The organism is Streptomyces sp. NPDC086549, from assembly GCF_044746205.1.
Taxonomy (GTDB): domain Bacteria; phylum Actinomycetota; class Actinomycetes; order Streptomycetales; family Streptomycetaceae; genus Streptomyces.
The window spans coordinates 338,676-451,280 of record NZ_JBIVBS010000006.1; the positions used below are offsets into that span (position 1 = coordinate 338,676).

Annotated in this window: 100 protein-coding genes and 1 tRNA gene (2 of these 101 running past the window's edge); 57 read left to right on the plus strand and 44 right to left on the minus strand. The window is 71.1% G+C overall.

Going from position 1 to position 112,605, the window contains the following annotated elements; genetic code table 11:
* The 4 genes from ACIPSA_RS21815 to metH all read right to left on the minus strand — a co-directional run.
* Window positions 1-1,356, minus strand: the 5' portion of a protein-coding gene (locus ACIPSA_RS21815) for an ABC transporter substrate-binding protein (RefSeq protein WP_402637442.1). 225 nt of this gene lie to the left of the window's left edge; the window shows 1,356 of its 1,581 coding nt (coding positions 1-1,356); it begins with the start codon at window positions 1,354-1,356; its stop codon lies beyond the left edge, outside the window.
* 132 nt (window positions 1,357-1,488) lie between these two features.
* Window positions 1,489-3,093, minus strand: coding sequence for an ABC transporter substrate-binding protein (locus tag ACIPSA_RS21820; protein WP_402637444.1), 1,605 nt, complete (start codon window positions 3,091-3,093; stop codon window positions 1,489-1,491).
* A gap of 422 nt (window positions 3,094-3,515) precedes the next feature.
* A complete protein-coding gene (locus ACIPSA_RS21825; protein WP_402637446.1) occupies window positions 3,516-4,217 on the minus strand; it encodes an HAD family hydrolase in 702 nt (233 codons plus the stop codon).
* A gap of 936 nt (window positions 4,218-5,153) precedes the next feature.
* On the minus strand, window positions 5,154-8,669 hold the full coding sequence (gene metH / locus ACIPSA_RS21830) for a methionine synthase (protein WP_402637448.1): 3,516 nt from the start codon (window positions 8,667-8,669) through the stop codon (window positions 5,154-5,156).
* Window positions 8,670-8,954: 285 nt separating this feature from the next.
* On the opposite strand from metH, the gene ACIPSA_RS21835 reads away from it, so the two are divergent.
* The 8 genes from ACIPSA_RS21835 (at window position 8,955) to ACIPSA_RS21870 (ending at window position 18,711) form a co-directional block, all read left to right on the plus strand.
* On the plus strand, window positions 8,955-9,719 hold the full coding sequence (locus ACIPSA_RS21835; RefSeq protein WP_402637450.1) for an IclR family transcriptional regulator: 765 nt from the start codon (window positions 8,955-8,957) through the stop codon (window positions 9,717-9,719).
* Between the two features lie 365 nt (window positions 9,720-10,084).
* Window positions 10,085-10,879, plus strand: coding sequence for an MIP/aquaporin family protein (locus ACIPSA_RS21840; RefSeq protein ID WP_402637452.1), 795 nt, complete (start codon window positions 10,085-10,087; stop codon window positions 10,877-10,879).
* A 91-nt stretch (window positions 10,880-10,970) separates the two neighbouring features.
* A complete protein-coding gene (glpK, locus tag ACIPSA_RS21845) occupies window positions 10,971-12,509 on the plus strand; it encodes a glycerol kinase GlpK (RefSeq protein ID WP_402637454.1) in 1,539 nt (512 codons plus the stop codon).
* 47 nt (window positions 12,510-12,556) lie between these two features.
* Window positions 12,557-14,173: an FAD-dependent oxidoreductase gene (locus ACIPSA_RS21850; RefSeq protein WP_402637456.1), complete on the plus strand. Its 1,617-nt coding sequence runs from the start codon at window positions 12,557-12,559 to the stop codon at window positions 14,171-14,173.
* 179 nt (window positions 14,174-14,352) lie between these two features.
* On the plus strand, window positions 14,353-15,024 hold the full coding sequence (locus tag ACIPSA_RS21855) for a FadR/GntR family transcriptional regulator (RefSeq protein WP_402637458.1): 672 nt from the start codon (window positions 14,353-14,355) through the stop codon (window positions 15,022-15,024).
* A gap of 165 nt (window positions 15,025-15,189) precedes the next feature.
* The gene (locus tag ACIPSA_RS21860) at window positions 15,190-16,191 is read left to right on the plus strand and encodes a PAC2 family protein (protein WP_402637460.1); all 1,002 of its coding nucleotides are present in this window, start codon (window positions 15,190-15,192) and stop codon (window positions 16,189-16,191) included.
* 267 nt (window positions 16,192-16,458) lie between these two features.
* A complete protein-coding gene (locus ACIPSA_RS21865) occupies window positions 16,459-18,171 on the plus strand; it encodes a S8 family peptidase (RefSeq protein ID WP_402637462.1) in 1,713 nt (570 codons plus the stop codon).
* Between the two features lie 45 nt (window positions 18,172-18,216).
* Window positions 18,217-18,711 (plus strand): hypothetical protein, encoded by a 495-nt coding sequence (locus ACIPSA_RS21870; protein ID WP_402637464.1) that lies wholly within the window; start codon window positions 18,217-18,219, stop codon window positions 18,709-18,711.
* An 85-nt stretch (window positions 18,712-18,796) separates the two neighbouring features.
* Here the strand turns inward: ACIPSA_RS21870 and mshC are convergent, their stop codons facing one another.
* The 4 genes from mshC to ACIPSA_RS21890 all read right to left on the minus strand — a co-directional run bounded on the left by mshC (window position 18,797) and on the right by ACIPSA_RS21890 (window position 22,276).
* The gene (mshC, locus tag ACIPSA_RS21875) at window positions 18,797-20,026 is read right to left on the minus strand and encodes a cysteine--1-D-myo-inosityl 2-amino-2-deoxy-alpha-D-glucopyranoside ligase (protein WP_402637466.1); all 1,230 of its coding nucleotides are present in this window, start codon (window positions 20,024-20,026) and stop codon (window positions 18,797-18,799) included.
* A 103-nt stretch (window positions 20,027-20,129) separates the two neighbouring features.
* Entirely contained in the window at window positions 20,130-20,948 is an 819-nt protein-coding gene (locus tag ACIPSA_RS21880; RefSeq protein WP_402637468.1) for an SCO1664 family protein, read from the minus strand.
* A complete protein-coding gene (locus ACIPSA_RS21885) occupies window positions 20,912-21,502 on the minus strand; it encodes a DUF3090 domain-containing protein (protein ID WP_402637469.1) in 591 nt (196 codons plus the stop codon). Before ACIPSA_RS21885 ends, ACIPSA_RS21880 begins: the two co-directional genes overlap by 37 nt.
* An 87-nt stretch (window positions 21,503-21,589) precedes the next feature.
* Window positions 21,590-22,276: a histidine phosphatase family protein gene (locus tag ACIPSA_RS21890; RefSeq protein ID WP_402637471.1), complete on the minus strand. Its 687-nt coding sequence runs from the start codon at window positions 22,274-22,276 to the stop codon at window positions 21,590-21,592.
* 62 nt (window positions 22,277-22,338) lie between these two features.
* Between ACIPSA_RS21890 and corA the strand changes: the two genes are divergently transcribed.
* Window positions 22,339-23,337 (plus strand): magnesium/cobalt transporter CorA, encoded by a 999-nt coding sequence (corA, locus tag ACIPSA_RS21895; RefSeq protein ID WP_402637473.1) that lies wholly within the window; start codon window positions 22,339-22,341, stop codon window positions 23,335-23,337.
* 7 nt (window positions 23,338-23,344) lie between these two features.
* On the opposite strand, the gene ACIPSA_RS21900 is transcribed toward corA, so the two are convergent.
* Both ACIPSA_RS21900 and ACIPSA_RS21905 read right to left on the minus strand, forming a co-directional pair.
* Complete coding sequence (locus ACIPSA_RS21900; RefSeq protein ID WP_402637475.1) at window positions 23,345-24,133, minus strand: ferritin-like domain-containing protein; 789 nt, start codon at window positions 24,131-24,133, stop codon at window positions 23,345-23,347.
* Between the two features lie 261 nt (window positions 24,134-24,394).
* Entirely contained in the window at window positions 24,395-25,450 is a 1,056-nt protein-coding gene (locus tag ACIPSA_RS21905; RefSeq protein WP_402637477.1) for an LLM class F420-dependent oxidoreductase, read from the minus strand.
* 163 nt (window positions 25,451-25,613) lie between these two features.
* Here ACIPSA_RS21905 and ACIPSA_RS21910 point away from each other — a divergent pair, with 163 nt between their 5' ends.
* Together ACIPSA_RS21910 and ACIPSA_RS21915 are read left to right on the plus strand one after the other, a co-directional pair.
* Window positions 25,614-26,597 (plus strand): aldo/keto reductase, encoded by a 984-nt coding sequence (locus tag ACIPSA_RS21910; RefSeq protein WP_402637479.1) that lies wholly within the window; start codon window positions 25,614-25,616, stop codon window positions 26,595-26,597.
* The gene (locus ACIPSA_RS21915; protein ID WP_402637481.1) at window positions 26,594-28,762 is read left to right on the plus strand and encodes a helix-hairpin-helix domain-containing protein; all 2,169 of its coding nucleotides are present in this window, start codon (window positions 26,594-26,596) and stop codon (window positions 28,760-28,762) included. The genes ACIPSA_RS21910 and ACIPSA_RS21915 overlap by 4 nt, the downstream gene beginning before the upstream one ends.
* Before the next feature lie 115 nt (window positions 28,763-28,877).
* On the opposite strand, the gene ACIPSA_RS21920 is transcribed toward ACIPSA_RS21915, so the two are convergent.
* Window positions 28,878-29,591 (minus strand): hypothetical protein, encoded by a 714-nt coding sequence (locus ACIPSA_RS21920; RefSeq protein WP_402637483.1) that lies wholly within the window; start codon window positions 29,589-29,591, stop codon window positions 28,878-28,880.
* Between the two features lie 47 nt (window positions 29,592-29,638).
* Here ACIPSA_RS21920 and ACIPSA_RS21925 point away from each other — a divergent pair, with 47 nt between their 5' ends.
* Entirely contained in the window at window positions 29,639-29,827 is a 189-nt protein-coding gene (locus tag ACIPSA_RS21925; protein WP_053654750.1) for a DUF5703 family protein, read from the plus strand.
* Between the two features lie 78 nt (window positions 29,828-29,905).
* On the opposite strand, the gene ACIPSA_RS21930 is transcribed toward ACIPSA_RS21925, so the two are convergent.
* The 3 genes from ACIPSA_RS21930 to ACIPSA_RS21940 form a co-directional block, all read right to left on the minus strand.
* Entirely contained in the window at window positions 29,906-30,850 is a 945-nt protein-coding gene (locus tag ACIPSA_RS21930; protein WP_402637486.1) for a chaplin, read from the minus strand.
* 211 nt (window positions 30,851-31,061) lie between these two features.
* A complete protein-coding gene (gene chpH, locus ACIPSA_RS21935; RefSeq protein WP_402637488.1) occupies window positions 31,062-31,295 on the minus strand; it encodes a chaplin ChpH in 234 nt (77 codons plus the stop codon).
* A 158-nt stretch (window positions 31,296-31,453) separates the two neighbouring features.
* Window positions 31,454-32,779, minus strand: a complete 1,326-nt coding sequence (locus ACIPSA_RS21940) for a M20/M25/M40 family metallo-hydrolase (RefSeq protein ID WP_402637490.1) — start codon at window positions 32,777-32,779, stop codon at window positions 31,454-31,456.
* A gap of 198 nt (window positions 32,780-32,977) precedes the next feature.
* Between ACIPSA_RS21940 and ACIPSA_RS21945 the strand changes: the two genes are divergently transcribed.
* The 5 genes from ACIPSA_RS21945 (at window position 32,978) to ACIPSA_RS21965 (ending at window position 39,890) form a co-directional block, all read left to right on the plus strand.
* Window positions 32,978-33,065: transfer RNA gene (locus tag ACIPSA_RS21945), tRNA-Leu, on the plus strand.
* A 364-nt stretch (window positions 33,066-33,429) separates the two neighbouring features.
* On the plus strand, window positions 33,430-37,296 hold the full coding sequence (locus ACIPSA_RS21950) for a Pls/PosA family non-ribosomal peptide synthetase (protein ID WP_402637492.1): 3,867 nt from the start codon (window positions 33,430-33,432) through the stop codon (window positions 37,294-37,296).
* A gap of 78 nt (window positions 37,297-37,374) precedes the next feature.
* Window positions 37,375-38,730, plus strand: a complete 1,356-nt coding sequence (locus tag ACIPSA_RS21955) for a M1 family metallopeptidase (RefSeq protein WP_402637494.1) — start codon at window positions 37,375-37,377, stop codon at window positions 38,728-38,730.
* Between the two features lie 48 nt (window positions 38,731-38,778).
* Window positions 38,779-39,480 carry a hypothetical protein gene (locus ACIPSA_RS21960; protein ID WP_402637496.1) on the plus strand — a complete coding sequence of 234 codons (702 nt, stop codon included), beginning with the start codon at window positions 38,779-38,781 and terminating at the stop codon, window positions 39,478-39,480.
* A 5-nt stretch (window positions 39,481-39,485) separates the two neighbouring features.
* Window positions 39,486-39,890 (plus strand): YchJ family protein, encoded by a 405-nt coding sequence (locus ACIPSA_RS21965; RefSeq protein WP_402637498.1) that lies wholly within the window; start codon window positions 39,486-39,488, stop codon window positions 39,888-39,890.
* A gap of 2 nt (window positions 39,891-39,892) precedes the next feature.
* Here ACIPSA_RS21965 and ACIPSA_RS21970 read toward each other — a convergent pair whose 3' ends face one another.
* Window positions 39,893-40,594 carry a FadR/GntR family transcriptional regulator gene (locus tag ACIPSA_RS21970; protein WP_402637500.1) on the minus strand — a complete coding sequence of 234 codons (702 nt, stop codon included), beginning with the start codon at window positions 40,592-40,594 and terminating at the stop codon, window positions 39,893-39,895.
* A 143-nt stretch (window positions 40,595-40,737) separates the two neighbouring features.
* Between ACIPSA_RS21970 and ACIPSA_RS21975 the strand changes: the two genes are divergently transcribed.
* Both ACIPSA_RS21975 and ACIPSA_RS21980 read left to right on the plus strand, forming a co-directional pair.
* Window positions 40,738-41,256, plus strand: a complete 519-nt coding sequence (locus ACIPSA_RS21975; RefSeq protein ID WP_402637502.1) for a gluconokinase — start codon at window positions 40,738-40,740, stop codon at window positions 41,254-41,256.
* Between the two features lie 75 nt (window positions 41,257-41,331).
* Complete coding sequence (locus ACIPSA_RS21980; RefSeq protein ID WP_402637504.1) at window positions 41,332-42,729, plus strand: GntP family permease; 1,398 nt, start codon at window positions 41,332-41,334, stop codon at window positions 42,727-42,729.
* Window positions 42,730-42,814: 85 nt separating this feature from the next.
* Here the strand turns inward: ACIPSA_RS21980 and ACIPSA_RS21985 are convergent, their stop codons facing one another.
* From ACIPSA_RS21985 to ACIPSA_RS21995, 3 genes are all read right to left on the minus strand, one after another.
* Window positions 42,815-43,441, minus strand: a complete 627-nt coding sequence (locus ACIPSA_RS21985; RefSeq protein WP_402637506.1) for a cytochrome b/b6 domain-containing protein — start codon at window positions 43,439-43,441, stop codon at window positions 42,815-42,817.
* A complete protein-coding gene (locus ACIPSA_RS21990; RefSeq protein ID WP_402637507.1) occupies window positions 43,425-44,174 on the minus strand; it encodes a molybdopterin-dependent oxidoreductase in 750 nt (249 codons plus the stop codon). Before ACIPSA_RS21990 ends, ACIPSA_RS21985 begins: the two co-directional genes overlap by 17 nt.
* Window positions 44,175-44,297: 123 nt before the next feature.
* Window positions 44,298-45,269, minus strand: a complete 972-nt coding sequence (locus ACIPSA_RS21995; RefSeq protein WP_402637509.1) for a hypothetical protein — start codon at window positions 45,267-45,269, stop codon at window positions 44,298-44,300.
* Between the two features lie 389 nt (window positions 45,270-45,658).
* Here ACIPSA_RS21995 and ACIPSA_RS22000 point away from each other — a divergent pair, with 389 nt between their 5' ends.
* From ACIPSA_RS22000 to ACIPSA_RS22015, 4 genes are all read left to right on the plus strand, one after another.
* Entirely contained in the window at window positions 45,659-46,552 is an 894-nt protein-coding gene (locus ACIPSA_RS22000; RefSeq protein ID WP_402637511.1) for a DMT family transporter, read from the plus strand.
* Window positions 46,553-46,627: 75 nt separating this feature from the next.
* On the plus strand, window positions 46,628-47,155 hold the full coding sequence (locus tag ACIPSA_RS22005) for an NUDIX hydrolase (protein ID WP_402637513.1): 528 nt from the start codon (window positions 46,628-46,630) through the stop codon (window positions 47,153-47,155).
* Between the two features lie 10 nt (window positions 47,156-47,165).
* Window positions 47,166-47,558: a YidH family protein gene (locus ACIPSA_RS22010; protein ID WP_402637515.1), complete on the plus strand. Its 393-nt coding sequence runs from the start codon at window positions 47,166-47,168 to the stop codon at window positions 47,556-47,558.
* The gene (locus tag ACIPSA_RS22015; RefSeq protein ID WP_402637517.1) at window positions 47,546-47,866 is read left to right on the plus strand and encodes a DUF202 domain-containing protein; all 321 of its coding nucleotides are present in this window, start codon (window positions 47,546-47,548) and stop codon (window positions 47,864-47,866) included. Before ACIPSA_RS22010 ends, ACIPSA_RS22015 begins: the two co-directional genes overlap by 13 nt.
* Before the next feature lie 18 nt (window positions 47,867-47,884).
* Here the strand turns inward: ACIPSA_RS22015 and ACIPSA_RS22020 are convergent, their stop codons facing one another.
* Complete coding sequence (locus ACIPSA_RS22020) at window positions 47,885-48,844, minus strand: NADP-dependent oxidoreductase (protein ID WP_402637519.1); 960 nt, start codon at window positions 48,842-48,844, stop codon at window positions 47,885-47,887.
* Between the two features lie 113 nt (window positions 48,845-48,957).
* Between ACIPSA_RS22020 and ACIPSA_RS22025 the strand changes: the two genes are divergently transcribed.
* The 3 genes from ACIPSA_RS22025 to ACIPSA_RS22035 all read left to right on the plus strand — a co-directional run bounded on the left by ACIPSA_RS22025 (window position 48,958) and on the right by ACIPSA_RS22035 (window position 51,670).
* Window positions 48,958-49,260, plus strand: coding sequence for a hypothetical protein (locus ACIPSA_RS22025; protein ID WP_402637521.1), 303 nt, complete (start codon window positions 48,958-48,960; stop codon window positions 49,258-49,260).
* A 158-nt stretch (window positions 49,261-49,418) separates the two neighbouring features.
* Complete coding sequence (locus ACIPSA_RS22030) at window positions 49,419-50,441, plus strand: phosphotransferase family protein (RefSeq protein WP_402637522.1); 1,023 nt, start codon at window positions 49,419-49,421, stop codon at window positions 50,439-50,441.
* A gap of 5 nt (window positions 50,442-50,446) precedes the next feature.
* Window positions 50,447-51,670: an acyl-CoA dehydrogenase family protein gene (locus tag ACIPSA_RS22035; RefSeq protein WP_402637524.1), complete on the plus strand. Its 1,224-nt coding sequence runs from the start codon at window positions 50,447-50,449 to the stop codon at window positions 51,668-51,670.
* Window positions 51,671-51,723: 53 nt separating this feature from the next.
* On the opposite strand, the gene ACIPSA_RS22040 is transcribed toward ACIPSA_RS22035, so the two are convergent.
* Genes ACIPSA_RS22040 through ACIPSA_RS22050 form a run of 3 tightly spaced genes read right to left on the minus strand, consistent with a single transcriptional unit; the run spans window position 51,724 to window position 54,772 of the window.
* A complete protein-coding gene (locus ACIPSA_RS22040) occupies window positions 51,724-52,317 on the minus strand; it encodes a TetR/AcrR family transcriptional regulator (RefSeq protein WP_402637526.1) in 594 nt (197 codons plus the stop codon).
* A gap of 26 nt (window positions 52,318-52,343) precedes the next feature.
* Complete coding sequence (locus ACIPSA_RS22045) at window positions 52,344-54,011, minus strand: class I adenylate-forming enzyme family protein (protein WP_402637528.1); 1,668 nt, start codon at window positions 54,009-54,011, stop codon at window positions 52,344-52,346.
* A complete protein-coding gene (locus ACIPSA_RS22050) occupies window positions 54,008-54,772 on the minus strand; it encodes an SDR family oxidoreductase (protein ID WP_402637530.1) in 765 nt (254 codons plus the stop codon). The genes ACIPSA_RS22045 and ACIPSA_RS22050 overlap by 4 nt, the downstream gene beginning before the upstream one ends.
* 135 nt (window positions 54,773-54,907) lie before the next feature.
* On the opposite strand from ACIPSA_RS22050, the gene ACIPSA_RS22055 reads away from it, so the two are divergent.
* Together ACIPSA_RS22055 and ACIPSA_RS22060 are read left to right on the plus strand one after the other, a co-directional pair.
* On the plus strand, window positions 54,908-56,143 hold the full coding sequence (locus tag ACIPSA_RS22055; protein WP_402637532.1) for an exo-beta-N-acetylmuramidase NamZ domain-containing protein: 1,236 nt from the start codon (window positions 54,908-54,910) through the stop codon (window positions 56,141-56,143).
* Window positions 56,144-56,224: 81 nt separating this feature from the next.
* Complete coding sequence (locus ACIPSA_RS22060; protein ID WP_402637534.1) at window positions 56,225-57,550, plus strand: serine-threonine protein kinase; 1,326 nt, start codon at window positions 56,225-56,227, stop codon at window positions 57,548-57,550.
* 18 nt (window positions 57,551-57,568) lie between these two features.
* Here the strand turns inward: ACIPSA_RS22060 and ACIPSA_RS22065 are convergent, their stop codons facing one another.
* Complete coding sequence (locus tag ACIPSA_RS22065; protein ID WP_402637536.1) at window positions 57,569-60,352, minus strand: penicillin acylase family protein; 2,784 nt, start codon at window positions 60,350-60,352, stop codon at window positions 57,569-57,571.
* Between the two features lie 300 nt (window positions 60,353-60,652).
* Between ACIPSA_RS22065 and ACIPSA_RS22070 the strand changes: the two genes are divergently transcribed.
* The 3 genes from ACIPSA_RS22070 to ACIPSA_RS22080 all read left to right on the plus strand — a co-directional run bounded on the left by ACIPSA_RS22070 (window position 60,653) and on the right by ACIPSA_RS22080 (window position 63,204).
* Window positions 60,653-61,255, plus strand: a complete 603-nt coding sequence (locus tag ACIPSA_RS22070; protein ID WP_402637538.1) for a hypothetical protein — start codon at window positions 60,653-60,655, stop codon at window positions 61,253-61,255.
* Window positions 61,256-61,311: 56 nt separating this feature from the next.
* A complete protein-coding gene (locus tag ACIPSA_RS22075; RefSeq protein ID WP_402637732.1) occupies window positions 61,312-62,055 on the plus strand; it encodes a 3-keto-5-aminohexanoate cleavage protein in 744 nt (247 codons plus the stop codon).
* Between the two features lie 81 nt (window positions 62,056-62,136).
* The gene (locus ACIPSA_RS22080; protein ID WP_402637540.1) at window positions 62,137-63,204 is read left to right on the plus strand and encodes an RNA ligase (ATP); all 1,068 of its coding nucleotides are present in this window, start codon (window positions 62,137-62,139) and stop codon (window positions 63,202-63,204) included.
* Between the two features lie 121 nt (window positions 63,205-63,325).
* Here ACIPSA_RS22080 and soxR read toward each other — a convergent pair whose 3' ends face one another.
* Window positions 63,326-63,784, minus strand: a complete 459-nt coding sequence (gene soxR, locus ACIPSA_RS22085; protein ID WP_402637542.1) for a redox-sensitive transcriptional activator SoxR — start codon at window positions 63,782-63,784, stop codon at window positions 63,326-63,328.
* Between the two features lie 115 nt (window positions 63,785-63,899).
* Here soxR and ACIPSA_RS22090 point away from each other — a divergent pair, with 115 nt between their 5' ends.
* Complete coding sequence (locus tag ACIPSA_RS22090) at window positions 63,900-64,361, plus strand: MaoC family dehydratase (protein WP_402637733.1); 462 nt, start codon at window positions 63,900-63,902, stop codon at window positions 64,359-64,361.
* 33 nt (window positions 64,362-64,394) lie between these two features.
* Here the strand turns inward: ACIPSA_RS22090 and ACIPSA_RS22095 are convergent, their stop codons facing one another.
* The 3 genes from ACIPSA_RS22095 to ACIPSA_RS22105 all read right to left on the minus strand — a co-directional run bounded on the left by ACIPSA_RS22095 (window position 64,395) and on the right by ACIPSA_RS22105 (window position 66,601).
* Window positions 64,395-65,018 carry a TetR/AcrR family transcriptional regulator gene (locus ACIPSA_RS22095; RefSeq protein ID WP_402637544.1) on the minus strand — a complete coding sequence of 208 codons (624 nt, stop codon included), beginning with the start codon at window positions 65,016-65,018 and terminating at the stop codon, window positions 64,395-64,397.
* An 83-nt stretch (window positions 65,019-65,101) separates the two neighbouring features.
* Window positions 65,102-65,389, minus strand: coding sequence for a YiaA/YiaB family inner membrane protein (locus tag ACIPSA_RS22100; protein WP_363296629.1), 288 nt, complete (start codon window positions 65,387-65,389; stop codon window positions 65,102-65,104).
* A gap of 60 nt (window positions 65,390-65,449) precedes the next feature.
* Window positions 65,450-66,601 (minus strand): acyl-CoA dehydrogenase family protein, encoded by a 1,152-nt coding sequence (locus ACIPSA_RS22105; RefSeq protein WP_402637546.1) that lies wholly within the window; start codon window positions 66,599-66,601, stop codon window positions 65,450-65,452.
* Between the two features lie 113 nt (window positions 66,602-66,714).
* On the opposite strand from ACIPSA_RS22105, the gene ACIPSA_RS22110 reads away from it, so the two are divergent.
* The 3 genes from ACIPSA_RS22110 to ACIPSA_RS22120 all read left to right on the plus strand — a co-directional run bounded on the left by ACIPSA_RS22110 (window position 66,715) and on the right by ACIPSA_RS22120 (window position 69,127).
* On the plus strand, window positions 66,715-67,356 hold the full coding sequence (locus ACIPSA_RS22110) for a TetR/AcrR family transcriptional regulator (protein WP_402637548.1): 642 nt from the start codon (window positions 66,715-66,717) through the stop codon (window positions 67,354-67,356).
* A 47-nt stretch (window positions 67,357-67,403) separates the two neighbouring features.
* Window positions 67,404-68,111 (plus strand): ArsR/SmtB family transcription factor, encoded by a 708-nt coding sequence (locus ACIPSA_RS22115; protein WP_402637551.1) that lies wholly within the window; start codon window positions 67,404-67,406, stop codon window positions 68,109-68,111.
* Window positions 68,112-68,191: 80 nt separating this feature from the next.
* Window positions 68,192-69,127, plus strand: a complete 936-nt coding sequence (locus ACIPSA_RS22120; RefSeq protein WP_402637553.1) for a DMT family transporter — start codon at window positions 68,192-68,194, stop codon at window positions 69,125-69,127.
* A 29-nt stretch (window positions 69,128-69,156) separates the two neighbouring features.
* Here the strand turns inward: ACIPSA_RS22120 and ACIPSA_RS22125 are convergent, their stop codons facing one another.
* The 6 genes from ACIPSA_RS22125 to ACIPSA_RS22150 form a co-directional block, all read right to left on the minus strand.
* Window positions 69,157-70,239, minus strand: a complete 1,083-nt coding sequence (locus ACIPSA_RS22125; RefSeq protein WP_402637555.1) for a Zn-dependent alcohol dehydrogenase — start codon at window positions 70,237-70,239, stop codon at window positions 69,157-69,159.
* A gap of 14 nt (window positions 70,240-70,253) precedes the next feature.
* Window positions 70,254-71,642 carry an aldehyde dehydrogenase family protein gene (locus ACIPSA_RS22130; RefSeq protein ID WP_402637557.1) on the minus strand — a complete coding sequence of 463 codons (1,389 nt, stop codon included), beginning with the start codon at window positions 71,640-71,642 and terminating at the stop codon, window positions 70,254-70,256.
* A 133-nt stretch (window positions 71,643-71,775) separates the two neighbouring features.
* Window positions 71,776-73,119 (minus strand): ABC transporter ATP-binding protein, encoded by a 1,344-nt coding sequence (locus ACIPSA_RS22135; RefSeq protein ID WP_402637559.1) that lies wholly within the window; start codon window positions 73,117-73,119, stop codon window positions 71,776-71,778.
* Window positions 73,120-73,329: 210 nt separating this feature from the next.
* Complete coding sequence (locus ACIPSA_RS22140) at window positions 73,330-75,561, minus strand: molybdopterin oxidoreductase family protein (protein ID WP_402637561.1); 2,232 nt, start codon at window positions 75,559-75,561, stop codon at window positions 73,330-73,332.
* A 173-nt stretch (window positions 75,562-75,734) separates the two neighbouring features.
* On the minus strand, window positions 75,735-76,352 hold the full coding sequence (locus ACIPSA_RS22145) for a TetR family transcriptional regulator (RefSeq protein ID WP_402637563.1): 618 nt from the start codon (window positions 76,350-76,352) through the stop codon (window positions 75,735-75,737).
* A 64-nt stretch (window positions 76,353-76,416) separates the two neighbouring features.
* Entirely contained in the window at window positions 76,417-77,007 is a 591-nt protein-coding gene (locus ACIPSA_RS22150) for a hypothetical protein (RefSeq protein ID WP_402637565.1), read from the minus strand.
* A gap of 151 nt (window positions 77,008-77,158) precedes the next feature.
* Here ACIPSA_RS22150 and hmgA point away from each other — a divergent pair, with 151 nt between their 5' ends.
* From hmgA to ACIPSA_RS22165, 3 genes are read left to right on the plus strand one after another with little or no spacing between them, the layout of a single operon-like run.
* Entirely contained in the window at window positions 77,159-78,475 is a 1,317-nt protein-coding gene (hmgA, locus tag ACIPSA_RS22155; protein WP_402637567.1) for a homogentisate 1,2-dioxygenase, read from the plus strand.
* A 27-nt stretch (window positions 78,476-78,502) separates the two neighbouring features.
* Window positions 78,503-79,252, plus strand: a complete 750-nt coding sequence (locus tag ACIPSA_RS22160) for a GntR family transcriptional regulator (protein ID WP_402637569.1) — start codon at window positions 78,503-78,505, stop codon at window positions 79,250-79,252.
* 26 nt (window positions 79,253-79,278) lie between these two features.
* Complete coding sequence (locus tag ACIPSA_RS22165) at window positions 79,279-80,475, plus strand: type ISP restriction/modification enzyme (protein ID WP_402637571.1); 1,197 nt, start codon at window positions 79,279-79,281, stop codon at window positions 80,473-80,475.
* A 186-nt stretch (window positions 80,476-80,661) separates the two neighbouring features.
* Here ACIPSA_RS22165 and ACIPSA_RS22170 read toward each other — a convergent pair whose 3' ends face one another.
* Window positions 80,662-81,372 carry a TetR/AcrR family transcriptional regulator C-terminal domain-containing protein gene (locus ACIPSA_RS22170; RefSeq protein ID WP_402637573.1) on the minus strand — a complete coding sequence of 237 codons (711 nt, stop codon included), beginning with the start codon at window positions 81,370-81,372 and terminating at the stop codon, window positions 80,662-80,664.
* Between the two features lie 63 nt (window positions 81,373-81,435).
* Between ACIPSA_RS22170 and ACIPSA_RS22175 the strand changes: the two genes are divergently transcribed.
* The 3 genes from ACIPSA_RS22175 to ACIPSA_RS22185 are packed head-to-tail and all read left to right on the plus strand — an operon-like array spanning window position 81,436 to window position 84,396.
* Window positions 81,436-82,380: an ATP-binding cassette domain-containing protein gene (locus tag ACIPSA_RS22175; RefSeq protein ID WP_402637575.1), complete on the plus strand. Its 945-nt coding sequence runs from the start codon at window positions 81,436-81,438 to the stop codon at window positions 82,378-82,380.
* Window positions 82,377-83,156, plus strand: a complete 780-nt coding sequence (locus ACIPSA_RS22180) for an ABC transporter permease (protein ID WP_402637577.1) — start codon at window positions 82,377-82,379, stop codon at window positions 83,154-83,156. The genes ACIPSA_RS22175 and ACIPSA_RS22180 overlap by 4 nt, the downstream gene beginning before the upstream one ends.
* A 43-nt stretch (window positions 83,157-83,199) precedes the next feature.
* Window positions 83,200-84,396 carry a CaiB/BaiF CoA transferase family protein gene (locus ACIPSA_RS22185; protein WP_402637579.1) on the plus strand — a complete coding sequence of 399 codons (1,197 nt, stop codon included), beginning with the start codon at window positions 83,200-83,202 and terminating at the stop codon, window positions 84,394-84,396.
* Window positions 84,397-84,459: 63 nt separating this feature from the next.
* Here the strand turns inward: ACIPSA_RS22185 and ACIPSA_RS22190 are convergent, their stop codons facing one another.
* From ACIPSA_RS22190 to ACIPSA_RS22200, 3 genes are all read right to left on the minus strand, one after another.
* Window positions 84,460-84,735, minus strand: coding sequence for a hypothetical protein (locus ACIPSA_RS22190; protein ID WP_402637581.1), 276 nt, complete (start codon window positions 84,733-84,735; stop codon window positions 84,460-84,462).
* Window positions 84,736-84,850: 115 nt separating this feature from the next.
* Window positions 84,851-85,663, minus strand: a complete 813-nt coding sequence (locus ACIPSA_RS22195; RefSeq protein ID WP_402637583.1) for an anti-sigma factor domain-containing protein — start codon at window positions 85,661-85,663, stop codon at window positions 84,851-84,853.
* Complete coding sequence (locus ACIPSA_RS22200; RefSeq protein WP_402637585.1) at window positions 85,660-86,202, minus strand: sigma-70 family RNA polymerase sigma factor; 543 nt, start codon at window positions 86,200-86,202, stop codon at window positions 85,660-85,662. The genes ACIPSA_RS22195 and ACIPSA_RS22200 overlap by 4 nt, the downstream gene beginning before the upstream one ends.
* A gap of 205 nt (window positions 86,203-86,407) precedes the next feature.
* Here ACIPSA_RS22200 and ACIPSA_RS22205 point away from each other — a divergent pair, with 205 nt between their 5' ends.
* From ACIPSA_RS22205 to ACIPSA_RS22220, 4 genes are all read left to right on the plus strand, one after another.
* The gene (locus ACIPSA_RS22205; protein WP_402637587.1) at window positions 86,408-87,952 is read left to right on the plus strand and encodes a DUF4331 domain-containing protein; all 1,545 of its coding nucleotides are present in this window, start codon (window positions 86,408-86,410) and stop codon (window positions 87,950-87,952) included.
* Between the two features lie 143 nt (window positions 87,953-88,095).
* On the plus strand, window positions 88,096-89,667 hold the full coding sequence (locus ACIPSA_RS22210) for a tetratricopeptide repeat protein (RefSeq protein WP_402637589.1): 1,572 nt from the start codon (window positions 88,096-88,098) through the stop codon (window positions 89,665-89,667).
* The gene (locus tag ACIPSA_RS22215) at window positions 89,664-91,373 is read left to right on the plus strand and encodes a sulfite exporter TauE/SafE family protein (RefSeq protein ID WP_402637591.1); all 1,710 of its coding nucleotides are present in this window, start codon (window positions 89,664-89,666) and stop codon (window positions 91,371-91,373) included. The genes ACIPSA_RS22210 and ACIPSA_RS22215 overlap by 4 nt, the downstream gene beginning before the upstream one ends.
* A 15-nt stretch (window positions 91,374-91,388) precedes the next feature.
* Window positions 91,389-93,023 carry a protein kinase gene (locus tag ACIPSA_RS22220; protein WP_402637593.1) on the plus strand — a complete coding sequence of 545 codons (1,635 nt, stop codon included), beginning with the start codon at window positions 91,389-91,391 and terminating at the stop codon, window positions 93,021-93,023.
* A 4-nt stretch (window positions 93,024-93,027) separates the two neighbouring features.
* Here the strand turns inward: ACIPSA_RS22220 and ACIPSA_RS22225 are convergent, their stop codons facing one another.
* Window positions 93,028-93,837, minus strand: a complete 810-nt coding sequence (locus tag ACIPSA_RS22225) for an SGNH/GDSL hydrolase family protein (RefSeq protein WP_402637595.1) — start codon at window positions 93,835-93,837, stop codon at window positions 93,028-93,030.
* 171 nt (window positions 93,838-94,008) lie between these two features.
* Here ACIPSA_RS22225 and ACIPSA_RS22230 point away from each other — a divergent pair, with 171 nt between their 5' ends.
* The 5 genes from ACIPSA_RS22230 (at window position 94,009) to ACIPSA_RS22250 (ending at window position 101,393) form a co-directional block, all read left to right on the plus strand.
* Window positions 94,009-94,554, plus strand: coding sequence for a hypothetical protein (locus ACIPSA_RS22230; protein ID WP_402637597.1), 546 nt, complete (start codon window positions 94,009-94,011; stop codon window positions 94,552-94,554).
* A gap of 367 nt (window positions 94,555-94,921) precedes the next feature.
* Window positions 94,922-95,743 (plus strand): glycosyltransferase family 2 protein, encoded by an 822-nt coding sequence (locus tag ACIPSA_RS22235; RefSeq protein WP_402637599.1) that lies wholly within the window; start codon window positions 94,922-94,924, stop codon window positions 95,741-95,743.
* On the plus strand, window positions 95,740-96,786 hold the full coding sequence (locus ACIPSA_RS22240; RefSeq protein WP_402637601.1) for a glycosyltransferase: 1,047 nt from the start codon (window positions 95,740-95,742) through the stop codon (window positions 96,784-96,786). The genes ACIPSA_RS22235 and ACIPSA_RS22240 overlap by 4 nt, the downstream gene beginning before the upstream one ends.
* Complete coding sequence (locus ACIPSA_RS22245; RefSeq protein ID WP_402637603.1) at window positions 96,779-97,579, plus strand: polysaccharide deacetylase family protein; 801 nt, start codon at window positions 96,779-96,781, stop codon at window positions 97,577-97,579. The genes ACIPSA_RS22240 and ACIPSA_RS22245 overlap by 8 nt, the downstream gene beginning before the upstream one ends.
* Window positions 97,572-101,393, plus strand: coding sequence for a lipopolysaccharide biosynthesis protein (locus ACIPSA_RS22250; RefSeq protein ID WP_402637605.1), 3,822 nt, complete (start codon window positions 97,572-97,574; stop codon window positions 101,391-101,393). The genes ACIPSA_RS22245 and ACIPSA_RS22250 overlap by 8 nt, the downstream gene beginning before the upstream one ends.
* 21 nt (window positions 101,394-101,414) lie before the next feature.
* Here the strand turns inward: ACIPSA_RS22250 and ACIPSA_RS22255 are convergent, their stop codons facing one another.
* Entirely contained in the window at window positions 101,415-102,839 is a 1,425-nt protein-coding gene (locus ACIPSA_RS22255) for a xylan 1,4-beta-xylosidase (protein ID WP_402637607.1), read from the minus strand.
* A 110-nt stretch (window positions 102,840-102,949) separates the two neighbouring features.
* Here ACIPSA_RS22255 and ACIPSA_RS22260 point away from each other — a divergent pair, with 110 nt between their 5' ends.
* On the plus strand, window positions 102,950-104,044 hold the full coding sequence (locus tag ACIPSA_RS22260; protein ID WP_402637609.1) for a DUF5925 domain-containing protein: 1,095 nt from the start codon (window positions 102,950-102,952) through the stop codon (window positions 104,042-104,044).
* Window positions 104,045-104,104: 60 nt separating this feature from the next.
* Window positions 104,105-104,884, plus strand: a complete 780-nt coding sequence (locus tag ACIPSA_RS22265) for a DUF72 domain-containing protein (protein WP_402637611.1) — start codon at window positions 104,105-104,107, stop codon at window positions 104,882-104,884.
* Here the strand turns inward: ACIPSA_RS22265 and ACIPSA_RS22270 are convergent.
* Window positions 104,869-105,240: a GntR family transcriptional regulator gene (locus tag ACIPSA_RS22270; RefSeq protein ID WP_402637613.1), complete on the minus strand. Its 372-nt coding sequence runs from the start codon at window positions 105,238-105,240 to the stop codon at window positions 104,869-104,871. The genes ACIPSA_RS22265 and ACIPSA_RS22270 overlap by 16 nt on opposite strands.
* 72 nt (window positions 105,241-105,312) lie before the next feature.
* On the opposite strand from ACIPSA_RS22270, the gene ACIPSA_RS22275 reads away from it, so the two are divergent.
* Window positions 105,313-106,242 (plus strand): GNAT family N-acetyltransferase, encoded by a 930-nt coding sequence (locus ACIPSA_RS22275; RefSeq protein WP_402637615.1) that lies wholly within the window; start codon window positions 105,313-105,315, stop codon window positions 106,240-106,242.
* Entirely contained in the window at window positions 106,223-106,723 is a 501-nt protein-coding gene (locus tag ACIPSA_RS22280) for a DUF402 domain-containing protein (RefSeq protein ID WP_402637617.1), read from the plus strand. Before ACIPSA_RS22275 ends, ACIPSA_RS22280 begins: the two co-directional genes overlap by 20 nt.
* 13 nt (window positions 106,724-106,736) lie before the next feature.
* Here the strand turns inward: ACIPSA_RS22280 and ACIPSA_RS22285 are convergent, their stop codons facing one another.
* On the minus strand, window positions 106,737-107,351 hold the full coding sequence (locus ACIPSA_RS22285; protein ID WP_402637619.1) for a class I SAM-dependent methyltransferase: 615 nt from the start codon (window positions 107,349-107,351) through the stop codon (window positions 106,737-106,739).
* A 112-nt stretch (window positions 107,352-107,463) separates the two neighbouring features.
* Between ACIPSA_RS22285 and ACIPSA_RS22290 the strand changes: the two genes are divergently transcribed.
* The gene (locus ACIPSA_RS22290) at window positions 107,464-107,598 is read left to right on the plus strand and encodes a hypothetical protein (protein WP_402637621.1); all 135 of its coding nucleotides are present in this window, start codon (window positions 107,464-107,466) and stop codon (window positions 107,596-107,598) included.
* Between the two features lie 10 nt (window positions 107,599-107,608).
* Here the strand turns inward: ACIPSA_RS22290 and ACIPSA_RS22295 are convergent, their stop codons facing one another.
* Window positions 107,609-108,058, minus strand: a complete 450-nt coding sequence (locus ACIPSA_RS22295; protein ID WP_402637623.1) for a GNAT family N-acetyltransferase — start codon at window positions 108,056-108,058, stop codon at window positions 107,609-107,611.
* Window positions 108,059-108,226: 168 nt separating this feature from the next.
* Here ACIPSA_RS22295 and ACIPSA_RS22300 point away from each other — a divergent pair, with 168 nt between their 5' ends.
* Window positions 108,227-109,231, plus strand: coding sequence for a lytic polysaccharide monooxygenase (locus tag ACIPSA_RS22300; protein WP_402637625.1), 1,005 nt, complete (start codon window positions 108,227-108,229; stop codon window positions 109,229-109,231).
* A gap of 56 nt (window positions 109,232-109,287) precedes the next feature.
* Here the strand turns inward: ACIPSA_RS22300 and ACIPSA_RS22305 are convergent, their stop codons facing one another.
* The gene (locus tag ACIPSA_RS22305; RefSeq protein WP_402637627.1) at window positions 109,288-110,148 is read right to left on the minus strand and encodes an esterase/lipase family protein; all 861 of its coding nucleotides are present in this window, start codon (window positions 110,146-110,148) and stop codon (window positions 109,288-109,290) included.
* Between the two features lie 173 nt (window positions 110,149-110,321).
* A complete protein-coding gene (locus ACIPSA_RS22310; protein WP_402637629.1) occupies window positions 110,322-110,768 on the minus strand; it encodes a MarR family winged helix-turn-helix transcriptional regulator in 447 nt (148 codons plus the stop codon).
* Between the two features lie 177 nt (window positions 110,769-110,945).
* Between ACIPSA_RS22310 and ACIPSA_RS22315 the strand changes: the two genes are divergently transcribed.
* Window positions 110,946-112,605: the start of a WD40 repeat domain-containing serine/threonine protein kinase gene (locus tag ACIPSA_RS22315; protein ID WP_402637631.1), read on the plus strand. 1,982 nt of this gene lie beyond the right edge of the window; 1,660 of the gene's 3,642 nt are visible here — the first part of the coding sequence; the start codon lies at window positions 110,946-110,948; its stop codon lies beyond the right edge, outside the window.

A 112,605-nucleotide genomic window follows, 5' to 3' on the forward strand; every position in this document is an offset into this window, starting at 1 on the left:
GTTGCTGTAGTTGTTGTCCAGCACGTTGCCCTTGCCGAAGAAGGGGGCCGTGAAGTTGTCGGCGTCCGGGTAGTCGGGCACCCAGCCCTTCACGTACACGCCGTACTTGCCCTTGGCGATGTCCTTCTCGTACTGGCCGAAGGCGACGGACTCGACGTCCGCGGTGAACAGTCCGCTGGCGTTGAGCTGGGCGGCGATGGCCTTCAGCTCCTGGTCGGTCGCGGGGCCGTAGCGGGAGGGGGTGGACCAGAGGGTGAGCTTCACCTTGCCGGTGATCCCGTCGGCGCGGAGGGCGGCGGCGGCCTTGTCCTTGGAGGGGCGGGCGCCGTAGGTGTCGAAGAAGGCGGTGTTGTGGCCCGCGATGCCGGCCGGGATGATCGAGTACAGCGGGGTGGCGGTGTCCTGGTAGACGTTCTTGATCAGGGCGTCGCGATCGATCAGGTAGGCCATGGCCTTGCGGACGCCGAGCTTTCCGGCGACCGGGTCGTGCATGTTGAAGACCAGGTGCTGGACTTCGGCGCTGCTGCCTTCGATGACCTCGACGCCCTTGCTGTCGTCCTGCCGGTCGATGTCGGAGATGTCGCCTGCGGAGAGGCCTCGATAGGCGATGTCGATCTTGCCGTCGAGGAGGGCCTTCTTCAGGGCGGCCTGGTCGCCGTGGAAGAACTTGACGGTGACGCCGGAGTTCTTGACCTTGGCGGTGCCCTTGTAGTCGGGGTTCGGCGAGAAGACTGCCTCGTCGTCGCCGAAGGAGTCCAGTTTGTAGGGGCCGGAACCGACGGCCTTGTCGTCCTTGCGGAGGCTGCCCGCGTCGTACTGCCGGTGGTCGACGATGGAGCCCGCGCCGGAGGCGATCTTGCTGGGGAAGGTGGCGTCGGGGACCTTCAGCCGGAAGACGACGGTCTTCTCGTCCGGGGTCTCGACCCGATCGAGCATCGGGAACATGATCGCAGGTCCGGCCGCGTCGTTGATCTTCAGCGTGCGGTCGAAGGAGAACTTCACGTCCTGCGAGGTGAGCGGGTCACCGTTGCTGAACTTGACGCCGTCCTGGAGCGTGCACCGGTAGACCGTGGCGTGGGTGTCGGTGAAGGAGCACTGCTTCGCCACCTCCGGCTGGGGCTCGGTCCCTCCCTTGGGGAAGCTCAGCAGCGATTGGAAGACGTTGTTGAACAACAGCCAGGAGCCGGGGTCGTAACCGGAGGCGGGGTCCGTGGAGAGGACGTCGTCGGACATCCCCATCACCACGGAGGAGCCGGTACCCCCCGAGTCACCGGTCTCCGAGCCACAGCCGGTCAACAGACCGGAGGCCAGCCCCGCCACGATGGGCAGGACTGGCCACTGGTTGCGCTTGTTCACGTAGGTGTGCCTTGTCGTCGGTCTCGTCACCCCGGAGTCGCCGTTCCCGCGTTCCGAGGCACAAACCCGATTACCCTACCGCCCGTCCGTGAACGGAGCTTCGGCGACCGGCACCTGAGGGGCCGTCGGCCGTCAGCTTCCCGAGCCGCGGCTGAGCTCCCACAGCTGAAGCGTCGAGGAGGAGTTGATGGCGTAGGCGGCGCCCGTGATGTCGTCCCGTGCGGCGACGTACTGCTTGCCCTGCCACAGCGGCAGTACGGGAACGTCGTCGGCGACGTCGTCCTGGATGGTCGTGAGGCTCTTGGAGGCGCTCAGCCGGTCGGCCTCGCGGCGGGACTCCGGGATCAGGATGTTGCGGATCTTGGCGTTGACGTACGGCGAGCCGAGGAAGTTGTCCTTGTCGAGGAACGGCGCGATGTAGTTGTCGGCGTCCGGGAAGTCGGGGAACCAGCCCATGCCCCAGACGTCGTACGAGCCCTTCCGCGAGGCGGTCTGGTAGGTCGACCAGGGCGTGCCCTTGACGGTGACGTCGAACAGGCCGCTGTTGTTGAGCTGCTTCTGCAGGACCTCGAACTCCTGCTTGGTGGCCGGACCGTAGTGGTCGGTGGTGTAGTGCAGGGTCAGCTTCACCGGGGCGGTGATGCCGGCCTGCGCCAGCAGCGCCTTGGCCTTGACCGTGTTGGGGTCGCCGTACTTGTTGAAGAACGAGTTGGAGTGACCGGTGATGGTCGCCGGGACCAGCGAGTACAGCGGCTCGGCCTGGGAGCCGTACACCTTGGAGACCAGCTCGCCGCGGTTGATGACCTGGGCGATCGCCTGGCGGACGGCCTTGGTCTTCACCGTGGGCGCGTTGGTGTTGAAGGCGAGGTAGCGGATTTCCAGGCCCGCCATCTCGACGAGGTCGACGTTCTCGTCGGTGCCGGTGTCGAGCTTCTTGATCTGCGCCGGCGACATCGTGCGGGTCATCACATCGATGTCACCCTTGTCGATGGCGGCGCTCATGGCGTCCGCGTCGTCGAAGGAGCGCATCACGACCTTGTCGTTGCTCACCTGCAGGCTCCCCTTGTAGTTGGGGTTCTTGCTGAAGGTGGCGGTGACGATCGAGTCGTTCTTGACGTCGGTCTGGACGGTGTAGGGGCCGGAGCCGTCGACGTCGAAGCCGTCGCGCAGCTTGTCCTTCTCGTAGTCGTCGGGGTTGATGATGCCCGCGACCGGAGTGGACAGCTTGTACGGGAAGGTGGCGTCGGCGGACTTGAGGTGGAAGATCACCTCTCGGTCGCCCTGGGTCTCGATGGTGTCGATGTCGGACATCAGGGCGAACACCTGGCTGTCGGCCTTGATGCGCAGCGCCCGCTCGATGGAGTACTTCACGTCCTCGGCGGTGACGGCGTCGCCGTTGGCGAACTTCAGGCCGTCGCGGAGCTTGCAGGCGTAGCGTTCATTGCCGCTGTCGGTGAAGCCGCAGCTCTCGGCGGCCTCGGGCACCGGGTCGCCCTCGCCCTTGGGCTGGATCATCAGGGTCTGCACGGTCTGGCGCAGGATGTTCCAGCTGCCGACGTCATAGGCGTAGGCGGGGTCGAGCGGCGCCGGAGCGTCCTTGGTGGCGGTGAACCGGTCCGTGGTGCCGACGACGATCGCGTCGCCGCTCTTGCTCCCGCTGTCGGATCCGCCGCACGCGGCGAGAACCGGCGTGAGCAGGCCGGCCACGGCCGGCAGCACCAAATGCTTGCGGTTCATGCTCGAAGTTCTCCAGAGCTGTTCGGGTCCGTGTACCCGGCATGCAGGGGGTATCGCTGCGGATCACGGGGGTAACGGCGATGTTCTCGCGACGAGATTAGTCCGCACCAGCATGGGCGTTCACAACCCCCGGAGTTGAGTTCCCATCACAGAGTGAAACCGGGTGCGGACACACCGAAAACCCGACAGAGGCAGGATTAGTGCAGCGTTCCACCAATCGGGACACAAGGGCACGCGCTTTCCCCCCGATCAGGGGTGCCCGGCACACCTCGACATCGATGTCGAGCCCCCGGGGAGTGGCGAACGTCACACCATCAACTCGGTTGGGCGGTGCCTGAATTCGGGCGACCGACCCGCTTCGAATTCCCTCGGGTGATCAGCGGGAGATCTTCCCCAATGGATTTTGTACGCTGGGTGAACGGCTAGCGCATTTCCGTCATCAGACCGCGCAGAAATGCGAGGTCGACCTCTTCGAGAGAGGTCACGACGGTGCGCCGGACGGCCGGGGCGATGGGGGCCACGGACGGCACCGCGACCACCTGGCAGCCCGCGGCCTCGGCCGCCGCGACACCGGTCGCCGTGTCCTCCACGACCGCGCATCTGACCGGGTCGACGCCCAGTCCGGCGGCGGCGAGCAGATACGGGTCCGGGTACGGCTTGGTGCGGGACACCTCGTCGCCGGCGATGGACAGGGCGAAGTGCTGGGGGCCCAGGGAGGTCAGAACGCGGTCGATGATGCGCCGGTGCGAGGCGGAGACCAGGGCCGTGGGGATCTCGTGCTCATAGAGCTCGGCGAGCAGCCTGGCGGCGCCGGGCATCAGGGGCAGGGCGCGGCCGATGCGGTTCTCGAAACCGTCGTTGAGGAGCACGGTGAGCTCGGCGAGGGTGATGTCGGCGCCGGTGGCCTCGATGAGGAAGCCCGCGCTTCGGGTCATGGGGCCGCCGACCACGACGTGGCGCCAGGAGTCGTCGAGGGCGTGGCCGAGGCCCGCGAAGATCTCGACCTCGACGTCCCACCAGAAGCCCTCGGTGTCCACCAGGGTGCCGTCCATGTCGAGGAGCACGGCCTGCAGGGCTGAGCCTTCGGCCGTACGGGTTCCTGGCGCGGGGACCGTACTGGTCATCCGGGCGCACCTCCTTGAGGGACGATCAGGCCGGTTCCCAGCGGGGAACCGGCCTGCGGTGGATCGACCAGTGTACGACTCCCGCTGGTGAAACGCCTGGTTTTGCGCTGGGGCGCGAGGGAAACACGAGGAACACCCCCCGGTCGGACCGGGAGGCCTCGGGTGTGCCCGGGGACAGATGGCAGCGGGCTGACGGAGCGCTCACGCGGAGCCGAGGCCGTGGCGCCGCCGGGACGGGTTCGTCCGGCCACGGGACACCTCGGCGGGCGCACAACCCCCTCGGCGGGCCGCGAACCGCCCCGCGGGGGCGCACCGGCTCCCGGCCGAGTCACGTCGACCGGTCCCGACCGGTCCACCTTGCCGCGGCCGCACGAGGAGCCCCCGTGGACGAGCGGGCCCCCCACGGACGCCCAGGCCCGTCGTCCCAACCCCAACGGAGTGCACCGAACGCCGTGGCCAGGTGGCCGCCCGGCCGTGTTCAGGCGCCCGTCCAACGCTCAGGCCGACCCGCGGCCCATGCCGAAAGCCCCGCGCCGCGAGCGGCCCCCGTCGGACCCGGACCACAAGCAGCCCCCCGCCACAAGCAACCCCCGCCGGACCCGGACCACAAACAACCCCCGCCGGACCCGGACCGGGCCGAGCCGAGCCGGGCCGAGCCGGGCCGAGCCGGGCCGAGCCGGGCCGAGCCGGGCCGAGCCGGGCCGCAGCCCATACCGAAAGGCCCTCACCCCAAATCCCCGGTGCGCCCCGAGGCACCACCGGAGGAGGCCCCGGCCGAGGATCGCGCCCGGGCCGGGCCCTCACGCCCTCAGTCGGGCGGCAGTCCGAGGGCAGCCCCCGCCGGGGAACGGTCCCCCGTCGCGCGCCCCGGTCGGGTGGTCCTCCCGGGGGCGTGTCCCCGGCCGGGTCGAACCCCCTGGCGAACCCCCGGAGGGCTCAGCGGGCGTTGAAGTACTTCGCCTCCGGGTGGTGGATCACGATCGCGTCCGTGGACTGCTCGGGGTGCAGCTGGAACTCCTCGGACAGATGGACGCCGATGCGCTCCGGGCGGAGGAGTTCGGCGATCTTGGCGCGGTCCTCCAGGTCGGGGCAGGCACCGTAGCCGAGGGAGAAGCGGGCGCCCCGGTACCTGAGGGCGAACATGTCCTCGATCTCGCTCGGGTCCTCTCCGGCGAAGCCCAGTTCGGAGCGGACGCGGGCGTGCCAGTACTCGGCGAGCGCCTCGGCCAGCTGCACGGACAGGCCGTGCAGTTCGAGGTATTCGCGGTAGGAGTCCGACGCGAAGAGCTTGGCCGTCTCCTCGCCGATCCGGGAGCCGACGGTGACGACCTGCAGGCCGACGACGTCCGTCTCCCCCGACTCCTCCGGGCGGAAGAAGTCGGCCAGGCACAGGCGGCGGCCCCGGCGCTGGCGGGGGAAGGTGAAGCGGGTGCGTTCGTTGCCCCGCTCGTCGAGGATGATGAGGTCGTCGTCCTTGGAGACGCAGGGGAAGTAGCCGTAGACCACGGCCGCCTCCAGGAGGTTCTCGGTCTGGAGCCTGTCGAGCAGGCCGCGCAGCCGCGGGCGGCCCTCGGTCTCGACGAGGTCCTCGTACGTCGGTCCCTCTCCGGTGCGCGCCTGCTTCAGGCCCCACTGCCCCTTGAACAGCGCGCCCTCGTCCAGCCAGCTCGCGTACTCCTTGAGCGGGATGCCCTTGACGATCCGGGTGTCCCAGAAGGGCGGGGCCGGTACCGGGTTGTCGGTGGCCACGTCCGAGCGGACGTGGCCCTCCTCCGGGCGCTCCTCGATCTCGACCGCGGCCGCCGCACGGACCCGGCGCTGCTTGAGCTCGGGCAGCTTCGCCCCGGGCACACCGCGCTTGACGCCGATGAGGGCGTCCATGAGGCGCAGACCCTCGAACGCGTCGCGGGCATAGCGGACCTCGCCCTCGTAGAGCTCGTACAGGTCCTGCTCGACGTAGGCCCGGGTCAGGGCCGCTCCACCGAGGATCACGGGGTAGTCGGCGGCGAGGCCCCGCTGGTTGAGCTCCTCCAGGTTCTCCTTCATGATCACCGTGGACTTGACCAGGAGCCCGGACATGCCGATGACGTCGGCCCGGTGCTCCTCGGCGGCGTCCAGGATCGCGGAGACCGGCTGCTTGATGCCCAGGTTGACCACGTTGTAGCCATTGTTGGACAGGATGATGTCGACGAGGTTCTTGCCGATGTCGTGCACGTCGCCGCGCACGGTGGCGAGCACGATGGTGCCCTTACCCTCGGCGTCCGACTTCTCCATGTGCGGTTCGAGGTAGGCGACGGCGGCCTTCATGACCTCGGCGGACTGGAGCACGAACGGCAGCTGCATCTGGCCGGAGCCGAACAGCTCGCCGACGACCTTCATGCCGTCCAGGAGAGTGTCGTTGACGATGTCCAGGGCGGGGCGGTCGGCCAGGGCGAGGTCGAGGTCGGCCTCCAGGCCGTTGCGCTCGCCGTCGATGATGCGGCGCTTGAGGCGCTCCTCCAGCGGCAGGGCGGCCAGCTCCTCGGCCTTGCCCGCCTTCAGCGACTTCGCCGTGGCGCCCTCGAACAGGGCCATCAGCTTCTGGAGGGGGTCATAGCCCTCGGCGCGGCGGTCGTAGATCAGGTCGAGGGCCGTCCGCACCTCCTCCTCGGCGAAGCGGGCGATCGGCAGGATCTTCGAGGCGTGCACGATCGCCGAGTCGAGGCCCGCCTTCACGCACTCGTCGAGGAAGACGGAGTTGAGCAGGATGCGCGCGGCCGGATTGAGGCCGAAGGAGATGTTCGACAGGCCGAGGGTGGTCTGCACGTCCGGGTGGCGGCGCTTGAGCTCGCGGATCGCCTCGATGGTGGCGATGCCGTCCTTGCGGGACTCCTCCTGGCCGGTGCAGATGGTGAAGGTCAGGGTGTCGATGAGGATGTCCGGCTCGAGGATGCCCCAGTTCGTCGTCAGGTCCTCGATCAGCCGCTCGGCGATCTCGACCTTCTTCTCCGGGGTGCGGGCCTGGCCCTCCTCGTCGATGGTCAGCGCGATCAGGGCCGCGCCGTGCTCCTGGGCGAGGCGGGTGACCTTCGCGAAGCGGGACTCGGGGCCGTCGCCGTCCTCGTAGTTGACCGAGTTGATCACCGCGCGGCCGCCGAGCTTCTCCAGACCGGCCCGGATGACGTCGACCTCGGTGGAGTCGAGCACGATCGGCAGGGTGGAGGCGGTGGCGAAGCGTCCGGCCAGCTCCTCCATGTCGGCGACGCCGTCGCGGCCGACGTAGTCCACGCACAGGTCGAGCAGGTGCGCGCCCTCCCGGATCTGCTCGCGGGCCATCTCGACGCAGTCGTCCCAGCGGGCGTCCAGCATGGCCTCGCGGAACTTCTTGGAGCCGTTGGCGTTGGTGCGCTCGCCGATCGCGAGGTAGGAGGTGTCCTGGCGGAACGGGACCGTCTGGTAGAGGGAGGCGGCGCCGGGCTCGGGCCGGGGGTGGCGCTCGACGGGCGTGGCCCCCTGGATCCGCTCCACGAGCTGCCGCAGGTGCTCCGGCGTGGTGCCGCAGCAGCCGCCGATCAGGTTCAGGCCGTAGTCGCGTACGAAGGTGTCCTGCGCGTCGGCCAGGCCCTTCGGGTCGAGCGGGAAGTGGGCGCCGTCCTTGGTGAGGATCGGCAGGCCGGCGTTCGGCATGCACAACAGCGGGGTGCGGGAGTGACGGGCCAGATAGCGCAGGTGCTCGCTCATCTCGGCCGGGCCGGTCGAGCAGTTCAGGCCGATCATGTCGATGCCCAGCGGCTCCAGCGCGGTCAGTGCGGCGCCGATCTCCGAGCCGAGCAGCATGGTGCCGGTCGTCTCGAAGGCCATCGAGACCAGCAGCGGCACGTCGGTGCCGGTCGCCTCCATGGCGCGCCGGGCGCCCAGGATGGACGACTTCGTCTGGAGGAGGTCCTGCGTGGTCTCCACGATCAGGGCGTCCGCGCCGCCGGCGAGCAGGCCCTCGGCGTTGGCCTGGAAGCCGTCGCGCAGGGTGCCGTAGCCGATGTGGCCGAGGGTCGGCAGCTTCGTACCGGGTCCGATCGAGCCGAGCACCCAGCGCTGGCGGCCGTCGCGGGCGCCGAACTCGTCGGCCGTCTCGCGGGCGATCCGGGCGCCCGCCTCGGACAGCTCGTAGACGCGGTCGGCAATGTCGTACTCGGCCATGGCCGAGTGGTTGGCCCCGAACGTGTTGGTCTCGACGCAGTCGACGCCCACGGCGAAGTACGCCTCGTGGACGGAGCGGACGATGTCGGGGCGGGTGAGGTTGAGAATCTCGTTGCAGCCCTCGAGGTTCTCGAAGTCCTCGAGGGTCGGATCCTGCGCCTGGAGCATGGTGCCCATGGCTCCGTCGGCGACCACCACTCGGGTGGCGAGCGCCTCTCGGAGCGCGGACGCACGGGTCCGGCTGTCGGCGGAAGGGGACGGTGGCGACGAGGCCATGAAGGGCTCCCTGGAGTGCGACGGCTGTCGGCTATGCGGTTTCCCGGGCGGGCCCGGTGATGGCGCACGGCGTCAGAGTAACCGGGAGTGGGCTTGGATGGGCAGGGCGTCCACGAGGCGGACGATTGGTGGCGCTCCTGCCACGCGCAGGCCACCTGTGATGTAACAGGTGCCGACCGGCCATTGGCGGTTGGTCGACATGGACCGGTAGTGTTCGGCATTGCCGAACGATAGGTGAACCGACACCGCAGCGGCGGCAGTCGACGGGACGGAGGCAGTACGGCGATGGCACGGAACATCCAGTCGCTCGAACGGGCGGCCGCGATGCTGCGGCTGCTCGCGGGCGGCGAGCGGCGGCTCGGCCTGTCGGACATCGCCTCGTCGCTCGGCCTCGCCAAAGGCACCGCCCACGGCATACTGCGCACCCTCCAGCAAGAGGGCTTCGTCGAGCAGGACGACGCCTCCGGGCGCTATCAGCTGGGCGCCGAGCTGCTGCGCCTGGGCACGACCTATCTGGACGTGCACGAGCTACGGGCCCGCGCCCTGGTATGGACGGACGATCTGGCCCGCTCCAGCGGGGAGAGCGTCCATCTGGGGGTGGCGCACCAACAGGGCGTGCTGATCGTCCACCACGTCTTCCGGCCCGACGACAGCAGGCAGGTCCTGGAGATCGGGGCCATGCAGCCCCTGCACTCCACGGCCCTGGGCAAGGTGCTGTCGGCGTACGACCCGGTCGCGCACAGCGAGGCACTGGAGGCCGACCGCAAGGCCTTCACGGATCGCACGGTGTGCGATCCGGAGGGCTTCGAGCACCTCCTCGACCTCACGCGCGCGCGGGGATACGCGGCCGACGTGGAGGAGACCTGGGAGGGCGTGGCCTCCATCGCCGCACCCGTGCACGACCGCCGGCGCATGCCCGTGGGGGCAGTGGGTATCACCGGTGCCGTGGAGCGCCTGTGCCGGGACGGGGAGCTGCGCCCCGAGCTGATCGCGGCGGTACGGGACTGCGCCCGCGCGGTGTCGCGCGATCTGGGTGCCCTGCGGTTCTGAGCGCCGCACAACGACAGAGCTGACGACAGGAGACCGGAGCGCTGAGCGGCGTTCCGGCTCTAGCCATACCCTGAAATGGACATACAGGGTGAAAATGGTATGAAAATCCACACGTCTGGCGCTCGAAGATCGATAGCCCGCAGCGATCAATAACGATCAGGTTTTCGATAACAGAACTCTTGACGCACATGTAACGCCGGAGCAAGACTCCCGTCCATCGGTCGGCATTGTCGAACACCTACCGGCAATACGCGCTAGAGTGTGGCAACGCCAAGGGCCGACATCGCTCTCACCCCCTGAGGGCGCTGAACCCCCGGAGGGACCCGGGGTTCGGCTTCCCTGGACGAAGGACAAAGGAGTCGCGGGTGTCCAGCTCCGACATCTTCATCGGCGAGACCATCGGTACCGCCATACTCATCCTGCTCGGCGGTGGCGTCTGCGCCGCCGTGACGCTGAAGGCCTCCAAGGCCCGTAACGCCGGTTGGCTCGCCATCACCTTCGGGTGGGGTTTCGCCGTCCTGACGGCGGTCTACACCTCGGCACCGCTCTCCGGTGCCCACCTCAACCCGGCCGTGACCCTCGCACTCGCGATCAAGGACCACGACTACAGCAACCTCCCCGTCTACTGGGGCGGCCAGCTGCTCGGCGCCATGATCGGCGCGACGCTGGTCTGGGTCGCCTACTACGGCCAGTTCCACGCGCACCTCACCGACAAGGAGATCGTCGGCGGTCCGGGCGCGCAGGCCACGGTGGCCAAGACCGTCGAGGCCCAGGAAAAGGGCGCCGGCCCCGTCCTGGGCGTCTTCTCCACCGGTCCCGAGATCCGCAACGTGGTGCAGAACCTCGCCACGGAGATCATCGGAACGGTCGTCCTCGTCCTCGCCGTCCTCACCCAGGGTCTGAACGACAAGGGCAACGGCCTCGGCACCCTCGGCGCCCTGATCACCTCGCTGGTGGTCGTCGGTATCGGTCTGTCGCTCGGCGGCCCGACCGGCTACGCGATCAACCCGGCCCGTGACCTCGGTCCGCGCATCGTCCACGCCCTCCTGCCCCTGCCCAACAAGGGTGGCTCCGACTGGGGCTACGCCTGGATCCCCGTCGTCGGTCCCCTGATCGGCGCCGCGATCGCTGCAGGCATCTACAACGTCGCATTTGCTTAAAGAGCACCGAGCCTCGCCTTTCGAGCACCGAGCTTCACAGCACGCGCCGTACGTACAGCCCTCGTAACCACGGAACTCCCAGGAGCACACAGTGACCGACGCCCACACGGCCGGCCCCTTCATCGCGGCCATCGACCAGGGCACGACCTCCAGCCGCTGCATCGTCTTCGACCGCGACGGCCGTATCGTCTCCGTCGACCAGAAGGAGCACGAGCAGATCTTCCCGAAGCCGGGCTGGGTCGAGCACAACGCCAATGAGATCTGGACCAACGTCCAGGAAGTCGTCGCCGGAGCCATTCAGAAGGCCGGCATCACCCGTGACGACATCAAGGCCATCGGCATCACCAACCAGCGCGAGACCACCGTGCTGTGGGACAAGAACACCGGCGAGCCCGTCCACAACGCCCTCGTCTGGCAGGACACCCGCACCGACGCGCTCTGCCGGGAACTCGGCCGCAACGTCGGCCAGGACCGCTTCCGCCGCGAGACCGGCCTGCCGCTCGCGTCCTACTTCTCCGGCCCGAAGGCCCGCTGGCTGCTCGACAACGTCGAGGGCCTGCGGGAGCGCGCCGAGGCCGGCGACATCCTCTTCGGCACCATGGACACCTGGGTCATCTGGAACCTGACGGGCGGTGTCAACGGCGGCAAGCACGTCACCGACGTCACCAACGCCTCCCGCACCCTTCTCATGAACCTGCACACCATGCAGTGGGACGACAAGATCGCCGAGTCCATCGGCGTCCCGCTCCAGATCCTGCCCGAGATCCGCTCCTCCGCCGAGGTCTACGGCGAGGTCACCGGCGGCAAGCTCGGCGACCTGCTCGGCGGCATCCCGGTCGCCTCCGCGCTCGGCGACCAGCAGGCGGCCCTGTTCGGCCAGTGCTGCTTCTCCGAGGGCGAGGTCAAGTCCACCTACGGCACCGGCACCTTCATGGTGATGAACACCGGTGACAAGATCATCAACTCCTATGCGGGTCTGCTGACCACGGTCGGCTACAAGATCGGCGACCAGCCGACCGTGTTCGCGCTGGAGGGCTCGATCGCCGTCACCGGTTCGCTGGTGCAGTGGATGCGCGACCAGATGGGCCTGATCTCCACCGCGGCCGAGATCGAGACGCTCGCGCTCTCGGTCGAGGACAACGGCGGCGCCTACTTCGTGCCGGCCTTCTCCGGCCTGTTCGCCCCGCACTGGCGCTCCGACGCCCGCGGTGTGATCGCCGGCCTGACCCGGTACGTCACCAAGGCGCACCTCGCCCGTGCCGTCCTGGAGGCCACCGCCTGGCAGACCCGGGAGATCGCCGACGCCATGGTCAAGGACTCCGGTGACGAGCTGGTGGCCCTGAAGGTCGACGGCGGCATGACCTCCAACAACCTGCTGATGCAGACGCTCTCGGACGTCCTGGACGCACCGGTGGTGCGCCCGATGGTCGCCGAGACCACCTGCCTCGGCGCCGCCTACGCCGCCGGTCTCGCCGTCGGCTTCTGGTCCAGCACCGACGAACTGCGCGCCAACTGGCGCCGGGCCGCCGAATGGACCCCCCACATGGACGCGGAGACCCGCGACCGTGAGTACAAGAACTGGCTCAAGGCCGTCGACCGGACCATGGGCTGGATCGAGGACGAGGACTGAGCGGCTCGGACCGCCCAGCCAACTCTGACTAGGAGTAAGAACCCGACATGACCAGTCAGTCCACCCTGCAGTCCGTGCCTGCCCTGGGGACGCACCCGGCCTCCGGCTCCAACCCGAGCCGGGCCGAGACCAGGGAGCAGCTCTCCAAGGCGTCGTACGACCTCCTCGTGATCGGCGGCGGCATCCTGGGCATCTCCACCGCCTGGCACGCCGCGCAGTCCGGCCTCAGGGTGGCTCTGGTCGACGCCGGCGACTTCGCCGGCGCCACCTCCTCCGCCTCCTCCAAGCTCCTCCACGGCGGTCTGCGCTACCTGCAGACCGGCGCGGTGAAGCTGGTGGCGGAGAACCACTTCGAGCGCCGTGCGGTCTCCCGCCAGGTGGCCCCCCACCTGGCGAACCCGCTCACGTTCTACCTCCCCGTGTACAAGGGCGGGCCGCACGGCGCTGCGAAGCTCGGAGCGGGCGTCTTCGCCTACTCCGCGCTCTCCGCGTTCGGTGACGGAGTGGGTCACCTGCTCAGCCCGGCGAAGGCCGCACAGGACGTGCCGGAGCTGCGCACCGAGAACCTCAAGGCCGTGGCCGTGTACGGCGACGACCAGATGAACGACTCGCGCATGGCCCTGATGACGGTCCGCGCGGCGGTCGAGGCGGGCGCGGTCGTCCTCAACCACGCGGAGGTCACCGGCCTTCGCTTCACCAAGGGCCGGGTCACCGGCGTCGACCTCAGGGACCGGCTCACCGGTGAGGAGTTCGGCGCCAACGCCCGCCTGGTGCTGAACGCGACCGGCCCCTGGGTCGACACCCTCCGCAGGATGGAGGACCCGAATGCGGCACCGTCGATCCGTCTGTCGAAGGGCGCGCATCTGGTCCTGAAGCGGACGTCTCCGTGGAAGGCCGCGCTCGCGACCCCCATCGACAAGTACCGCATCACGTTCGCCCTCCCCTGGGAGGACATGCTCCTGCTCGGCACGACCGACGAGGAGTACGAGGGTGACCCGGCGGACGTCGCGGTCAACGAGAAGGACATATCCCAGATCCTCGACGAGGCCGCCTTCTCCGTCCGTGACCAGCAGCTCGGCCGTGACCTGATCACCTACGCCTTCGCGGGTCTGCGTGTGCTGCCGGGCGGCCCCGGCGACACCGCCAAGGCAAAGCGCGAGACCGTGGTGACCGAGGGCAAGGGCGGCATGCTCTCCGTCGCGGGCGGCAAGTGGACCACCTTCCGGCACATCGGCCGCACGGTGATGCAGAAGCTGGAAGCGCTGCCGGGCCACCCGCTCGGCGACGACTTCGAGCCGATCTCCTCGCTGCCGAAGAAGATGCCCCTGCCCGGTGTCGCCAACCCGCGCGCGGTCGCCCACCGCCTCCTGGTGGACCACCCGGCGCCAGGCCCGCGCATGGCCGCCGACACCGCGAAGCACCTGGCCACGCACTACGGTTCGCTGGCCTTCGACATCGCCCGCATCGCCAACGAGAACCCCGAGCTGGCGGAGCGCGTCCACCCCGACGCGCCCGAGATCTGGGCGCAGGTCGTCTGGGCCCGCGACCATGAGTGGGCCGAGACGCCGGACGACGTGCTGCGCCGCCGTACGACGCTGACGATCCGCGGCGTGGCCACGGACGAGGTCCGCGCCAAGGTCCAGGACATGCTCGACAAGAAGTAGGCGCTCGGTGCCGGCCGCACTCCCCTGACCGGGCCGGCACCGTCGGACCGGCCCCCTCCGCACCGGGGCCGGACACACGGGAGGGGCGGCTCCACGCCGATGGAGCCGCCCCTCCCTTTTCGCGTGTGCCCCCCATAATGTGCTGAGACATCGGATGTCTGGGCGACAGGAGGCATGCCATGGCAGTCACCGACGAGGCGATCGAGAAGATCAAGGACATGATCGTCTCCGGTGCGCTGCGGCCCGGTGACCGGCTGCCCAAGGAGAGTGAACTCGCCGCCGAGCTCGGACTGTCCCGCAACTCCCTGCGCGAGGCCGTGCGCGCCCTGTCGCTGATCCGGATCCTGGACGTGCGGCAGGGCGACGGCACGTACGTCACCAGCCTGGACCCGCAGTTGCTCCTGGAGGCCCTGAGCTTCGTCGTCGACTTCCACCGCGACGACACGGTGCTGGAGTTCCTGGCGGTGCGCCGCATCCTGGAGCCGGCCGCCACGGCGATGGCGGCCACCCGGATCAGCGAGCAGCAACTGGACGTGCTCTCCGCTCAGTTGGACGCGCTGGGCGCGGCGCCCTCGGTGGAGGAGCTGGTCGCCTGCGACCTGGAGTTCCACCGGGGGATCGTGCAGAGCTCCGGCAACTCGGTCCTGTGCTCCCTGCTCGACGGTCTGTCCGGGCCGACCACGCGGGCGCGGATCTGGCGTGGGCTGACGCAGGAGGACGCGGTCGGGCGCACGCTGCGCGAGCACGGGGCGATCCTGGCCGCGCTGCGGGACCGGGACGCGGAGGCGGCGCGCTCGTGGGCGACCGTGCACATCGCGAGCGTGGAGCAGTGGCTGCGCAGCTCTCTGTGAAGTCCCTGTGGCGAAGCGGTGGGGCCGGCTTTCACCGAGGGGTGTTCGAGGGTGGCGAACGGGGCAGTGATCCGTTCACTCCCCCGTGCAAGGGGGCTGCGGCCGTCCCCGCCGGACGCCGTAAGGTTGGGACGTACGCGAGGGCACGTCGGAAGGAGGCGCTGGGTGATCGAGCTGGAGGGAGTTCCCGAGCTGATCGACCCAGTCATGGTGGCCGCGTTCGAGGGCTGGAACGATGCCGGCGACGCCGCCTCCACCGCGGTCGCACACCTGGAGCGGGAGTGGAAGGGCGAGGTGTTCGCGGCCCTTGACGCCGAGGACTACTACGACTTCCAGGTGAACCGCCCCACGGTGTGGATGGACGCCGGTGTCCGCAAGATCACCTGGCCGACGACAAGGCTGTCGGTGGTCCGGGTCGGCGGCGAGAAGCCGCGCGACCTGGTGCTGGTCCGGGGCATCGAACCGTCCATGCGCTGGCGCTCGTTCTGCAACGAGCTCCTCGGCTTCGCACACGAGCTGGGCGTCGAGTTGGTCGTCGTGCTGGGCGCCCTGCTCGGTGACACCCCGCACACCCGTCCGGTGCCGGTCAGCGGTGTCACCTCCGACCCGGACCTGGCCCAGCGGATGGACCTGGAGGAGACCAAGTACGAGGGCCCGACGGGCATCGTGGGCGTCCTCCAGGAGGCGTGCACGCACGCGGGTGTCCCGGCGGTGTCGCTGTGGGCCGCTGTACCGCACTATGTGTCGCAGCCGCCGAACCCGAAGGCGACGCTGGCGCTGCTCAACCGGCTGGAGGACCTGCTCGACCTGCGCATTCCGCTGGGCGAGCTGCCCGAGGACGCGCGGGCCTGGCAGGTGGGCGTGGACCAGCTGGCCGCCGAGGACAGCGAGGTCGCCGAGTACGTGCAGACGCTGGAGGAGGCCCGGGACACCGCCGAGCTGCCGGAGGCGTCGGGCGAGGCGATCGCCCGCGAGTTCGAACGCTACCTGCGGCGCAGGGACGTCAGCCCGCCCGGCGGGCACGCGACGGCGGACGGCGGGGACGGGACGTCGTATCTGCGGGACAACCCGAGCGGCCGGACCCGGCCCCCGAAGCCGCCGAAGCCTGGCAGCACGGGGAACCCCGGAGCCACCGAGAACGACGACGAGGACACCTCGGAGGACTGAGCGGGGGCGGTACGCGAGCGGCGTACCGCCCCTTCGTCATGTCCCGACGGCGGTCATGGAGTACGTCGGCCCGCGATGCCCGACGGCGGTCTCGACGGGAAGCGGCCGGATGACGGCGTGACATCTGTTTCAGGACGGATTGCACACGTTACCCAATTCAACTTATTACCAAACCGAGTTGCCGAAACCGGTCTGTACGGCTCGCTCCAGGAGTGGTTGGTTGTGCTGCGTGGCGGCCGCCCGCACCGACCGAAGGGAGCGGTACCGATGACCGACCAGACAGTGCCGGCACAGGGCCCGGGGACTTCCGGGCCGGGGCCCGACGGAGCGGGGTTCACTTATCGCGGAGCCGAACAGGAACTGATCGTCGTCGCGCGTCCCGAGGCCCGGCTGCGTGCGCGGGCCGACGGGGTCCGCTCGGCTGCGGGCGCCGATCTGTCGGCCCTCGCGATGTTCCTCGGCGACGAACAGCTCGCCCTGGAGCCGCTGTTCGGCAGCGAGGAGCGGGTGCGGCAGTCCGGCGCCGAGGGCATACCCGACCTCACGCTGTTCTACCGGGTGCGCGGCGGGGAGAGCCGGGCGCAGGAGCTGCGCGCGCGGATGGCCGCGCTGCCGGGGATCGACACGGCGTACGTCAAGCCGGGCGCGGTGCCGGCCACGGTCGCGGACGACGAGCGGCGGCGGAAGGAGGGCGCCCCGGTCACTCCGGACTTCAGCGGCCGTCAGGGGTATCTGCGCCCGGCGCCGGAGGGGGTCGACGCCCACTGGGCCTGGCAGCGGCCCGGAGGGTCCGGGCAGGGTGTGACGGTGGTCGACGTCGAGGGGGCGTGGCAGCTCGGTCACGAGGACCTGGCCGCGAAGCTGGCGGGGGTTGTCGTCGGGACACCCCTTTCCGACCTCGCCTGGCGCAACCACGGCACCGCCGTGATCGGGGTGCTCGGCGGCGACCGCACCGAGTACGGCATCACCGGGATCGTGCCAGACGCGGTGACCGCGGCCGCGTCCTTGCAGGGAGCCGGCACCGCGGGGGCGATCCACGCGGCGGCCGACCGGCTCGGCCCCGGTGACCTCGTGCTGGTCGAACTCCAGCGCCCGGGGCCGCGGTTCGAGTACGCGGACCGCGACGACCAGCGCGGTTACATCCCCCTCGAATGGTGGCCGGACGACTACGCGGCCGTACGGTACGCCGCTTCCCGGGGCGTCCTCGTCGTGGCGGCCGCCGGGAACGGGGGCGAGTCCCTGGACGACGCGGTGTACGAGCGCCGCCCCGACGGTTTCCCGTCCTGGTGGCGCAACCCCTTCGACCCGGGCAACCCGTCCTCCGGCGCGGTCCTGGTCGGCGCGGGCGCCCCGCCGCCCGGCACGCACGGCCGTGACCACGGCCCGGACCGGTCGCGGCTGGCGTTCTCGAACTACGGCGCCCGTGTGGACGCCCAGGGCTGGGGACGCGAGGTCACCACCACCGGCGGTTTCTGGGACCGGCCCGGCGACCTCCAGGGCGGGCCGGAGGAGATCGCCTGGTACACGGACACGTTCTCCGGGACGTCCTCCGCCGCTCCGGTGGTGGCGGGCGCGCTGGCCGCGCTGCAGGGCATGCTCAAGGCAGCCGCCCAGCCCCCGATGTCCCCGGAGCGCGCCCGTGAGGTGCTGCGGGCCACGGGCTCCCCGCAGCAGGACGCACCGGGCCGGCCCGCCTCCCAGCGGATCGGCAGCCGGCCCGACGTCAAGGCGGCGGTCACCCATCTGCTGCCGCAGGCGGTCGGCTCGGGCCGCGCGGAGCGGTACTGGGACGAGCTGCTGCCGTACCCCCGTGAACTCCCGCCCAGGCTACGGCTGTTCGTGGCCGGCTCCTGGCGGAACCTGAATCGTCCGTCCCCCGAGATCCGCCAGGCGGTGCATACCGCCTTCGCGGGGGGACGGCCCGACGTCCGCGTGTGGTTCGCGGACGACGAGATCGTCGGCCTGGTCGTCACGGGCTGACGGGACATCACCGAACAAGTCTCCATCAAGGGAAGGTGACACCTCATGAGCACCACCCCGCAGATGAGCCACCTGGGACAGCAGTTCCCGACCACCTCGCCCCAACAGCAGCCGTACCCCATGGGCACGTACGGCATGGGCACGTACGGCATGGGCGGCTCGCTGGAGCAGCTCCAGCAGCTCGGGCAGCAGCAGCCGTACCAGCAGCTGGCGCAGCAGCTCGGACAGCAGCAGGGTCAGGGCGAGCAGCTGGTGCAGCAGCAGCTCCAGCAGGTCACGCAGGCCGCGATCCAGCAGGTCTCGGCACAGGTACTGCAGGCCGGCGTCGCCAACGGCTTCATCGACATCGTGCAGCCGCTGCCCGGTCAGCCGCAGCAGATCTTCCTGCGCTTCCCGGACGGCTTCCGGGTCCTCAACAACCCGACCCAGCAGGCCCACGACGAGATCCAGGAGGCGTTCGCCTTCGGCCACCAGGTGATCGGCGTCTGGGACAGCGCGTCACCGGCGATCCTGCGCAGTGTGCGGGTGCAGAAGCTCTGACCGGTGAGCGGCTGACCTGCGAGTAGACGAAGGGGCGCTTCCTCCGCGGAGGAAGCGCCCCTTCCGGCTGTTCAGAGAGGGCCGCTCAGAGAGCAACGCCCAGCAGGGCGTCCACGGCGCGCGACACGACGCCGGGAGCGCCGGTGTCGGTGCCGCCCCGCTCGTCCTGGAGCGCCACCCACCGGTCCACGGCGGCCAGCGCGGCCGGGGCGTCCAGGTCGTCGGCGAGGGCCTCGCGGATCTCCTCGACGAGGGCGTCGGCGGGCGGGCCGTCGGGCCGGGAGACGGCGGCCCGCCAGCGGCCGAGCCGGGCCACCGCGTCCGCCAGCACCTGGTCGGTCCACTCCCAGTCGGCGCGGTAGTGGTGGGCGAGGAGGGCGAGCCGGATGGCGGCGGGGTCGACGCCGTCGCGGCGCAGCTGGGAGACGAAGACGAGGTTGCCCTTGGACTTGGACATCTTCTCGCCGTGCAGGGCGACCATGCCGGCGTGGACGTACGCCTTGGCCATGGGGAACTCGCCGGTCAGCACCTGGGCGTGCGAGGCGCCCATCTCGTGGTGCGGGAAGGCCAGGTCGGAGCCGCCGCCCTGGACGTCGAAGCCCATGCCGAGGTGGTCCAGGGCGATGGCGACGCACTCGATGTGCCAGCCGGGGCGGCCCCGGCCGAGCGAACCGCCGTCCCAGCTGGGCTCGCCCTCGCGGGCGGCCATCCACAGCATCGGGTCGAGCGGGTTCTTCTTGCCCGGACGGTCCGGGTCACCGCCGCGTTCGGCGGACAGCAGTCGCATGGCCGCGGCGTCGAGGTTCGAGACCTTGCCGAAGTCCGGGTCGGACTCGACGGAGAAGTAGATGTCGCCTTCGAGTTCGTAGGCGGCGCCCGCGTCGCGCAGTCGCTCCACGAGCGGAACGATGCCGGGTATCGCCTCGACGGCCCCTATGTAGTGCTTCGGCGGGAGCATCCGCAGGGCGGTCATGTCCTCGCGGAAGAGCACCGTCTCCTTCTCGGCCAGGGCGACCCAGTCGACGCCGTCGCGTTCCGCGCGCTCGAGCAGCGGATCGTCGATGTCGGTGACGTTCTGGACGTAGTGGACCTGCCGCTTGGTGTCGAGCCACACGCGCTGAACCAGGTCGAACGCGTTGTAGGTCGCCGCATGACCCATGTGGGTCGCGTCGTACGGGGTGATGCCGCAGACGTAGATACGGGCGACGGGACCGGGGTCAAGGGTGACCGGACCACCGGTCGCGGTGTCGTGGATCCTCAGGTCGCGGCCCTGACCAGGCAGGGCGGGGACCTCGGAAGCGGGCCAGGCATGCATGTACATGAGCCTAACCGGCCAGAAGTTCGGTATACGAACCGGACCAGGCCGGATGACCGGAAAGGCGATCTTGCGGTTTGGCTACCGGTGTGCTTTTCCGCGGCTACACGGGGGGCCAGGGGATCGCCGGCCAGTCCCCGCTCGGCTCGGGGTGCTTCCCGGACGTGAGCAACGCCTCGACACGCGCGCGCGTGGCGTCCAGCTCCGAGCCGGTGATCAGCCCGGCCAGGCGCACGCCGAGCGCGCCGCCGTCGCCCAGGGCGTCGTTGAGTCCCTTGAGGACGTCGACCGCCTCCGGGGTGAGCGGCTCCCCCGCCCAGCCCCACAGCAGGGTGCGCAGCTTGTTCTCGGCGTTGAAGGTGACGCCGTGGTCGATGCCGTAGAGCTGCCCGTCGGTGGTGGGCAGCAGGTGGCCGCCCTTGCGGTCGGCGTTGTTGATCACCGCGTCGAGGACGGCGAGCCGCCGCAGCCGCTCGTCGTCGGTGTGCACCAGCAGCGCGGTCCTGCCTTCACCGACCTCGGCGAAGCCGATCGCCTTCCAGCCCGGCCCCGGCTCCTCGTCGTCGACGAGGGCGAGGAGCTCGGTCTCGGGTGCCACGTCGATCCACAGCTGGCACATCCCCTCGCCGTACGGCCCGTCGCGCAGCACGGTGGGCGGCACGAGCCCCCAGCCGGTGGCCTCGGAGACCTCGTAGGCGGCCACCTCGCGCTCGGCCAGGGTGCCGTCGGGGAAGTCCCACAGCGGACGCTCCCCGGCGACGGGCTTGTACACGCAGGACGCCTCCTGCCCGTCGTACACGACCGTGCAGAACAGCGCCGCGTTGGACGCCTCGCGGATGCGGCCGCGCACCTTCAGCTCGCCTTGGGCGAGCAGTTCGGCGGCGGTCAGGCTCCGCGGCGGTATCCGTTCTGACGCGGGCATACGTGTCCTTCCGGATCGAGTGGGAGGCTGCACAGCGGGCACGGCGGCCGTCCGGCGTTGACGACGTCGAGGGCGCGCTTGGCGAAGGCCCTGGCCTGCGTGCCGGTGAGCCGGACCCGCAGCATCGGGGGTCCGTTCTCCTCGTCCTGGAGCAGCCGCTCCTCGGCCTCCGCGAGGTCTTCGTCGGTGTCGGCGTCCAGCTCGACGAGCGCCTGGGCCTCGACGATCATGCGCTGTTCCTCGCCGTCCCAGGCGAGGGCCATGGTGCCGACGCGGAACTCCTCCTCGATGGGGGTGTCCAGCGGAGCCGTGTCGGCGATCTCCGTGGGAGCCATGGCGGGAACGGCGGCGTTGCCGCCACTACGGCGTACGACCTCGTCGAGCAGCTCGTCCATGCGCTCGGCGAGTGCGGCGACCTGGGTCTTCTCCAGGGCCACGCTGGTCACCCGGGAGCCGGCGGTGGCCTGGAGGAAGAACGTACGGCGCCCGGGCAGTCCGACCGTGCCGGCCACGAAGCGGTCCGGCGGATCGTAGAGGAACACCTGACGGGACACGTCCTGTCTCCATTGGAATCGAGAGTGCGTGAAGGTCCATGTGGGAACGCGAATGAGTGGACCGCTTCACCCTACTGCGGCCGACGATCACGGTGCGCCCGCACCACCCCCGACCGGTGCGTCTTCTCCCGGGGGTTCCTCGCGCGGGGCAAGCGAGGCGAAATCCCCGGTGTCGCCGAGACGAACGAGAAAAGGCCTCAGCCGGGTGTAGCGGATCGCGGTGACGGAACACGGTTCGACGGAGATCCGCTGGAAGAGGTCGAGATGGAGGCCGAGCGCGTCCGCGACGAGGGACTTGATGATGTCGCCGTGCGAGCACATGAGGTACACGGCGTCGGCACCGTGATCGCGCTCCACGCGCGCGTTCCACTCGCGTACCGCCTCGGCGGCGCGGGTCTGCATCGCCCGCATGGACTCCCCGCCGGGGAACGCGGCCGCGGACGGGTGTGCCTGCACCACCTCCATCAGCGGCTCGTCCTTGAGCTCGGCGAGCTTGCGGCCGGACCAGTCGCCGTAGTGGCACTCCCCGATCCGCTCGTCGGTGTGCGCGCGCAGTCCGGGCCTGGCGTCGAGAAGGGGCCGGATCGTCTCCTGGCAGCGCTGCAGCGGGCTGGTGACGACTTCCGAGATCGGCAGGGCGTCGAGCCGTGCGGGCAGCGCGGCGGCCTGTGCGGCGCCGCGCTCGTCGAGGGCGACTCCCGGCGTCCAGCCGGCGAGCACTCCCGCGGTGTTGGCGGTGGAACGTCCGTGCCTTACGAGGATCAGCGTGGGCATGCGGCCCAGGGTAGGCGCAGACCGGAATGCGCAGGCCTGGGGGCGAGGGGAGAATACGCTGCGTGATCGTCGACTGTGCCATCTACCGCGACGGGCACCGCACGGAGGGTCCCGAGGACTTCTCCGATGCCCTGGCTCAGGCACGTGCGCGGGGTGACAGCTTCCTCTGGATCGGCCTGTACGAGCCGACGGAGAAGGAGTTCGACCTGGTCACCGAGGAGTTCGGGCTGCACCCGCTGGCCGTGGAGGACGCCCTGAAGGCACACCAGCGGCCCAAGCTGGAGGTGTACGACGACTCGATGTTCGTGGTGCTGAAGCCGGTGACGTACGAGCCGAGGAGCGACCGGGTGACCTCCGGCGAGGTCATGCTCTTCATCGGCGACTCCTTCGTGGTGACCGTGCGCCACGGCGAGTGCTCACCGCTCGGCGGCATCCGGCGTGATCTGGAGCAGCAGCCGGAGATGCTGCGGCACGGTCCGACCGGGGTGCTGTACTCGATCACCGACGCGGTGGTCGACCACTACCTGGAGGTGGCCACGGAACTGGGCACCGACCTGGAGGAGCTGGAGGCCGAGGTGTTCTCGCCGTCCTTCGGCGGCACACGGCACACGGCGTCGCGGATCTACACCTTCAAGCGGCAGGTCCTGGAGTTCCGCCGGGCGACGGTGCCGCTGGCGGCGCCCCTGAGCAGGCTCGCGGGCCTGGGAGCCGCCGGCGGGGCCGTGCCGTTCGTGCACGAGAAGTCGCGCCCGTTCTTCCGGGACGCAAACGACCACCTCACGCGCGTGAACGAGTCCGTGGAGGGCCTGGACCGGTTGGTGTCGGACATTCTGTCGGCGCATCTGGCACAGATGAGCGTCCGGCAGAACGACGACATGCGGAAGATCTCGGCGTGGGCGGCGATGGCCGCGATCCCCACGATGATCGCGGGGATCTACGGGATGAACTTCGACCACATGCCGGAGCTGCACTGGCTGTGGTCGTATCCGGCGGTGATCGTGGCGGTGGTCGTACTGGAGGTGGGGCTGTACCGCCTGTTCAAGCGGCGCGGCTGGCTGTGAGAGGGCTTCAGACGAACCCGGGGGCGGTGGTCGCGGGCCCGCCGAGCGCATTGCGCTGCTCGGGCATCCTCAGGGACACCATCCGCCGCCAGCCGGCGAGCCGCTCCCACGCGTACACGGCGTGGATGCCGGCGGCCAGCACCGTGGACCTGGGCTTCGACCAGCCGAGGATGCGCCCCATGTGGACCATGACGGCGAGGCTGACGTCCCGGTAGATCCGGATCTCGGCGAGCGCGCACTCGCGCAGGGTCCGCTGGATGGCGCGGCCGTGGCCGGCGTGGGCGAGGCGGAGCAGTTCCTCGTGGCAGTAGGCGAGGTGGTTGTCCTCGTCCTGGGAGATCATCCGTACGGCGCGGCCGATGTCGGGGTGGTCGCCGAAGTACCTGCCCAGCAGTTCCATCTGCTCGGAGGCCCGCTGCTCGGTGACCCTGCTGTGGGCGAGGTAGGTGACGATGTCCTGCACGGTCAGCGGCCTGTCGGCCTTGAGCTTGTCGTGGGCGAGGCCGATGCCGTGTCGTTCGAGGAGCACGGTGTAGTCGGTGTCGGGCGGGACGGGGACGGGCCGCAGTCCGCGCTTCTTCATGAGGGAGTCGAAGATCCGGCCGTGCTTGTCCTCGTCGGCGCCGTGGCGGGTGATCTTGGGGGCGAGGTCGTGTTCGCTCTCCGGCACGAGCGCTGCGATACGCGCGTTCTCCCAGCCGCCCTGGGACTCCCCGCTGGCCGCGATGGAACAGAAGAGCCGGAAGGACTCGTCGTTGTCGAGGATCTCCTGGAACAGACTCTTGGCCGAAAGCATCGTGGGCACCTCTCTGCAGGACGCGAAGATTCCCCAGGATTCCTCAGGATTCCGCAGGTTTCCGCAGAGACCGAGTCAAATGCGGCGCCGCGGGCGCTGCAACAGGTACGTCGGAGAAGTGCGCCGAACGAAGGAGTGCCGGGGTCGTGCCGGCGGCGTAACCGCGCGGGCGCGGGCGCGTTGTTCCCCGTGACGGCCGTGGCGGGGAAGACCCCCGAGCCCCCACCACGGCCGCTGAAGAACCCTCGCCGAGTGTCCGTGTTACGCCAGTCCGGCCCGCTCCAGGGCCTCGCTGCCGGCGCGCAGGGAGGCGAGCCGCTCGTCGAGCGTGAAGCCCGCGGGAGCGAGGCTCAGGGTGGTGACCCCGGCTGCGGCGTAGGCCTTCATCCGGTCGGCGATGCGGTCCACGGAGCCGAGGAGCGTGGTGCGGTCGATGAGGTCCTGCGGAATCGCGGCCGCGGCGCCCTGCTTGTCGCCGGAGAGGTACTTCTCCTGGATCTCGGCGGCCTCCCGCTCGTACCCCATGCGCTGGGCGAGCTGGTTGTAGAAGTTCTGCTTGCTGCTGCCCATGCCGCCGACGTACAGGGCGGTGTAGGGCCGGAAGGTGTCGGCGAGCCGGGCCACGTCCTTGTCGTCGCCGACGGCGAGCGGCACGGTCGGGCAGATGTCGAACCCGTCGAGCGTCTTGCCGGCCTTCTCCCGTCCGGCCCTCAGGTACTTGACCGTGGTGTCCTCGAGGTGGTCGGCCGAGGGGAAGATGAGCAGGGCGCCGTCGGCGATCTCACCGGTCTGCTCGAGGTTCTTCGGCCCGATGGCGGCGATGTAGAGCGGGATGTGCTCACGCTGCGGGTGGACGGTCAGCTTGATCGCCTTGCCCGGCCCGCCAGGCAGCGGCAGCGTCCAGTGCTCGCCCTCGTACGACAGCCGCTCGCGCGTCATGGCCTTCCGCACGATCTCGACGTACTCGCGCGTGCGTGCCAGCGGCTTGTCGAACTTGACGCCGTACCAGCCCTCGGACACCTGCGGTCCGGACACGCCGAGCCCGAGCCGGAAACGGCCACCGGAGAGCGAGTCGAGGGTCGCGGCGGTCATCGCGGTCATCGCGGGCTGGCGGGCCGGGATCTGGAAGATCGCCGAGCCGACGTCGATGCGCTCGGTCTGCGCGGCGACCCAGCTGAGCACAGTGGCCGCGTCGGAGCCGTACGCCTCGGCGGCCCAGCAGACGGCGTAGCCGAGCCGGTCGGCCTCCTGCGCGACGGCCAGATTGTCCGCGTCCATCCCGGCGCCCCAATAGCCGAGGTTGATCCCGAGCTGCATGACCGAATCCCCTTACCCGTGAGTAACGTCCCTGTGGGGGCGACCCTAGCGCGAGAGGCCGGACCATGGGGCTGACCGGCGCGCCCGCACTGGAACCACGAGCGGGAAATCGGTTATCCACAGGCAACCCACGGCAGTGTTCTGGCCAGTAATCTCGGCGGACATGGAGCAGAGGCATCTCGGCCGTACCGGCCTGCGCGTGTCCCGCATCGGACTCGGCACCCTCACCTGGGGCCGGGACACCGAGGAGCACGACGCCGCGGACATGCTGAAGGCGTTCTGGGCGGCGGGCGGGACCCTCGTCGACACCGCGGACGTGTACGGCGACGGCGAGGCCGAGTACCTGCTCGGGCGGCTCATGGAAAGGCTCGTGCCACGCCGTGATCTGATCATCTCGACGAAGGCGGGGAGCGTACCGGACCCGGACCGCCGCTTCGACGGCTCGCGCGGTCATCTGCTCGCCGCGCTGGACGCCTCGCTCGCCCGCCTCGGCACGGACCACGTCGACCTCTGGCATGTGCACGCCTTCGACCCGGACACCCCGCTGGAGGAGACCCTCCAGGCCCTCGACCTCGCGGTGAGCAGCGGCCGCGCCCGCTATGCCGGTGTCTCCAACTTCTGCGGCTGGCAGCTCGCCAAGGCGGCGACCTGGCAGCTCGCGGCCCCGGGCACGCGCACCCGGCTGGCGAGCACGCAGTTGGAGTACTCCCTGCTCCAGCGCGGAGTGGAACGCGAGGTGCTGCCCGCCGCGCTCGACCTGGGCGTCGGCCTGCTGCCGTCCTCCCCGCTCGGCCGCGGCGTCCTGACCGGCAAGTACCGCCGTGCCACTCCCCCGGACTCACGCGGGGCCTCGGAGCATCTGGCGCCGTTCGTGGCGCCGTATCTCGACGACACGGCGACCCGCATCGTGGACGCGGTGACGACGGCGGCCGACGGACTGGCGGTGACGCCGCTCCAGGTGGCCCTCGCCTGGGTCCGCGACCGGCCCGGTGTAGCCGCCCCGATCGTCGGCGCACGCAACGCACAGCAGCTCACGGCGGCATTGTCAGTGGAGGCCCTTAGTCTTCCTGACGAGATCTGCCGGGCGCTCGACGACGTGTCGGCGCCCCTGCACCGCTATCCCGATCACGACTGGAGCACGCTGTGAGCACGGAGCCGGAGACCACGGAGGAAGCCGAGCCGGGGCCCCCGGACGTCACGGACGCCGCGGAGACCACGGACTCCGGCACCGAGGGCGCGAAAGCCGCACCCGAAGTGTCCGAGGCAAAGGCCGAACTGGCGGCCCAGAAGGTCGAACGGGAGCGGATCGAGCGGCGCAAGGCCGAGAAGCAGGGGCCGATCGAGAGCGGCACCAAGCTCAGCGGCCAGGCTGCCGACCTGCTCGCGGCCGTACGGGCGGTGGAGAGCGGCGAGAAGCCCGCGGCCACGGTCTTCGGCGAACCGGCCCCCGCCCCGCGCAGACCGGCGCCGGAACCCGTGCACCGGCCGCAGCCCACCGCACCGGCCGCCGACCGGGCCGCCGCGCCCGCCGCCCCCGCCCCGGAAGCCGTCGACGCCGTACGCCGTGTGCTGACCGCGGCCGGTGCGCCCGAGACCCTCGCGCCCCAGATCGCGGCGGCTCTCGGCGAGGCCGCGGACGCCCGACTGCGGGAGGACCCCTGGCAGCTGCTGCGGGTCGCCGGTGTACGGCCGGACCAGGCCGACGGGTTCGCGCGGGCGCTGCTCGGCGCGGAGTGCGGCCCCGACGACGAGCGGCGCGGCCGGGCGGTGACCGGCTGGCTGCTGGAACAGGCGGCCCTGGCCGGGCACACCGCCCTGGAGCTGCCCGCGCTCACCGCCGCGCTGGCCCGGCAGAGCGTGCCTGATCCCGGCGAGGCCGTACAGAGCAGCGTCGCGGAGGGCGAGGCCCTGGTCTTCCAGGACGCCCTGGACGAGCCGGGAGCGCCGGCCCGGCAGGAGCGCCGGGAGGACGAGGAGGAGGACGGCGAGGAGCGTCCGGTCCGCGTCCTGGTCGGCCTGGAGCGGTACGCGCTCGCGGAGGAGAGCCTCGCCGACGGTCTGGCCCGCCTGATCAACTCCGTGCCGAAGGAGGACGGTCCTGCCGAAGCCTGGGAGCGGGCGGCCGCCGGTGCCCGGGGCTCCGCCGCCGAGCTGATCCGGGCGGTCGCGGCGAACGGGCTGGTGCTGCACACCGGTGGGCACGCGTCCCTGGCCGACCCGGCGCGCCTGCTGCACGAGGCACCTGGTCCGGGGCTGCGCGCCTGGGCCGTGGCGCACACGGACAGCGGCCGGGACGACTTCACGGCTCTGCTGACCGGACTCGACGTGCCGGACGGCCCGTCCGGTCGGCCGGGCCGCGGGTCCGCCACCGTGGCGGGGATGCTGTCCGGCGCCGAGGGCCCCGGGCGGGACTCGGACGGTGCGCTCGACCTCGACCTGCTGATCGTGCTCGACGCGCCCCAGTTGGACGTCGAGACGGCGGCCCTGCTCGTCGAGTCGCTGCCGGACGGCGCCCGGCTGGTGCTGGCCGGGGACCCCGCCGTCCTCTGGTCGGCCGGGCCCGGCCGGGTGTTCGCGGACCTGCTGTCGGCACGGGTGTGCCCGCAGGTCGCCTCGCGGGTGCCCGACCCCGGCCCGCTCGGCGAACTGGTCTCCGGCATCGGTGTCGGCGAGCTCAACCAGGTCGAGGCGCCCGGCAAGGAGATCGTCATCGTGCCGGTGCGGGACGCGGGCGAGGCCGTGCACCGGACCGTGCAACTGGTCGCGGACTCCGTACCGCGGGCCATCGGTGTCCCGGCCGAGGAAACGGTGGTGATCACCCCGGGGCACGGCGGGGCGGCGGGCACCCGCGCGCTCAACGCGGCGCTCAAGCAGCGGCTCAACCCGGGCCCCGGCCGCTTCGGCGGCTTCGACCCGGGTGACCGGATCGCCTACGCCCCCGCGCCGGGGCGTACGCTCCCGGGCCAGGTGGTGAAGGCCGATGCCGACGGGTTGCACCTGACGTGCTCGGGCGCCCCCGTCGTCGTACCGAGGGAGCGGGTGGAGCAGTCCGTGCGGCACGGGTGGGCGCTCACCGCGCACCAGGCCGCGGGCGGCCGGTGGCCGGCGGTGGTCGTGGTGCTGCCCGGCGACGCCGCGCAGGCCCTCAGCCGGCCCTGGGTGTACACGGCGTTCAGCCGGGCGGGCCGCCATCTGTCCGTGGTCCACGGCGTCGAGCAGGCACTGCCGAGGGCGGTCGCGGAGAGTGCGGCCAAGCCGCGCACGACGCGCCTGCCGGCACTGCTGAGGGCCCAGGTTCCAGCGTCCGGCTGAGCACGTCACGTCAGGCGGTGCCGCACGGGTCTCACGCCCGTACGGCTCCGCCACCGCTCCGGATCACCTTCCCGGATCGGCGATCCGACTCGGTCATACGAGTCGGTGATCCGGCTCAGCGGTCCAGCGGCTCCAGGTCCTCGTCGCCGTCCAGGTCGAGTTCGTCCTCCAGATCGTCGTCCTCGGCCTCGTCTTCGATTCCGTCTTCGATCTCGTCGTCGATCTCGTCGTCGAAGACCGCGCTGACGTCGAACCGGCAGACCACCCGCTCCGGATCGATCTGCTCGAACGGCGCCTCCAGCCACTCGCCGGGGTCGGCCGGGTCGTCCGCGGCGGTCACCCACAGCGTGGAGTCGCCCTCCTCCAGCCCGAACTCCTTGTGCCGGGAGGCGATCTCGTCCGGCTCGAACTCGCCGAACAGAACCCCGAGCGCCCCGTGCACCGTGCCGGAGGACTCCGTGCCCGCGCCGTCCTCGTACTCCGCCGCCTCGACCCGCTGGGCCTGCGCGAGCAGTCGCTGCGGCTCCGACACGGCGTAGTCGCGGCGGATCAGCACGCTGATCGCGCTCGGTTCCTCGGGGCCCGCGTACGGCGGCAGCGCTTCTTCCGTACCGGGGATCTCGAAGGGCGTGACCTCGTCGTAGCGGTCGTAGAGCAGCTCGTCGTACACCTCGGCGGCCGCGGCCAGCTGGTTGAACGCCTCGTAGACGGCCGGGTCGTCCTCCCCCGACCTGCGTTCGACCGCAGCCAGGTGACGGTCGAGCGCGGTCTTGACCGCCTCCGCGGCGGCGCGTACCTCGGCAGCGGTGGGCTGCGCAGCATCAGACATAGTGCAGACGCTATCCGTACGGGGCCCCAGCCCGCACAATAGATGCGATGCCGGAATACGAATTTGTCGACGTGTACGTACCGCGCGGGGTCTCCCGCAGGGAGGCGACGCGTCTGCTGACGGACCATGCCGAGTACGGACACTGGGAGTTGGACCGACTGAGCCTGATGCGCGACGGCAGCCGCAGGGTGCGGTTGCGCCGGCGGATCATCCGCCAGGTGCGCGCCACATGGTGACACAGGGAACATGATCGGAGCGGGCCCCGCATCGACGGGGCCCGCTCCGTTTCCCGTGGCGCTCACCGCGTTCGCGGGTTACGCCGAGGCGCGCGCCTTGCGGTAGAGCACCGCACCGGCGAGCAGCGTCCCCGCGCCCAGCGGCAGCACGATGCCGATCGGCAAGTCACTGCCGGTGTGGGCGAGCTGGGCGCCGGACACGGTCTGGGCGACCGCGGACTGCGCCCCGTGCGGGCCGAGGTGCGAGGAGCCTCCGGGGGTGCCCTGGCCTGAGGTGGGCGGGGTACCCGGGTGTCCGGGCTGACTCGGGTGGCCGGGCTGACCGGGCTGGCCCGGATGTCCGGGCATACCCGGGTGGCCCGGGTTCCCTGGGTTGCCAGGATTACCTGGGTTACCTGGATTACCAGGGTTACCTGGATTACCAGGGTTACCTGGATTACCAGGGTTACCTGGATTACCAGGGTTACCAGGGTTACCTGGATTACCAGGGTTGCCTGGGTTACCGGGCTGGCCCGGAGGTGTCCCGTGGCCGCCGCCCGGTGGCTGGGTCTGGTGGCCGCCCCCGGAACTGCCGTTGGCGCAGTCGTTGCCCGCGGTCGCGTTGCCGACGCCCACGACGTTGACGCTGTTGCCGCACACGTTGACCGGCACGTCGATCGGTGCCTGCACGGTGTTGCCCGAGCCGACGCCGGGCGAGCCGCCGGTGTGCCCGCCGGCGTGCGAGCCCCCATGGCCGCTGTGTCCGCCGGAGCCGCCGTTGCCGCCCGACGAACTGCCGCCGCCGTGGTTGGCGCACTTGTTGCCCACGGACGGGTTGAGAACGCCGACGACGTTCACGGTGTTGCCGCAGACGTTCACCGGCACGTGCACGGGTGCCTGCACGGTGTTGCCGGACAGTACGCCGGGCGAGCCCGAGGCGTAGCCGCTCGCGCCCGAGTCGGCGTGGGCGTAGCCGCCTGCCGCGGCGATCACTCCGGTGGCGGCCGCCACGGTCATCAGGCCTTTGCGGGTGCCCTGTCGCATTGGTGATTCCCCCTGCCTTCGATCCTGCTGCAAAATTCCTGCGCTGAATTCACACGGCGAACTCGCACACTAAATGCACACGCCGCATTCGCGCGCCGAATTCGCATGCCGCATTCGTGCGGCGAATTCCTTGCCAAAAGACCGGTCGGCCCCGGAGCGCATGGCGCGCGCTCCGGGGCCGACGGAAGAAACGCCCCTCAGGGAGTCGGCGTCACTGGTTGACGCAGGTGTTGCCGAAGGCGGGGTTCAGCAGCCCGATCACCGAGATCGTGTTGCCGCAGACGTTCACCGGGACGTGAACGGGCACCTGGATGACGTTGCCGGAAACGACACCCGGGGAGTTCACGGCAGCCCCCTGAGCGCCGGAGTCTGCGACGGCCAGGCCCGCACCCGCGAGTACCAGACCACCGGTGACAGCCGCAGCGGCGACGACCTTCTTGAGCATTGTTCCTCCTTGTTGGCAATGCGATCCCAAGCAGCGGATCACGTCACCTGTAACGAGGAGGGAGCAATGGAGCTACGAGCCTATCGTCACATTCACTCTTCCCGGTCACCTCCGTACAGGTGGCCGATTATCGGAGTTTCGGTGGGCCTTCCCGCTTCTCAGGAGGCGTCGATGAACCGGTCGAGCACACGCACGCCGAACCGCAGCCCGTCCACCGGCACCCGCTCGTCGACGCCGTGGAACATGCCCGCGAAGTCCAGCTCCGGCGGCAGCTTGAGCGGCACGAAGCCGAAGCCGCGGATACCCAGGTTGTCGAAGGACTTGGCGTCGGTGCCGGCGGAGAGCATGAAGGGGATCGCCTTCGCGGCCGGGTCCTCGGCGAGGAGGGCGGACTGCATGGCCTCCACGAGCGCCCCGTCGAAGGAGGTCTCCACGGCCTTGTCGGAGTGCACGTCCTCGCGCCTCACCTTCGGGCCGAGGATCCGGTCGAGGTCGGCGAGGAACTCCTCCTCGAACCCGGGCAGGAAGCGCCCGTCGATGTTGGCGGTGGCCTCGCCCGGAATGACGTTGACCTTGTAGCCGGCGTTCAGCTGCGTGGGATTGGCCGTGTTGCTCAGGCTCGCGCCGATGAGCTTGGCGATCCCGCCGAGCTTGGCGAGGGTGGACTCCATGTCCTCCGGGTCGAGCTCGGTGCCGAGCGCGTCACCGAGTTCGTCGAGGAAGGCACGGGTGGTCTTGGTGACCCGCACCGGGAACTTGTGCCGGCCCACCCGGGCCACCGCCTCCGACAGCTCGGTGATGGCGTTGTCCCGGTGGATCATCGACCCGTGCCCGGCCGTGCCGGCCACGGTCAGCTTCATCCAGTGCATGCCCTTCTCGGCCGTCTGGATCAGATAGAGCCGCCGCTGCTCGTTCACGGTGAACGAGAACCCGCCGACCTCGCTGATGGCCTCGGTGACGCCGTCGAAGAGGTCGGGGTGGTTGTCGACCAGCCACCGGGCGCCGTACGTGCCGCCCGCCTCCTCGTCCGCGAGGAAGGCGAGCACGATGTCCCGGGGCGGCCTGCGCCCGCTGCGCAGCCGGTCGCGCGCGACGGCCAGCGTCATGGCGTCCATGTCCTTCATGTCGACGGCACCGCGCCCCCACACGCTCCCGTCCGTGACCTCGCCGGAGAACGGGTGGTGGGTCCAGTCGGCGGCGTTGGCCGGCACGACGTCCAGGTGGCCGTGGATCAGCAGCGCGGGCCGGGACGGGTCCTCGCCCTCGATGCGGGCCACGGTCGAGGCGCGCCCCGGGTGCGACTCGAAGATCCTCGGCTCGAGGCCCACCTCGGCGAGCTTCTCGGCGACGTACTCGGCGGCCTTGCGTTCGCCCGGGCCCGAGTGGTCGCCGTAGTTGCTGGTGTCGATCCGGATCAGCTCGCGGCAGAGGTCCACAACCTCGTCCTCGCCGGTGACGCCCTTGGCCGTGTCCTTCTCGCTCACGCTGCTTCCTCCCACTGTCACTGCTGGTGGTCCCTCTCATCCTCCCCCTCCGCCCACCGATGCCCCAAGACCGGACCAGGCCTGTCACGCGCCGTTCACGCGGCGGCGGGGACGGGGACGGGGTGTGATCAGCCATCCCGAAAGCCTGGTAATGTTTCCTTCGTCGCCGCGGGGGAAACCCCGCACGACAGACACCTTGTCCGGGTGGCGGAATGGCAGACGCGCTAGCTTGAGGTGCTAGTGCCCTTTATCGGGCGTGGGGGTTCAAGTCCCCCCTCGGACACCAGTGAGGGCCCCTGTTCATCAGGGGCCCTTCTCGTTGCGCCGGAAGGCGCGGACCAACCGCGCGCGCCACGACGGGAGTTCGGGCCCCGGCGGGTCAACAGGAGCCGTCTGCCGGGCAGTTCCGCATGCCCTTTACACGGATGTGGGCCATCTCTCCTCCCACACACGGACCTCCAGGTCACAGCCGCGCGCCCGCTCGCCCGCCCTCCCCCGGACGGTCTCTCCGAGTGGCCGGACGAAGAGGTGAGCCATAGCGTCGTACTAATATTTCCGGCTTGTCATGGAGCTGGAGCCGGACAACCCCAGGCAGACCTGCGGGCCCGCCAGCGCCCCGGAGGCTTCCGGGATCGAGACGCGAGGACCGGATGGCAGCCATACACGAAGGCAGTTCTCTCGGCCTGCTCGACGACGAGATCCGCGAGCAGTTCGGCGACACCGCGCGATTCTCCGCGGGGCCCGCCGCCTCGCCCCGCTCGCTCGTCGACGTCTTCGACGCGTCCGTACGGTCGTACCCGGACGAGCTCGCCCTGGACGACGGCACGACGCGGCTCACGTACCGGGCACTGGCCGTCGAGGTGGAGCGGTTGCGGCTGCGGCTCGCGGACGCGGGTGTCGGGCTCGGGGACCGGGTGGGCGTGCGCGTGCCGTCCGGGACGAATGAGCTGTACGTCGCCATTCTGGCCGTGCTGGCCGCCGGTGCCGCCTACGTTCCCGTCGACGCCGAGGACCCCGACGAGCGGGCCGAGCTGGTGTTCGGGGAGGCGCAGGTACGGGCCGTGATCGGGGCCGGGCACCGGATCACCGTCCACGGCAGGTCCGAGGTCCCCGCCGCCCGCCCGGGTACCGAGCACGACGCCTGGATCATCTTCACGTCCGGGTCCACCGGGAAGCCCAAGGGCGTCGCCGTGACGCACCGCAGCGCCGCCGCCTTCGTGGACGCCGAGGCGGCCCTGTTCCTCGCCGACGACCCCATCGGGCCCGGGGACCGGGTCATGGCGGGGCTGTCGGTCGCCTTCGACGCGTCCTGCGAGGAGATGTGGCTGGCCTGGCGGTACGGGGCCTGTCTGGTGCCCGTGCCCCGGTCGCAGGTCAGGAGCGGTGCCGATCTCGGTCCCTGGCTGGTCGAGCAGGAGATCACCGTCGTGTCCACCGTGCCGACGCTGGCCGCGCTGTGGGAGCCCCAGACCCTCGACGACGTCCGTCTGCTGATCTTCGGCGGCGAGGCCTGCCCGCCCGAGCTGGCACAGCGGCTGGTCACGGAGGGGCGCGAGGTGTGGAACACCTATGGGCCCACCGAGGCGACCGTGGTGGCCTGCGCAGCGCTGATGACCGGCGAGGAGCCGGTGCGGATCGGGCTGCCGCTGGACGGGTGGGAGCTGGCCGTCGTGGACGAGGCCGGGGAGCCCGTGGCCATGGGTGACAGCGGACAGCTGGTCATCGGTGGGGTCGGGCTCGCGCGGTATCTCGACGCCGGGAAGGACGCGGAGAAGTACGCACCGCTGGAGTCGCTGGGCTGGGAGCGTGCGTACCGGAGCGGTGACCTGGTCAAGGCCGATCGCGAGGGGCTGATCTTCCTCGGCCGGGCCGACGAGCAGATCAAGCTGGGCGGGCGCCGGATCGAGCTCGGTGAGGTGGATGCCGCCCTGCAGGCGCTGCCGGGGGTGGCGGGTGCGGCCGCCGCCGTGCGCACCGCCCGCGGCGGCAACCAGCTGCTCGTCGGGTACGTCGTCACACAGGACGGCTGGGACCGGGCGGCGGCCGTGGAGAAGCTGCGCGCGGAGCTGCCGGCCGCCCTGGTGCCGTTGCTCGCCCCGGTCGGCGAGCTGCCGACCCGTACCTCCGGGAAGGTCGACCGCAACGCCCTGCCGTGGCCCCTGGAAGGGCTGGAGACCGGCGGAAAGGCCGAGCAGCTCTACGGCATCGAGGCCTGGCTCGCCGAGCAGTGGGCGGAGGTCCTCGGCATGCCGGTGACCAGCGCCTCCGACGACTTCTTCGCGATCGGCGGCAGCAGCCTCGCCGCCGCCCAGCTCACCACCCGGCTGCGCACGCGTTACCCGAGCGCGGCCGTCCTCGACATCTACCAGCAGCCGACGCTGCGCAAGCTGGCCCGGCGCCTTGAGGCCTCGGCGCAGGACGACGGTGCGCGGCGGACGGTCGCGCCGGTCCCGGTCCGCGCCCAGCTCCTCCAGCTCTTCCTGCTCGTACCGCTGTTCACGCTGCTCGGGCTCCGCTGGACGGTGGCCCTGGCGGCGGTGGGGAACCTGCTGCCCGCCTACTCCTGGCTGCCGACCGCCTCCTGGTGGCTGATCGCGGCGGGCGCCCTGCTGTTCTTCAGCCCGCCCGGACGCATCGCGCTCGCCGCGGGCGGCGCACGGCTGCTGCTGCGCGGCCTGCGGCCCGGCCGGTACCCGCGCGGCGGGAGCGTGCACCTGCGGCTGTGGACCGCCGAGCGGCTGGCCGAGTTCAGCGGGGCGACCTCGCTGACCGGGTCCTGGCTGGAGCGGTACGCGCGGGCGCTGGGCGCCAAGGTCGGCCAGGACGTCGACCTGCACTCGCTGCCTCCGGTCACCGGCATGCTCAAGCTCGGGCGCGGGGCCGCCGTGGAGTCCGAGGTGGACCTGTCCGGGTACTGGCTGGACGGGGACCGGCTGGAGGTCGGGCCGGTGAAGGTGGGTGCGCACGCCGTCGTCGGCACGCGCAGCATGCTGTTCCCGGGCGCGCGCGTCGGCAAGCGCGCCGAGGTGGCGCCCGGGTCGGCCGTCACCGGGCAGATTCCCACCGGGCAGCGGTGGGCCGGCGCGCCCGCGGTCAAGCTCGGCAAGGCCAAGCGCAACTGGCCCAAGGAGCGGCCGCAGCGCGGCACGTACTGGCGGGTGATGTACGGCGTGACGGGCGTCGCGCTGAGCGCCATGCCGGTGTCGGCGGGTGTGGCCGCGCTGCTGGTCGCCGGCCTGTTCGTGGCGCCCGGGACCGGACTCGTCGAGGCGCTGCGCGGAGCGGCGCTCGCGCTCGTCCCGGCCACGCTGACCTTCGGGCTGGTGTACGCGCTGAAGATCCTGGTCGCCGTTCGGCTGCTCAGCCTGGGTCTGCGCGAGGGCACGCATCCCACGCACAGCAGGATCGGCTGGCAGGCGTGGACGGTCACGCAGCTGATGGACCGGTCCCGGGACACGCTGTTCCCGCTGTACGCGGGCCTGGTCACACCCGCGTGGCTGCGGCTGCTCGGGATGCGGATCGGGCGGGGCGCCGAGGTGTCGACCGTCCTCGCCCTGCCGAGTCTGACGACCGTCGGTGACGGGGCCTTCCTGGCGGACGACACGCTGACGGCGCCGTACGAGCTCGGTGGCGGCTGGGTGCGGGTCGGGCGCGCGGAGATCGGGCGGCGGGCGTTCCTCGGGAACTCCGGGATGACCGCGCCGGGGCGGAGCGTGCCGGACGGCGGTCTGGTCGGCGTGCTGTCGGCGACGCCGAAGAAGGCGAAGAAGGGCACCTCGTACCTGGGTCTGCCGCCGGTGAAGCTGCCCCGCAGCGCGAACGACGGCGACCAGAGCCGTACCTACGAGCCGCCGGCCCGGCTGCTCTGGGCGCGCGGGCTGGTGGAACTGTGCCGGATCGTGCCGGTCCTCTGCTCGGCGGCGCTGGCAGTGCTGACGGTGGCGGCGCTGTGCGCGCTGGGGGCGTGGGCCCCGCTGCTGTCGGGGCTTGTGCTGCTCGCGGCCGGGGCGACGGCGGCACTCGTGTCGATCGTGGCGAAGTGGGTGCTGGTGGGGCGGCACCGCAGCGGGGAGCATCCGCTGTGGAGCTCCTTCGTGTGGCGCAACGAGCTGGCGGACACGTTCGTCGAGGTCGTGGCCGTGCCGTGGCTGGCCGGGTCGGTGCCCGGTACGCCGCTGATGACGGCATGGCTGCGCGGGCTCGGCGCGCGCGTCGGCAAGGGTGTGTGGGTGGAGAGCTACTGGCTGCCGGAGACGGACCTGGTGACCCTGGAGGACGCCGCTTCCGTCAACCGGGGCTGCGTGCTCCAGACACACCTCTTCCACGACCGGATCTTGCGGACGGATACTGTTGTTCTCCGTGAGGGTGCCACGCTGGGCCCTGGCGGGATCGTGCTGCCCGGCAGCACGATCGGGGCCCGTACCACGCTGGGTCCCGCGTCGCTCGTCATGGCCGCGGAGTCCGTCCCGGACGACACCCGCTGGCTCGGCAACCCGATCGAGGCATGGCGTCCCTGAGTGCGGGCCACTCGGCGGCGAGAAGTGCCACGGGCGGCGCAGCGGAGTGGCGGCACAGGGCAGGGAGCGGACGCGGCAGTGGCAGTTCAGCAGTCAGTGGGGCAGGACCCGTACTTCCCGGACCACGGTGATCCGCGCTTCCGGGTGCACCGCTACGAACTCACGCTGGACTACCGCCCCGGCCCGAACCGGCTGGCGGGCACGGCCCGGATCAACGCCATCGCGGGACGTTCGCCCCTCACCGAGTTCCAGCTGAACCTGGCCGACTTCAGGATCGGCCGGGTGCGGGTGGACGGCCGGCAGCCGCACTACACGCACCGCGGCGGCCGGCTGCGCATCCGCCCGGCGAAGCCGCTGCGGGCCGGGGCCGCCTTCACGGTGGAGGTGCACTGGTCGGGCAATCCGAAGCCGGTGGCCAGCCCCTGGGGCGGAATCGGCTGGGAGGAGCTGGAGGACGGGGCGCTGGTGGCGAGCCAGCCGATCGGGGCGTCGTCCTGGTACCCGTGCAACGACCGGCCCGCCGACAAGGCGTCGTACCTGATCTCGGTCACCACGCCGTCCGCGTACTCGGTGGTCGCGGGCGGGCGCCTGCTGACCCGTACGACGAAGGCCTCGACGACCACCTGGGTGTACGAGCAGTCCGCGCCCACGTCGAGCTATCTGGTCGGGCTGGCGATCGGCAAGTACCAGACCGTGCTGCTGGGCGACCCGGGGCCGGGCGGCGTTCCGCAGCACGGGCACATTCCGGCGCACCTTCTCCCGGAGTTCTCCCGGGACTTCGCGCGGCAGCCCGCGATGATGGAGCTGTTCCAGGAGCTCTTCGGGCCGTACCCGTTCGACGAGTACGCGGTCGCGGTGACCGAGGAGGAGCTCGACGTCCCCGTCGAGGCGCAGGGGTTGTCGCTGTTCGGCGCCAACCACGTGGACGGGGCCCGGGGTTCGGAGCGGCTGGTCGCGCACGAGCTGGCGCACCAGTGGTTCGGCAACTGCCTGTCCATCGCCGACTGGCGGCACATCTGGCTGAACGAGGGTTTCGCCAAGTACGCGGAGTGGCTGTGGTCGGAGCGCTCGGGCGGCCGCGGCACGCAGCAACTGGCCGCGATCGCGCACCGGCAGCTGTCCACGCTGCCGCAGGACCTCCGGCTGGCCGATCCGGGCCGCAAGTCGATGTTCGACGACCGGCTCTACGAGCGCGGTGGCCTGACCGTGCACGCGGTGCGCTGCGCGCTGGGCGACGAGGCGTTCTTCCTCATGCTGCGCAGCTGGGTGCGGCTGCACCGCAACGGGGTGGTGTCGACGCCGGCATTCACCGCACACGTGGCACGGTTCGCGGACGAGCCGCTGGACGGGCTGTTCCAGGCCTGGGTGTACCGGGCGCCGCTGCCGCCGCTGCCGACGCTGACCGCACCAGGGGGCACGGCGAGCTCGGCCTGAGCTACAGTGCGCTCCAAGTGGGGTGCTGTCTCAGGGGGTTGAGCGGTCATGGTGTCCCGGTGGGCTCGCTGGTCCGACGACTCCGACGGGTTCTGGCTGGAGGTTTTCGGGGAGACGGCCCCCCTGCCGGTGCCGCTGGAGGGGCTGTTCAGCACCGGGTCCAGAAGGGCCGCGCAGTGTCCGGCGTACTTGTACGTGTGGACCTTCGGGTACACCGGTCGGGTGCGCGGGAACACCAGCGTGACGCTGCTGTTCCCGTCCGTCGCCGAGTGGCGGTGCAAGGACGTCCAGGCGGTGGTGTACCACCTGCCCCCGGTGCAGGAGGAGCGGAAGTGGCGCAACGCGCTGGCCGAGGACGTGCAGGCGATCAAGCCGGTGCTGGAGGTCGCGGGTGAGGCCACGGCCGCGGCCGGATTTCCCGTGCTCGGCGGTCTGGCCGCGGTCATGGCGCATCTGAAGCTGCGGAGCGCGCCGCTTCAGAAGGGCGGGTGGTACGTCAAGCGCACGCACGGGAAGCACGAGGGGGTGCTGTACCAGGGCGTGGAGTGGGTACTCCCGGCCCGTTTGCTGCGGCAGATCGGTACGCGCGTCACCGGCGCGCTGCTCGTGCAGTTCATCGAGGCGGCGCCCGCGCAGGAGGACACGTCCCCGGCCGGGGCTCCGGGCATCGTGGTCCGTGCGCGGCTGGGGCGCCGCCCGGAGAGCCCCGAGGCCCGTGCGGTCCTGCCGCTCTCCGTCACGGCACAATAGGGGCCGTGTCCCGACGTACCGCCCGTTCCGTGAAGTCCGCGCCCACCTGCCCCTGCGGCCTGCCCGAGCCGTACGAGAAGTGCTGCGGCCGCTGTCACTCCGGTGCCGCGGCCGCGCCGACCGCCGAGGCGCTCATGCGGTCGCGGTACAGCGCCTTCGTGAAGGGGGACACGGCGTATCTGCTGCGGACATGGCATCCGCGCACCCGGCCGGACCGGCTGGACCTCGACCCGGGGATGAAGTGGACCGGGCTGGAGGTGCTCGGCGCGACGGACGGGTCGGCCTTCCACTCCACGGGAACCGTGACCTTCCGCGCCTCCTACCGGGGCGGCTCGCTGCACGAGCGGAGCCGGTTCGAGCGGGTCGACGGGGCGTGGGTGTATGTCGACGGGGAGTTCCTGGACGAGTAGCGCTACGGCGCGAGGATGTCCAGTTCCTGGAGCGCGCCCGCGGTGATCTCGCGGGTCAGCTGTTCGGCGCGGGCCGCGTCGCCCGCGCGTACCGCCTCCGCCAGCTGGACGTGCAGGGTGACGGCGGCCGGGTCGGGGTCCTCGAACATGACCTCGTGATGGGTGCGGCCCGCGAGGACCTCGGCGACGACGTCGCCCAGCCGGGCGAACATCTCGTTGCCGGAGGCGGCGAGGACGACCCGGTGGAAGGCGATGTCGTGGACGAGGTACCCCTCCAGCTTGTGGCCGCGTGAGTTGGCCACCATGCCGAGCGCGCACTCGGTGAGCTCGGCGCACTGCTCCGCCGTGGCGTTCTTGGCGGCCAGGGCCGCCGCGACGGGCTCGATCGCCGAGCGCAGCACGGTCAGCGAGCGCAGCTGGTGCGGGCGGTCGGCGCCCGCCAGGCGCCAGCGGATGACCTGCGGGTCGTAGACGTTCCACTCGGCCTTGGGACGGACCGTGACGCCCACGCGGCGGCGGGACTCGACGAGGTGCATGGATTCGAGGACGCGCACCGCCTCGCGCATCACGGAGCGTGACACCTCGAAGTGCTGAGCCAGTTCGTCCGTACGCAGGACACTCCCCGGCGGGTACTCGCCTCCGGTGATCGCGGGGCCGAGGGTGTCCAGTACATGGCCGTGCAGACCCCGGCCCGGTGTGCTCATGCACTCAGCGTACAGAGTGGATCACGGAGACAAAAAGTCAGACTTATACATCACAGACTCTTGAATTTGTCATACCTAATGGGATTCAGTGTGGCCGACGCCGGACGCCGGCGTCGCATGTCGAGGAAGACAGTGAGGCAGTGATGCGTACCCCCCACGTCGTCGCGGTGATGGGCGTCGCCGGTACGGGCAAGACCACGATCGGTCCCCTGCTCGCCGCCCGGCTCGGCGCCCCCTACGCCGAGGGCGACGACTTCCACCCGCAGGCCAACATCGACAAGATGTCGGCCGGCGTCCCGCTCGACGACGCGGACAGGTGGCCGTGGCTCGACGCCATCGGCACCTGGGCGGACGGGCGGCGCGGGCTCGGCGGGGTGGTCAGCTGCTCGGCGCTGAAGCGGTCGTACCGCGACCGGCTCAGGGCAACGGCTCCCGGGATCGTGTTCGTGCACCTCACGGGCTCCCGGAAGCTCATCGAGGACCGGATGTCCCACCGGCGTGGGCATTTCATGCCGACGGCACTGCTGGACTCCCAGTTCGCCACGCTCCAGCCGCTCCAGGCGGACGAGGCGGGGGTCTCCGTGGACGTCTCCGGATCCCCCGAGGAGATCGCCGAGCGGGCCGCCGAGGCACTGGCCGCGGTTCCCGACGCACCGCAGTAGACCTCGCTGCGCCTCGCAGTACCCCGCAGTACCTCGTAGCACCCCTCAACGTCCCCGTATCCACAAGGGAACCCCGTGACCAGACTCAACGTCGAGATGCTGGCAGCGGACGCCGTCGAGCCCATAACCTCGGCCGGCCACGTCCAGCTTGGCATCGCCGTCCTGGCGGGCATCACCGTCATCGTCCTGCTCATCACCAAGTTCAAGCTCCATGCCTTCCTGGCGCTGACCATCGGGTCACTCGCGCTGGGCGCGTTCGCCGGAGCACCGCTCGACAAGGCGATCGTCAGCTTCACCACCGGTCTCGGCACCACGGTCGCCGGCGTGGGCGTGCTGATCGCGCTGGGCGCGATCCTCGGCAAGCTGCTCGCCGACTCCGGCGGCGCCGACGAGATCGTCGACACGATCCTCGCCAAGGCGGGCGGGCGGGCGATGCCCTGGGCGATGGTGCTCATCGCCTCCGTGATCGGCCTGCCGCTGTTCTTCGAGGTCGGCATCGTGCTGCTGATCCCGGTGGTCCTGATGGTCGCCAAGCGCGGCAACTACTCCGTGATGCGCGTCGGCATCCCGGCACTGGCGGGCCTGTCGGTGATGCACGGTCTGGTGCCCCCGCACCCCGGCCCGCTGGTGGCGATCGACGCGGTCAAGGCCAACCTGGGCGTCACGCTCGCGCTCGGCGTCCTCGTCGCGATACCGACGGTGATCATCGCCGGTCCGGTGTTCTCCAAGGTCGCGGCCCGCTGGGTGGACGTCCCGGCTCCCGACCGCATGATCCCCCAGCGCCCCTCCGAGGAGCTGGAGAAGCGCCCCGGCTTCGGCGCCACACTCGCCACCATCCTGCTGCCCGTCGTCCTGATGCTGGCCAAGGCGCTGGTGGACATCGTGGTCGACGACCCGACGCACACGGTGCAACGCGTCTTCGACGTCATCGGCTCCCCGCTGATCGCCCTGCTCACGGCCGTGATCGTCGGCATGTTCACGCTGGGCCGGCCGGCCGGGTTCAGCAAGGAGCGGATCTCGCGGACGGTCGAGAAGGGGCTCGCCCCCATCGCGAGCATCCTGCTGATCGTCGGCGCGGGCGGCGGCTTCAAGCAGACGCTGATCGACTCCGGCGTCGGCCAGATGATCCTGGACGTCTCCAAAGACTGGTCGATCCCCGCCCTGCTGCTCGGCTGGCTGATCGCGGTGGCGATCCGGCTGGCGACCGGTTCGGCGACGGTGGCGACCGTCTCGGCGGCCGGCCTCGTGGCCCCGCTGGCCGCCGACATGTCGACGACCCACGCGGCCCTGCTGGTCCTGGCCATCGGCGCCGGCTCGCTCTTCTTCAGCCATGTCAACGACGCCGGGTTCTGGCTGGTGAAGGAGTACTTCGGGCTGAGCGTCGGGCAGACGGTCAAGACGTGGTCCGTCATGGAGACCATCATCTCGGTGGTCGCCGGCGGCCTGGTCCTCCTCCTGTCCCTGGTGATCTAGCGGTACGCCGAAGACGGCTCACCCCTTCAGGCCCTGTCGTCGAACGACAGGGCCTGAAGGCGGCCCAAGGCGGCCCAGGACTGGCCTAAGGCCGCCACAGCGGATGCTCCCGCTTCGCCCACTCCCGGCTCACCGACCCGGTGCGCAGGCCGCGGCGGGCCTCCGGATCGCCCAGGGCCATGCCGATGTGGCCGGCGAGGACGATGCCGATGGTCAGGGCGAGCCAGTCGTGGACGAAGGTCGCCGACGTGCGCCACACCAGCGGGGTGAGATGGGTGAACCACATGATCAGGCCCGTGCCGAGCATCACGACCGTGGCGCCGGCGATCCAGGCGGCGTACACCTTCTGCCCGGCGTTGAACTTGCCGGCCGGGCGGGAGGAGTGCCGTTTGTCGCGGACGAGGGCCGCGCGCAGCCACATCCGGTCGTGCGGGCCGAAGCGGTTGAGGAACCCCAGGTCGGCGCGGAAGGCACGGGAGGCGAGGCCCAGCAGTACGGGCACGGGCAGGGCGAGGCCCGCGCACTCGTGGACGCGGACGACCAGTTCGCGGCGGCCGACCAGTATGGCGAGCTGCGGGATGTAGAGGCAGGCCGCGGTCGCCACGCAGATGCCCATCAGCGCGGCCGTGGTGCGGTGCACCCACCGCTCGGCGGGGGTGAAGCGGTGGACGCGGGAGTCCGGCGGGGCCGGGGTCTCAGCTCGTAGGGTCATCGGACCGTCCGTTCGAACGGCCGACCCACGCGTCGACGTCGTAGCCGAGCCTCTCCCAGTAGCCGGGCTGGACGTGGTCGGTGACGGTGATGCCGGAGAGCCACTTGGCGGACTTGTAGAAGTACATGGGGGCGACGTAGAGGCGGACGGGTCCGCCGTGGTCGTGGCCGATGTCCTTGTCCTGCATGCGCAGGGCGACCAGCACGTCGGCGCGGCGGGCCTGTTCGAGGGTGAGGCTCTCGGTGTAGGCGCCGTCGAAGCAGGTGAAGCGGATCGCCTTGCCGGTGCCGCGCACGCCGGCCGCGTCCAGCAGATGGGAGAGCCGTACACCCTCGAAGGGGGTGCCCGGGACTCGCCAGCCGGTGACGCACTGGACGTCCTTGACGAGCCGGGTCTGGGGCAGGGCGCGCAGGTCGGCGAGGGTGTAGGTGCGTGGGTTGTCGACGAGTCCGTCGATCGAGAGCCGGTAGTCCGCGGGGCCTTTGTGCGGCACGGACGCGGCGACCGAGTAGTAGCGGAAGCCCCCGCCGTTCGGCAGCAGTCCCGTCAGACCCGTGGGGTCCTTCCCGGACACGGTGCCGAGGAAGGCCTCCATGCCGCGTTGCAGGGTGGGGGCGGCGACCACGCCGAGAGCGCCGAGGCCGATGGTGCCGAGCAGGACGCGGCGGCCTATCGGCCGGCCCTCCTCGGATCCCTGCCGCTCCCGCCGCTCCTCGGGTTGTTCGGTGTTCACTCGTTCATTCGAGCACTCCCGGCGCCTGTCGGGCCAGAAATCACGAGGACAGGTCAGAGTTCTGTAATCACTTCTTACGTGCCTCTCAGAAAGCCACGTGCCTTTCACCCGGTTACGTGCCGCTCAGAAAGGGTTCTGCCGGGAGGCGAGGGCCACCGGCGTGCCGAGCGCGCGGGCCCGTGCCGTGCGGAACGCGGCGCACGGGTCCAGGTCCGGGTACGACCAGGGCGCCGGGGTGGCGTGCCGGCCGATACGCCGGAACAGGGCGGCGGCCTCGGCGGCCCGGCCCGCACAGGACGTCGCGTGGGCGAGGAAGTTCAGGTCGACGTGGCGGCGCGGGTGGTCGTCGTGCTCCCACTCCAGCCACCAGTGGAAGGCGGTCCGCAGCACGCGGCGGGCCCGTGGTCCCACCCAGTGCGCCGAGGCCGTGGAGTCGGCGGGTGCCCGGCCGACGGCGGCCAGCGCGCGATAGCGCTCGGTGTGCGCGACGACCGGCAGGACGGCGAGCGGGGAGTCCGCGGGGGCGTGGTCGGCGGCCCGGTCGGCGAAGTCGTACACCTCGTGCCGCGGGTCCGGGCCGCTCTCGGGCTGCCGCTCGGCGAGGCGCGCGACCATCAGGTGGTGGGCGTGGTGGTGGTCGGGGTGGCGGCGGAGCACCTCGGTGAAGATCCGGTCCGCCTCAGGCCCGGCGTGCTCCAGGAGCAGCAGGCCGAGCCACGGGGTGGGGTCGGCGGGCGCGAGCGCGGCCGCGGTGCGGCAGGCCGCACGGGACCCGCCGGGGTCCTGCCTGCCGCGCAGGGAGCGCCGCACCAGGCTCAGGGCGAGCAGGACGGAGGCGTCGGCGGAGCCGGGCTCGGCGTGCAGCCAGTCGCGGGCCCAGGCGGCGGTGTAGGGCTCCCGGGCGAGGACGGTGATCCGGTGGCCGCGGCGGTCCCAGTCGTCGCCGGTACGCAGGAGCAGCGAGCGGGTGGCCTGCCACCGGCCCTGGGTCAGCGCGGTGCGCGCGACAACCAGTTCGGAGTCGCCGAGGGCACCGTCGAAGGCCTGGGCCGTGCGTTCGGGGCCGGGGTCGAGCAGAGGCGGGGGTGGGGGCACCGCGGGACTTCCTGGTTCTCGGGCTGCCATCGACCGATCACGCACAGCAAACCCCCAGCCAACACTTTGCGTCAAGCCGAACCGGGCTGTTACTAGCTTCAACTACCTTTTCCGGAACGGAACTTGAGGCATCCGGGACCGCCCGCACCCGCCCGTGAACGGCGCCCCGCGGGTCACCCGTGTGGCGTATGCCATGGCGTCGCTCGCCCGGGCGGCGGACCATGGCCGTACGGTCCCGTCACCGCCCCTGATCCTCCCCGGGTCAACGGGGCATCGTGACCGAGTCAACTGCCCGGTTCCGGGCACTCCCCGGGGCAACGGTGTCCTGGGAGCGCTACAGTCGGCCACTAACGCACCCGTGGCCCGACCGGATGATCGAGGTACGCAGCGTGTCGGTTCTGGTTCTCATTCTCGCCGTGAGCGCGGCCTGCTGTCTGGGCTTCGGGTTCGTGCTCCAGCAGAACGCCGCCCAGAAGGCACCGCTCAGCGACTTCCTCTCGCCCCGGCTGCTGCTCGACCTGATGAAGGTGCCGCGCTGGCTGGGCGGCATAGGACTGATGGTGGCCGGCATGATCCTCGGCGCGATCGCCCTGGGCCGCGGCGAGATCTCCCTGGTGGAGCCCCTGCTCGCCACGAACCTGCTGTTCGCCCTCGCCCTCTCCCGGCACCAGACGAGGCAGTCGCTGGGCCGCCAGGGCTGGGCCGGTCTCGCGCTGCTCGCGGGCGGCGTGAGCGCGTTCATCGTGGCGGGCCAGCCGCGCGGTGGGAACGCCGTCTCCGACCCACTCCGCCACTGGCTGATCATCGGCCTGATGGTCGGCCCGGCCCTGCTGCTCACGACCTACGCCAAGCGCTCCCGGCTGAGCTCGGGACCGGTGCTGCTGGCCCTCGCCGCCGGCCTGCTGTACGGCGTACAGGACGCGCTGACCCGGGTGAGCGGTCAGCTCTTCTCCGCCGGCGGTCTCACCGAGCTGCTCACCGACTGGCATCCGTACGGCGTGCTGGCGCTCGGCATCACCGGGCTGATCCTGGTGCAGAGCGCGTTCGAGACCGCGCCGCTGCGCATGTCGCTGCCCGCCCTCACCGCGGCCCAGCCGCTCGCCGGGATCCTGTGCGGCGTCGGCTTCCTCGGCGACCAGCTGCGCACCGACACCGGGGCGCTGGCCTGGGAGGCGGCGGGCCTCGCCGCGGTGGTCGTCGGCATCGTCCTGCTCGGCCTGCACCCGGCGATGCCCTGCGGAACGGCAGAGCCCCGCCCGGCCCGGGACCTGCAGCCGCGCTGACCCGGGCACGGAACTTGCAGCGCGCCGCCCCACCGCCCGGCCCTGCCCGGTCGCGGCCCCTGGTTGGATGGGTCCATGAGCGCTGCTGACGAGATTCTCGACATCGTCGACGAGAACGACCAGGTCATCGGGCAGTCCCCAAGGGGTGAGGCCTACGCCCGTGGGCTGCGCCACCGTTGCGTCTTCATCCAGGCCCGGGACTCCGCCGGCCGGATCTTCGTCCACCGCCGCACACCGGTCAAGCTGGTCTTCCCCTCCCTGTACGACATGTTCGTGGGCGGAGTCGTCAGCGCGGGCGAGACCTATGACGACGCGGCCCTGCGCGAGGCGGAGGAGGAGCTCGGGGTGACGGGTCTCCCGCGTCCGTCGCACCTCTTCAAGTTCCTGTACGACGACGAGGCCGGCCGGACCTGGTGGTCCGCGGTGTACGAGGTGCGCTGCGACCTGCCGGTGCGACCGCAGGCGGAGGAGATCGCCTGGCACGACTTCCTGGCCGAGGACGAGGTGGAACGGCGGCTCGAAGAGTGGGAGTGGGTGCCGGACGGGCTGGTGGCGTACGAGCGGCTCAAGGCCCACCGGACGGCCCGGCGCCGGGCTCGATAGGGTCCTTCCCGTGATCGAATTCGCACGGAACGTCCGGCTGTGGTTCGCGCCAGACCTGGTACGGGAGGAGGGCAGCACCCCCGACTACCGGTTCTCCCTGGCCAACGAGCGCACCTTCCTGGCCTGGCTGCGGACCGCGCTCGCGCTGATCGGCGGCGGGTTCGCGGTGGACCAGTTCCTGCCGGACCTGCGCTGGGGCTGGCGCGTAGGGCTGGCGCTCGCGCTGCTCGGGGCGGGGGTGCTGTGCTCGCTGCGCGCGGTCAACCACTGGGTGCGCTGCGAGCGGGCCATGCGCAGGGGCGAGGACCTGCCGGTGTCGCGCTTCCCGGCGCTGCTGAGTCTCGTCGTCGCGGTGGTGGCGGTCGCGATGGTCGTCGTCGTACTCGTCGGGTGGGAGGGGTGACCGCCGAGCGCGACCCGGGGCTGCAGCCGGAGCGGACCCGGCTCGCGTGGCGGCGCACGACGCTGTCGTACGCCGTCGCCGCCGTGCTCGCCGTACGGAACGTCCTGCACGGCGGGGTGACGGCCGTCTCGATCGTGGTCGGCGCCCTGTGCTGCGCCCTCTGGCTGGGCTTCCTGTGGGTCGCCCACCACCGCATCCGTGCCCTCGCCACGAGCGTCCGTCCCGTGGCCCTCGGACCCCGGCACGCCACGGCGGCCGTGCTGTGCTTGGTGGCGACGGCGGTGTGCGCGGCCGCGCTGGTCGTCTAGCGCCGGCCTGGTACAGGCCTAGTACAGGCCCTCCGGCTCCCCCTGTTCCTCCCAGTCCACCGTCACCACGATCTTGCCCCGGGTGCGGCCCTCCTGACTCAGCCGCTGGGCGTCCGCCGTGCGCTCCAGGGGGAAGGTGCTGGACACGTGCACGCTCACCGCGCCCTGTTCCGCCAGCTCGGACAGCTGTCGCAGGTCCTCGGCATCGGGGCGCACGAAGCAGTAGCGGCCCCCATAGCTCACGACGTCGGGGTCCACGATCGACGCCAGGCGGCCCTCGGGGGCGAGCAGGTCCGCCGAGGTCCGCATCGTGTCGCCGCCGATCGTGTCGAAGGCCGCGTCCACGCCCTCGGGTGCCAGTCCTCGCACCCGTTCGGCCAGGCTCCCGCCGTAGGTGACCGGTTCGGCTCCGAGGCCGCGTACGAAGTCGTGGTTGTGCTCGCTCGCCGTACCGATGGCACGGGCACCCAGATGGCGGACGAGCTGCACGGCGATCGAGCCGACCCCGCCCGCGGCCGCGTGCACCAGGACGGTCTCGCCGCGCTTCACCTCCAGGACCCTCATGATCACCTGATAGGCGGTGAGCCCCGCCAGGGGCAGCCCGGCCGCCTCCTCATAGGTCAGGTTGCGGGGTTTACGGGCGAGGGTGCGCACCGGGGCGGCGACATACTCGGCGAAGGTGCCCCGGGAGAGGAAGTCCTCGCGGACATAGCCGATGACCTCGTCGCCGACGGCGAACTCCGTGACGGCGGCCCCGGGCTGTACGACGACCCCGGACACGTCCCAGCCGGTGACCACCGGGAAGACCGCGTCGAGGATGCCGTCCAGATGGCCCTCGCGGCACTCCCAGTCGACGGGGTTGACGGCCGCCGCGCGCACCTTCACCAGCACCGCGTCGGGGGCGACCTTCGGGTCGCGCACCTCGCCGTACTCCAGCACCTCGGGTCCGCCGTACCGGCTGTAGCTGATGCCCTTCATGCCACCGACCCTCCGGTGTACTCGTACGCCACGCAACCGGGATGCCCCGATATGCACCGTTCGCGTGGCAGCCTGTCCGTCGTCATCACCCCGTAACCCCGAAGGTGAGCACCATGACCACCGCCCTTCACCAGGAACACATCGCCCACGGGACGCACACCCACGGCCCGGGATGCGGGCACACCGCGGTTCCGCACGGCGATCACGTCGACTACGCGCACGACGGACACCTGCACCGCGAGCACGACGCGCACTGGGACGAGTGCGAGCCCACCGGGCACGTCACACACGAGGAGCACGACCACCAGCACGGCGCGGGCTGCGGGCACGGGCGCGTGCGCCACGGCGACCACGTCGACTACCTGCACGACGGTCACCGGCACGCCGAGCACGACGGCCACTGGGACGACCACTGACCGACCGGAAAAACACCGGCCGACGGCTCCCTCGCGCACTGCGCGGGGAGCCGTCGGCCTATCGTGGCACCGATCACGTTTGGCTCGCCCACTGGACGACATACCGACCGGTCGGCATCATGAATCGCATCCTGTTCACCCGTTCGTAGGAGCGATGTATGAGCCCCGACCACCCGCCCGGACTCGACCTCGACCGACTGCGCGGCCTGCTCGACCGTGAGCTGCCCGGTCTGGTGAACGGCCCCCTGACCGGCCGGCTGATCGAGGGCGGACGGTCGAACCTCACCTACGCGCTCTCCGACGGCACCTCGAAGTGGGTCGTACGGCGTCCCCCGCTCGGCCACGTCCTGGCCACCGCGCACGACATGAAGCGCGAGCACCGGGTGATCAGCGCGCTGCACCCGACGAATGTTCCGGTGCCGCGCCCGCTGCTGCTGTGCGAGGACCAGGAGGTGCTCGGGGCGCCCTTCTACATCATGGAGTTCGTCGAGGGCACCCCGTACCGCACCGCCGACCAGCTCGCGCCGCTGGGTCCCGAGCGCACCCGCAACGCGGTGCTCTCCCTGGTCGACACCCTGGTCGAGCTGCACGCGGTGGACCCCGCCGCGGTGGGCCTCGACGACTTCGGCCGCCCCGAGGGCTTCCTGGACCGCCAGCTGCGCCGCTGGGGCAAGCAGCTGGACGCCTCCCGCAACCGCGAGCTGGCCGGCATCGACGAGCTGCACGCGGCCCTCGGACGCGCCCTGCCCACCTCGCCGGCACCCACCGTCGTACACGGCGACTACCGGCTCGACAACGTCCTGATCGGCGGCGACGACGAGATCAAGGCGATCCTCGACTGGGAGATGTCCACCCTCGGCGACCCGCTCACCGACCTCGGCCTGCTGGTGATGTACAGCATGCCGCTGAGCATGCCCGGCTCCCCCGTCTCCACCACCGCCGAGGCCGCCGGGCACCCGGCTCCGGCCGAGCTGATCGAGCGCTACGCCGCCCGTTCCGGGCGGGACGTCTCGGCCGTCTCCTGGTACACGGCGTTCGCCTGGTTCAAGCTCGCCGTGATCCTGGAGGGCATCCACTACCGGTACACGCTGGGCCAGACGGTCGGGCGCGGCTTCGACCGCATCGGCGATCTCGTGCCCGTCTTCATCAACCACGGACTGACCACTCTTCAGGAAGGCTGACCGGCATGGACTTCGCGTTCGACGCGCGCACCGAGGAGCTGCGCGGCAAGTTGCTCGCCTTCATGGACGAGTACGTCTATCCGGCGGAGGCGGTGGCGGAGGAGCAGCGGGCCGCGCTGGCGTCTCCCTGGGACACCCCGGCCGTGGTCGAGGAGCTGAAGGCTGAGGCGCGCAGGCAGGGCCTGTGGAACCTGTTCCTCCCGGACGCCGAGTACGGCGCGGGGCTCACCAACCTCCAGTACGCCCCGCTCGCCGAGATCACCGGCCGCTCGCCGCACCTGGCGCCCACCGCGCTGAACTGCGCGGCGCCGGACACCGGCAACATGGAGGTGCTGGCGCAGTTCGGCGACGAGCGGCAGAAGAAGCAGTGGCTGGAGCCGCTGCTGGCGGGTGAGATCCGCTCGGCGTTCGCCATGACCGAGCCGGAGGTGGCCTCCTCCGACGCCACGAACATCACCACGCTCATCGAGCGAGACCCCGACGGTGCGGACGAGTACGTCATCACCGGCCGCAAGTGGTACATCTCCGGGGCGATGAACCCGGACTGCAAGATCTTCATCGTGATGGGCAAGACCGACCCGGACGGCGCGGACATCCGCCGCCAGCAGTCCATGGTGCTGGTCCCGCGCGACACCCCGGGCGTCACGGTGAAGCGCGCGATGCAGGTCTTCGGCTACGAGGACCACTCCCACGGCGGCCACGCCGAGGTGATCTTCGATCACGCGCGCGTGCCGGTGTCCAACCTGATCGGCGAGGAGGGCGGCGGCTTCGCCATCGCGCAGGCCCGCCTCGGTCCGGGCCGCATCCACCACTGCATGCGCCTGATCGGTATGGCCGAGCGGGCGATCGAGCTGATGTGCCGCCGGGCCGTGGCCCGCACCGCCTTCGGCAAGGCGCTGGCCCAGCAGGGCGTGGTCCACAACTGGATCGCGGACGCCCGGGTGGCGGTCGAGCAGCTGCGCCTGCTGGTCCTGAAGACGGCCTGGCTGATGGACACGGTCGGCAACAGGGGCGCCCACGCGGAGATCCAGGCCATCAAGATCGCCACGCCCCGGGCGGTCGTCGACATCATCGACCGGGCGATCCAGCTGCACGGCGCGGGCGGTGTCAGCCAGGACTTCCCGCTGGCCGAGCTGTACGCGGCGGCCCGCACGCTGATGATCGCCGACGGACCGGACGAGGTGCACCAGCGGTCGCTGGCGCGACGCGAGCTGAAGAAGTACGTCTGAGGGAGCACAGGTGCGGGGCGGCCGTCCGGACGGCCGCCCCGCACAGCTTTGTTTCAGGGACGCAGCGCCCGCAGCAGCAGGTCGGCCAGGTGGTCGGCGACCTGCTGGGGGGTGAGGGGGCCGCCGGGGCGGTACCAGGTCGACAGGTGGTGGACCGAACCGAAGTGGTAGTCGACCACCAGGTCGGCCGGGGTCGCCGTGGAGAAGACGCCGGCCTCCTGCCCCTCCTCGATGAGCGCACGGAAGCGTTCGTGGTAGCGCCGGCGCTCGGCGCGCACCTGCTTGTTCTTCTCGGGGCTCAGATGGTGCATGGAGCGGAAGAAGATCATCGCGTCGTCGAGGTTCTCGATCGTCGTGACGACGACGTCGGCCGCCGCGGCCCGCAGCCGCTTCTCGATCGGTTCGTCGGCGTCCGCGAAGGCGTCGAGCCGCTCCTGCTGGACGCGCAGCACGCGCGCGTACACCTCGTGCAGGAGGTCGTCCTTGGAGCCGAAGTAGTGGTACAGCGCCCCCTTGGTGACACCCGCCGCCTCGACGATCTCCTGCACGGAGGTCCGGTCGTAACCCTGCTCGGCGAAGAGCCGGGTGGCGGCGGCAAGGAGCCGCTGAGGAACAGGAGCTCCGTCTCCGTCCGTCGTCCTGGGCACTGCCGCCACCTGCCTTTCCGTGATGCTCACTGGCTGTCGTGCGCTCGGGAACGAAGTTCCCGACGGAGGATCTTCCCACTCGCGGTCTTGGGCAAGTCGGGCAGGATCTCCACCTGACGCGGGTACTTGTAGGCCGCCAGTCTCTCCTTGCAGTAGACGGCCAGCGCACCGGGGTCGGTTTCGGCCCCCGGACGGAGGCTGATGTACGCCTTGACAGTCTCTCCCCGGTAGCCGTCCGGAACACCGACCACGGCCGCCTCGCGCACCGCGGGGTGCGTGTAGAGCACGTCCTCGACCTCGCGCGGCCACACCTTGAAGCCGGACGCGTTGATCATGTCCTTCTTCCGGTCGACGACGTACACCCAGCCCTGCTCGTCCATGAACCCGATGTCGCCGGTGCGCAGCTCGCCGTCCGGGAAGGTCTCGGCGGTCGCCTCGGGCCGCCGCCAGTAGCCGGGCACGACCTGCGGCCCTCGTACGACGATCTCGCCCTGCTCGCCGAAGGGGACCTCCTCGCCCTGCTCGTCGATGATGCGGACGACCGTGTCCGGACCCGGCACCCCCACGGCGAGGGTCCCGGAGACCGGGTCCACCGGCGCCTCCAGGCCGGGCGGGACGGAGGCGCAGGGCCCGCTGCACTCGGTGAGCCCGTAGCCGGTGCGGATGTACGGGCCGAAGCCCGCGCGGAACTTCTCGACCAGGGCCGGCGGTACCGGGGCGCCGCCCGAGGAGATGTTCACGAAGGAGGCGAAGTGCTCCGGGGTGACCTCCGGGTGGGCGGCGAGCGCCATGTAGGCGGTGGACGGGCCGACCGTGTAGTGCGGGCGGTGCTCGGCGAACATCTCCAGGACCAGGCCGGGCTCGAAGCGGTAGGCGAGCACCAGCGTGCCGGCGCTGTTGAGGCAGGCGCCGAACTGGCAGACCATCCCGGTGATGTGGAACAGGGGGGCCAGGGCGTAGTACACCGGCGCCTCGGGCAGGGCCAGGCCGGTCCGCTGCCGCTCGGCGTTGTACATGATGTTGCCGTGGGTGTTGACGGCTCCCTTGGGGGTGCCGCTGGTGCCCGAGGTGTAGCTGATCAGGGCGGTGCCGGAGGGCACCGGGTCGCGGCCGTCGGGCGCCTGGTGGCCCTGCCGGGCGACGGCGACGAGGTCGTCCGCGTCGGCGGCCTGGGGCAGCCGCTCGAAGGTCAGCACGCGCGCGTCGCCGCGGTTCTGGAAGTCCAGTTCGCAGCCGGTGAGCACGATCCGCACGGGAGTGTCGGCGGCCGTCGCCCGCAGGTACGACTCCCAGGCCCGGTCGGAGCAGATCAGGGCCACCACCTCGCCGTCCCGCAGGACGTGCGCGACCTCCGCCGACTTGTACATCGGGTTCACCGGGACGACGGTCGCGCCCGCCTTCCAGGCACCCAGCACGGCGAGCACGAAGTGCGGGGAGTTCTGCAGCAGCACGGCGACCCGGTCGCCGGGCTCCAGGCCCCGGGCGGCCAGGTGGCCGGCCACCGAGTCGCTCAGCTCGTCGACCTCGCGGTAGCTGAGGCGGCCGTCGAAGTAGGCCAGGAAGGTGCGGTCCGGGGCCTCGGCGACGGCCCGGCGCAGGGCGTGGACGAGCGAGTCGGCCGGGTCGACGGGGCCGCGCTGGACCTCGTTGAGGAGATCCAGCCAGGGCTTGGCCGCGTAACGCGACGCGGTCACCGGGCGGACTCCCACTTCTGCTGGAGGTGGTTCATGTTCGTCAGCCAGCGGTCGGGGACGGTGGCCCGCGCCTGGTAGTACTCGGCGACCTCAGGGTGGGGCAGGATCAGGAAGCGGTCCTCCTCGATGCCCTTGAAGAGGGCGTCCGCCACCTCCGCCGGTTCGATCGCGGTGGGCTGCAGGACCAGGTCGCCCGCGCTTCCGGTGGCGGCCAGCATGTCGGTGCGGACGCCCTGCGGACAGATCGCGTGGACCTTCAGGCCGCGGTGGCGGTACGTCAGCGACAGCCACTCGGCGAAGGCGTACGCGCCGTGCTTGGTGACGCTGTAGGGGGCGGCGCCGATCATGGTGAGCAGGCCGGCGGCGGAGACGGTGGAGACGAAGCGGCCGCGGCCGCGCTCCAGCCAGGCCGGGAGCAGTTCGTGGGCGGCGCGCACATGGGCCATGACGTTGACGTCCCAGGCCTGGGCCCAGACCGTCTCGTCGGCCGCCTCGGAGCCGCCGGAGGCGACGCCCGCGTTGGCGCAGTAGACGTCGACCGTGCCGCCGAGCGCCTCGCGGGCCGCTCCGACGATCGCGGAGGCGTCGCCCGGAACCGCGATCCCGCCGATCTCCTCGGCGACGGCGGCGGCCCTGTCGGCGTCCAGGTCGTTCACCACGACGCGAGCACCCTCGGCGGCGAACCGGCGGGCCAGCGCGGCCCCGATGCCTCCGCCCGCTCCGGTGACGACCACTCCCGCATCCTGCACGGCTTCCACCATCGGTCTCCTTCGACATGGCGCGACTCGGCTCTGCCGCGCCAGACTAACCAGTCGGTATGTGTAAGGGGAAGGGTGACTGGAACACCTTGAGGGACCGATGACGGCCCGCACCCGCCCCACTTACGGAGGTCGACCATGCGCCTGTCAAGGCGAAGCCTGATCGCATCGGCCACGGCCGCGGCCCTGTCCCCCGCGCCGACGGCGGCCGAGGCCGAGCGCCACGGGCGACTGTGCACCGGGTTCGAACGCCTCTCCTCCGACGGGTACACCCTGCTGGAGAAACAGCGCGTCGGTATCGTCACCAACCCGACCGGCCTCACCAAGGAGGTACGCCACATCGTCGATGTGATGCACGCCGACCCGCGCGTACGGCTGACCGCCGTCTTCGGCCCCGAACACGGCTTCCGCGGCACCGCGCAGGCGGGCGGCTCGGAGGGGCGCTACGACGATCCGGCGACCGGGCTGCCGGTGTACGACACCTATCTCAAGAGCGGCCGCCCCCTGGCGGACGTCTTCTCGGCCTCCGGCGTGGACACGGTCGTCTTCGACATCCAGGACGTCGGCGCACGCTTCTACACGTACATCTGGACCCTGTACGACTGCATGGAGGCGGCGCAGCTCGCGGGAAAGCGGTTCGTGGTGCTCGACCGGCCGAACCCGGTGACCGGGCGGTCCGCCCAGGGGCCGGTGCTGCACAAGGAGTTCGCCACGTTCGTCGGACGGGAGCCGATCGCGCAGGCGCACGGGATGACGGTCGCCGAGCTGGCGCGGCTGTTCAACGGGGAGTTCCTGAGCGCGCCGGTGGCGCTGGAGACGGTGCTGATGACGGGCTGGAGGCGGTCGGACTTCTACGACGCCTCCGGGCTGCCCTGGGTCCCACCGAGCCCGAACATGCCGACGCCCGACACCGCCCTCGTCTACTCGGGGACCTGTCTGTTCGAGGGCACCAATCTGTCGGAGGGGCGCGGCACGACCCGGCCGTTCGAACTGCTGGGCGCGGACGGCATCGACGGGCGCTGGGCGGCCGCCGCGAACGAACTCGGGCTGCCGGGTGTGCGGTTCAGGGAGGCGTACTTCGCGCCCACCTTCTCCAAGTTCCAGGGCAAGACGGTCGGGGGCGTGCAGATCCATGTGCACGACCGGGGCGCCTACGACCCCGTGCGTACCGGGATCGCGCTCCTGGTGACCGCCAGGAAGGTCTGGGGCGGCTTCGGCTGGCGGTCCGACAACTGGATCGACAAGCTCACGGGGTCCGCGCGGGTGCGCACGACGATCGACGCGGGAGCGGGCACCGACGAGGTGGTCGCCGACTGGCAGGAGGAGCTCGGGACGTTCCGCGGGATGCGGAAGAAATATCTTCTCTACAGCTGAGTCACGACGTATGGCCATTCTCACCCGGTAGCGGGACGATGCGCCCACATCGCACCACTACGGGGGACGAGGTGGCCGGTCATGGCGGATTCCGGGATGAGTGTGGCGCCCTACTGGGAGCTGACGTTCGACGCTGACGGAGACGTGGACGGCGCCGAGCGGGACCGGCTGCTGGCGGAGGCCCGGGCGCGCAACGTACGTGACCTGGTCGTCTTCGCGCACGGCTGGAACAACGACCGCTCGGGCGCGACCGCTCTCTACCGCCGGTTCTTCGCACCGGTCCCGAAGCTGGCGCCGAAGGCCCGGATCGGCTACGTGGGCGTGATCTGGCCGTCGATGCGGTTCTGCGACGAGCCGATCCCGGACTTCCCGAGGTCCGTGGCGGCCGCCGAGGCCACGGCGGCGCCGTGCCCCGCGCTGGACGAGGACACCCGGCACGCGCTCCTGGAGACCTTTCCCGGCCGGGCCACCGTGATCGACCGGATCGCCCGGTTGCTGGACCAGCGGCCCGGTGAGGACGCCGAACTGGAGGAGTTCGGGCGGCTGGTGCGCGAGCTCGTCGAGGTGGTGCCGGGCGGCCCCCAGCCGCTGTTCGCGGCGGACACGCTGGCGGAGGGGGTGCCGCAGAGCGAGCCCGTGCTGTTCTCCGGCGACACGGTGGCGGTCTGCGGCGACTTCACGGAGGCGCTCGCCGGGCTCGAATCCGGCGAGGGGGTCGCCGCGTTCGCGCTGCCGAACCCCTGGGACGGGGCACGCGAACTGCTGCGCCAGGCGACGTACTACGCGATGAAGCGGCGGGCCGGCACCGTCGGGGAGCGTGGACTCGGGCCGGTGATCGGGCAGTTGGCCGACGCGGCGCCGAACATTCGGGTGCACCTGGTCGGACACAGCTTCGGCGGGCGGCTCGTGTCGTTCGCGCTGCGCGGGCTGCCCGAGGGGGTGCACACGGTGAAGTCCGTGACGCTGCTCCAAGGGGCCTTCTCGCACTACGCGTTCTCGGCCCGGCTGCCGCACGACCCGCACGCGGGCGGGGTGCTCCAGGGGCAGCAGAACCGCATCGACGGACCGCTGGTGTGCTGCTACTCGTCCCACGACTCGGCGCTCGGCACCTTCTACCCGCTGGCCTCCCGGATGGCCGATGACGACGACTCGTTCGCGGGCGTCGACCTCGGCCGGATCCTGGGCGCCCGGTGGGGCGCGATGGGCCACGACGGGGTGCAGGCGGTACCGGGCACGCACGCGCTGGACCTCGCCGGGGCGCTGCGCGGGCCGCTGCCCACGTCGGGGTGCGTGAACGTCGACGCGGCGGCGGTGGTCAAGCACGGCAACGCGCCGACGGGCGCCCACAGCGACATCGTGCACCCGGAGCTGGCCCGGGTGGTGCTGGCGGCGGGCCGCATCGTGTGACCCGCCGCCGTTCGGATGTCACCGGTGTGACGTGTACTCCACCACCTGCTGGAAGGTCGGCCGGTTCTGCCAGCTGATCTTTCCGTGCTTGATGCCACCCAGGGTGCGCTGGACGATCGAGTCGGCGCACCACTGGTCGCCCGCCGAGCACTGGTCGTCACCGGGGTAGACCTGGGCAGCGGTCATGCCTGCCGCGGTCTTCAGCGTGCTGATCAGGCTGTCCCGGCAGGAGCTGAGGCTGCCGCCACCGCAGTACTTCTGCTCCAGGCCGCCCTGCACGGACTCACCGAGCACCGCCCGGATGTCCTTGTCGACATAGCTCCACCAGCCGTACTGGAACGAGCTTCCGGCGTGCGAGCCGGTCGGGCCGTGCGCGGCCGACGGGGACTCGTCGATCGGCAGGTTGTTGCCGAAGGCGGTGTACAGGTCGCTGCCCAGACCGGGTTCGAACTCGGCCTTCACCAGCAGCGGCCACCAGGCGTCCAGGATCCGGATCGCGTCCGCGTTGGCGTACGTCTTCGAACCGGCGGAGGTCTCCGTGCGCTTGGCGCCCGCCGTCAGCCATGTCTGCAGCTTGGTCACCGCCGCGGCGGCCGTGGAGTCGGTCACCGTCGAGCTGTTGACGACCTTCAGCAGCTTCGGCAGGACGTCCTCGGCCCGCAGGTCGGCGAGTGCCGCGTCGGCCATCGCCTTCACGAGGGACGTCCGGGTCACCCCGCCGGCCGCGACCAGCTTCTTCACCCGGTCCTCGAGCAGGTTGCCGCGATGGACCGAACCGTCGCCCCAGGGCGCGGTCGTGTAGTCCTTGGCCTGCTTGTTGTTCCAGGAGACGTAGTAGTCCTGGTCGATGGAGTTGGGGTGCGCGGAGGCCGGGGTGTAGTCGGCCGTGTTGGTGGCCGGGTCCCAGTTCTTCCACTCGTACGCGGCCTGTCCCCACACGGGGAACTCGGCGTCGACGCCGGTCGCCCGCACGGGGTTGTTGCCGCTGTTGTAGTACGCGGTGTGCTGGGAGTCGGCATAGAACCAGTTGAAGGTGTAGTTGATGTGCTGCGCCGCGCTCTGGAAGTCCTGCGGGCCCTTGACGTAGTCCGGGTCGTTCAGCATCTGGAAGCCGATGATCGAGTCGGCCTCGTGCATGTAGGAGGAGCGCAGGGTCGTGTAGGCGACCTTCTTGCCGCCGACGGTGGCGCGGTACTCGACCGGCCCGTACTTCGTGCGCCACACCCTCATCGTGTACGAGCCCGCGGCCGTCCCGTCCGCCGTCGTCGGCGTCCAGGCGTTCTTCTGCTCGATCTTGTCCATGGCCGTGCAGGTGCCGTGGTAGAGGTAGTGGTAGTCGTCCTGGCACAGCTCGACCGCGTACGAGTCGATGATGTCCTGGCCGGAGGTCGTCGCGCTCCAGGAGTAGTCCTGGCCGCGGCCGAGTTCGACGTACATGCTCAGACCCGCGAAGGAGGCGCCGCGGGCACTGATGCCCGGCCCCTGGATCTCCTGGAGCATGAGCAGCTGCGGGGCGAAGTAGCCGGTCTGCGGTCCGAAGACGGCGATCGGGTGGCCGCTCGCGGTGTACTTGCCGCTCACCACGAGGGCGTTGGACATGCCGCGCTTGGCGGAGCTCAGCGTGGTGGTCGCCGCCGTGGCCGACGCGCTGGTCGCGCTGGAGGTGGACGCACTGCCCGTACGGTCGTAGACCAGGGGTTCCTGGGTCACCGAGCCGGCGTCGGGCAGGGCCTCGCCCTGGGCGTCGTCCGGCTTGGCGGCGTACGGGAAGCTCTCGCCGTTGTGGACGGTGAGGACGGCCTCGGGGTCGTTGCGCTCACGGAAGGACTCCCAGACCTTGGTGCCCTCCTCCACACCGTACTTGGACTGGGCCGCGATCAGGGAGATCGCGTTGTTGACCTCACCGCCACCGCCGGCGCCGAACAGCGAGCCGATGACCGAGCCCAGCGCCACCAGGTCGGTGATCTTGAAGTGGTCGATGGTGCCGGCGTTGGTGATCGAGTCCTTGTGTCCCGTCAGGACGTACTCGCCGGGGAAGTAGCGGCCGCTGTCGGAGGCGTCGATGTAGGAGTTGATGCCGGCGAGGTAGGCGTTGGCGTCGGCGAGGGCCTGCTGGCCGCGGGCGCCGTTGTTGGCGACGGCGTTGTCGATCTGGGCCTGGAGGTCCGCCTCGGTGTACGGGGCATTGCGGTAGAACTCCTGCTCAAGGCCCTGGTTGCTGGCCGCGCCGCCGGCGAAGGCGGTCAACTGGCCCCGGCCGACGTGCCGGAAGACGTCCATGAGCCACAGCCGGTCCTCAGCCGCGGCATACCCGGCGCCGAACTCCGTGCCGTATCTGGTGGTACCGGTGATGTGCGGCACGCCGGTCTTCTTGTCGCGGACGATGGTCACATCGCTGCGGCCGGCCGGCTTCTCCGTGGAGGCGACTTGATCGGAAGCGACCCCGAACGACGCGTCGTTGAAGAAGTTGTTGATCTTCGCGTCGGTGAGCGTCGAGTAGCCCGTCGCCAGGTTGGCGTAGGGGCCGAGCTGGTCCTCGGCGTGGTCGGGCTGGGTGCCGAACACCTGGTTGAGGAGGATCTGGGCGAGGGTCGCGTTGCCGTTCTCGCCGGGCGGCAGGATGTCCGAACACTGGCCGCCGCAGTAGTCGTTGGAGGCCGCGGCGGCCGCGGGCGCCTGGGCCAGCGGGGACAGCAGACCGGCGACGAGGACGCATACGGATGCGGATTTCAGGAACCCGGCGAGTCTGCCGGGAGTTCTCAGTCTGTTGAACAACGCGTTGCGTGGGGTGCGCCGTGCCATGGCAACTCCTGTGGGGCCGGGGGTTGGCGGGAGGTTACCGCCGGTATCCCCGAGATTGAAGATGAACATGCGTCACTTTTTGAAGTTGCAACCGTCGTTGCCCGTCGGCGGTCAACCCGGACCGTCTTATGGACGGCATCGGAAATCGAATGGAGCCGAATCGAGTGTCGATACGTCTATTCGGCGACGTCGTGCGAAGTCGAGTGAAGTCGAGCAACGTCGTACGAAGTCACGCGAAGTCCGTACGACGACGCCGAAGTGACCGGAGTACAGGTACAGGTGTGACGGAGGTGCAGGGCGATGGCCGGTTTCCGGAGTCTGGCGAGACAGGTGCGAGACCCGAGGTGCGACCTGGCGCTACGGCGCTACTCGCTGCGCAAGTGCCTGGAGCGTTTCGCTCCTTACGGGCACAGGGCCACCTGGGACCACCTGTGCTCCCGGGCCGGGTTCGGTCCCGAGGACCGGTCCCCCGATCCGGCGCGGCTCGTGGCCGCGTTGGAGGAGTTGGAGGAGGCGCGGGCGGTATGGCTCGCCTATGAGGCCGGGTTCGCCGAGCGCCGCAAGAAGGAGAAGCACGACGGGCTGCGCCGGCCGGGCAGCGTGGACGACTGGCACCGGCTGACCTGGGGCGGCTTCGGTGTCGCCTGGTGCGACGACCCGCGTGTCCACCCCCATGAGCCGCTGGCCGAGGTGCTGCGACGGCTGATCGCCGCCCTGGAGCGCGAGCCGGGTTCGGCCTGCCCGGTGTGCGACGGGGAGCGCCTCATCTGGAAGTACGACCTGGACCACGAACCCTCGGCGGGTCCGGTCTGCGTCGACTGCGGGATTCTCGTCCCCCGGCCGGTGCTCACCCCCGAGGCACTGGCCTACGCCAGGCGCGGCAGACTGCTCGTGTCGGCCTGAGGCACGCCGGGGGTGCGCCGGGGATGCCGCACCCCCTACCGAACAGGACCGTGAACATGCTGCAGGTGTGTCTCAACGGGCGCCGCGAGGGCGCCGACGGTGGGTGTGTGCCCTTGTCGCCCGAGGCGATGGCGCAGTCCGCGGCGGAGGCCGTCGCGGCCGGGGCCACGGACGTTCATGTGCACCCCAGAACCCCGTGCGGGCGGGACAGCCTCTCCCCACGCGTGGTCGCTGCCACGCTGGAGACCATACGGGCCCGGGTGCCGGCGCCGGTCGGAGTGACCACGGGAGCCTGGGCCGAACCGGATCCGCTTGCCCGCCTGAAGCAGGTGCGGAGCTGGACGGTGCTGCCGGACCACGCCTCGGTCAACTGGCACGAGCCGGGCGCGGAGGAGTTGGCCGCGCGGCTGATCGCCATGGGTGTGGAAGTCGAGGCGGGCATCTGGTCCGGCACGGACGGAGCGGCCCGGTTCGCGAGCTCGCAGCTCGGTCCGAAGGTGCTGCGGGTGCTGGCGGAGGTGACGGACACCGGCGCGGACACGGCGGAGGAGTCCGCACGCGGGCTGCTCGCCGATCTGGGCGACGCCCACGGCCGCCCCGTCCTGCTGCACGGCGAGGACGGCGGCGCCTGGCCGGTGTTGCGGCTGGCCGGGCGGCTGGGACTGGCCACGCGCATGGGCCTGGAGGACACCCTGCTGCTGCCGGACGGTCAACGGGCGTCGTCCAACGCCCAGTTGGTGGCCGAAGCTCTGGTCCAGTACGGGTCGTGGGCCGAAGAGCGCGACCCTAGCAAGGGATAAACCGGGTGCTCCACCCCTTTGTCCTGCGGACAGTGGGAGGCGATGAAACACGCCTGAGGAACCACGTCCGAGGAGTCCGACATGTCGACGCTGCGCGTCACCGCCGAAGTGCTGACCGTCCATGAGCATCCGAACGCCGACGCGCTCGAACTGGCCCAAGTGGGCCTGTACCGCGCCGTCGTCGCCAAGGGCGCGTACCGCACCGGTGAGGCCGCCGTCTACATCCCGGAGCAGTCCGTACTCCCGGCCGGGCTGATCGAGGAGCTCGGGCTGACCGGCCGGCTGGCGGGCGGCAATGCCGACCGGGTCAAGGCGGTGCGGCTGCGCGGGGAGCTGTCGCAGGGCATCGTGTGCCGGCCGAAGGCGCTGGCGGACCTGGACCTGGCGCGGGCCGCCGCCGAGGGGACCGACTTCGCGGAGCGGCTCGGCATCACCAAGTGGGTGCCGCCGATCCCGCCGACCATGGCCGGCGACGTCGAGTCCGCGCCGGACCTGCTGTCCTGGGTCGACATCGAGAACATCCAGCGCTACCCGGGGATATTCACATCGGGCGAGGCTGTGGTCCTGACCGAGAAGCTGCACGGTTCGGCGTGCCTGCTGACGTATCTCGCCGACGAGGGACGGGTGTTCGTGTCATCCAAGGGCTTCGGTGCCAAGTCCCTCGCCCTGAAGGAGGATCCGCGGAACCTGTACTGGCGGGCGATACGGGGGCACGGGGTCGCCGAGGCGGCCGCCAGGCTCTGCGAGCGGCTGGGCGCGCGGCGGGTCGGCATCTTCGGGGAGGCGTACGGGGCTGGGGTGCAGGACCTGACGTACGGGGCCGACGGGCGCCGGGAGACGCTCGGGTTCGCGGTGTTCGACGTGTCCGCCGAGATCGACGGAGCCGTACGGTGGCTGGACGCGGCGGAGCTGCTGGAGGGGGAGCTGCCGCTGGTGCCGCGGCTGTACGAGGGGCCGTACGACATCGAGCGGGTGCTGGAGTTCGCCAGTGGACGGGAGACCGTCTCCGGGCGTGGGCTCCACCTCCGGGAGGGTGTCGTGATCCGGCCGGCCGTGGAGCGGTACAGCGAGGTGACCGGCGGTCGGGCGATAGCCAAGGCGGTCAGCCCGGCGTACCTGACGCGCAAGGGCGGCACGGAGTACGAGTAGGTCACGGGGCGCACCGGCCAACGGCGCTGCAGTTCCCTGAGGGGCGCGGGGAACTGCGCGACCGGCCACTACGCACCCGCACTCGGCAGACGGCAGAACGCCCCTCCCCCATAGCCGAGTCTCAGCGGCCCTCCGCCAGCAATCGAGACCCTGTCAGCTGTTCGCCGAACGCGTCGTCCGGGTTGGACAGGACACAGTTCTCCAGGGACAGACACCCGCACCCGATGCAGTCGGTCAGGTGATCGCGCAAACGGTTCAGCTGCTTGATGCGCTCGTCGAGTTCGGAGCGCCAGGCCTCCGAGAGGCGGGCCCAGTCCTCCCTGGTCGGGGTCCGCTCCTCGGGGAGCTGCGCGAGGGCCTCGCGGATCGTGGCGAGGGGAATGCCGACACGCTGGGCGGCTCGCACGAAGGCGACGCGGCGCAGGGTGTCGCGGGTGTAACGGCGCTGGTTGCCGGAGGTGCGGCGGCTGCTGATGAGGCCCTTGGACTCGTAGAAGTGCAGGGCGGAGACGGCGGCGCCGCTGCGCGCGGACAGCTGGCCGACGGTCAGCTCGTGGATCTTCTCGGGGATCTGGGGCACCCCGGAGAGCCTACCCATCCCTCACCCTCGTCGTCCGTTGACATCGGTTCGGCGTCCGACCATGCTAAGCAGTCGCTTAGAGATGAGCGATTCCATGACGCGAGAGGCCGGGAACATGGCAGAACCGAGGATCTTCACCTCCCCCGACGAGCTGAAGGCGGCCGTGGGCGAGCAGCTGGGGTACACCGACTGGCTGGAGGTCGACCAGAAGCGGATCGACCTGTTCGCGGACGCCACCGGCGACCACCAGTGGATCCATGTCGATCCGGAGAAGGCGGCCGCGGGGCCGTTCGGGACGACCATCGCCCACGGGTACCTGACCCTGTCGCTGCTCCCGCTCTTCGGACCCCAGCTGATCTCGGTCGAGGGCGTGAAGATGGGCGTGAACTACGGGACGAACAAGGTCCGTTTCCCCGCGCCCGTCCCGGTCGGCTCCCGGCTGCGCGCAACCGCGCAGATCACCGGCGTCGAGGACGTCACCGGCGGCGTCCAGGTGGCCGTCGCCTTCAGCGTGGAGCGCGAGGGCGGCGACAAGCCGGTGTGCGTCGCGGAGTCGGTCTCCCGCTACTACCTCTGATACCTCTGAGCGCCCGCGCCGCCAGGCCGGGGCCTACTTGGCCCCGACCATCCGCAGGACGAGGTCGGCGTAGAGCGCGCCGACCTCCTCGGGCGTGCGGGGGCCGTCCACGTTGAACCAGCGGGCGACGTCGATGCACAAGGACAGCACCGCGAGGGTGGTGCCGTGCACGTCCAGCACGTCGAACTCGCCGCACTCGACACCCTCCTGGATGATCCCGCGCACCTCGCCGTCGACCTGGCGGCGCAGCGCGAGGATCTCGGCGCGGGCGTCCGGCCCGAGCGCGTCCAGCTCGTACTGGACGACACGGGCGGTGGTGCGCCGCCCGGCGTGCCAGCGGACGAAGGAGCTCACGGCGTCGGCGAGCCGCTCCGCCGCGCTGCCCTCGCGCCGCGCGGCGGTCCGCAGGATGTCCAGGGCCCTGTCGTGGCCGATCCGGCTGATCCGGTGAAGCAGCTCTTCCTTGGTCTTGTAATGGATGTAGAGCGCGGCCGGGCTCATGCCGGCGCGGCCCGCGATGTCGCGGGTCGTCGTCGCGTGGTAGCCGCGCTCGGCGAAGGCCTCCACAGCTGCGACGAGCAGTCGCCGGGCCGCGTCAGGGGTGACCTCTTCCCACGGCTCGACCTCGCCGCCGGTCGTCTCCTCCGCCGTACTCATCGTTCGCTCGCCCCTCTCGGTGACAGGAGCTACACCATACCGCCGAAGGTGAGCGGCCGCTTAGAGTGCCTGCTCAGATCTGCTCAGATCTTCTCGAACGGGTCGTGGTCGGCGAGGAGCTTCTCCAGCCGCGCCTGGTCGACCCGGCTCACGATCTGTCCCGCCTCCTGCCGGTCCCTGATCACCTTGGCGAGGGTGAAGGCGGAGGTGACGAGGTACAGGACCGCGATCGCCAGGAAGGCCCGGACCCAGGCGTCGGTGTCCAGCCGGTAGATGCCGATGGACGTGGCCGCCATGGCGATGGCGAAGGAGGCGACGGCCTGCCCGTAGAACGCGGCCGTACTCTGCTGCTTGACCGGTGTGTCACTCATGGGGACAAGCCTGTCCGGGCACGGCGCCCGGCACATCCGCCGACATACTCAGAGACGTACTCAGAAGGCCGAGACCCCCGTCAGCGCCCGCCCGATGAGCAGCTTCTGGATCTGGCTGGTGCCCTCGTAGAGGGTCATCACCCGGGCGTCGCGCAGGAGCTTGCCCGCCGGGTACTCGTCGATGTAGCCGTAGCCGCCGAAGACCTGCAGCGCGTTGTTCGCGGCGCGGACGGCCGCCTCGGAGGCGAAGAGCTTGGCCTTGGAGGACTCGACGGCGAAGGGCAGTCCGCGGTCGATCAGGTCGGCGACCCGCCAGGTCAGCAGCCGGGCCGCGTCCACGTCGACCGCGATGTCACTGATCAGCTCCTGCACCAGCTGGTGGCGGGCGATGGGCTTGCCGAACTGCTCGCGCTCGCCGGCGTACCGCACGGCCGCGTCCAGCGCGGCCTGGGCTATGCCGACACAGCCCGCGGCGACCGACATGCGCCCCTTGGCGAGCGCGGACATGGCGACCGTGAAGCCCTTGCCCTCGGGCGCCAGCATCGCCGACGCCGGCACCCGGACGTCCTCCAGTACCAGTTCGGCGGTGGCCTGGCCGCGCAGGCCGAGCTTGCCGTGGATGGGGTTCCGGGTCAGGCCCGGGGTGTCGGTGGGCACGAGGAAGGCGGAGACGCCATTGTGGCCGGGGGCGTCCGTGGAGCGGGCGAAGAGCAGCACGACATCGGCCCAGGTGCCGTTCGTGATGAACATCTTGGTGCCGTTGATGACGTAGTCGCCGCCGTCGCGCACGGCCCGTGTGGAGAGGTTGCCCGCGTCGGACCCGGTCCCCGGCTCGGTCAGGCCGAAGCAGCCGACGTACTCCCCGGACGTCAGGCCCGGCAGCCACTGCCGTTTCTGCTCCTCGCTCCCCCAGGCCGCGACGGACTTCGCCACGAGGCCGAGGGAGACGGACACGATCCCGCGGGCCGAGGAGTCACCCCGGCCCAGCTCCTCCGTGACCAGGCAGTACGCCAGGTGGTCACCGCCCGAGCCGCCGTACTCCTCGTCGATGGTGAGCCCCAGGAAACCGACCTCGCCAAGCTTCTTCACAAGGCCACGGTCGACCTCCTCGGCCCGGTCCCAGGCGACCACGTTGGGGGCGATCTCCCGCTCCACGAAGTCCCGGGCGAGCTGCCGGACGGCGGTCTGCTCCTCGCTGAGCTCCAGGTTCACGACGAGATCACCCCACAGATGACGGAACACACAACGGACACACGGTGGACCTTGAAAACTGTACATTTAAATTAGCACTGCTAGTTTCCAGATGCAGCCCTACTATGTGCGCCATGGCCCGACCGCGCAAGCCCCTTCTCAGTACCGACCGGATCATCGAGACGGCACGCGAGCTCGTGGACGCGGAGGGCCTGCCGGCCGTCTCGACGCGCCGGCTCGCCGCCGAGCTGGGGGTGAGCGGCCCCTCGCTCTACAACCACTTCCGCACCAAGGACGAGATCCTGGAGGCGGTCGCGGACTCCGTCAGCGCCCAGGTCGACCTGTCGATGTTCGAGGGCGGCCGGGACTGGCGCACCGCGCTGCACGACTGGGCCGTCTCCTACCGGGCCGCCCTGCGCGACCACCCGAACATCGTCCCGGTCCTCGCCCGCGGGCCCGGCCGCCGCCCCGCCGGGCTGCGGCTCGCCGACGCCGTGTACGGCGCGATGGTCGGCGCCGGGTGGCCGCCCGGGCAGGCCACGTCCATCGGCGCTCTGATGCGGTACTTCATCATGGGCTCCGCGCTCGGGTCGTTCGCCGGGGGCTTCGTGGACGACGAGAGCGCGTACGATCCCGCCGACTACCCCCACCTCGGCCAGGCCCACCTCCTCGCCGAGCAGCAGGAGAAGATCGACGAGCGGGCCTTCGAGACGGGGCTGACGGCGCTCCTCGACGGGCTGGCGCAGCAGTACGCGCAGGTCGGGCCGGCCGCGTAGCCACACTTCGGCGCCCGCCGAAGTGTCCGTGCCGCATCCTGGGACGCATGACCACCGAGGACCCACGGGCGAGGGGCCTGGCGGCGCTGGCAGCGCTGTTCGCGGACGAGACGCGGGCCGCGTGTCTGCTGGCGCTGCTGGACGGGCGAGCCTGGACGGCCGGCGAGCTGGCCCGGCACGCGGGCGTCGCCGCGTCCACGCTGAGCGAGCACCTGAGCAGGCTGGTCTCGGGCGGGCTGCTCGCCGAGGAACGGCAGGGGCGGCACCGGTACGTACGGCTGGCCGACGCCCGGGCGGCGCAACTGATCGAGGACCTGGCCACGCATGTCGCGCCGGAGGCCCGGCGCCCGCGCACCCTGCGGGAGTCCACCGCGGGGTCCGCCATGGCCCGCGGCCGCACCTGCTACGACCACCTCGCCGGCCGGCTCGGCATCGTGCTCGCCGACGCGCTGACCGAACGCGGCCTGCTCCGGCAGGACACGGGCTTCGCGCTCACGGAGGCGGGCCTGGACTGGTTCGGCTCGGTCGGTATCGCCCTCGACCGCGCAGGGCGCCGCCCACTTGCCCGGGCCTGCCTCGACTGGACCGAGCGCCGACCCCACCTCGCGGGCGTCGCGGGCGCGGCCCTGTGCCGCCACGCCCTGGATGCAGGCTGGTGCGTACGCATCGGCTCCGAACGCGCGGTGAAGGTGACTCCGCCGGGCGAGCGGGTGCTGTCCGAATTGCTCGGCATCGAGACGGGGGCACTGCGCTGAGCCCGGCCGGCCTACGGCTCCCGATCGTCCCGTCCGAAATTCGCGAGCCCCCGGCTCTCCCTCCTCCTAGCCTCAGGAGCATGATGAACGCCTCCTCGTCCCGCCCCCAGCTGCTCGCCGCCGGTGCGGCCACCGTCAGCGTCGTGCTGTGGGCCTCCGCCTTCGTGTCGATCCGCAGCGCGGGGGGCGCGTACTCGCCGGGCGCCCTGGCGCTCGGGCGGCTGCTGGCCGGGGTGCTGGCGCTGGGCGTGATGTGTCTCGTACGGCGGGAGGGGTGGCCGCCGAGATCGGTGTGGCGCGGGATCGCGATATCCGGGCTGCTGTGGTTCGGGTTCTACATGGTCGTCCTGAACTGGGGCGAGCAGCAGGTGGACGCCGGTACCGCGGCCCTGGTGGTGAACATCGGCCCGCTGCTCATCGCCCTGCTCGGTGCCCGGCTGCTCGGCGATCCGATGCCGCCGCGGCTGCTGGCGGGCATGGCGGTGTCGTTCGCGGGCGCGGTGACGGTGGGGCTGTCGATGTCGGGCGGGGACGGCTCCTCGGTGCTCGGCGTGGTGCTGTGCCTGCTCGCGGCGGTGGCGTACGCCTCCGGTGTGGTCGCCCAGAAGCCCGCCCTCGCCCACGCGAGCGCGCTCCAGGTGACGACCTTCGGGTGTCTCGTCGGAGCCGTGGTGTGTCTGCCGTTCGCCGGGCAGCTGGTGCACGAGGCCGCCGACGCACCGGTCTCCGCGACGCTGAACATGGTGTACCTGGGCGTCTTCCCGACCGCGCTCGCCTTCACGACCTGGGCCTACGCCCTGGCCCGGACGACGGCCAGCCGCATGGGCGCGACGACGTACGCCGTGCCCGCGCTGGTCGTGCTGATGTCGTGGCTGGCGCTCGGCGAGGTGCCGGGGCTGCTCACACTGGCGGGCGGGGCGCTGTGCCTGGCGGGCGTGGCGGTGTCGCGCTCCCGGACGCGGGCCCGGACGTCCCGGGTCGCGGCTCCGGAGCCGCGACCCGAGCAGGTCTCCTGACCGTCGGAACACAACAGGTCTCCTGACCGTCAGAACACGACCAGCGCGCGTCCGCCCTTCCCCGCCAGCATGTTCTCGAACGCGGCCGGGATCCCTTCGAGGGAGATCCGCTCCGTCACCAGCGCGCCCAGGTCCAGCCGGCCCTCCCGTACGTGCTCGGCGAGCACGGGCAGGTCCCGGGCCGGGTCGGAGTTGCCGTACACACAGCCGGACAGGGTCCTGCCCCAATGGAAGAGCTCCAGGGCGTTGAAGGTGACCTGCTGGTCCTTGCCGCCGATGCCGACCACGGTCGTCCGGCCGCCGCGGCGCGTCGACTCCCAGGCGGCCCGGATGCTGACCGCGCGGCCCACGCACTCGACGGAGACGTCGACGCCCTGCTTGCCGGTGAGGGCACGGATCTCCCGGGGCGTGTTCTCGGAGGCGACGACGAAGTCGGTGGCGCCGGCCCCGCGCGCCAGCTCCTCCTTCTCCGGGGAGACGTCGACCGCGACGATCCGCTCGGCGCCCGCGATCCGGGCCGCCTGGAGGGTGGCGAGGCCGACTCCGCCCGCGCCGAACACCGCGACCGTCTCACCGGGCCGTACCCGCGCCGAGTGGTGGACGGCGCCGTAGCCGGTGAGGACGGCGCAGCCGAGGAGGGCGGCGTCCGCGAGGGGCACTCCCTCCGGCAGGGGCAGCACGCAGGAGGCCGCGACCACCGTCTCCTCGGCGAACGCGGCGACGTTGAGGCCGGGGTGGAGGTCGGTGCCGTCCACGGTGCGGGCGTAGACGTCGGCCGCCCCGTTGAGCGCGTTGGTGCACAGCCAGACCTCGCCGAGCGAGCAGGCGTGACAGCTCCCGCAGGACGGAGCCCAGTTGAGGACGACCGGGGAGCCCGGCGCCACATGGGTGACCCCGTCGCCCACGGCGACGACCGTGCCCGCGCCCTCGTGCCCGAGGACGGCCGGGACCGGCACCCGCATGGTGCCGTCGGACAGGGACAGGTCGGAGTGGCAGACCCCGGCGGCGGCAAGGCGGACCCGGACCTGGCCGGGGGCCGGGTCGGGCAGGTCGATCCCGGTGATCTCCAGCGGGGCGCCGATGGCGGGCAGGACGGCGGCACGTACGGCCATGACTCGGAACTCCCTTAGAACTGGAGGGACTTGGTCTGGAGGTACTCGGCGAGTCCATGCGCGCCGAGTTCCCGGCCCACGCCGGACTGCTTGTACCCTCCGAAGGGGGCCAGCGGGTTGAAGCGGCCGCCGTTGATGTCGACCTGGCCGGTGTCCATGCGGCGGGCGAAGGCCACCGCCTCCGCCTCGTCCCCGGCCCAGACGGCGCCCGCGAGGCCGTAGACCGTACCGTTGGCGATGCGCAGGGCGTCCTCCTCGTCCTCGTAGCGCAGGATCGTGAGGACCGGACCGAAGATCTCCTCCTGCGCGACCGTCATCTCCGGGGTGACGTCCGCGAACACGGTGGGGCTCACGAAGTAGCCCGACTCGCGCGGGGATTCGGCGCCGCCCGCGACCATCCGCGCGCCCTCGGCGAGGCCCTTCTCGATGTAACCGCGCACCCGGGCCCGTTGCTTGCCGCTGACGACCGGGCCGATGCGGTCGCCGTACTTGGCGGCGGCGGCCGCGGCGAGTTCCACCGCCTCCTCGTACCGGTCGGTGTGCACCAGCATGCGTGTCCAGGCACTGCACGTCTGGCCGGAATTGGACATCACGTTGGCGACGCCGACGTTGACGGCCTTGGCGAGATCGGCGCTGGGCAGGATGACGTTCGCCGACTTGCCGCCGAGCTCCAGGGCGACCTTCTTGACGGCCGCGCCCGCCACCGCGCCGATCCCCCGGCCGACCGCCGTGGAGCCGGTGAAGGAGACCAGGTCGACGCCCGGGTGCTCGGCGAGTGCCTGGCCGGCGACCGGGCCGAGGCCGGTGACCAGGTTGAACACACCCGCGGGGATGCCCGCCTCGTGGACCGCCTCGGCGAAGAGCTGGGCGGTGAGCGGGGTGTCCTCGGCCGGCTTCAGCACGATGGTGCAGCCCGCGGCCAGTGCCGGGGCGACCTTGGCGACGATCTGGTGGAGGGGGTAGTTCCAGGGGGTGATCGCACCGACCACGCCGACGGGTTCGTGGTGGACGGTCGAGTTGCCGACCTTCTCCTCGAAGGCGTGGGTCGCGGCGAGTTCGGCGTAGGAGCCCGCGACCGCGATCGGCACGCCCACGTGGACGGCCTGCGAGAACGGGAGCGGTGAGCCCAGCTCCGCGGTGACCGTCTCGGCGATCTCGTCCTTGCGGGCCACGAGCACGTCCCTAAGGGCGGTCAGGCGTGCGGCGCGCTCGGCGGGCGGGGTCGCGGCCCAGGCCGGGAGGGCAGTGCGGGCGGCCCGTACGGCGGTGTCGACGTCCAGGGCGGTGCCCGCCGGGACGCGGCCGATGACCTGCTCGTCGGCCGGGTTCACGACCTCGATCACCTCCGGGCCCGCGGCGGGGCGCCAGGTGCCGTCGATGTACAGGCCGTCGTGTGCCTTCATGCTGCTTCCTCCCGGCGGGGCTGCGTCGTCCGACCGACAAACTAACGGCGTTAGTTTTCCGGCGCCAGACGGGACCGGACGTTCCGGGACGGCAGAAGCCCGTGATCCTTGCGCAGCCCCATCCCTACTGGGCTCACTCCTCCAGGTCGGGCAGCCGCGCCGGGGACGGACAGATGCGTTCGCCGTGCTGGTCGAAGACGAAGAGGTGAGCGATGTCGACGAGGAGGGGGACCTGCATGCCGTGGCGGAGCCGGATGTCCGGGGTGGTGCGCACGACCAGGTCGCCGGGCAGCCGGCCCTCCGGAGGCGCCGGTTCGGGGTCGGCGTCCGCCGGGTGCTCCAGGACCACCACCGGCCCGGCGCGCAGGGCACCGGCCCGCTCCCTGAGCCGGTCCAGGACCGTCGGCCCCTCGCGACGGCGGCGGCGCCGCGCAGGGCGGGGGGACGGGCGCGGGGCCTCCAGTTCCGGTACGAAGGCGGGGCGGGAACCGGTGTTGAAGTGGACGAGGACCTCGTGGCCCTGGAACTCCACGTGCTCCACCAGCCCGCTGATCGGCACCTCGCCGGGCCTGGCGGAGGCGGGCTTGGCGATACGGACGGCCTCCGAGCGCAGCCCCACGATCACCTCGCGGCCCTGCTGCACGCGCAGCAGCCGGTGGTCCAGGCTGAGCGGTTCGGGCAGGCGCAGGGCCTGCTTGCCGAGGCTGATCGTCATCGCTCCGTCCAGCGGCGCACGGACGAGTCCCTGCAACAGGTTGATGCGGGGGGTGCCGATGAAGGCGGCGACGAAGACGTTGCGCGGGAGCGCGTACACCGAGCGCGGGGTGCCGACCTGCTGGAGCACTCCGCCGCGCAGCACGGCGACCCGGTCACCGAGCGACATGGCCTCGGCCTGGTCGTGCGTGACGTAGACCGTGGTGACTCCCAACTCCCTGGTGAGCCGGGAGATTTCGGTCCGTAAGTGGTTGCGGAGCTTGGCGTCGAGGTTGGACAGCGGCTCGTCCATCAGGAAGGCGGAGGGATGGCGGGCGATGGCCCGGCCCATGGCGACGCGCTGGCGTTCGCCGCCGGAGAGCTGGCTGGGGTAGCGGTCGAGGAGGTCCTCGATGCCGAGCATGCGGGAGGTGGCGTCCACCCGCGGCCGCGGGTCCGCGCCGGGAGCCTCGATCCGCAGCGGGAAGCCGATGTTGTCCCGGCTGGTCATGTTCGGGTAAAGAGCGAAGTTCTGGAAGACCATCGCGATGTCCCGGTCGGAGGGCTGCAGGTCGTTGGCGTACTCGCCGTCGAGGAGGAGTTCGCCCTCGTCGATCTCCTCCAGTCCGGCGATCATCCGCAGCACGGTGGACTTGCCACAGCCGGAGGGCCCGAGCAGCACGAGGAACTCCCCCGGCGCGATGTCCAGCGACAGCCGGTCCACCACGCGGACGCCTCGCGCGTAGGCCTTGCTCACGTCGTGCAGGGAGATGGCGCGTGTCATGGCTGATGCCCCCGGGGGCTGTGCAGAGCGCTGGTGCCGCTGCTCCGTGGTCGAAGGCCTCGTGCGGTCGTACGGGGCCTGTGAGTCACGGAAGTTAACGGAATGTACGCGGCCGGGGGAAGACACGTACCCGGATACCTGGGCGACGGAGCGTTGCCCGACAGTGGGTCGAACAGACTGCCACGCCGGCAATCAGCACAGAACTCCAGGTCACGACGTTGCGGTGAGTTCGACCGGCACGCCGTTGAGGACCGCGTTGCCCGACAGGGGGTCGAGCAGGCTGCCGTCGAGGAGCTGGTTCACGTTGACGCCGGGCTCCAGGGCCGCATGGCTCATACGGGTTCCGGGGCGGTCGTGGCCCCAGCCGTGCGGCAGGCTCACCACACCCGGCCGGACGCCGTCGGTGACCTCGGCGGGGGCGACCACCTCTCCCCCGGCCCCCTTCAGCCGTACGTCCGCCCCGTCGCGCACGCCCAGGCGTTCCGCGTCCTCGGGGTGGATGTGGAGAGTGCAGCGGTTGGTGCCGCCGGTGAGGGCGGGCACGTTGTGCATCCAGCTGTTGTTGGAGCGCAGATGACGGCGGCCGACGAGGACGAGCCCGTCGGGGCGGTCGGCCAGCGCCTCCCGCAGCCGGGGCAGGTCGTCCGCGATCGGCCGCGGCAGCAGTTCCACCTTGCCGCTCCTGGTCTTCAGCGGCTGCGGCAGCCGCGGGCCCAGCGGGCCGAGGTCGATGCCGTGCGGGTGGGCGAGCAGCTTCTCCAGGGTCAGCCCGTCGGGTCGTACGCCGAAGCCGTCGCCGTAGGGCCCGAGGCGCAGCATCATGTCGAGCCGCCGCTCGGGGCCGGTGTCGCCGGTGAGCTGTGCGGCGAGCTCCTTCGGGTCCCTGCCGTGCACGGGCGAGTGTTCCTCGCGGACCGCCTTGCCGAGGGTCTGGTCGATCACCATCGCGTCGACGGCCGCCGGGTCGGCGCCGTGCATGCCGCTCGCGGCCAGGATCAGCCGGGCCAGGATCTCGGACTCGGCCATCCGGCCGGGCTCCAGGGGGACGACGGGGCGGGTGTAGCGGACCTGGTTGCGCACCGCGAGGGTGTTGAAGGCGAAGTCGTGGTGCGGGCTCTGCGAGGGCGGCGGCGGGGGCAGGACGACGTGTGCGTGACGCGAGGTCTCGTTCAGGTACGGGTCGACGCTGACCATGAAGTCGAGGGAGTCCAGGGCCTTGTCGAGCCGGGCGCCGTCGGGGGCGGAGAGCACGGGGTTGGCGGCCACGGCGATGAGGGCGTGGATCGGCTCGCCCTCATCGGTGGCGGTGTCGATCTCCTCGGCGAGCGCGGAGAGCGGCAGCTCGCCCTTCGCCTCGGGGTGCCGGCGCACCCGGGAGTGCCAGCGGCCGAGGGCGAATCCGTGGCCGGGACCGGCGGGCCGGGGTGTCCTGTCGGTGGCCGCCTGCGGGAAGAGGGCGCCGCCGGGCCGGTCGAGGTTGCCGGTGAGGATGTTGAGGACGTCCACGAGCCAGCTGGCGAGTGTGCCGTGCGGGACGGTGCAGCTGCCGATGCGGGCGTACACGGCGGCGGTCGGGGCGGCGGCGAGTTCGCGGGCCAGGGCGCGGATGGTGTCCGCGTCGAGGTCGCAGGCCTCCGCCGCGGTCTCGGGGGTGAAGTCCCGTATCGCGTCCCGGAGTTCGTCGAGCCCTTGCACGTGCGGGGCCAACTCGGCGAGCTCGACGCGTCCTTCCTCGAAGAGCACGTGCGCCATCGCCGCGAGCAGCAGCGCGTCGGTGCCGGGGCGGATCGCTATGTGCCGGTCGGCGAGTCTGGCGGTGCGGGTGCGGCGCGGGTCGATGACGGTCAGGGTGCCGCCGCGCGCCTTGAGCGCCTTGAGCTTGCCCGGGAAGTCGGGGGCGGTGCACAGGCTCCCGTTGGACTCCAGGGGGTTCGCGCCGATGAGGAGCAGGTGGTCGGTGTGGTCCAGGTCGGGGACGGGGATGGCGTTGGCGTCGCCGAACAGGAGCCCGCTGGAGACGTGCTTGGGCATCTGGTCGACCGTGGAGGCGGTGAACAGGCTGCGGGTGCGCAGGGCGCCGAGCAGGACCGTCGGGTAGAGGGCGCCGGCCATGGTGTGCACGTTGGGGTTGCCCAGGACGACACCGACCGAGTCGGGTCCGTACCGCTCGACGACCGGCCGCAGGCCCTCGGCCACCGCGTCGAAGGCCTCCTCCCAGGTGGCCTCGCGCAGCTCGCCGTCCTTGCGGACGAGGGGGGCGCGCAGCCGGTCCGGGTCGCCGTCCACGGCGCCGAAGGAGGCGCCCTTGGGGCAGATGAACCCCTTGCTGAACACGTCGTCGCGGTCGCCGCGGGCGCCGGTGACGCGGGTGCCCTCGATGGTGAGGGTCAGCCCGCAGGTGGCCTCGCACAGGGGGCAGATTCGCAGGGCGGTGCGGGACACGGGTCCTCCCGGGGAGCGGCGGCGCGGCGACGGTGGCGCACGGACACGGCTGAGCATACCGACCGGTATGCCCAATGGGGAGGGCTCTCGGCGAGCGGTCCGGAAAGGGGCGGTGCGGTGACGGTTCAGGTCCTGGCTCGGGTCATGGCTCGAGTCATGGCTCGAGTCATGGTTCAGTCCAGCACCCGCGCCAGATAGGCCCGCAGCAGCTCCCGTGTCTCGGCGATGATCGCCTCGTCGCCCTGCTGGTCCACCCGGAAGGCCAGGTGGACCAGCGTGTCGGCGGTTTCCACGGCGACCAGGAAGGTGCGGCGCAGATCGTCGTCCGGGGTGCGGCCGAGGTAGCCGGAGAGCAGGTCGGTGAGGCGGTCGGCGACACGGTGGTTGGGCTCGGCGTGGCGGGCGCCGACCGGGATCTGGTTGCCGAAGTCGACGAGGGAGAAGCCGGGGGCGGTGCGCTTCATGGCCAGGTACTCGTCGAGCACGGCGTCCATCGCCGCCCGCCAGTCCCCGCGCCGCGCGTCCCTCAGCCGCTGGGTGACGCGCTCGGCGTACCGCTCCAGATTGCGCTGGGCGAGCGCGTCGGCCATCTGCCGCTTGTTGCCGAAGAAGCGGTAGACCGAGCCGATGGGAACGCCGGCGCGCAGCGCGACGGCCCGGGTGCTCAGGGCGTCGTAGCCGACCTCGTCGAGGAGGTCGGCGCAGGCGTCGAGGATCCTGGTCAGCCGTTCGGCACTGCGCCGCTGGACGGGCGCTCGGCGAAGCGATGTCGCGTGGGGCACGGGCTTCATGATGCCTTTCCGCCGGGGTCCGGTGAACCTCGCCCCAGAGTACGGAAGAAGGTGGCCGATGCACTCATAGCGCTGGGGTCCCCACGGCGGTCGAGGAGCTCGTCGCGTCGCTCTCGGCCGGCGCGGGCGCGGGCGTGGCCGTGGACGCGGTCTCCGCTCCCGACGCCGTGATGTCGGCCGTGCTCTCGACCGGCCTGCCGTGCACGGCCCACACCGTGCCGTCGTCGGCGTAGAGGCGGGCCGTGACGTGGTGGGTGCCGTGCGGGACGAGGCGGGCGGCGAGGCGGTAGCCGGGGCGGCGGAGCCGGGTGACCAGGTCGCCGTCCACGAAGAGGTAGGCCAGGCCGCGCCCCGCCACCGGCTCGGCCTTCACGCCGGCCGGTGAGAAGCGGAAGTCGCGGACGGTCAGCCGTACGTCCCAGCTGCCGCCGGCGTCGGGCGTCACCTCGACGCCGACGCCGGGGGCGTGGCTCCTGCCGACCTGACGGTAGCGCCGTCCCCGCTCGTCCGTCCGGTCGAGGAGTTCGCCCACCGGCGAGGCCGACACCCGGTCGCCCCCACGTTCGCGCGCCTCACCCGATCCGCAGCTCGCCGTTCCGGCCGGCAGCAGGACGCAGACCGCGAGGGCGGCGAGAAGTCCACGCGTCCACGGCATGCCCGGGAGGCTAGAACACCGTTCGCACGGCGGAATCCCCCTGAAGTCTGGTTCTCACCGGCCCCCGGGTGGAGATCGCGAGACCCTCTTGCGCCCGCGAAAACGCAATCCTACGGTGTTACATAGGAATCGGGTTCGCAAGGGAGCGATCATGAGCGGGGACGCGCGGAAGACCGCCGAGGGACTGGCCTACCTCTCCGGATTCGGCAACGAGCACGCCTCGGAGGCGGTGCCGGGCGCCCTGCCCGAGGGCCGCAACTCGCCGCAGCGGGCACCGCTCGGGCTGTACGCCGAGCAGCTCAGCGGGTCGGCGTTCACCGAGCCCAGGGCGCACAACCGCCGCTCCTGGCTGTACCGCGTCCGCCCCTCGGCCGCACACCCCGCGTTCTCCCGCACCGACAACGGCGCGATCCGTACGGCGCCCTTCACGCAGACCGTGCCCGACCCGAACCGGCTGCGCTGGAACCCGCTGCCCGAGCCGCCCCCCGGGACGGACTTCCTCGCGGGCCTGTGGACCCTGGGCGGCAATGGCGATGCGACCCAGCGCGCCGGCATGGCGGTGCACCTGTACCACGCCAACGCCTCCATGGACCGCGTCTTCAGCGACGCCGACGGGGAACTGCTGATCGTCCCGGAGCACGGCGGGCTGCTGCTGCGCACGGAGTTCGGGATGCTGCACGCGGAGCCGGGAGAGGTGGCGCTGATTCCGCGTGGGGTGCGGTTCCGTGTGGAGCTGCTGGACGAGGGTGCCCGCGGTTATGTGTGCGAGAACTACGGGGCACCCTTCCGGCTGCCCGACCTCGGACCGATCGGCGCCAACGGTCTCGCCAACGCCCGCGACTTCCGGGCACCCGTCGCCGCCTACGAGGACGTCGAGGGCCCGGTGGAGGTGGTGAACAAGTTCTGCGGCAACCTGTGGACGGCGACGTACGACCACTCGCCGCTCGACGTCGTCGCCTGGCACGGCAACCACGTTCCGTACGTGTACGACCTGCACCGTTTCAACGTGATCGGTACGATCTCGTACGACCACCCGGACCCGTCGATCTTCACGGTCCTCACGTCACCGTCCGACACCCCGGGCCTGGCCGGCGTCGACTTCGTGGTCTTCGCGCCGCGCTGGCTGGTGGGCGAGGACACCTTCCGGCCGCCGTACTTCCACCGGAACGTGATGAGCGAGTACATGGGGCTCGTCGAGGGCGCCTACGACGCGAAGGCTGAAGGCTTCGTGCCGGGCGGGGGATCGCTGCACAACATGATGTCGGCGCACGGGCCGGACCGGGAGACGTTCGACCGGGCGAGCGCGGCCGAACTGCGGCCGCAGAAGATCGACGACGGCCTCGCGTTCATGTTCGAGACACGCTGGCCGGTGACGCTCACGCCCCACGCGGAGCGGGCGGAGCACCTCCAGCAGCGGTACGACGACGTGTGGCAGGGCCTGGAGCGGCATTTCCGCCCCTTGCACTGAAGATTCCAGACAGGTACGGATGGCCCCGTGACCTCCTTCGCCCCGGACTCGATCGTCCTGAACCGCAAGCTGCCGCTCTGGTACCAGGTGTCGCAGTCGCTGCGCGCCTCGATACTCGGCCGCTCGCCCCAGGACCCGCTGCGCCTGCCCACCGAGGAGCGGCTGGCGGAGCACTACGGCGTGAGCGTGCTGACCATGCGGCAGGCGCTGAAGGAGCTGGAGGACGAGGGGCTGATCAGCCGTCACCGTCGGCGGGGCACGTTCATCGAGCCCGGTGTGCTGCGGGGCGCCCCCGTGCGGCTGCTGGGCTCGGTGGACGCCATCGTGGCCCAGCAGTCCGGCATGACGACCGAACTGCTGGACCACGCAAAGGTGCCCGTGCCGGCCGAACTCGCCGAGTACTTCCCGGACCTCGCGGAGGTGGCGACGTACCACCGGCTGCGCCGCGACGAGAAGACCGGCGAGCCGACCAACCACGCCCGCAACCACGTCCGCCCCGAACTGGCCGCGCGCATCGACCTGGACGACCTGGTGCGCTGGCCGATGACCAAGGTGCTGCGGGATGCCGTCGGGGCGGACATCAGCCGCATCACGGACACCGTGGAGGCCCGGCTGGCCGATCCGGACACCGCACGACTGCTCCAAGTCCCGCTGCTCAGCCCGATCCTGCACTACACGGGCGTGACGTATGACGTGGACGGCCGGGTCCTCGACGTGGCGGTCATCCACTACCGGGGCGACCGCTTCTCCTTCACGGTGACCCTGGACGCCACCTGACCCGCCGCGCGCCACCAGGTCGTACCATGCCCACCGTGACGAACGACGACGCTCCGCTGCTCGCGGACCTCATGCCGTGGTCCGTCGCACCCTTGCGGCCGGGCCGCGCCTGGCCGACGGCGCCCGAGGCGGCCTCCCTGAGGGCCCGCTGGGACGCCCTGCTGAAGGCCGACGGCCCCGACCGGGAGGCCCTGTTCGAGCCGACGCGCTCGCGCACCCTGCACTCGTCGGTGGGGCAGCTGCCGGGCCGGCCGAGCGGCACGGGGAAGCTGGTGCGCGCCTCGGGCCCCTGCCCGGAGCCGGTACGCGTCCTGGCCGCCCCCTTCGACGAGCAGTGGCTGATCCCCGACCACCGGCTGATCGACACGGCACGCCCCGAGCTGTGGCGGGTGGCGGACGAGCACCAGGTCTTCGCCGTGGAGTCGATCGCCGACGCCCCGGGCCCGCCGCTGCTGGCGACGTCGCTGCCACCCGTCCTCCGATCCGGCCGCATCCGCCCGCTGTACCGCCGCCCCGGCGGCACGGAACCCAATCTGGCGCCGGGACTGCTGGAGCACCTGGGCGGCCGTCTCAGCCTGTCCCCCGGCCCGCTGGACGTCCTGGCGTGGACCCTGGCGACCGTGCGCCCGGATCTCACGGTCCCGCTCACCTCGGACGCCGGACTCTGGTCCCGGGGCGTGGAGTCGGGCCGCCGCATGCTGTGGCTGATGCGCCGCGACGGCGAACGCCCCAAGCTGCCGGGCGGCCGCCGCCCGTACGTCCGCGCCCCGCTCCCGTCCCTCCCCCACTCTCGACTTCGCTCGAGCGGGGGGACCCCCATCCTCACCGTGCACTACGACCGCGACGAGGAGGCCCTCCACCTCGACGAGGGCCGCGTCTCTCCGGTACCGCCGGCGGCCTGGGACTTCGAGGTCGCCGGGGTACGCGTCCTGGAACAGTGGTTCACGGCCCGCACCACACCCGCCGAGCCGGGCACCCTGGCCGCGATCGGCCCGGCCACCTGGCCCCAGACCCGCACGTCGGAGCTCCTGGAACTGATCACGGTCCTGTCCCTGCTGGCGGAACTGCGCCCCCAGCAGGCCGAGTTGCGGATGACGGCCCCGATCACGGCCACGGACCTGCGCACGGCGGGCGTACTCCCGGTCCCGGAGTCGGCCCGCAGGCCGGCCTCGGTACTGGACCACCACGAGGAGGGCCCGGAGGGCCAGTTCGCGCTGCTGTGACCCCCACCGGCCACGCCAGGCGGGTCCGGTGCGGTTCGGCAGCGCCCTGAAGGAGCGCGGGGCGATATCGACATGCGGCTCCGCCGCGATGGGGGTCCCCCCCCTGTTCGAGCGAAGCCGAGAACTTGGGGGAGCGACCAGCCACGACGGACCCGCGGACGACACACCGGACTTCCGGCGGAGCGCTCAGCGCGGCGCGAATCCGTCGAGCACCCGTTCCAACGCCCTCTGGAACACCGCCTCCAGATCGATCGGCCCCGCGTCCTCCGTGTACGCCGCCGCCATGTGCGGGTACGCGCCCGTGGCGATCCGGCTGCCCAGGTAGGCGATCCGGACCGCGTTCTCCTGCTCCTCCGACCAGGGGAGGGAGCGGGTGCGTTCGGCGGTTTCGAGTTCGTTCCTGACGTACGTCGTCACCACCCCGTTGAGCATCGCCACGAGTTCCATCTTCGTGCCGTAGGACGCCTCCAGCGGGTCCAGGCAGGCCAGGCAGTGTTCGAGATAGCGCAGGGCGTTCGGGCTGAAGCCGTACACCGGGGACATCAGGCGCGGCATCCAGGTGTGGCGGTGCATCAGGGCGCGGGTCTGGTTCGCGACCCGGAGCATGTCGGCACGCCAGTCGCCGCTCGGTTCCCAGAGCTCGTGCTCGGCGCTGACCGCGTCGACCATCAGCTCGTACAGGTCCTCCTTGCGGGGGACGTAGTTGTACAGCGACATCGTCCCGCAGCCGAGTTCGGCCGCGACGTGCCGCATCGACACCGCGTCCAGCCCTTGGGCATCGGCGATCCGGACGGCGGCGGCCGCGATGTCGGCGCGGGTGTAAGCCGGTTTCGGGCCACGGCCCGTGCGCTCGGGGCGCGCCCAGATCACCTCGGGTACGGCCCCTCGGAGTGCCATCGATCATCACCTCGCTCACCATGCTAGTTACGTACATCGTACGTAGTGCGCTATGGTCGACGCATGACTACCACGTACGCTGTACTTAGTGAGGGTCTGGAGAAGCGTTTCGGCGCTGTGCACGCCCTGCGTGGGCTGGATCTGGCCGTCGCGCAGGGCACGGTCTGCGGGCTGCTCGGCCCGAACGGGGCGGGGAAGACGACGGCCGTACGGCTGCTCACCACGCTGCTGCGGCCGGACACGGGCTCGGCCCGGGTCGCGGGCCACGACCTCGTACGGGAGGCGGCGGCCGTGCGGCGCCGGATCGGGGTCACGGGGCAGTACGCCTCGGTCGACGGGGATCTGACCGGGCGGGAGAACCTGCGGCTGTTCGCCCGGCTGCACCGGGTGCGCGGACCGGCCGAGCGGGCCGGTGAGCTGCTGGAGCGCCTCGGGCTGACCGAGGCCGCCGACCGGCCCGCCTCGACCTACTCGGGCGGGATGCGGCGCAGGCTGGACCTCGCGGCCAGCCTCGTACGCCGGCCCGACGTGCTGTTCCTCGACGAACCCACCACAGGACTCGACCCGGCCAGTCGCAACCGGATCTGGGACGCCGTGCGCGAGTTGAAGGCGGACGGCACGACCGTGCTGCTGACCACCCAGTACCTGGAGGAGGCCGACCGGCTCGCCGACGACATCGCCCTGGTGGACCGGGGCAGGGTCGCGCACACCGGCTCACCGGCCGAGCTCAAGTCGCTCATCGGGTCGTACGCGGAGGCCGTCGTCACCCACCCCGACGCGCTGGCGAAGGCCGCGGCCGTGCTCGACCGGCTCACCGGCACCGAGCCGGCCTTCGACCACGACCGGCACGCCGTCGGCGCGTTCACCACCGATCCGACGCTGACGCTCCCCCGCCTCGTGCGCGAACTCGACGCGGCGGGCGTGCCGCTGGTCGACGCCAGTCTGAAGCAGCCGACCCTCGACGACGTCTTCCTCCGGCTCACGGGCAGTAAGGAGCTTGCGGCATGAGCGAGCTGGCATACGACGGCACCGCTATGCTCGGCCGCCGGCTGCGGCAGCTCCGCAACAATCCGGGCCTGGTGGTCCTCACCCAGACCATGCCGATCACCATGCTGCTGTTCTTCGGGTACGTCTTCGGCAGCGCGCTCGCGATGCCCGGCCGGGAGTACCGCTCCTTCCTCGTCCCGGGGCTGCTGGTGGCGACCGCCGCCAACGGGATCATGACCGGCATGTTCCAGGCCGCCCAGGACTCGCACCGGGGCGTGATGGACCGCTTCCGTACGCTGCCGATGAGCCGGGCCGCCGTACCCCTGGGCCAGGCGGTGGCCGACCTCGTCGTCACGGCCGCCGGGACGGTGCCGTTCCTGCTGGTCGGGCTCGCGGTGGGCTGGCGGGTCGAGGGGTCTGCACCGGACGCGGTGGACGCGTTCGCCCTCCTGCTGCTGTTCCGGTTCGCCTGCACCTGGGCCGGGATCTTCCTCGGGCTGCTGACCCGCAGCGAGGAGGCGGCCGGTCAGCTGGGCAGTTCGACCTTCCTGCTGCCGATGCTGTCGAACGCGTACATCCCCACCGGCAACCTGCCGGGCTGGCTGCGCACGCTCGCCGAGTGGAACCCGATCAGCGCGGTGACCACGGCCCTGCGCGACCTCTTCGGGAACGCCCCGGTGCCGGACGGCGCCGCCTGGCCGGTGGCGCATCCCGTCGCCGGTTCGCTGGCCTGGTGCGCCGTGCTCATCGCCGTCTTCGCACCGCTCGCCGTTCACCGGTACGCGCACGGCCGATGACCCGCTGCTGACAGAACCGCCGGTCAAGGGGATGATCCCCCCTATGGACCGACTCCCGCCGCCCCTGGAGGGCATCACCGTCGTCGCCGTCGAACAGGCCGTGGCCGCGCCCTTCGCGACCCGGCAGCTCGCCGACCTGGGCGCCCGCGTCATCAAGGTCGAGCGGATCGACGGCGGCGACTTCGCGCGCGGGTACGACACCGCCGCCCGCGGTCTCGCCTCGCACTTCGTGTGGTGCAACCGGGGCAAGGAGTCCATCGCCCTCGACCTCAAGGACCCGCGCGGCCTCGACGTCGTGCGGCGGCTGGTCGCGGACGCGGACGTGTTCGTGCAGAACCTCGCGCAGGGGGCCGCCGCCCGGCTCGGGCTCGACGCGGCCACGCTGTGCGCCGCGCACCCGCGGCTGGTCGCCGTGGACATCTCGGGGTACGGGGCGTCCGGACCGTACGCGGACAAGCGGGCGTACGACATGCTCGTGCAGTGCGAGGCCGGGCTGGTGTCGGTGACCGGGACGCCCGAGCAGCCGGTGAAGGCCGGGATCCCGGCGGCGGACATCGCGGCGGCCATGTACGCCTTCTCCGGGGTGCTGGCCGCGCTGGTGCGGCGCGGGACGACCGGGCGCGGCGGGCCGGTCGAGGTGTCGATGCTGGAGGCCCTCGCCGAGTGGATGGGGCACCCCCTGCACCATGCGATGCACGGCGGCACTCCCCCGGCGCGCACCGGCCTCGCGCACGCCGTCATCGCACCCTACGACGCCTATCCGACGGCGGACGGGGGGCGGGTGCTGCTGTCGGTGCAGAACGACCGGGAGTGGCGTCGGCTCGCCGAACAGGTCATGGGACGGCCCGAGTTGGGGACCGACCCGGCGTACGCGACGAACGCCGCACGGGTCGCGAACCGGGAGCGCACCGACGAGCTGGTCGCCAAGGCGCTGGGCTCGCTGGATGCCGACGAGGCGCTGGCGCTGCTGGAGGACGCGGGCATCGCGTGCGCACGCCTGAGGGACCTGCACGAACTGGCGGAGCATCCGCAGCTGACGGCCCGAGAGCGGTGGCGGGAGGTGGGGACGCCCGTCGGACCGCTGCGGGCACTGCTCCCGCCCATCACCATGCCGGGCGGGGACGAGGCGCGGATGGGGGACGTACCCGCGCTCGGACAGCACACCGGGGCGCTGCTGCGTGCCGTGGGGATGACGGCCGATGAGATCGCAGCACTGCGCCGGGACGGCGTCGCGGCCTAGGGCCTGTTCGGCGGATCAGGTGGCAGAGAAGGACGGCGCGCGGGCGGGCCCCGGCGCGGGACTTCAGTGCTTGTGGCCGCCGAACAGCGAACGGCGCAGCCGGCGCAGCGGAGCGAAGAGGGAGACGCGGCTGACCCGCGCACCTCGGTCGCTGCGCTCGTGCGCGGCGTCACGTGCCGTCAGCTCACGCATCAGCGAGGTCGCCTCGGCCGTCTTCTGCTGCGGTACGGCGGGACCCGCCAGCACCGAAAGATGACGGTCGAGGCGCGAACTGGTCGCGCTGCTCCCGCATGTGATCGCAGGGACCCTCGCCCTGCTGCGCACTGTTATCTGCTCCATGTCACTCCCCACCCGTACGAGTCCACCCGGCCCGGGCAGGCTAACCCTATCGCCCCGGCCGGGCACGCGTGTATTGCGCTCACAGGATTCACCTTCCCCATAAAGGGGTTGACGATTACTCTCCGAATCCAACTGATTTCAGGGCGAGTTGGACAACGGGCTGAGTAGTGGGCTCTTCTGAGCCCCCGTCGGGTTCGACGGTTACGGCGAGTGACGTCGAGGACTTGCCGAGACCGGCCGCGATCAAGGGCGTGTCGCCCTCGAAGAGGCCGAGGGAGCGCGGTTGCGCATGGGGGCGCATGAGCCAGAGCTGGTGCACGCGTCCGCTGGGCAGGTCTCCGTACCCGCTGAGCGTGACAACGGCCCGCCCCTCGGATGCGGAGGCGATCACTCCGATACTTCCGCCCCGTCCGTCCTTGCCGCTGGTCGCGCGGGCGTCCGGAGCCGCCAGAACGTGGGCGATCTCACGCGCCTGCGTCCGCTCGGCATCGAGCCTGTCCTGGGTCCGGTTGGCCTGGACCGCGAACAGCCCGGCGACGACGAGCGCCGCGGCCGCGGTCGCCGTGGCGAACGGAACGAAGAAGGGGCGCGTCCGGGGCGTACGGGTGCGGGCCGGCGGCGGCTGCGTGCCCCAGACGTGCGGCGGCAGTTGGGGTGCGCGCTCCCGCGCCGGGGCGGACTCCTGCGGAGTCGCGCGCACGGCGGCCAGCACCCGGTCACGCATGGCGACCGGTGCCGGGGCGGCCGTGGACCAGGCCAGGCGCACCGCGTCCTCGGACAGGGCCCGCACCTCGGCGGCACAGCGGTCGCAGTCCGCGAGGTGTTTCTCGAAGCGGCGCCGCTCACCGGGTTCGAGGGCGTCCAGCGCATAGGGGGCGGCGAGCGAGTGCAGATCCTCGCGGTGGAAAAGCTTGTCGAGGACGCTCATGCGACACCTCCCAGGCACTTGCGCAGCTGGGTGAGTCCGTCGCGCATACGGGTCTTGACCGTGCCCAGCGGCAGAGAGAGCCGCTCGGCCACCTCACGGTACGTATAGCCGTCGTAATAAGCGAGGGTGACGGACTGACGCTGGAGCGTGGTGAGCCGGTCCAGGCAGCGGCGCACCCACTCGCGCTCCAGCCCTGCCTCGACCTCCTCGGTCACCTGGTCGAAGGCGGGGAACCCGGAGCGCATCGCCTCGCGTTGCTCGCGCTCACCGGCCGCGCGGGCGCTGCGCACCCGGTCGACCGCGCGACGGTGGGCGAGGGTGAGGACCCAGGAGAGCGCACTGCCCCGTCCGGGATCGAACCGGGCGGCGGAGCGCCAGAGTTCGAGCAGCACCTCCTGGGACACCTCCTCGGACTGAGCGGGGTCACGCACCACGCGGCGCACGAGCCCGAACACCGGACCCGACACCAGCCCGTACAAGTCTTCGAATGCCTTCTGGTCGCCGCCCGCCACGAGCACCAGCAGCTCGTCCGCCTCCACTCGGGCCCCCTCTCCCCCGTCGCACCCGGACCGTCCCGTCACACCAGGCATTCGCAACGAACGCACCTCCGGATGGGGTACGGATCAGCGGGCCGAAAACGCGGGTCGGAGAAGAAGAAAAGATTTTTTGCGTCGGACCAATCCGAACGGGCCCTCCGCTCCGTATACCCGTCCGTCAAGCAAGTTGGGACTGAGGACGGACGGCATGACACCTCTATTCTCCAGGAGCGGCACGGGTCGCAAGGGCCTTGTCACGCTCATCAGTGGTGCGCTGGCCGCCGGCGGGCTCGCAGCCGCCGGCGTCGCCACGCTGGAACCGGGGGTGGCATCCGCCTCCTCCCACCGGGAGGCCCCGCTCATCTCGGGCACTCCGCAGTACGACAACACGGACCTGTACGCGTTCGTCAGCCCGGACAAGCCGGACACTACGACGATCGTGTCGGACTACATCCCCTTCGAGGAGCCGGCCGGCGGCCCGAACTTCTACCAGTTCGCGGACGACGCCCAGTACGACATCCACATCGACAACAACGGTGACGCGAAAGACGACCTGATCTTCCGTTACACCTTCAAGACCAAGATCAAGAACAAGAACACGTTCCTCTACAACACGGGCGTGGTCGACAGCCTGAACGACCCGGACCTGAACGTCACGCAGTCGTACGACCTCGACCTCATCAAGCTCAAGAACGGCAGGCAGCAGTACAGGACGAGGGCCGCCAGCAACGTCCCGGTGGCCCCGTCGGACGTCGGCAAGGCGTCGATGCCGGACTACGCGAAGCTGCGTTCCCAGGCCATCTACAAGACCTCGAACGGCGGCGCGACCTTCGCCGGCCAGGCCGACGACCCGTTCTTCGCCGACCTGCGTGTCTTCGACCTGCTGTACGGCGGCAACCTCAGCGAGGTCGGCCGGGACACCCTCAAGGGCTACAACGTCAACACGATCGCCCTCCAGGTGCCCAACGACCTGATCCGGCAGTCGGCGAAGCGCCCGACCGTCGGCATCTACGCGACGACCCAGCGCAGGAACGCGCAGGGCTACTACTCGCAGGTGTCGCGCCTCGGCAACCCGCTGGTCAACGAGGTCGTCAACCCGCAGAAGGACAAGGACAAGTTCAACGCGTCCCAGCCCAAGGACGACGGGCAGTTCCTGAAGAACGTCACCAACCCCGAGCTGCCGAAGCTCATCGAGGCGATCTACAAGATCAAGGCACCGAAGGAGCCCCGCAACGACCTCGTCAGCGTGTTCCTCACGGGCGTCAAGGACCTCAACCAGGAGCAGCCGTACGCGACGCCGTCGGAGATGCTCCGCCTGAACACGTCCATCAAGCCCACCGCCAAGCCGAAGCGGCTCGGTGTCCTGGACGGCGACAACGCGGGCTTCCCGAACGGCCGTCGGCTTTCCGACGACGTGATCGACGAGGCGCTCCAGGTCGTGGAGGGCGAACTGGTCGGCTCCAAGAACGACCTCGGTGACGCGGTCGACAAGAACGACAAGAGCTTCGAGAAGTACTTCCCCTACGTGGCCGAGCCGACGGCCGGTTCGCGTGGTGCGCTCGCCAAGGGCACGACCAGCGGCACGGACGTGAAGAGCCAGCTCGGTGACGCGCTGCAGCCGGCGACCTCGTCGGCCGGCGGCTCCGACAACACGGTCCTGATCGCCGGCTCGGCGGCCTCGGGCGCGGCCGGGATCCTGCTGATCGGCACCGCCCTCGCGTGGTGGCGCCGCCGCATGCAGCGCTCGTACTGATCGATCCGCACCCCACCGACTGGCGCGGCCCGCGTACCCACATCCCCCACGGCGCGGGCCGCGCCACCCCCACGACTTCCACCGGCTTTCACCGAGTTCCATCGAGTTCCACCGAGCAGCGACCAGGCGACCTAGGAGAGGGCATGTCCCCGCGTACGAACGACAACGAGCCCGCCGCGCGGCCGGTGGACGCAGAGGGCGACCTGCCGGACACCGAGGCCCCGGACAGCAGGACCACGGACACGTCGGCTCCGGACACGGAGACCCCGGACACCGAGGTGGCCGCCTCCACGGAGGAGCACGACGCGGGGGACAGCGAAGCCACGAGCTCCACGGAGGGCGACGAGCGGGTCGAGGCCGTGCGGCGGGTCGGCGCCGCCGGGCGGCGCTGGCGGGCCGCCCGGCTCGCCGGATGTGCCGCTCTGCTGGCCGTGGCGATGACCGGCGGGGCGATCGCCCTCGGGGCCGCGCGGGACAAGGCGCCGGTGTCCGTGGCCGCTTCCAGTGCCGTCGATCCCGCGTTGCTGACCAGCGGAAGCCTCGACGCGAGCATCGCCGCCCTCCAGACCCATCTCCGGTCGCAGCCGAAGGACTACGGCAGCTGGGCCACCCTCGGCCTCGCCTACGTCGAACAGGCGCGGACCAAGGGTGACCCGTCCCGGTATCCGCAGGCGGAGAAGGCACTGCAGCGTTCCCTGAAGCTGGTCCCCGACAACGAACAGGCCCTCTGCGGCCGCGCCGCCCTGGCCGCCGCCCGGCACGACTTCAAGGACGCCCTGACCTACGCGGACAGGGTCCTGAAGGAGAACCCCTACAGCGAACGCGCCCTCTCCTCCCGTATCGACGCCCTCGTCGAACTCGGCCGGTACGACGAGGCCTCGAAGGCCGCCGACACCGCCGACGAGCGCCGCCCGGGAGTCCCCGTCTTCACGCGCTACGCCTATGTGCGCGAACTGCGCGGTGAGGTCGGCGCGGCACGGCAGGTACTGGAGCAGGCCCTGGCCGGCGCCACCTCGAAGGGCGACATCGCGTACGTCTCCGCCCAGCTCGGCCAACTCGCCTGGAACCAGGGCGACTACAAGACGGCCCTCACCTACTACGCCCGGTCCCTGGCCGCCGACGACAACTACCTCCCCGCCCTCGAAGGCCGGGCCCGCGCCCAGGCCGCGAGCGGCGACCGGGCCGACGCCATCAAGGGCATGGAGCTCGTCGTCTCCCGCTATCCGCTGCCCGGCCCCCTCGTCGAACTCGGCGAGCTGTACGAGGCCCGCGGCGCCGAAGGGGACAAGGCGAAGGCCGGCGACCAGTACGCCCTGGTCGAAGCCTGGATCGCCCTCGCCCGCGCCAACGGCGTCAACGCCGACCTCGACACCGCCCTCGCCGCCGCCGACCACGGCGACAAGGCCGAGGCCCTGCGCGCCGCACGCGCCGAGTGGGCCCGCCGCCACACCGTGCACACCGCGGACGCCCTCGCCTGGGCCCTGCACGTCAACGGCCACGACGAGGAGGCCCTGCCCTACGCCCGCCGGGCCACCGCCACCGGCTACCGCAACGCCTCCTTCCGCTACCACCGCGGCATGATCGAACTCGCCACGGGCCACAGGAACGACGCCCGCGCCTCCCTCAAGGCGGCCCTGAAGCTGAATCCCGGCTTCTCCCCCTTGGGCGCGAGCAAGGCCCGTACCGCGCTGAAGAACCTGGAGGCGGCCAAGTGACACCGCGTCGGGTGTTCGCCTCCGCCGCGGCCGTGCTGACGGCCGCCTGCGCGCTCGCGCTCGCCCCTTCCACGAGCGCGAGCGCGCACCCCCTCGGCAACTTCACCGTCAACCGCTACGACGGCCTGGTCGCCGCCCCCGGGCAGCTCCGCGTCGACCATGTCGAGGACCTGGCCGAGATCCCGGCCACCCAGGCCAAGCCCGACATCAAACGGCTGGGCATGACCGAGTGGGCGCGGCAGCGGTGCGAGAAGGCCGCGGAGGGCAGCAAGGTCACCGTCGACGGCCGTGCCACCGCCCTGTCCGCCGGCAGCAGCCACGCCCGGCTGCGCCCCGGCCAGGCCGGACTCAACACCCTCCGTGTGGAGTGCCGGTTCACCGCCCGGCTCCCCAAGGAAAGCACCGTGGCCCTCGGCTTCCACAGCGAGGGCGCGACCACCGGGCCCGGCTGGCGGGAGATCACGGCGCAGGGCGACCGGATGACCCTCACCTCCTCCGACGTCCCGAAGAAGTCCGTGTCGCACGAACTCACGAGCTACCCGAAGGACTTGCTCTCCTCCCCCGCGGACACCGTCACCGCCTCCCTGCGCGTGCGCCCCGGCGGGCCGGCCCTCACCGAGGAACGGCAGGACGCCCCCGCGGCCTCCGTGCTGCCCCGTGGCGCCGACCGCTGGACCCGCGCCCTGGACAACCTGGTCGCCCGCCACGACCTCACCGTCGGCTTCGCCTCCCTCGCCCTGCTCATCGCGATCGTCCTCGGCGCGATGCACGCCCTCGCCCCGGGCCACGGGAAGACCCTGATGGCCGCGACGGCGGCCGCCCGCGGCGGCAAGGCCCGGCTGAAGGACGTCCTGCCGCTCGCCGCCTCGGTCACGGTCACCCACACGCTCGGCGTCGTCGCCCTGGGCCTGCTCGTCACCGCCGGTTCGGCCGCCACCCCTTCGGTGATCGCCTGGCTCGGCATCGCGAGCGGCGTCCTGGTGACCGTGGCGGGCGCGAACCTCGTACGACGCGCCTGGCGCAACCGTGCCCACGCGCTTCACCACCACCCGCACAGGGACGGGCACACGCACACTCACGAGGAGGCTCCGGAGCGCCCGTTGGCCCTGGTCGGCGCGCACGGCGGGACGGCCTTCGCCGCGCACACCCACGACCACGACCACGACCACGGTGACGGCCACCACCACGGACATGACCACGGGCATGAGCAGGACCACAGCCATGGTCACGATCACGATCACAGCCACGATCACGATCACACCCACGGGCACGACCACACCCACGAACATGACCACGGGCACGACCACGACCACACCGTGGAACACACCCACGGCGGCTTCACCCACACCCACTCCACCGCCCCCACCCTCCGCGGCACGATCCTCCTCGGCTTCGCGGGCGGGCTCGTGCCCAGTCCGTCCGCCGTGGTGGTCCTCGTCGGCGCGGCGGCCCTCGGCCAGGCCTGGTTCGGGCTGCTGCTGGTCATCGCGTACGGGGTGGGGCTCGCCCTGACCCTCACCGCGGCCGGGTTCGCGGTCGTCAAGCTGGGTACGGGAATGACCCGGATGATGGACAGGCGCCCCCGCTGGACCACCCACCCGGTGGCCGGCCTGGTGCGCCGGACCATGCCCTTGGCGTCGGCGTTCGTCGTTCTGGCCCTCGGGGCCGGATTGGTACTCAAGGGGGCGGCATCAGCACTCGGCTGAGCTACTTTTGTGGAGATGTCACGCGAGATGCCGTGGGGGGCACGGGTGTCCGAAGAACCGGGCAGTGAACGTGTCGTCGCGGGCCGCTACCGGCTCCTGTCCCCGCTCGGCGAGGGCGGGATGGGAACCGTGTGGCGGGCCCGCGACGAGGTGCTGGACCGCGAGGTCGCCGTCAAGGAGGTGCGTGCCCCGGCCGGGCTGTCCGGCTCGGATGTCGAGCGGATGTACGCCCGCCTGGAGCGCGAGGCGTGGGCGGCGGCCAGGGTCACGAACCGCAACGTGGTGACGGTGTACGACGTGGCGATGGAGGGCGGCAGGCCCTGGATCGTCATGGAGCTGATCCGCGGTGTGTCGCTCGCCGACCAGTTGGAGGCCGAGGGGCCGATGTCCCCGCAGCGCGCCGCGCACATCGGCGCGGAGGTGCTGGCGGCGCTGCGTTCCGCGCACGCCGCCGGGGTGCTGCACCGGGACGTGAAGCCGGGCAACGTGCTGATCGCGAACGACGGCCGGGTGGTGCTCACCGACTTCGGCATCGCCACGGTGGAGGGCAGCTCCGCGCTGACCATGACCGGCGAGGTGATCGGCTCGCCCGAGTTCCTCGCCCCGGAGCGGGCGCTCGGCCGCGCGTTCGGCCCCGAGTCCGACCTGTGGTCCCTCGGCGTGATGCTGTACGCGACCGTCGAGGGCAGTTCCCCGTTCCGCCAGAACACCCCGCTCAGCACCCTGCGTGCCGTCGTGGACGAGGAGCTGCCGCCGCCACTGAGAGCCGGACCGCTCGCTCCCGTCATCGAGGGTCTGCTGCGCAAGGATCCCGCCGACCGGTTGCCGGCCGACGTGGCCGAGCGGGACCTGCGGCTCATCGCGGCGGGCGGCGCCCCGCGCGCGGACACGGCGCCCGGATCGCCGTACGCCCCGACCGTCGTGGCCCAGCCGCAACAGGGCTTCGGCACACCGCCGATGCCCGTGCCGACGCGGCCCGCGCCGACGGCGCCTGTCACGCGCACCACGGACGCACCACCGGACCGCGACCGACGGGCCACCGTCTTCCTGATCGCGGGCCTGGTCGCCGTCACGCTGGCGCTGGCCGGGCTGACGTACGCCCTGCTCAACCGCGACAACGGCGGTGACACGGGGAACAGCGGCGCGAGCAGCAGCCAGTCGGGCAGCAGCCTCAGCTCCCCCGCCCCTTCCCGCACCACCGACTCGGACACGGGTGCCCCGCCGCCCACCCCGAGCAGCACCCCGCCCAGCAGTCAGCCGGCCCAGTCCGTGCACGTCACGGTGAGCGGTGCGAACACGGAGTACTCCGGGGCCTGTCCGCCGCCGACCGAGCAGGCGCCCGCCTTCACGGCGACGTTCACGGTGGGGCGGCTGCCGGCGCAGGTGGAGTACCGGTGGGTGCTCAAGGACGGTTCGGTCTCCGACCCGGGGTGGAAGACACTGTCGTTCCCCTCGGGCGGCGGGAAGTCCCAGCAGAAGAAGGTGATCGTGACGACGTACTCCGAAAGCGGGACGATCCGGAACGCGATCAGCGTCGAGGTGCGCGGCCCGGTGCGTACGACGTCGAACTCGGTGCCGTTCTCGGTGACCTGCGCGACGACGGAGACCCCGACGGACGGGGCCTCCTCCTCGCCTTCGGCCTCGCCGTGACGGATCAGGCCGCGCTGGTGAGAACCGGCAGGTAGCCACCCGACTGGCCGGCGGCGGTCGGGTGGTACGACTGGCCGATGTTCAGCCAGTCGAGGCTGTGCAGCCAGGAGCTGCCGGAGCAGATCTCGTGGCCGGTGAAGGTGGAGCGGATGTCACCGAACACGAAGCCGTGGTCGGCGGCTCGCTTGGCAATAGCGGTGTCGAGGTAGTCGGCCGCGTCGTTGATCGCCGAGCGCTTGGTCTCGGACAGGCCGACGCATGTGGTGCCCAGCTTGTAGAAGCGGGGGTAGCCGAGCACGACCACGCGGGCGGACGGGGCCTTGGCACTGATCGCGTTGTAGACGTTGTCGAGCTTGCCGGGCAGCGTCGAGTCGACGTAGGCCTTCGCGGTGTTGATCCGGGACAGGCAGGTGCTGTCGGAGTTGAGGATGCAGGTCGTCATGACATCGGTGAAGCCCGCGTCGTTGCCGCCGATGGTGAGGGAGACGAGGGCGGTGGCGGAGCTGAGCGAGCCGAGCTGGTTCGCGAGGACGTCGTCCGTCGTGGCACCGGAGCAGGCGTTGAAGGCGAACGAGGACGGGGCGTGGGCCGCGTTCCACAGGTAGGGGTAGGCCTTGGTGCTGCGGCTGCAGCTGCCGCTCGAACTGATGTAGCTGCCCGCTCCGACGCCGGAGGAGTAGGAGTCACCGAGCGCCACATAGCCGCCGGCCGCAGCGAGTTGAGGGGACGCCTGCGCCACCGCGGCCCCGGTGAGGGCGAAGCCGGTGGCGAGGAGGAGCGAGGTCACGTATGCCGTAAAACGGAAACGTCTCATGGAACCTCCCTTTAGCAGGATCTCTGCCACAACTGTCGTAGCAACTACGCGAGTTGACGGGAAGTGTTCATGCCAAGACTTTTCAAGCCTCAACGAGATCGACCCCGGCCGTTCATGGGCCCTTGATGACATGCTTATGACAAATCTATTGACAGAACGTCAGTACCAACGATGTACGGCGACTTCCGCATCTTGACGGCCGGTGTTTCGCTGCGCGACATTGAAGCCCGGCATCCGGCGCTTCGGGGGGCAAAGTCGCCAATGCGGACCATACGGATCAAGTCAGCCTCGACGGACGACGCCGAGCGGGCGCGGACAGGACCAGGGAGGGACCTGTCGCCGCTGCTCGCGGGAGCCGCGACGGCCGTCGGCGGGGTCGGTGCGCTGCTCGCGCTCACCGACTCCGGCTCGCCGCTGCGCGCGCCGTTCACGCTGTTCTTCCTGCTCGCGGCGCCGGCTTCGGCCATCGCCGCGATCCTGCGGGGGCTGGATCCGTTCGGCCGGGTGCTCACCTCGGTGGCCGGTTCCGTGGTCCTGAACATGCTGGTGGCCGAGGGCATGCTGGCCGTGCACCACTGGTCGGCGCGCGGCGGAGTCGTCGCCGTGACCGTGCTCAGCCTGCTGCTCCTGCTGCCGGCACTGGCGCACCCACGCATTCTCGAACGGATCGGCACAACCCGTTCGAGTGGCGATACAACGTCCGACAAAGTTGTGTAACGGCCAAACCAACAAAAACGTGAGGCCCCGTTCCAGGTCTTGCCATACAGGTTCAATCGTCAATACCGTCGTACATCTCACCCGCATCGGTCCGTCACCACGCGGCTCCAGGGGAGGGCTCAGGGACCGCGACGTTCCGGCGCGGGGCGCGGTAGGGGGGTGCCGTGCTCGGTGACCGCACTTGTGACCGAGCCGTGCCGCGCGACCGGCTGTCGTTTTTTCGCGGCAGCCCGGCCAGCTTTGCCAGCTCACCCGCGTGCACGGAGATCCGTTCACCGTGCCGCACGTGAGAACCCCCCTTTCGAACCGGACACATAGCCGGGCCGCCCAGGGGCGGGCGGTCCACCGGACGAGAGGGACCAGACTCATGAGTTCTGTTCTGCGCCCGCCTGCTTCGGGCCAAGATCCGTTACTGACGGGCACATACCGGCCGATCTCCTCTCACCTTGCCATCGCGCCACCGGTGAGCGTGGTGATCCCCGCCATGAATGAGGCGGAGAATCTCCCCTACGTCTTCAAGACGCTTCCGGACTGGATACACGAAGTCGTTCTCGTGGACGGCAATTCCACGGACGACACCGTCGAAGTGGCCCGTGAGCTGTGGCCGAAGGTCAACGTCGTCGAACAGCGGGGCAAGGGCAAGGGGGATGCCCTGATCACCGGGTTCGAGGCCTGCACCGGCGACATCATCGTGATGGTCGACGCGGACGGCTCGGCCGACGGCAACGAGATCGTGTCGTACGTCTCCGCCCTGGTCTCGGGCGCCGACTTCGCCAAGGGCTCGCGATTCGCCAACGGCGGCGGCACGGACGACATGACCTTCATCCGCAAGCTCGGCAACTGGGCGCTGTGCACCATCGTCAACCGCAAGTTCGGCGCCCGCTACACCGATCTCTGCTACGGATACAACGCGTTCTGGCGGCACTGCCTCGACAAGATCGACCTCGACTGCACCGGATTCGAGGTCGAGACCCTCATGAACATCCGGGTCGTCAAGGCGGGACTGAAGGTGCAGGAGATACCCAGCCACGAGTACCTCCGCATCCACGGCGCGAGCAATCTGCGGGCCGTGCGGGACGGGTTCCGGGTGCTCAGGGTGATCCTCGGCGAACGTTCCAACCGGCGTGCGCTGCGGCGCCGCGCGCACCAGTCGCCGATGCTGGACACGGGCCGGGGAGAGGTGTCTTGAGCGGGCCCGACATCCCCGGCATCTCTGTCGTGATCTGCGTGTACACCGAGGACCGCTGGGAGGACATCCTCGCGGCGGTCTCCTCGGTGCGTACGCAGTCCCGACCCGCGCTGGAGACACTCCTGGTCGTCGACCACAACCGGGCGCTCCTGGAGCGGCTCACCAGGGAGTACAAGGAGGCCGACGAGGTACGGGTGCTCGCCAACGCGGGCCCCCGCGGCCTGTCCGCCGGACGCAACACCGGCATCGCGGCATCGCGCGGCGAGGTGATCGCCTTCCTGGACGACGACGCCGTGGCCGAGCGGGACTGGCTGCGCCGCTTCGCCGAGGGGTACGCCGACCCGCGGGTGATGGCCGTCGGCGGCCGGACGATGCCGATCTGGGCATCGGGCCGCCGCCCGGACTGGTTCCCGGAGGAGTTCGACTGGGTGGTGGGCTGCACCTACAAGGGGCTGCCGCCGGGCCGGGTCCGGGTGCGCAACGTCCTCGGCGGAAACGCTTCTTTCCGTCGAACGGCGTTCGACGCGGCGGGCGGCTTCGCCACCGGTATCGGCCGCGACGGCGACAAGCGGCCGCTGGGCTGCGAGGAGACGGAGCTGTGCATCCGCCTCACCCGCGCCCGGCCGGACGCGGTCCTGCTGATCGACGACCGGGCGGTGATCCACCACCGGGTGCCCGAGGCACGCGAGCACTTCGGGTACTTCCGCACCCGCGCCTACGCCGAAGGCCTGTCGAAGGCGCTGGTGGCGCGGAGCGTGGGCGCGGACAAGGGGCTCGAGTCGGAACGCCGGTACACCACGCGTGTGCTGCCCGCGGGGGTCGCTCGTGGCCTGCGGGACGCCCTGCTGGCACGGCCGGGCGGCGCCGGCCGGGCCGGGGCGATCGTCGCCGGGGTACTCACCGCGGCGGGCGGGTACGTGGTGGGGAGCGTCCGGGCGCGCCGGGGCGGGGCCGTCTTCTCGGTGGTGGACATCGAAGGGGGAGCCGAAGCGGGAGCCGAGGGGGGAATCGAGAGGGGAATCGAGGGGGAAGCACATGGCTGAAGCACGCGTGCCGATTCTCATGTACCACTCGGTGGCGACCGCGCCGAACGACGCCACCCGCGCCCTGTCGGTCGCCCCGGAGGCGTTCGCGCAGCAGATGGCGCTGATCGACGACCTGGGCTTCAACCCGGTCGGCACGGCCGAGCTGGCGGCGAGCTGGCGCACGGGGAAGCCACTGCCCGAGCACCCGGTCCTGATCACCTTCGACGACGGCTACGAGGGCGTCCACCGGCACGCCCGGCCCGTCCTGCGCAAGCACGGCTTCGCGGCGACGCTGTTCGTCTCGACCGGCTGGATCAGGGGCGCGTACGACACCGGGGGCGGCCTGGACACCATGCTCGACTGGCACCAGGTGCGGGAGCTCGCGGGCTCCGGCGTCGAGATCGGCGGCCACAGCCACACCCACCCGCAGCTCGACCAGCTCGACGACGATCGTCTGCGCTCCGAGCTGGTGCGCTGCAAGGAGATCGCCGCCGACGAACTGGGCACCGCGCCGCTCTCGTTCGCCTACCCCTACGGCTACTCCAGCCGCCGGGTGCGCCACGCCGTGCGGGAGGCCGGGTTCGCCCAGGCGCTCGCCGTCGGCAACGGGCTCGCCCGCCGCGGCCAGGGGCCGTACGCCCTGCAACGGGTGACCGTGCGCCGCAGCACGGACGCCCAGGAGTTCGAGCGGCTGCTCGAAGGCCGTTCGATCACCCGCAACTTCGCCAGGGACCGTGCCCTCACCAAGGGGTACGCCGTCCTCCGCAGAGCACGCCAGGTCCGCCGGAAGGCCATCCGTTCCCGTGTCTGACACGACGACCACAACCGAGGCCGCTTCACCCGGGACACAGGCGCCCGAGCAGTCGGGGCGCCGTCTGCGCCTGCCCGGACGGGGCCGGTCACCCGGCGGCAACCCACTGTTCCGGAACGCCTACGCCCTGATGCTCAACACCGGCATCTCCGCCGTCCTCGGGCTCGGCTTCTGGCTGGCCGCGGCCCGCTACTACTCCGAGTCGGCGGTCGGCCAGGGCTCCGCAGCGATCGCCGCGATGAAGCTCCTCGCGGGCCTGACCGCGGTGACCCTGACCGGCGCCCTGGCCCGCTTCATCCCGGTCGCCGGGCGCCACACCGGACGGCTCATCTTCCGTACGTACGCGGGCAGTTCGCTGATCGTGGCACTGGCCGCGGGCGTCTTCCTGATGACACTGGACGTGTGGGGGCCGTCGTACCGGTTCCTGCACGGGCCGCTCAACGGGCTCGGCTTCGCCGTGGCCGTCGTCGCCTGGAACCTGCTCACCCTCCAGGACGGCGTGCTGACCGGGCTGCGCAGCGCGCCCTGGGTGCCGGTGGGCAACACCGTGTTCTCGGCGGTGAAGCTGGGGCTGCTCGTCGCGTTCGCGGTGGCGATCCCGACCACCGGTGTCTTCGTCTCCTGGGTCACCGCGATCGCCACCTCCGTGGTGCCGCTCGGCTGGCTGGTGTTCCGGCGCCTGGTGCCCCGGCACATCAAGGCGACCGAGGAGCACGCGAAACCGCCCACGCTGAAGGAGATCGGCCGGTTCCTCGCCGGCGACTACACCGGCTCGCTGTTCTCGCTCGCCGTGGTCTACCTCGTCCCGGTGATCATCGCCGCGCAGGTCAGCTCCGAGGACAACGCGTACTTCTACATCACCACCACGATCGGCGGCACGGTCAACCTGCTCGCCATCAACATGGGCGCCTCCCTGACCGTCGAGGGCTCGCACGAGCCCGCCCGGCTGGCCGCCAACACCCGGGCGGCGCTGCGTCGGATGGCCCGGCTCATGCTGCCGATCTGCGGGCTGCTCTTCGTCGGGGCGCCATGGATCCTCGGCGTGTTCGGCACGGGCTACGCGGACGCGGCGACACCGCTGCTGCGCTGGTTCGCGGTCGGCGCGCTGCTGCGGGTCGTCATGGAGACCTACTTCGCCGTGCTGCGCGCCCAGAGCCGCACCGCCGGACTCGCCTGGCTGCAGGGGCTGTTGTGTGTGCTGGTCCTCGGCCTGACGCTGCTGCTGCTCCCCCGTATGGGGCTGACCGGCGCGGGCGTCGCCGAGATCTCCAGCCTGGCGGTGATCGTGACGATCGCCGCGCCCCGGCTGTGGAAGACGGTCAGGGCCACGCCCGCCGAGGTCCCGGAGTCGGCGGCACCCGACGGAGACCTCGCCGACCTGGGGGCGCGCGAGGTCCCCGCCTCCACCCAGTCGGGCCGGCGCGCTCCGGCCTGGGCGTTGGACAGCGACACCCTCGCCCTGGGCATCCACGTCGACTTCGACCACCAGGAGCGCCGCCCCGACGTGCGCCCCGGTCCGGGCACCCCGCCCACGGGTACACCGGTGGTGCATCCGGACCGGCCGACCTGGGCGCTGCGGCCCCGGCCGCCGGAGGCATGGGGACTGCCGGTCGAGGAGAGGGAACCGGGAGCGGAGGCATCGCTGGGACCGGCCGAGGCCTCGCTGCTGAAGGAGGCGGAGGTCGACGCGCCGTTCGAGAACGCCCTCGCACCGGAGGCCGCTGCCACGCCCGGGGAAGTCGCCGCCGTACGGGCAAAGGACCCGCCCGAGACTCCGGTTCCCCCGCTGCGTGACCGTCTGATGCCCACCCGTCCCGGAGTCGTCCTCGGCTGTCTGCTGATCGCCGCGCTCCTGCTGTACTGGGTACCGGCCCTGCGGCTCGGCGAGTCCGACCTGGACGAGATGGGCGGGCTCGGCCTGATCTCCGTGCTGCCGATGCCCACGCTGGTCGGGGCGGCGCTGCTCATCGCGGTGTTCGCCTCCCTGCTCTGGCTGCGCCGCGAGCACCGGGCGCTGCTGCTGGTCACACTCCTGGCGACCGTGGTGTCACTGCACGCCCTGCCCGCCGTCATCGAGACCGAACCACGGTTCGCGACGGCCTGGCAGCACCTCGGGTTCATCGACTACATCGACCGCACCGGGTCCGCCGTGCCGGACCTGGACGCGCGCTGGAGCTGGCCGGGCTTCTTCGCGGCGGCCGCGTTCGTCGCCCGGGCGTGCGGGGTCACCGACTTCACCGAGATCATCCGCTGGTGGCCGCTGGCCATCCAGCTCGCCTATCTGGCTCCGATGTTCCTGCTCGTGCGCTCGATGCGGGCGAGCTGGCGGGCCAGGTGGACCGGCATCTGGATCTTCGTGCTCGGCGGCTGGGTAGGCCAGGACTACTTCTCCCCGCAGGGCTTCACCTATCTCCTCTACCTCGCCTTCGTGGCGATCCTCCTCGTCTGGTTCCGCGCCCCGCGCGTGATCTGGACGAAGTTCCGCCCCGGCGAGGCGGAGGTCGAGCCGACGGACCGGCGGCAGCGAGCCGTACTGCTCATGGTCCTCATCGGCCTGTACGCGGCGAGCGTCCCGGCGCACCAGCTCACCCCGTTCGTGATGCTGGGCGTGCTGACGGTGCTGGTCCTGATCGGCAGGTCGGAGCTGCGCGGTCTGCCGATCCTGTTCGGGGTGCTGGCCGCGGTGTGGCTCGGCTTCATGGCGGAGCCGTACTGGTCCGGGCACTTCAACGACCTGTTCGGCGGGGTCGGCGGGGTCGGCAGCAATGTGTCGACCTCCGTCTCCGGCCGTATCCAAGGCGGCAGTTCGACCCACAAGCTGGTCCTCTACACGCGGGTGCTGCTGGCCGGCGGGGTGATGGCCTTCGCCTGCTGGGGCTGGTGGCGGCGGCGCGACCACAAGTACCGCGAGCGGTCGCTCCTCGTCCTCACCTTCGTCCCGTTCCTGGGCTTCGGCATGCAGTCGTACGGCGGCGAAATGGCCCTGCGCGTCTTCATGTTCGCCCTGCCGGGCGCGGCGCTCCTCGGCGCCCTCGCGCTGTTCCCGCGCACCGGCGTCACCGCGAAGGAGCGCGAGAAGGACCGGGTCAGCCTGGCGCCGCTGGCCGCGCTCATGGCGGGCCTGCTGCTCATGGGCGGCTTCCTGGTGGCCCGCTGGGGCAACGAACCGTTCGAGCGGATCCGGCCCGGCGAGGTCGCGGCCATGGACTATGTGTACGCCCATGACAGGCCGACCGTGCGGCTGCTGTGGCTGAGCAACGACACGGTGAACAACGTGACGCCGGCGATGCCGTGGGGCACGAAGGACATGGAACGCGTCAACTATGTGCCGACGCTGGCACCGACCGACCCGGTCCTGGTGTCCGGCCTGGTCAAGTCACTCAAGGACGCGGGCCCGAACTCGTACCTGATGCTCAACAGGAGCCAGATCACCTACCTCCGGATGGACGTGGGCTACTCGGCTTCCTGGGAGTCCCGGCTGGTCCAGAACCTGGACAACCGGCAGGAGCTGAAGAAGGTCCTGGTCAACGACGACGTCACCATGTACGCGATGCGCAGGCAACCCACGGGCGAGGTGCCGCGGCCGGATCCGGGACCGATCGGACCGCGGGTGACGTGGACGCCGTGGTCCGTGGTCGGCGGGCTCGCGGCCGTCGCGCTGATCCTGCTGCTCACCGCGCGCGAGGTGGTCCGGGTCGCGGTGCGGCCCGGGGTGCGTCAACTGCGCTGGCTGCAGAGCAGTTTCTGGTTCTCGCTGCCCCTGCTGGCGGTCCTGCTGGCCTCGCTGGTGCAGCGGTTCCTGACCATGAAATGAGGCCGGAGTGGCCCGGCCGGACTACCGGTCGAGCCACTTCACCTCGTACGCGTGCATGTCGAACCGCTTCCCGTCGACCTGCGCGCTGATCGTCCGGTCGAGGGTGTTGACCACCAGGACCGTCTTGTCGCTCGCGAGGACGCGTACGTTGGGCGCGTCGTCCTCGGCTACGGACACGGTCTCGTACCTGGTGCCCGGCGGGAACGCCTTGCCGAACCTCGACACCAGGTCGTACAGGGGGAGCTCCTTGCCCCCGTCCCCGCTGCCGGTCGGCGTCCACAGGCAGCCGGCGCAGCCGGTGCCCTTCTCCTCCTCCGGGTTCCAGTAGAAGCCGGAGTCGGCGCCGCCCTTGACCATGGCGATCATTCCGGTGGCCTGGACGGCGACGCGGTGGGTCTCGGACCAGCCCTTGCGGTCGTCGTTGCCGTCGGCGGGCTCCACGTAGTACTCGGCCCACCACAGGGGCAGGTCGTGGGTCTGCCGCCGCACCCACTCGCTCACCGCCGTGAGCTTGTCGGTGGCCGCGAACTCGTCGGGCAGCATGTCGTCGTCGTTGGTGTAGCTGGAGCCGTCGACGACCACGAAGTCGGCGCCGGCCCGGTGCGTGTTCCAGTAGTCGAAGGCGTCGAGAACCCGCTGGTCCATGGCACCCCAGGCGCCCCGGAGCGCGGTCGACGCGTTCTCCTTCTGCCGCGGGTCCACGCTGTCCATGACGAGATAGGGCCCGCCCACCATGATGTCCTTGTCGACCTTCTTCAACGCCTTGTAGACGAGGTTGTAGAGCTTCGTGTAGCCCTCGTAGTCCCAGCGGCCCTCGGCGTTGTTCCAGAAGCCCTTGAACTCGTTCCAGACGATGAAGTGGCGTACGTCCGGATAGCGCTTGGCGACGGTGGCGGCGAGGTCGGCGAAGTCCTGGTAGTGCGCGGGGGTCGGGGCGGTCTCCAGCGCGGCCTGGCTCCAGTTCGTGTTGTCGACGCCGGCCTTGCCGCCCTTCATCCAGTCCGGGGAGCAGCACAGCGTGATCACCGGGGTGGCGCCGGACCTGCGCATGAAGTCGATACGGCGGTCCAGCGCGCCGAAGTCGTAACGCCCCTCGACCGGCTCGGGGTTGTCGGCGCCCCAGCCCATGATGTGCTGGTTCTGCGGCAGTCCGCCGTTCCTCGCCAGCAGCTCCTCCACCCGCCCGGTGGCCGCGTCACTGCCCTCGTCGGCGCTGTACTGGGTGTGGGTGAAGCCCCAGCCCACGTACGGCTCCGGCCTGCCCTGCGGTGTGGCCGGCGTGCCGTGCACCCTGTCGCCGTCGCGGGAGGTGCCCGCGGTGCTCGCGCCGCTCCCCGGAAGCGTGCTGATCAGGGTCACCACCAGGGCCAGAGCGGCCACTCCCACACCGAGCAGGGCGGTGAGCCGCCACCGCCGAGTCCCCGGATTCCACCCATGACGTCCCATCAAGGACAACAGTAATGGCGGATTTCGCGTATGGGGGAGGTCTTGGGAACACCGGGAACAAGCGGCGGAAATGCAGTGCACGGAGCGCGTCGGTGCCGGATCATGGCGGCATGTCTGCGAACCCACACGACGCTCTGCCGATCCGGCTCAACGTCGACGACTCCGACTCGCCGTCCGACGTCGTCGACGCGCTGTTCCTCGGCCGCTTCGCGACGGGCGAGCAACCCTACTCGCACGCGGCCAACATCGACCGCGTGCGCTCCGGCGCGACCCTCCTGCCGCAGGACGCCCGGGTGTTGCGCGTGGCCCGCGACGACGACCGCAGTGCGACGTTGGCCGAGGGGGACGGCTGGACGCTCCTAGTCTCCCGATGGAACCGGGGCGCGGACGTCACCGTGACCGCGACCAGCGCCGAACTGGCCAAGAAGGTCCTCGACCAGGCCACGGACGGCGCGACGGACGAGCCCGAACCGCAGCCGGAGAACGTGACGATGGGCTTCTGGTACGTGTCGCCGAGGCGCGGCCCGCACCGCACGACCCGTCAGATCTCCGCGGGCACATGGGACGAGGTCCGGCCCAACTACACCGCACCGGTCGCGGACGCCATGGACCGCCTGATGAAGACGACCCCGGAGGACATCGCGGGCCGCCTCCTGCTGCTCCACGGTCCGCCGGGCACCGGCAAGACCTCGGCCCTGCGCACCCTGGCCCGCTCCTGGCGGGACTGGTGTCAGGTGGACTGCGTGCTCGACCCCGAGCGCCTCTTCTCCGACGTCGGCTACCTGATGGACATCGCGATCGGCGAGGAGGACGCGGCGGGCAAGGGACGCTGGCGGCTGCTGCTCCTGGAGGACTGCGACGAACTGATCCGCGGCGAGGCCAGGCACACCGCGGGCCAGGCGCTGTCCCGCCTGCTCAACCTCACCGACGGCCTGCTGGGCCAGGGCCGCAACGTCCTGGTCGGCGTCACCACCAACGAGGACTTGGAACGCCTCCACCCCGCCGTGGTCCGCCCCGGCCGCTGCCTGGCCCGCATCGAGGTGGGCCCGCTCACCCGCCGGGAGGCGGTGGCCTGGCTGGGCAAGGAGGAGGGCGTGGGCCGGGAGGGCGCGACGCTGGCGGAGCTGTACGCACTGCGCCGGGGCACCTCGCCGACATCGGTACCGGGGGCGCGGGACGGGGCGGACGCGGGGCTGTATCTGTAGAAGGATCCGTCGGAGGATCCGCAGGAGGTCCCCGCCGCCGGCCGGTGCTTTGATGGACGTATGACCCTGTACGTCGGCACGTCGGGGTGGCAGTACAAGGACTGGCGGGGCGTCCTTTACCCCGCCGACGTGCCCGTGCGGCTGTGGCTGGAGGAGTACACGGCGCGCTTCGCCACAGTGGAGATCAATAACGCCTTCTACCGGCTGCCGACGCGGGAGAACTTCGAGGTCTGGCGGGGCCGGGTGCCGGACGACTTCGTGGTGGCGGTGAAGGCGAGCCGCTACCTCACTCACATCAAGCGGCTGAAGGACCCGGAGGAACCGGTGAACCGCCTGATGACACACGCGGCCGGCCTGGGCGACCGCCTCGGCCCGGTCCTCCTCCAGCTCCCGCCGACCCTGCGCGCCGACCCCGGCCTCCTGGACACCTGCCTCGCCTGCTTCCCGCCGGGCACGAGGATCGTGGTCGAGCCCCGCCACGACTCGTGGTGGACACCGGAGACCCGCACGGTCCTGGAGTCCCGGGGCGCCGCCCTGTGCTGGGCCGACGTCCAGGCCCACCCGGTCACCCCGCTGTGGCGCACCACGGACTGGGGCTACGTCCGCTTCCACGAGGGCCGCGCCACGCCGTGGCCGCGCTACGGCCGACGGTCACTGGAGACGTGGGTGGACCGGATCGCGACGACCTGGTCCGACAGCCACGATGTGTACGCGTATTTCAACAACGACCCAGGCGGTGCAGCGGTGGAGGACGCGGTGACGTTCGGGAGGGCAGCGGGGAGGGCGGGGCTGACGGCGACACGGACACCGGAGCTCAGCTCACTTCACCTCTCCCCGTAAGCCGCCCGCAGGGCGTCCCGCACCGCGGCCAGAGCCGCCGCCTCGTCCAGCCCGAGCCGCCGAACACGCTCGACGTAAGCCTGAGCAGCCGACGCCGCTTCACGCACCGCCGCCGAGCCCGCAGCGGCGACGAACGTTCCGTTGCGCCCCCGCGTCTCGATCACCCCGTCCGTCTCCAGCGCCCGGTACGCCTTGGCCACCGTGTTCACCGCGAGCCCCAGCGACTCGGCCAGCCCCCGCACGGTCGGCAGCCGGTACCCCACCGGCAGCACCCCCGACCGCGCCTGCTCGGAAATCTGCGCCCGCACCTGCTCGTACGGCGGCGCGCCGTCGTCGATGTGGATCTTCAAGGTCACGGGGCCGATTGTCCCGCACCCACCGGAAAATGAGAGGCATCCCGGTCCGGATCCGGCCTAGCGTGCACCCTCATGACAGTGATCGTGCGCGCCCTGAACCCAGATGTCCCGGCCGACACCGAGGGCTTCGCCAGAGTCCGCCATCTCGCCCTTCCGTACATCCTGTTCACCCCCGACTCGGTCCGTCACCTCCTCACCCGAAGCCACCCCGACGCCCACTTCCGCTCGCTCGTCGCGGTCGAGGACGGCGAGGTGATCGGCGCGGCCCAGGTCGCCATCGCGCACGACAGCCCCGATCCCGGCCAGGGGTATCTCAACGTCTACGTGCGCCCGGACCGGACCCACCGCGGTGCCGGCCGGCTCCTGGTGCGGGCAGGCGAGGAGCACCTCGCCGGCGTCGGCGCGGTCAAAGTGTTCAGCTGGGTCCTGGACGAACCGGCCAATCGCGCCTTCGCCGAGCGGCACGACTACACGAGGGGGCGCCCCGCCCACTTCCTCCGCCTCGACCTGGCGAACAGCACCCTTCCGCCGCTCCCCGACGTCCCGCAGGGCGTCGAGCTGCGCACGGCCGCCGACTTCGCGGACGATCCGCGGCCGTTGTTCGAACTGGACGCGGAGACGGTGACGGACGAACCCGGTGAGGTCGCCCTCGAGTTCACGGACTACGACGCCTGGCTCGAACAGAACTGGAAGCATCCGCTGCTCAGCCACGAGCTGACCATGGCCGCGGTCGTCGACGGCCGTCCGGTCGCCTTCAGCGTCGCCTACACCGACGGCGCCACCCGCTACTCCACCGCGATGACCGGTACCGCCCGTGCCCACCGCGGCCGCGGCCTGGCCAAGCTCGCCAAGATCCACTCCCTGTACCGGGCCCGCGCCGCCGGCCTCACCGAGGCCTTCACCGGCAACGACGCGGGCAACGACCCGATGATCGCGATCAACAAGTGGCTCGGGTACGAGATCTGCGCGACGGAGGTGCGCTATGTCCGCGAACTCGGCTGAGCAGGCGGCTCTCGTGGACGTCGTCCTGGTCAAGGGCGGCCGTACGAAGATCCGTTACCCGGCGGTGCTGCTCGGCGACGACGGTGTCCGCGTCTGTGTGCGGGCCCCGTGGGCGGGCGAGGGTGTCCGTGACTTCGGCTTCGTACGCTTCGAACCGGGGGACGTGTTCACCGAGCACTACTGGCGCGACCGCTGGTACGCCGTGAAGGAGATCCGCACGTCCGACGGTGCGCTCAAGGGCTGGTACTGCGACATCGCCCGGCCCGCGACGCTCTCCGGCACGGACCTGGTCGTCGAGGACCTCGACCTGGACCTGTGGCGCTCCGCCGACGGCACGGACGTACGACGCCTGGACGAGGACGAGTTCGCGGAGAGCGGCCTGGCCGAGAAGGACCCGCGGGCCGCCGCTGCCGCCGTGGCCGCGCTCGACGAACTGGAGTCACTCGCCCGTGCGGGCGGCTTCGAGGCCCTGCTCGCCTGACGCGGCGCCGGGCTCACACCGTCGCCACCACCGCGTACCGCTCGTCGTCCACCCGCTTCCCCCACAGCCGTACGTCCTCCGACAGCCGCTCCACGCTCACGTGCCCGGCGAGCGGCTCCAGGAGACCGACGAGCCGCTGGGCGGGTATGCCGACCGGGCTGACCGTCCCCCACACGCCCTCGACCAGCACGAGCCGCCCTCCCGGCCGCAGCAGCCCGCGCCAGTGCCGCAGCACGCGGGCGGGGCCGGGCAGCGTCCACAGCACGTGCCGGACCAGCACGACGTCGTAGCGCTGCTCCCCCACCGGAGGTGCCGCCGCGTCGCCGACGAGGAACACCGCGTCACGCCCGGCGAGCTTGGCGCGGGCCAGCTCCACCATGGCCGGGGACAGGTCGACGCCGGTGACGCGGTGTCCCCGCTCGGCGGCGAGGAGCGACAGGCTGCCCGTGCCGCAGCCGAGGTCGAGGACGTCGGCTGGGCGTCCGGGCAGCCATGCGCCGAGCCTGGCCGCCCAGGCCGCACGCACCTCGGGGTCGCGCAGTCCGTGGTCCGGCTCCTGGTCGAAGGCGGCGGCCTCGGCATCCCAGTCGACACTCACCGCGGCCGTGTTCTCACTCTCATCGTTCATGTTCGCAAGAGTGACACCCACCACTGACAGACGGCCGCCGATGAGTCACCCTCCCCGGAAGGGTCTACCTCCGTGCCGACGCGGAACTCGGTAGGCGCTGAAGGAGGCCGCCATGCGCCGCATGACCGTGCAGAAGCCGCTGAAGAGAACCGACAGCCGCCGGATCCGCGAGAAATCCGACGAGCGCCCCGCCGGACGCCCGGAAGTGCGAAAGGACATCGCACGCACCTGGTGGCCGGACGGCTGACGCGCGCCGGTCAGTCCAGTCGCTTGCGATAGTGGATGCGGTCGTACGGTCCGTCGACACGACGCCCCAGCACCTCGTAGCCGTACTTCGGGTAGATCTTCTGGTTCTCCCACATCATCACGTTCGTGTAGAGCCTGACCTCGGTCAGTCCCAGCTCACGCGCGCGTGCGTCGACGAAGTGCAGCAGCCGTCGCCCGACACCCCTGCCGTGGGCGTCGGGATGCACGGCGATGCTGTCGAGGAAGAGATGGTCCAAACGCGCCTCGATCACCACGAGGCCGATCACGGGATCCCCGGTGACGAAGACCTTCCCCGCGGCCACATTCGCCGCGTGGTCCGCCCGCATGGGCTGCGGCACCACCCCGATGCGCTCGATGTAATCGTGGTAGGCCGCGTCGGTCACGGCCTTCAGGGCCGGTACGTCGGCGGCAACCGCCGGCCGGATCTCGTCATTCGCCATGCCACGCACGCTACCTACCTCAGGGCAGCCTGAGCGCTTCCTTAACGCCACCATAAGGATCTCCCTCACCCGCCTCCAGCAGGCGATTTCACGGTTTCTCGGGGCTAGTTTCTGATCACCCCCACAGGATTCGCCCCACGCGCCAGGACCGTTCCGAGGAGTTCCCGCATGCCCGTACGCCGTAAGGTCGTCGTCGCCGTCCTCGGCGTGGTCCCGCTCGCCGTCACCGTGCTCGCCGCCGCGCCCGCCTCGGCGCACGGCTCGATGGGTGACCCGGTCAGCCGGGTGGCCCAGTGCTACGCGGAGGGCCCGGAGAGCCCGGAGTCGGGGGCCTGCGGGGCGGCTGTCGCGGCAGGCGGCACTCAGGCGTTCTACGACTGGAACGGCATCCGCATCGGCGACGCGAACGGGCGGCACCAGGCGCTGATCCCGGACGGCAGGCTGTGCAGCGCGAACAACGAGGAGTTCAAGGGCCTCGACCTGGCGCGCGCCGACTGGCCGGCGACAAAGGTGAGCAGTGGGTCGTACACCTTCAAGTACCGCGTGACCGCCCCGCACAAGGGCACCTTCAAGGTCTATGTCACCAAGCCCGGTTACGACCCGTCGAAGCCGCTCGCCTGGGCAGGCCTCGACCTGGCGCACCCGGTCGCGACGGCCACCGACCCGGTCGCCTCGGGCGGGTTCTACACGTTCTCCGGCTCTCTCCCCGAGCGGTCCGGCAGGCAGCTTCTGTATGCGATCTGGCAGCGCTCGGACAGCCCTGAGGCGTTCTACTCCTGCTCGGACATCACCTTCGGCGGCGGGAACGGCGGTGGCGGCGGTACTGGTACCGGCGGCGCCACCGCACCGGCGCCCACCGCCTCGGCGCCGTCGGACGAGCAGATCGAGGCCGGTGCCGACAAGTCGACGATCGAGCACCACGGTCACGGGGACGACGACGCCCGTACGTCGGCTGAGCCGAGCACCGCGACTCCGGCCGCTTCGGCCGCTTCGGCAGGTGGGGCCGACGAACCCGAAGCCGCCGGTACCCCCGAGAGCCTCGCCGAGACCGGCGGCGACAGCCGCACCGCCTACCTCGCGGTCGGCGGTGCGGCAGCACTGGCGCTCGGTTCCGCGGCGCTGTTCATGTCGGTCCGGCGGCGTGCCGCGAGCAGCGGCCGGCACGGCCGCTGACACACAGGACTCCGGGGCCTGACCGGCGGCTCAGGCCGGACAGGCCCCGGCGCGGGTCAGCTGAACGCCGACGCGCAGGTGGTGTCGGTGGCGCGCGCCGGGTCGAGCGCGTTGGCCACCTCGTGGAAGGCGATGCGGTCGAAGAGCCCGATCGCCACGTGCTCGGAGAGGTCGAGCGGGCACAGGTTCTGGAGCAGGACGTTGTGCACGTCGGAGCCGCTCAGGTACTGGTTGCGCCACGGCGTGGCCACCTCGTCGTACTTGGTGGCGATGACCGTGTAGTGCACTCCGGGGACGGTGTCGCCGCCCGCGTTGAGTTTGGTGAGGAAGTCGGATCCGACGATCTGGTCGGCGAGGCCGGGGGTGGTGGCCTTGATCAGGTCCTCGGCGCCGGGGAAGTACGGCAGCAGGTTGGTGAGGCCGTCCAGGTCGGTGCCGTGGTTGTCGGGGGCGAGGCCGACGAGGGCGTTCACCTTGGCGGCTCCGCCGAGGAACTTGAGGTAGTAGCGGGGCATCATGCCGCCCTGGGAGTGGCCGACGAGGTCGGCCTTGGCGGCTCCGGTGGCGGAGAGCACCTTGTCGACGTAGTCGGACAGTTGCTGTGCCGACTTGTCGATGGGGCCCAGTCCGTAGAAGAGGGGGACACCGGACAGCTGTCCGTAGTCGAGGGAGAAGACGCAGTACCCGCGGTCCTTCAGGTACGGCGCGAGGGACAGCCAGTTGTCGACGGAGTTCCCCAGGGTGCCGTGGACCAGGACGACGGGGCGGGGGTGGCTCGAGGACGGCTTGCAGGAGTAGTCGTTCCAGCCGCTGCTGGGGGCGGTGGAGGCGTGGGCGGTGGCGGCGGGGACGGTGGCGACGGCGGCGGCCAGGAGCAGCGCGGCGAGGGGTCTGACGACTCTCTTCCAGGGCAGCATCGGGTGATCTCCTTGCGGCTCAAGGGAGTTGCGACGGCCTTACGCCCTGTGATCCGGATCACGAAGGATGCTGTTCACTCGTCAAGTTACGGGCGAGTAGTGCAAGTGTGAAGTTACGCGTCAGTAAAAACTTCCAGTGGTAACCAGCGACGCACTGGAGAGCCGATGGACCGTCACCAGGCAGGCCTGATGGGACCGTAGGGCGCGATCTGCGCCAGCCGGTCCCGCAACGCCCGCACTTCACCCTCGCCCAGCAGTTCGACCCACGCCCCCACGGCCTCGGCGGCCGCCTCCTCCGCCGCCCGGGTGCAGGCCCACCCGCGCTCGGTGAGCACGATCAGCCGGGCACGCGCGTCCTCGGGATGCGGTCGCCGTTCGACGTATCCCTTGCGCACGATCTCGTCGACAAGCTGACTGGCGGCCTGTTTGGTCACCCCGAGATGCACGGCGAGGTCGGTGACCGTGGCGCCGTCCGGAGCGAGCCGCGCGAAGGCGAAGCCGTGCGCGGGCCGCACCCCCTCGAAGCCACGGGCGACGACCCCGTCATTGATGCGTTGCGTGAGCTCACCGGCGACGGCGAGCAGGGCGGCGGACAGGGCCAGGGCTTCGGAGTTGTGCACACGGGAATTGAACACCGTCACCGGAGACCGAGCGGGAGCACGTCCTCACGCCGACGCGCAGCGGACTGCCGGCGGGCCGTGCGAGCCCTTCGGAACTGTCCTGATGCGCCCGGCGTCTGTAGCTCATGTCGCCCCCCAACGGCTTTTCGGGCTTTGAGCATTCTTGGAGAGCGGTGTATGAGTCGCCATGGCCTCGCGCCGGAGGATCCGCAGCGTCTGGGAGAGTACTGGCTGGCCGGCCGATTGGGATCCGGTGGCCAGGGCGTGGTCTACGAGGCCTACGACACGGCCGGGACCCGGGTCGCCGTGAAGGTGCTGCACTGGGACGCGGGCTCGGGGACGGCGGCCCGGCGCCAGTTCGCCAGGGAGGTGACGGCGACGCAGCGAGTGGCGTCGTTCTGTACGGCGAGGGTGCTGACCGCTGATCCGGACGCCGAGAGCCCCTACATCGTCAGCGAGTTCGTCCCCGGCCCCGATGTGAGAGCGGCGGTACAGGGCTCTGGCCCCCTCCGGGGGGACAATCTGCTGCGGCTGGCGACGGGGGTGGTCACCGCGCTGGCCGCGATTCACCAGGCAGGGGTGGTGCACCGGGACCTCAAGCCCGGCAATGTACTGCTCGGCCCGGACGGGCCCAGGGTGATCGACTTCGGTATCGCCCGTACCCCGGAGATGACACTGACCGAGACCGGTGCGGTCGTTGGCACATTCGGCTACATCGCCCCCGAGACCCTGCAGGGGCGGCGGGCCGGCACCGCGGCGGATGTGTTCGCGTGGGGAGCGGTGGTGCTGTTCGCCGCGACCGGAAAGGAGCCGTTCCGGGGGGCGAACATCGGGGAGGTGGTGGTCCGCGCCCTGGAGCACGAGCCGGACCTGACCTTGCTGCCCGAGCCGTTACGGTCCCTGGTGTCCGAGGCACTGGCCAAACGGCCCGAGGATCGGCCCAGCGCGGCCGCGATCCTGCTGCGCCTGCTCGGCGGCGGCTACGACGACCAGCAGGCCCTGCGGGCCGGTGCCGGCGCCGCAGCCGGCATGCGGGCTCCCGGCGGCGCGGCGGCAATGACCGTTCCATCGCTGGGCGACGCGGCCACGGCCGTCTTCGACGCCCTCCCGCCGGCCGTCCAGGCGGTCGCACGCGAGGTCTGGCTCCGTTTGATCGTCCCGGGCAGCGCACCGGACGGATCCCACGACAGCGTACGCACCGCCGACGAGGACGAACTGCTGTCCGGGCGGCCCACGGGTGAGCAGGCGGCCGTACGGGAGGCGATCGCCATGTTCACTGCCGCGGGCGTACTGGTCCACGAGGCATCCACTGTGCGGCCGGTCAGCGCGGCGGTGCTGCGGGCCTGGCCACGGCTGAGGGAATGGGTGGACACCGACCGCGAAGGGCTGCGCCTCCACCGGCAACTGGGCGAGGCGGCCCGCGTCTGGCACCGGCACGGACGCAGGCCCGATGACCTGGAACACGGCACCGCCCTGCGCAACGCACTCGACTGGGCGGCCACCGCCCCCAGCCGGATGCGTCCGAATCTGCTGGAGCGCCAGTTCCTCACCGCCAGCCGCGCCGCCGACATCCGCCGACTGCGCCGCCGCCGCGCTCTGCTGGCCGGCACGGTGCTGTTCACGGTGCTCGCCCTGGTCACAGGCACCGTCGCCTGGCAGCAGAACCGCGCCGGTGAGCGTCAACGCCTGCTGGCCGAGGCCCGCCGTCTGGCCTCGGTCGCCGACAGCCTGCGTTCCACGGATCCGGTCGCCGCGATGCGGCTCAGCGTCACCGCATGGCGCCTCGCCGACACCGCCGAAACGCGCTCCGCGCTGATCGGGGCGATGACTCAAAGGG

What these genes read in the sequence shown, in the direction of transcription:
- ACIPSA_RS22280 (WP_402637617.1), top strand. Translation starts at nt 106,223, where the DNA reads ATGTCCGCGAACTCGGCTGAGCAGGCGGCTCTCGTGGACGTCGTCCTG.
- ACIPSA_RS21890 (WP_402637471.1), bottom strand. Translation starts at nt 22,276, where the DNA reads ATGCCCACGCTGATCCTCGTAAGGCACGGACGTTCCACCGCCAACACC.
- hmgA (WP_402637567.1), top strand. Translation starts at nt 77,159, where the DNA reads ATGAGCGGGGACGCGCGGAAGACCGCCGAGGGACTGGCCTACCTCTCC.
- ACIPSA_RS21960 (WP_402637496.1), top strand. Translation starts at nt 38,779, where the DNA reads ATGGTGTCCCGGTGGGCTCGCTGGTCCGACGACTCCGACGGGTTCTGG.
- ACIPSA_RS21975 (WP_402637502.1), top strand. Translation starts at nt 40,738, where the DNA reads ATGCGTACCCCCCACGTCGTCGCGGTGATGGGCGTCGCCGGTACGGGC.
- ACIPSA_RS22285 (WP_402637619.1), bottom strand. Translation starts at nt 107,351, where the DNA reads ATGAACGATGAGAGTGAGAACACGGCCGCGGTGAGTGTCGACTGGGAT.
- ACIPSA_RS22290 (WP_402637621.1), top strand. Translation starts at nt 107,464, where the DNA reads ATGCGCCGCATGACCGTGCAGAAGCCGCTGAAGAGAACCGACAGCCGC.
- ACIPSA_RS21920 (WP_402637483.1), bottom strand. Translation starts at nt 29,591, where the DNA reads ATGTCTGATGCTGCGCAGCCCACCGCTGCCGAGGTACGCGCCGCCGCG.
- ACIPSA_RS22125 (WP_402637555.1), bottom strand. Translation starts at nt 70,239, where the DNA reads ATGGCCGTACGTGCCGCCGTCCTGCCCGCCATCGGCGCCCCGCTGGAG.
- ACIPSA_RS22025 (WP_402637521.1), top strand. Translation starts at nt 48,958, where the DNA reads ATGACCACCGCCCTTCACCAGGAACACATCGCCCACGGGACGCACACC.
- metH (WP_402637448.1), bottom strand. Translation starts at nt 8,669, where the DNA reads ATGGCCTCGTCGCCACCGTCCCCTTCCGCCGACAGCCGGACCCGTGCG.
- ACIPSA_RS22110 (WP_402637548.1), top strand. Translation starts at nt 66,715, where the DNA reads ATGGCCCGACCGCGCAAGCCCCTTCTCAGTACCGACCGGATCATCGAG.
- ACIPSA_RS22055 (WP_402637532.1), top strand. Translation starts at nt 54,908, where the DNA reads ATGCGCCTGTCAAGGCGAAGCCTGATCGCATCGGCCACGGCCGCGGCC.
- ACIPSA_RS22135 (WP_402637559.1), bottom strand. Translation starts at nt 73,119, where the DNA reads ATGACACGCGCCATCTCCCTGCACGACGTGAGCAAGGCCTACGCGCGA.
- ACIPSA_RS22075 (WP_402637732.1), top strand. Translation starts at nt 61,312, where the DNA reads ATGCTGCAGGTGTGTCTCAACGGGCGCCGCGAGGGCGCCGACGGTGGG.
- ACIPSA_RS21905 (WP_402637477.1), bottom strand. Translation starts at nt 25,450, where the DNA reads ATGCAGCTCGGGATCAACCTCGGCTATTGGGGCGCCGGGATGGACGCG.
- ACIPSA_RS22230 (WP_402637597.1), top strand. Translation starts at nt 94,009, where the DNA reads ATGTACGGCGACTTCCGCATCTTGACGGCCGGTGTTTCGCTGCGCGAC.
- ACIPSA_RS21870 (WP_402637464.1), top strand. Translation starts at nt 18,217, where the DNA reads ATGAGCACCACCCCGCAGATGAGCCACCTGGGACAGCAGTTCCCGACC.
- ACIPSA_RS21900 (WP_402637475.1), bottom strand. Translation starts at nt 24,133, where the DNA reads ATGCTTTCGGCCAAGAGTCTGTTCCAGGAGATCCTCGACAACGACGAG.
- ACIPSA_RS22020 (WP_402637519.1), bottom strand. Translation starts at nt 48,844, where the DNA reads ATGAAGGGCATCAGCTACAGCCGGTACGGCGGACCCGAGGTGCTGGAG.
- ACIPSA_RS22275 (WP_402637615.1), top strand. Translation starts at nt 105,313, where the DNA reads ATGACAGTGATCGTGCGCGCCCTGAACCCAGATGTCCCGGCCGACACC.
- ACIPSA_RS22245 (WP_402637603.1), top strand. Translation starts at nt 96,779, where the DNA reads ATGGCTGAAGCACGCGTGCCGATTCTCATGTACCACTCGGTGGCGACC.
- ACIPSA_RS21910 (WP_402637479.1), top strand. Translation starts at nt 25,614, where the DNA reads ATGGAGCAGAGGCATCTCGGCCGTACCGGCCTGCGCGTGTCCCGCATC.
- ACIPSA_RS22210 (WP_402637589.1), top strand. Translation starts at nt 88,096, where the DNA reads ATGTCCCCGCGTACGAACGACAACGAGCCCGCCGCGCGGCCGGTGGAC.
- ACIPSA_RS21820 (WP_402637444.1), bottom strand. Translation starts at nt 3,093, where the DNA reads ATGAACCGCAAGCATTTGGTGCTGCCGGCCGTGGCCGGCCTGCTCACG.
- ACIPSA_RS22050 (WP_402637530.1), bottom strand. Translation starts at nt 54,772, where the DNA reads ATGGTGGAAGCCGTGCAGGATGCGGGAGTGGTCGTCACCGGAGCGGGC.
- ACIPSA_RS22180 (WP_402637577.1), top strand. Translation starts at nt 82,377, where the DNA reads ATGAGCGAGCTGGCATACGACGGCACCGCTATGCTCGGCCGCCGGCTG.
- ACIPSA_RS21855 (WP_402637458.1), top strand. Translation starts at nt 14,353, where the DNA reads ATGGCAGTCACCGACGAGGCGATCGAGAAGATCAAGGACATGATCGTC.
- ACIPSA_RS22145 (WP_402637563.1), bottom strand. Translation starts at nt 76,352, where the DNA reads ATGAAGCCCGTGCCCCACGCGACATCGCTTCGCCGAGCGCCCGTCCAG.
- ACIPSA_RS21880 (WP_402637468.1), bottom strand. Translation starts at nt 20,948, where the DNA reads ATGCCCGCGTCAGAACGGATACCGCCGCGGAGCCTGACCGCCGCCGAA.
- ACIPSA_RS22260 (WP_402637609.1), top strand. Translation starts at nt 102,950, where the DNA reads ATGTCTGCGAACCCACACGACGCTCTGCCGATCCGGCTCAACGTCGAC.
- ACIPSA_RS22150 (WP_402637565.1), bottom strand. Translation starts at nt 77,007, where the DNA reads ATGCCGTGGACGCGTGGACTTCTCGCCGCCCTCGCGGTCTGCGTCCTG.
- ACIPSA_RS22060 (WP_402637534.1), top strand. Translation starts at nt 56,225, where the DNA reads ATGGCGGATTCCGGGATGAGTGTGGCGCCCTACTGGGAGCTGACGTTC.
- ACIPSA_RS22115 (WP_402637551.1), top strand. Translation starts at nt 67,404, where the DNA reads ATGACCACCGAGGACCCACGGGCGAGGGGCCTGGCGGCGCTGGCAGCG.
- ACIPSA_RS22030 (WP_402637522.1), top strand. Translation starts at nt 49,419, where the DNA reads ATGAGCCCCGACCACCCGCCCGGACTCGACCTCGACCGACTGCGCGGC.
- ACIPSA_RS22170 (WP_402637573.1), bottom strand. Translation starts at nt 81,372, where the DNA reads ATGGCACTCCGAGGGGCCGTACCCGAGGTGATCTGGGCGCGCCCCGAG.
- ACIPSA_RS22265 (WP_402637611.1), top strand. Translation starts at nt 104,105, where the DNA reads ATGACCCTGTACGTCGGCACGTCGGGGTGGCAGTACAAGGACTGGCGG.
- ACIPSA_RS22065 (WP_402637536.1), bottom strand. Translation starts at nt 60,352, where the DNA reads ATGGCACGGCGCACCCCACGCAACGCGTTGTTCAACAGACTGAGAACT.
- ACIPSA_RS21930 (WP_402637486.1), bottom strand. Translation starts at nt 30,850, where the DNA reads ATGCGACAGGGCACCCGCAAAGGCCTGATGACCGTGGCGGCCGCCACC.
- ACIPSA_RS22225 (WP_402637595.1), bottom strand. Translation starts at nt 93,837, where the DNA reads ATGAGACGTTTCCGTTTTACGGCATACGTGACCTCGCTCCTCCTCGCC.
- ACIPSA_RS22095 (WP_402637544.1), bottom strand. Translation starts at nt 65,018, where the DNA reads ATGAGTACGGCGGAGGAGACGACCGGCGGCGAGGTCGAGCCGTGGGAA.
- ACIPSA_RS22295 (WP_402637623.1), bottom strand. Translation starts at nt 108,058, where the DNA reads ATGGCGAATGACGAGATCCGGCCGGCGGTTGCCGCCGACGTACCGGCC.
- ACIPSA_RS21865 (WP_402637462.1), top strand. Translation starts at nt 16,459, where the DNA reads ATGACCGACCAGACAGTGCCGGCACAGGGCCCGGGGACTTCCGGGCCG.
- ACIPSA_RS22080 (WP_402637540.1), top strand. Translation starts at nt 62,137, where the DNA reads ATGTCGACGCTGCGCGTCACCGCCGAAGTGCTGACCGTCCATGAGCAT.
- ACIPSA_RS22100 (WP_363296629.1), bottom strand. Translation starts at nt 65,389, where the DNA reads ATGAGTGACACACCGGTCAAGCAGCAGAGTACGGCCGCGTTCTACGGG.
- ACIPSA_RS21835 (WP_402637450.1), top strand. Translation starts at nt 8,955, where the DNA reads ATGGCACGGAACATCCAGTCGCTCGAACGGGCGGCCGCGATGCTGCGG.
- ACIPSA_RS22165 (WP_402637571.1), top strand. Translation starts at nt 79,279, where the DNA reads ATGCCCACCGTGACGAACGACGACGCTCCGCTGCTCGCGGACCTCATG.
- ACIPSA_RS22195 (WP_402637583.1), bottom strand. Translation starts at nt 85,663, where the DNA reads ATGAGCGTCCTCGACAAGCTTTTCCACCGCGAGGATCTGCACTCGCTC.
- ACIPSA_RS22205 (WP_402637587.1), top strand. Translation starts at nt 86,408, where the DNA reads ATGACACCTCTATTCTCCAGGAGCGGCACGGGTCGCAAGGGCCTTGTC.
- chpH (WP_402637488.1), bottom strand. Translation starts at nt 31,295, where the DNA reads ATGCTCAAGAAGGTCGTCGCCGCTGCGGCTGTCACCGGTGGTCTGGTA.
- ACIPSA_RS22305 (WP_402637627.1), bottom strand. Translation starts at nt 110,148, where the DNA reads ATGCTGCCCTGGAAGAGAGTCGTCAGACCCCTCGCCGCGCTGCTCCTG.
- ACIPSA_RS22035 (WP_402637524.1), top strand. Translation starts at nt 50,447, where the DNA reads ATGGACTTCGCGTTCGACGCGCGCACCGAGGAGCTGCGCGGCAAGTTG.
- ACIPSA_RS22235 (WP_402637599.1), top strand. Translation starts at nt 94,922, where the DNA reads ATGAGTTCTGTTCTGCGCCCGCCTGCTTCGGGCCAAGATCCGTTACTG.
- ACIPSA_RS22185 (WP_402637579.1), top strand. Translation starts at nt 83,200, where the DNA reads ATGGACCGACTCCCGCCGCCCCTGGAGGGCATCACCGTCGTCGCCGTC.
- ACIPSA_RS22070 (WP_402637538.1), top strand. Translation starts at nt 60,653, where the DNA reads ATGGCCGGTTTCCGGAGTCTGGCGAGACAGGTGCGAGACCCGAGGTGC.
- ACIPSA_RS22300 (WP_402637625.1), top strand. Translation starts at nt 108,227, where the DNA reads ATGCCCGTACGCCGTAAGGTCGTCGTCGCCGTCCTCGGCGTGGTCCCG.
- ACIPSA_RS21970 (WP_402637500.1), bottom strand. Translation starts at nt 40,594, where the DNA reads ATGAGCACACCGGGCCGGGGTCTGCACGGCCATGTACTGGACACCCTC.
- ACIPSA_RS22090 (WP_402637733.1), top strand. Translation starts at nt 63,900, where the DNA reads ATGGCAGAACCGAGGATCTTCACCTCCCCCGACGAGCTGAAGGCGGCC.
- ACIPSA_RS22175 (WP_402637575.1), top strand. Translation starts at nt 81,436, where the DNA reads ATGACTACCACGTACGCTGTACTTAGTGAGGGTCTGGAGAAGCGTTTC.
- mshC (WP_402637466.1), bottom strand. Translation starts at nt 20,026, where the DNA reads ATGCATGCCTGGCCCGCTTCCGAGGTCCCCGCCCTGCCTGGTCAGGGC.
- ACIPSA_RS22220 (WP_402637593.1), top strand. Translation starts at nt 91,389, where the DNA reads ATGTCACGCGAGATGCCGTGGGGGGCACGGGTGTCCGAAGAACCGGGC.
- ACIPSA_RS21950 (WP_402637492.1), top strand. Translation starts at nt 33,430, where the DNA reads ATGGCAGCCATACACGAAGGCAGTTCTCTCGGCCTGCTCGACGACGAG.
- ACIPSA_RS22255 (WP_402637607.1), bottom strand. Translation starts at nt 102,839, where the DNA reads ATGGGACGTCATGGGTGGAATCCGGGGACTCGGCGGTGGCGGCTCACC.
- ACIPSA_RS22005 (WP_402637513.1), top strand. Translation starts at nt 46,628, where the DNA reads ATGAGCGCTGCTGACGAGATTCTCGACATCGTCGACGAGAACGACCAG.
- ACIPSA_RS22120 (WP_402637553.1), top strand. Translation starts at nt 68,192, where the DNA reads ATGATGAACGCCTCCTCGTCCCGCCCCCAGCTGCTCGCCGCCGGTGCG.
- ACIPSA_RS21825 (WP_402637446.1), bottom strand. Translation starts at nt 4,217, where the DNA reads ATGACCAGTACGGTCCCCGCGCCAGGAACCCGTACGGCCGAAGGCTCA.
- ACIPSA_RS22130 (WP_402637557.1), bottom strand. Translation starts at nt 71,642, where the DNA reads ATGAAGGCACACGACGGCCTGTACATCGACGGCACCTGGCGCCCCGCC.
- ACIPSA_RS21850 (WP_402637456.1), top strand. Translation starts at nt 12,557, where the DNA reads ATGACCAGTCAGTCCACCCTGCAGTCCGTGCCTGCCCTGGGGACGCAC.
- ACIPSA_RS21985 (WP_402637506.1), bottom strand. Translation starts at nt 43,441, where the DNA reads ATGACCCTACGAGCTGAGACCCCGGCCCCGCCGGACTCCCGCGTCCAC.
- ACIPSA_RS22190 (WP_402637581.1), bottom strand. Translation starts at nt 84,735, where the DNA reads ATGGAGCAGATAACAGTGCGCAGCAGGGCGAGGGTCCCTGCGATCACA.
- ACIPSA_RS21925 (WP_053654750.1), top strand. Translation starts at nt 29,639, where the DNA reads ATGCCGGAATACGAATTTGTCGACGTGTACGTACCGCGCGGGGTCTCC.